This window comes from Rhodoferax ferrireducens, assembly GCF_003347515.1.
GTDB lineage: Bacteria > Pseudomonadota > Gammaproteobacteria > Burkholderiales > Burkholderiaceae_C > Rhodoferax.
Window position 1 is genome coordinate 1 of the sequence record NZ_QEII01000240.1, and the last position, 98,344, is coordinate 98,344.

The window sequence follows — 98,344 nt, forward strand, 5'->3', positions numbered from 1 at the left end:
TCCGCCTCGGTTGAAGGTTTCATGCTTGTCTCCTGCTAAAAATAATTGTTGCAGGCTTCATTCTCAGAATTCGGACCGTCAAAGTATTGAACCGCCTGTGCATATCTCTTGTCCAGAATTGCGGACTAGCTTTAACCTTGCAACATGGCCAGGAACCTACGGTGCACGCGAATCATTGAGCAATCGGACGCTTATTGTTGGGACGACGGGGGATTTAGACATGCCGGTCTCCCGAGACGGGGCCGTTGAGGTGTGCCTGAAGACAGACTGGAGATCTTGAAAGGGGTAAAATGGCCCGTCAATGGGCTGTAAAACTGGTTATGTTTACACAATTTTTTAGTGAAATTTCACTTTTATAAAGCTAGTGACTTGTTACTACACGTTGCAATGTGTTATTCAGACTTCCCCTATTCCAGTAGGTTAACCAGATCAAGAGGCCCGATGTGACACACAGTCAATCTTCAGCACTCCTTCAGACGCAACCGTTCTTCGCTACAGAGCAGCAACGACTCGCACTCGCACGCGAACGTTTTTTCGAGGAAGGGTATCGTCCGTCGGGACTGGTCAGTGAAGGCGTCATTCAGTCCTGGTACCGCTGCATGCAGGCCCACCGTAAACCGAACGAGCCCACCAGCTTCAACACGGTGACCCGCAATCGCGTCCACTCGGTGCTGTCGCGCAACCGCATGTTCCTGGATGCCGCTACCGACGAGTTGATGCGACTCGAAACCATGCTCGCTGGCACCGCCTGCCGAGCCATGTTGACAGATGCCAACGGCGTGGTGGTGCAGGCCACGCGATCGACCGCCAGCCATGACCAGTTATTACAGCTGGCAAGTCGCGTCGGTGTAAACTTGGCCGAGGAAAGTGCGGGAACAACCGCACCTGGAATCGTGGTACGAACCGGCCAGCCCTGCATCGTGAGGTCATCAGAACACTTCTTCGAGTGCATGCAGATAATCCAGTGCGCAGCCGCACCTATCCGCAACATTCATCAGCAGGTGGCCGGTGTGTTGAACGTGTCGATCGAATCGCAATCGTTCGGCTTTGATGCCGCTTCGATGGTTGCCTTGCATGCCACCTCCATCGAAAACCGGCTACTGCAAGCCCAGTCCCGCGAGCACATCATCGTCCGCCTGCAAACCATGCCCACCCTGCTGGGTACGCCGATGGAGGGGCTGGCAGGCGTGAACAGCGACGGCATGGTAACTTGGATCAACGGCGTGGCGGCGCGCCTGCTCGGCATGTTGCAAGTCGGCCCGTGGACACAGTTGAGTGAGGTGTTCGGGCTCGAACCCCGGGAACTTGCCGCATTGACCCGGCGGGCCGACGCCACGCTGCATCAGCTCCCGAACGGGCTCGCCGTCTGGTTGCTCGCGCACATGCAGTGCGCTGATGGTGCGAAAGAGGTGTTCAGCCTGGGCAGTCACCAAGAAGACGCGCAGGCCACGGCGGAACCTGAACCGGCCACTGCGGCACCGGACATGACACCGGCTTCACCCACCAACCTGCGCGAATCCGAGTTGCAACTTGTTGAACGGACGCTCGCCGAGTACGGCGGCAATGTTTCAAAAGCGGCACGCGCACTGGGCGTCTCTCGTGGTCTTATCTACCGTCATCTGAATCGCCCGCCTCCGGCCCCAGCGGATGTGAGCACCCCCTGAGCGTGGGCTGGCGCCCCTACCGGCGAGGCCGGTCACCCGCCAGCGTGATGCGGTGCATGACCCGGCGAAAGCCGTGGTAATCGTTGACCGGGTAGTGGTGGATGCAGCGGTTGTCCCAGAGCGCGTGAAAGGTCAAGGGCGAAGATATCCCGCGCAAGACTCAACAGGCCTGGCCTACTCAATCCACCTGCGCTCCGGACGCTTTGACGACGCCGGCCCACTTCTCGATGTCGGCCTTAAGGATCGCAGCAAACTCCTCTGGACCGGTGATGTAGGGATCGGCGCCTTGCGCATTGAAACTGTCGATGACTTCCTTCGACCGCAACACAGTATTCACGTCCGCGTTGATCTTGAGGATCACGTCGCGAGGTGTATGGGCAGGCGCCATCAGTCCAAACCATGGGTTAACGTCGAAAGCTCCGAAGCCGGCTTCGGCGATCGTCGGAATGTTGCTGAACGCCGCCGCACGCTTGGCGCTTGTGACCGCAATGGGCCGCAGCGTTCCGTTCTTGATGAAACCTGAAACCGACGGCAGGCTGGTGAAGACCACATTGATTTGCCCACCCATCAGGTCCTGCAGTGCTGGGGCGGCACCACGATAGGGAATATGCACCAACTTGGAATTCGTTGAAGCGTTGAACATCTCACCGAGCAGGTGATTGACTGAGCCATTCCCTGCCGATCCATACGTAATGCGACTTTTCTTCGCAACTTCCACCAGCTCCGATACGGTTTTGAAGCCGACGTCGGGCTTGCTCACAATGACGAAAGGCAATGTGGCCAAGGTGGCCACCGGGGCGAAATCCTTGCCAGGATCGAACGACAATTTTTTGTAGAGTGCTCCATTAATAGCCTGCGTGCCAACGTAGCTCATGAGCAAGGTGTATCCGTCGGCAGGTGCAGTCGTCACGAATTCCATGCCGACGTTACCGCCCGCTCCCGCGCGGTTGTCGATCACGACGGGCTGGCCCCATTTCTCGCTCAGTTTTTGACCCATAATGCGCGCGAGCGCGTCGGATGCTCCCCCCGGCGTCTGCGGTACCACTATCCGCACTGGTTTGGAAGGAAATGTTTGGCCCACCGCGGCGACCGACGCGACCGCCAAAAGCGCCACCAAAGGAAATTTTCCAAAGATTGCCTGCATGTTGACTTATATGGATAGCCTTCTGACTAGCAAGAAGAATTTGTGTTGTGTTGCGAAGAAGTCGGCTGCGCCCTTATATTCGGCCTTGATTGCGTTGTCCGCGCAGTTTCTCGCACTCGCCCGCTGGCCTCAATGCATATCGGCTGACAAACCCCTCACCGCCTAAAACGGACTTTTAATGTCCGAGACAACATTCAAGTCTAGCTCGCCCTCTAATCTGTTTCACATCACATCACATCACGTCACTTCATTCTTTACTGCCTCACTAGCCTACAAAGACTGACCATATCCTTTCGTTTAAGGTTGGTTAATAAATTCGCTTTTTCCGTTTGTCAGGCCGCCTGCACTGCTGTTTGCCGCCTGACGCTCTGAAAGCCTCGTTAGCAATCCTGCTCCTCGGTCGCCGAGCTTGCGATTGTTTATCGCCTGCCTGCTGCTGCGCAACCTCCCGAGATGTCCTTGTTGCCTGCGCCTTCCGACGGGTGAAAACATAGTAAAATTATCCCTCAGGCGCCGCCGTGGCCCGCCGCCGACGTTCCAGATACGCATGCAGCTCGCCAACCACACCTTTGCGGAACGCCAGCACGCACAGCACAAAAATCACGCCGATGATCACCGTTACCCACGAGCCGACCTTGTCGGCCAGCAGGTTTTGCAACGAAATCACAATACCGGCACCCAGTACCGGGCCGAAGAAGGTGCCGACGCCGCCCAGCAGCGTCATCAAGATCACTTCGCCCGACATCGACCAGTGCACATCGGACAAGGTGGCGAAACCCATCACTAGTGTTTTAAGTGATCCGGCCAGGCCGGCCAGCGCGGCTGACAGCACAAACGCCAGCAGCTTGTAGCGGTCCACCTGGTAGCCCAGCGAAATCGCGCGCGCCTCGTTTTCGCGGATCATCTTGAGCACCTGGCCGAACGGTGAATGCACGATGCGTGAAATAAACAGAAAGCACGCCATGAATATCGCCAACGCCAGGTAATACATGGCGGTGTCTGACTCCAGCGAGAACAGGCCGAACAGACTGCCGCGCGGCACGCCTTGCAATCCGTCTTCACCCCCGGTAAAAGGGGCTTGCAGGCAGACGAAATACACGATCTGCGCCAGGGCCATCGTGATCATGGCGAAATAAATGCCCTGGCGCCGGATCGCCACCATGCCAACCACCAGACCGATCAGGCCGGAGGTGAGGACACCGGCCAGGATGCCCAATTCAGGCGTGAAATTCTGGGCCTTGATGAACCAGCCCGTGACGTAAGCGGCCGAGCCGAAAAACGCCGCGTGGCCGAACGACAGCAGGCCGGTAAAACCCAGCAGCAGGTTGAAAGCCGCGGCAAAAATGGCAAAGCACAACAGCTTCATTAAAAACACCGGGTAGAGCCCGAGCAGGGGCGCCAGCAGCGCCAGAACCAGCAGCACGAAGTAGGTAACAGCAACCACTTTGTTGGTTTTATTCATGACTCAGGCCTCCTTACCAAATAGGCCCGCAGGGCGAATCATCAGCACAATGACCATGATGACAAACACCACAATATTGGAGGCTTCCGGATAAAAGACCCGTGTCAGCCCCTCAACGATGCCCAGGCCGAGACCGGTCAGGATCGAACCCATGATGGAGCCCATGCCGCCAATCACGACCACCGCGAACACCACGATGATCAGGTTCGAGCCCATCAGCGGATTGACCTGAATGATGGGCGCGGCCAGTACCCCGGCCAGTGCTGCCAGTGCGACGCCGGCGCCATAGGTCAGCATCACCATCATCGGCACGTTGATGCCGAAGGCCTGCACCAGCGCGGCGTTTTCGGTCCCGGCACGCAGGTAGGCGCCCAGGCGGGTGCGCTCGATCAGGTACCAGGTGCCCAGGCACACCACCAGCGACGCCAACACCACCCAGGCGCGGTAGTTCGGCAACACCATGAAGCCCAAGTTGGTAGCACCGGACAGCAGTTCTGGCACAGGATACGACTGGCCTGACACGCCATAGAGTTCGCGGAAAATGCCCTCGGCGATCAGCACCAAGCCAAAGGTCAGCAGCATGCCATACAGGGGGTCGAGCTTGTACAGGTGTTTCAGAAACAGTCGCTCAATTACCACACCGATCGCACCCACGGTCAAAGGTGCCAGCACCAGCGCAAACCAGTAATTGATGCCGAACTGGTCCAACATGATCCAGGCCGCAAACGCGCCCAGCATATAGAGGGCGCCGTGCGCAAAATTAACAATGCCCAACAGGCCAAAAATGACCGCCAGTCCGAGGCTGAGCATGGCATAAAACGCGCCGTTGACCAGACCCAGCAACAACTGGCCCAGAAACGCTTGAAGGGGAATGCCGAAAATTTCCATGAGGGTCTGTCAGTTCACTTCTTGATCAGCGAGCATTGAGACTCGGCCAGTGCGGCGACGAGAGTCTTGAGTTTCATAGCATCTCCTGTTGAGTAGGTTGTCGAAACGGGGGTGAGAAATCGGGCTGATCGCTTAGGCAGTTGCTCAAACGCCCAGGTATTCCTGCAGCATGCCCATGTTCTGAGCCAGCTCGCCTTGTTCAAACTGTTTGACGATGGCGCCGTGCTCCATCACGTAAAAACGGTCGGCCAGCGGTGCGGCAAAGCGAAAGTTCTGTTCCACCAGCACAATGGTGTAGCCCTTGGCCTTGAGCGTGAGAATCATCTCGGCCAGCTTTTGCACAATGACCGGTGCCAGGCCTTCCGAGATTTCATCGAGCAAGAGCAGGCGCGCGCCGGTGCGCAAAATGCGCGCCACCGCCAGCATTTGCTGCTCGCCGCCCGACAGCCGGGTGCCGGGGCTTGAGGCGCGTTCTTGCAGGTTGGGAAACATGCCGTAAATTTCTTCAACGCTCATGCCTCCGGGTGCCAGGCTGGGCGGCAGCATCAGGTTTTCTTCGGCTGTCAGGCTGGCAAAAATGCCGCGCTCTTCCGGACAGTAACCGACGCCAAGGTGGGCCACCTTGTGGGGCGCCATTTTGATGGTCTCGGCGCCGTTGATTTTGATGGAGCCTTTGCGCGAGCCGGTCAGGCCGACAATGGCGCGCATGGTGGTGGTACGCCCGGCGCCGTTACGCCCCAGCAGGGTGACGACCTCACCTTCGTTCACCGTGAGATTCACGCCATGCAGGATGTGTGACTCGCCGTACCAGGCGTGCAGATCTTCGATGCGAAGCAATTCCTTTTTCATCAATGCGCACCCTGCAGTTCGGTGTTGACCGTGCCCATGTAGGCTTCAATCACCAGCGGATTTTTGGAGACGTCTGCATACGGGCCGTCAGCAATGATGGCGCCACGCTGCAGCACCGTGATGCGGTCGGCAATCGACGAAACCACGTTCATGTTGTGTTCCACCATCAGGATGGTGCGGCCGGCAGAGACCTTCTTGATCAGCTGCGTCACGCGGTCCACGTCTTCGTGGCCCATGCCTTGGGTGGGTTCGTCCAGCAGCATCAGCTCGGGCTCCAGCGCCAACGTTGTGGCCAGTTCCAGGGCGCGCTTGCGGCCATAGGGCAGGTTGACGGCCAGTTCGTGGGCAAAGTCCTGCAGATCAACCTCGGCCAGCAACTCGTGGGCGCGCTGGTGCAGGTGGGTCAGCGTACGCTCGGCTTTCCAGAAGTGAAACGAGGTTCCCAGATTGCGCTGCAGCGCCGCGCGTACGTTCTCCAGCACCGACATGTGCGGAAACACCGCCGAGATCTGGAAGGAGCGGACGATGCCGCGCCGTGCGGTTTGCGCGGGTTGCTCAAACGTGATGTCGATGTCGTTGAACGTGATGGTGCCGGTGGTCGGGTGCAGAAATTTGGTCAGCAGGTTGAAGAAGGTGGTTTTACCCGCGCCGTTGGGGCCAATCAGCGCATGGATGTGACCGCGCTTAACCTTCAGGTTCACCTGGTCGACGGCCACGAATCCCTTGAATTCCTTGGTCAGGCTTCTTGTCTTCAGGATGACGTCGGGCATCGGATCTCCATTATTTTTTTTGTCGGTTTCAGGTTCGTGCATTTATTCAAGTCCAGTCGATGTCCCGGTTCGGCTGTCAATCAATATCGCTACTTTGAATGGGTAGCATCTATATTCATCAACAGGCGTTCCATCTCATCGTATTGAGTACAGGTCAAATTTCAAACGCATCAAAATGCATACAACCAACATCAAACGCGTTGTCGTTTAACTGCAGATGGTGAAACGCTATATTGATCAAATCGAACGGCCACCATCTACTGGCATCTCGATGCCAGTCAAGAATTGAGCCTCAGAACTTGCTAAAAACACTGCAACATGTGCTACGTCAACTGGGTCGCACATGCGTCCAAGAGGGATCGTGGCAATGAAGCGAGCCCGGTTTTCTGGTGTATCGGGGACACCCATGAAATCCTGAAGGAGTGCAGTAGCCGCCATGACAGGAGAGATGATATTGACGCGAATATTGTCCGGGGCCAATTCAACGGCCATCGATTTTGACATTACGCTTACTGCACCTTTGGAGCTGTTGTACCACGTCAAACCGGGACGCGGCCGGATACCGCCAACCGATCCGATATTGAGTATCACTCCTCCCTTTCGCTGTTTCATAAGGGGAACCACTGCACGTGCCATATGGTAAATCGACTTTACGTTGACCGAAAAAACTCGATCGAACGTCGCTTCATCGACATCAAGCATCGACTGGTTACGATGTGTAGTGCCCGCGTTGTTGACAACAATGTCGGGAATACCGAAGCGATCGACGCAATGGCTCACCGCCGCTCCAACCTGTTCTGACTTCGTTACGTCGCAAGCGATAGCGCTCGCATTAGAGCCGAGTTCGACTGCAAGCGCCTGCGCCGCTCCCAGGTTGATATCGACAAGAACGACCTTTGCACCTGCTTTAATGTAGGCTTGCGCAATCGCAGCACCGAAACCACTTGCGGCGCCAGTAACAATGGCAATTTTATTAGATAGTTGTGACATCCTATATTCCTCTTAGTTATAGTATTGAACAATGGTTTTGGTGGTGCTCATTTCTTCAAGCGCGAGCATACCTTTCTCACGCCCATGCCCGCTTTTCTTAACGCCACCGAATGGCAATTCGACTCCGCCGCCCGCGCCGTAACAGTTAATAAAGACCTGCCCACTCTGGATACGCTTGGCTACGCGCGACTGGCGACTGCCGTTCTCGGTCCATATTCCAGCGACGAGACCGAATTCGGTCGCGTTAGCCAGTTCAATCGCATCCTCTTCATCTGAAAACGACATGGCCGAGAGCACCGGACCGAAAACTTCAAGATAGGCCAAATCATGATTACGGGGCACGGAGCCAAAAAGCACAGGCTTGATAAAATAGCCGCCTTGGGGAAGATTCGGTGCAAGACTTCCCTCTGCGATCAGCGGCACTCCCGATGCAATCGCATCTGTGACGAACTTGTTGACTCGTCCATACTGCTTTGCATTGATAATCGGACCGCAGTCAATATCCATTTCTGGCGTACCGACTTTCACCGCTCTGAAGCTCTCCGCAACCATACCGATAAACTTATCGTAGATATTTTGTTGGACGAGCAATCGGCTACCTGCGGAACAAGTCTGTCCTGCATTTTGTACAATAGCCTTGACAATAATCGGCAGCGCTTTATCTAGATCGGCATCATTGAAGACGATTTGAGGTGATTTCCCTCCTAGCTCGAGTACGCATGGAACATGATTGCGTGCTGTAGCCTGCTGCACCATGACCCCTACTTCTGGCGATCCTGTAAAGGTGGCGAAATTGATGCCTGGATGCGAAGTTAGCGCTGCGCCAGCTTCTGCGCCGTAGCCGGTAATAATATTCAGCGCTCCGGGTGGCAATCCGGCTTCCATCGCAAGCTCGCCGAGCTTGAGAGTGGTTAGACACGCGTCCTCCGATGGCTTCACTACCGCAGCATTTCCCATCGCCAGCGCAGGGGCGAGAGTGCGACCTAGCATCTGGGCTGGGTAATTCCAGGGGATGATGTGCGCTGTCACCCCATGCGGAATGCGAATTACGTTAACATTGTACCCATTGAGGTACGGAATTGCCTGACCATGTACTTTGTCGGCCGCGCCGCCATAGAATTCAAAGTAGCGTGCTACTGCAATCACATCATTACGCGCCACAGTCATTGGTTTGCCAGTGTCGCGCGCCTCAAGCTGGGCGAACTCTTCAGCATTATCCAGAAGTAGTTGCCCAAGGCGGTGCAATATTCGCCCGCGTTCAGTGGCAGTCATACGCCCCCAGGCGCCATTCAGTGCTCGCTGCGCCGCGGCCACTGCCAGATCAATATCGGCAGCTTGTCCGCGTGCAATTTTTGTAAAGGCCTGTCCATTGCATGGATTAATCATATCGATAGTTCGGCCATCGATAGCATCGACCCATTGACCGTCGATTAATAATTTACTCATTGCCTACTCCAAGATATTTTAATTATTTACACTTAAATTAATGTAATTATCAGCTTTATGTCCTGAAAAGAAACTAGGACTGCTTGGAAAGCAATCATGCCCCTAGCAGGTACTCTCTTCGCTCGATGTAACAGTACTAAATGATACTGAGCGCTAAGGATGCTCTGCATAACCCCCGCGATGCGCGGGTTATGCAGAGCATCCCTAAAACACCGTTTTCAAAGATTTAAGCTTCTTTCATGAATTCTGGATCGTTGTAATGATAAAGATCATCAAGGTAGGGGACAAAAAAATCATAGAAAGATCTTGAGTCATACTTCGCCGACTCACCCGGTTTTATGCATTCAGGGATAGGCCCGACATTGGCGTCATCATCTGGATAAAAGAAGAAGACCAACGCATATCGCTTCGTTGGTGGATTTACTACGCGGTGCGGTGTGGCTATAAATCGATCGTTGGACAAGCGGTTGAGAACCTGACCGGTATTCACAATCAGGGCATCTTTAACGTAACTGACCTTGAGCCATTCCTTCGATGGGGTCATTACTTGAAGCCCCGGAACTGGAGTCATTGGGAGTAACGTGAGAAAGCTGCCATCAGAATGGGGGGCAAGAGCATATTGCCCTTCTTCCAAATTTTCCTCAGGATGGTAATAAGCACAGCGTTGGTAGTATTCAGGAGTTTTAAACATACTATCAAAATAGTTTGCAGGAAGCTCCAATGCGCGAGCATAAACAGGAACAAGCTTAAGCGAAAGTTGCTCCATCGCCAGGTGATACTTCATCAGGGTTTCGCGAAACTTTGGAAGGCTCTCGGGCCATTGATTCAGGCCACGATGGCGGATGTTAGCTACAACTTTTGGATCATCCTCCGATCTATTGCGCATGAACAACCATGCCGCATTGGTATCTTTTTTTGTGTTGACTGCAATCTTGTCCGCGATTACAGTTGATTTCAATATTGAGGATTTTGGTGGAAGGTAGCCCTGATGGTGATACCCTACTCGGTGCTTGAGTTTTTCTTCCATTGGTATGGAAAATAACTCCTCGAGTTGCTGAAATGATTCATCAATAAGTTCCTGAGGTATGCCATGGTTGATTATGGCAAAAAATCCAAGATTTTCTTGAATTGCTCTCACATCAACACCTAACTGCTCAAGCGCGCCTGGCGTACCTGCAAGATATGGACCCACATCTAAAATAGGAAGGTTTTTCCCAAGCGCTATTGCTGCAGCAACTTCAGCGGATACCGATATAGATTGCTCGGTAGTTTTATTTAATAAAGTTTCCATGGAATTTGTCTTTCTAAAAGTTTTAAACCAGCCTAAATTATTTTCGCCTTATTTCCAATAAGCGCACTTTGATTCTGCCTTAGAGGCGAATGCTTCCGCTCCAGGAATCATTTGAATTTGCTTGTAGTAATCCCAAGGATACTTTGATTCTGACGGCTTCTTAATTTCCATTAGCCGCAAATCGTGAATCATGCGACCGTCCTCACGGATATATCCATTTGGGGTATACATATCATTAATTTTTGTTTTTTTCATCTGAGCGATTGTCTTTTCTGAGTTATCTGTACCTATTTTTTTAACGGCATTCAAATATTGAAGTGCTGCAGAATAACTAGCCGCCTGCATACTTGTCGGCATTTTTTTCATTTTTTCGTAGAATCGACGCGCCCATTTCCGCGACTCTTCGTTCTGGTCCCAATACCATGCTTCGGTTAGGTTGATGCCATTTGTTAAATTTAAACCTAAGGCGTGTACATCGGTTAGAAAAAACATCAGGCCTGCGATTTTCATTGTTTTTGTTATGCCAAACTCATTTGCTGCTTTAATTGAATTAATAGTATCGCCACCTCCATTTGCCAAACCTAGAACCTGTGCTTTAGATGCTTGCGCCTGTAGCAGGAAGGACGAAAAGTCGGACGCTGATAATGGGTGTTTAACACTACCGATTACCTTGCCTCCATTGGCATTGATGACTTGTGTTGTCTCTTTTTCAAGAGACGCTCCAAAAGCATAATCAACGGTTAGAAAATACCAAGACTTACCTCCTTGCCTAGTCATAGCAGCACCCGTACCCCTGGCAAGTGCGACAGTGTCGTAGAGATAATGGATCGTATAAGGTGAACAGGCCTCATTGGTTAATTGTGCAGCCACTCCGCCAGTAACAATCGCTAACTTTTTCTTTTCCGCTGCAACTTTTGCAATAGCTAGGCTCGTACCCGAACTCGGGCCGCTTATCACCATATCTACCCCTTGCCGGTCGAACCATTCACGCGCTAGGGTGGCAGCAATGTCTGGTTTTGCCATGTGATCAGCTACAACGACTTCAATTTTTTTCCCAGCGACAGTGCCACCAAAATCAGCAATCGCCATATTCACCGCCTCTGTAATGCCATTTCCGCCCATATCGGCATAAAGGCCTGACATATCGGCCAAAACGCCGATTTTTATGACGTTGTCGCTAATTTGAGCCGAAGCGGGAATGGCACCCGCCATCGAAATCGCAGCGAGCATCGCTGGCATCAATTTTTTTAATTTCATCGTCTTCATGTTGTCTCCTATTTATAACGTTGTCTTACCGGATAACAGCCTGGCCCAATAGGTCCAGGATGCTCGCCATTTGCTGTGCAAGCGGTCTTTCAAAAAAGCCGGAGTCCTGCCGTGCCAGGACTTCGGCTGTTCGAATTTCGATCAGGCGCCGCAGACGGTAGCGAGCGCGTTGCTGCAACAGTGCTGCCCGGCGCTCGCTCGTCTCCAGCCATGCCTGATGACGATCGATTTCCGCCGACAGCGCTTCGATCGATTCGGGTTGTGATGCGGATGCCAGCAGAACGGAGGGAACCCACGCGCCACGATCCTGGCGAGTGATCGATGCAATCCGCTTGACATCCGTCGCCATCTTCCGGGCGCCGGGCAGGTCGGCCTTGTTGACGACGAAAATGTCGGCCATCTCCATGATTCCGGCTTTCATGGCCTGCACCATGTCACCGCTATCGGGCAGCAAAAGCAGGACCAGCGTATCCACCTGGACCCGTGCGGCATACTCGACCTGGCCGACGCCGACCGTCTCAAGCATCACTTCCGCAAAGCCGAAGTCATCCATCGCGTCCAGCATTTCGGGCAGGTTGTCCGCCAGGCCGTCGAACGTGGCGCGCGAGCCCAGCGAGCGGATATACAGCTCCGATGTACCTGCGAGTTCGTCCATGCGCAGCCGGTCGCCCAAAATGGCGCCACCGCTTTTCGGGCTGCTTGGATCGACCGCCAGGATGCCGAGGCGGCGATGATCCCGTGCGCGATGCAGCGCGAGATGCCCGAGCAAGGTGCTCTTGCCGGCGCCAGGCGCGCCTGTCATGCCGATCCGGCGGGCGAGTACCTCCGAAGGATCATGCAGCGGACGCGCGATCAACTCTGTCGCGCTCGCATTAGCGAGCTGGGTCAAGGTCTGTCCCAACTTGCGGCGATCGAGCGGCGGTCTGTTCATGCAGGCACCGTCCGGAACACCACGGAATGATGTTCGTCGAGCAGTGGCGGTAACCCGTACTGCGGCGCATAGCCTTCAAACCGGATCGGGCTGGCGACTGCGCGCAACGGCAGGCTGCCATCCCCCAGAGTGATCACCATGGCGCGGGAGCGAGTGAGGTCGCTCTGCAAGGCATCGCTCAGGGTGCCGACTTCGGCGGCGACGACGCCAAGCGGCGCGAGACGCGCAACCCACTGCGCCGCCGTGGCACCCTGTAGCACGTCTGTAATGCGTGCGATGACCTCGACCCGATGCTCGCGGCGGCTGCTCATGGTGGCGAAGACAGGATCGGCAATCCATTCGGGCCGTCCGATTTCGTTGCAGAACTTCTGCCAAAACTTGTCGTGCGTGATGAATAGCGTCAGCCAGCCGGCCGCCGTCGGAAAAATCTGCGCGGGAACGACATAAGGGTGGGACGAGTTCGGCAAGCGCTCGATAACGTCACCCGTATTCAGTGCCGCGCCCGCCAGGTAATTGAGCTGCGAAAGCATCACGTCATACATGGCCACGTCCACCTGCCCCCCTTGGCCCTGTACGATTTTTGCAAGCAACCCGACGACGGCGACCAGCCCCGCCGAATTGTCGACCACCGAATAGCCGGCCTTGGTCGGCGGCGCTGCAGGATCGCCGGTGAGAGCCATGACTCCCGTCATGGCCTGGATCACATAGTCGTATGCCGGGCTGTCCGAATAGGGGCCTTCCAGCCCGTAGCCCGTTAAAGCAACACAAACGAGGCGCTCATTCCAATGGCGCAAGGCCGCGTAGGTCAAGCCCAGCTTTCGGATCGCAGAGGGCCGGAGGTTAGTGACCAGCGCGTGCGAGTCCGTCACGATGCGGCCCAGCGCCTCCTGGCCTTCTCCGCTGGCCAGGTCAATCACCACACTCTTCTTGTTGCGATTGAGGCTGGCGAAGTAAGCGTTGTGCGGCCCTATGAAATGCGGGCTGACCGAGCGCGCGATATCGCCCTCGGGCGGCTCGATCTTGATCACCTCGGCGCCCATGTCGGCCAGCATGAGGCCGCAGTAGGGGCCTGCCAGCATGTGGCCCACCTCGACAACACGAATGCCGGCAAGGGGTGCGTTCATGCAAGCCTCTTCGCGAGAATAGTCACCACGTCCTGCAGCGGCATGTCGGCGGTAAAGATCGACGCGACACCCTGTTCAAGCAGCAGGGGCTGGTCCTCCGCGGGAATAGTCCCGCCCACGAACACTTTGATATCGCCGGCCTTGAGTGCCTGCAATTGCGCCATGACGTCGCGGACCAGCTCTTTGTGGCTGCCCGACAGGATGCTCAAGCCCACCGCATCAACGCCTTCGTCAACCGCAACCTGGGCGATTTGTTGCGGGCTGCGCCGCAAGCCGGTGTAGATGACCTCGGCACCGGCATTGCGCAAGGCCAAAGCGATAATTTTGGCGCCGATGTCGTGGCCGTCGAGACCGGGCTTTCCAATGAGAATTCGCTTGCCGGCTAGCGAAGCGTTGGCTTGTAGGGTGTTCATAGATTGACGGGCTCCTTGAATTCGCCCCATTCCTTTTTCAGGCAGGCGACCATTTCGCCCACGGTGGCGTAGGCATGGCAACACTCGACAAGGTTGGGCATGACGTTTTCGCGGTCTTTGGCGGCGGCTACGGCCAGCTTCGACAGTGAGTCGTCCACGGCCGCCTGCTGACGGGTATCGAGAACGCGCTGGAATTTCTCAAGCGCGCGTTGCGCGACCGTCGGGTCCAGCTTGAAAACCTCGCCGACCTTGATCTCTTCGTTCAACTTCTTGAAGTGGTTCTGCCCCACGATCACGTTGTCGCCAGAGTCGGTATCGAGTTTTCGCTCCAGCCCCCGTTCGGCAAGACGAAGCTGGATCCAGCCGTCTTCGATCGCCGGGATCACCCCGCCATAGGCGTCGATCTCGGCCATCACCTTGGTGATTTGCTCCTCCATCCGGTCGGTATGCTGTTCCAGAAAATAACTGCCGCCCAAGGGGTCGACTGTGCGGGCGATCCCGGATTCATAAGCGATCATCTGCTGTGTCCGCACGGCCAGTTCGGCAGAGAATTCCGTCGGGATCTGGAACGCCTCATCGAACGCGCAGGTAAAGATCGATTGCGCCCCGCCGAACACGGCGGCCATGGTTTCGACAGCGACTCGCGCAACATTGTTGTAAGGTTGCGGTGCCACCAGCGAGGAACCGCCGCAAACTACGCCGAACCGGAAGTGCTGCGCCTTGGGGTCCTGCACGCCGTAACGCTCTTTCATCAGACGCGCCCACATTCGCCGACCGGCGCGGAACTTCGCGATCTCTTCGAAGAAGTCCATATGGACATAAAAGAAGAATGACAGGCGCTTGGCGAACTTCTCCACGTCGCCGCCGCGTGCCCGCAGTTCATCGACATAAGCAAGTCCGTTGGCTAGCGTGTAAGCCATTTCTTCCGCCGCAGTCGCGCCAGCGTCCCGAACGTGGGCGCCGGCGATGCTGATCGGGTTGAAGCGGGGCGAGACGTCGTTCGAATAGAGGATTGAGTCCGCAATGAGCCGCATCGAGGGACGCACAGGAAAAATCCAGGTGCCGCGTGCGACGTACTCCTTCAAGATGTCGTTCTGGATGGTGCCGGTAAGCTTGCTGCGCGGGACATTCTGCTTGTCGGCCACCGCCAGGTACATGGCGTAAATGATGGCCGCCGTGCCGTTGATCGTGAACGAGGTTGAAATTTTTGAGAGGTCGAGTCCCTGAAACAGAATCTCGGCTTCGCTCAGATTGGAAAGCGAGACCCCCACCTTGCCAATTTCAGGCCGCGCCATCGGATGCGTCGGGTCGAAGCCGCACTGCGTCGGCAGGTCGAGCGCCACCGAGAGACCGGTCTGCCCCTTCGCAAGCAAGAACTTGTAGCGCTCGTTGGACTCCTCGGCCGTGCCGAAACCTGAATATTGCCGGATGGTCCAGAGGCGGCCCTGGTAGCCGTCGGGAAAAATACCCCGCGTAAAAGGATACTCTCCGGGCGCGCCGATATTGTCCGGATTGACGGCAGAGGCATCAACACTGGTCGGCACCTCGATGCCGCTTCGGTTGACCGGTTTAAGCCGCGGCTCCGTGCTTGCCGTTGTTGGGTTGTCGGTGCTGCTCATTTTTTACCTTTGGCTAAAAGCTTTTCAGCCGCGTTCCAGTGGTCTTGATGGAGCCACGTTGTCACGAGCTGCTGCTGCTCCAAAGCGCGCCGCGCGTCGTAAGACGCACCCTGACGCCATGCAGCGGTCTGCGCCTTGATACCGTGCAATACCGGCTGCGCGCAAGCCAGCATGGGGGTGATGAAAGCCTGGATGTCGGCTCCCGCCGGGCCGTCGCTGATCACCGCATCGGCCAGGCCCCAACGCAATGCTTGTTCAGCATCGACCAGCTCGCAACGGCTCATCATCCGCATCGCGCGCGCTGCGCCGACAAGCTGGCACAGGTCCGGTCCACCGCCCCAGGCGGACGTGATGGCCAGTTTGGCCTGGATGAAGCCGATGCGCGCGTGCGAGGCCTGCATCCGCATGTCACACGCCAAGGCCAGTTCCGCGCCCCCGCCGATCGCATCACCGTTGAGATAGGCCAACACCGGTACAGCGCAGTGGCGCACGGTATCGAGCGCCACGCGAGCCGCGTTGGTCATCGCGATCACGGCTGCTTCGTCGCGCACACCTGCGAGTTCGACGAGATCGCCGCCGGCCGCAAAGAAACGGTCACCAGCGCCGGTGAGGACGATCAGGCGCGTCTCGCGCCTGTTGCCCTCAACCGTTATCGCGTCAGCAATGCCCGAAAGCACGTTGCGGGCAAGCGCGTTGTGCTTTTGCGCCCGATCGATAGTGATCCAGATGACGCCAGGTGCGCGTTCCTCGACCATGATGTCTTTGTTTTTTTGCACGCTTTCATATCTCCTTGATTGACTTGAGTTGTGATCGTAGGCATCATCAGTTTCTGTTGCAAGAACCTAAGTTCTATATTTCGAACAACAGGCATTGAATCGGGTCATATCTGCGGAACAAAGCCAATTTGTTCAACGGGCTGAAATATGGTGATCCGCACTTTCAGTCAAAGGAACAAAACATGTCAGGCGTCACGGTCACCGCGATAGAACGAATCCTCGATATCTTTGAAGCATTTCAGGCGAGCCAACGCCCGTTATCGCTCACGGACCTGGCCGAAGCGGCCAACATTCCGAAAAGCAGTTGCCACGCCATAGTCACCACGCTGACGGCGCGCGGCTACCTGTATTCGCTAACGCGCCCGCGCTCGCTTTATCCGACCAAGCGGATGCACGACGTTGCGCACGATATTCTGGAGCACGACCCCTTCATCGAGCGCGCAACGCCTCTGCTGGAGCGGCTGCGCGACACGTCGCGCGAAACGGTGATACTGGGCAAGCGCCAAGGCGACTCGGTCATCTACCTGCTGGTGATTGAAGGCCAGCATCCCATCAGATATTCCGCCAAACCTGGCGAGTTCAAGCCTTTGTATTCAAGCGCCACCGGCAAGGCGCTGCTGGGCAGCCTGAAGGAACCAGAGCTGCGCAAATGGCTCGAGAAGCGCGAATTGCCTGCCGTCACCTCCTCCACCATGACCGATCATGAAGCGCTTGTCGATGACATTTTGCAAAGCCGGCGGATGGGCTATTTCCTGACGCGAGGCGAGAACGTGAGTGACGTCTGGGCCGTGTCGGCATTTCTCACCGTCAACCGGGAGACACTTGCGGTGGCAATCGCCGGACCCCGCCACCGCATGGAGGGCAACCTGGCAGAGTGTGCGCAATTTCTGGTGGCAACCTGCAGTGTCCTGTCGCGACAGCAAGCGCGGGGCTAGTCGTTGTCTAAAACATGCCGGCGAGGCCGGTCACCCGCCAGCGTGATGCGGTGCATGACCCGGCGAAAGCCGTGGTAATCGTTGACCGGGTAGTGGTGCGTACAGCGGTTGTCCCATAGCGCCAGGGAACCCACCTGCCAGCGAAAGCGACAGGTGAACTCTTCCTTCTTCTGGTGCTCGAATAAAAACCGCAGCAGCGGCGCACTCTCCTCTTCGGTCATGCCGACGAAGCGCGCGGTGTGGGCGCAGTTGACATACAAGGCCTTGCGGCCGGTTTCCGGATGGGTGCGCACCACAGGGTGTTCGGCCTCGTAATGGCGGTTCGCGTCAGCGCGCCCGACCTCGGCCAGGCGGTCTTCGCGGGTGCGCGTCACGTCGGCCTTCGCCGAGGTGTTGACAGCCACCAGGGGATCGAGCAGCCGCTGCATGCCATCCGACAAGGCCTCGTAGGCCAGCACCTGGTTGGCAAACAGCGTGTCACCTCCGTAAGGCGGCACCTCGCGCGCCAGCAGCAGCGTGGCCATCGGCGGCTGCGCCAGATAGGCGGTATCGCTGTGCCAGACACCGCCGAAGTTGACTTTTTCGTGCGCCAGCTTCTTCACTTCGATGATGACTGGAAAGCCCGCAATGCCGTTAACGAACGGGTATTCCACCGGCGTGCCAACGGCCTGGGCGAAGGCCAGGAACTGCCCGGAGGTTAGGTGCTGGTCACGCAAAAAGACGACACCATGATCGAGCCAGGCGCTACGCAACGCTGCCAGGTCATGCGGGCGCAGCGGTTGGGACAGGTCAAGCCCGGAGAGCTCCGCGCCCAGCGCGCCGGCCAGCCGGGTCACGGTCAATGCCGGGGCGCTCATGCTGACACCTCCGCATCGGCGGCTTTCGACACCGCTGCGCGGCTGGCCAGCAAGGACGCCAGTGCGCTGGCATCAAAGCCGCATTCGCGCAGCACCGATTCGGTGTGCTCCCCCAGTCGCGGCGCGGGCGCCAGCTTGCTGACGTCGTAACCCACCCAGCGCGCCGGCGCGCCAAAGGTGCGCATCGCCCCTTCGCTCGGGTGCTCGACCTGGCGGAAAAAGCCCACCGCCGCCAGGTGCGGGTCATCCAGCAGGGACTCGATGGTATTCAGCGGCACCGCCGGCACGTCAATTTGCTCGAACAGCGCCAGCCAGTGCGCGGTGCTTTGCCCGCGTAGCGTCTGGCCCAAAAAGCCGTACACCTCGTCAATGTGGCGGGTGCGGTTAGCCAGGTCGGCGAAGCGCGGATCGACCCGCAAATCGTCGCGCTCGATGGCGCGCAGAAAACGCTGCCAGTGGCCGTCGTTGTAGACCAGCGCGCAGATATAGCCGTCGCTGGTTTGGTACGGCCGGCGCCCGGGCGACAGCAGCCGCACGTAGCCGGCGTCAGCACTGGGCGGCTCGAAGGTGCGCCCGTAAATGTGGTCCGACAGCACCACGCTGGCCATGGTTTCGAACATCGGCACGTCGATGCGGCAGCCGCGCCCGGTGCGCTCGCGCCCGTACAGCGCCATGGCCACGCTATGCGCCGCATGCAGGCCTACCATGCGGTCGGCAATCGTCAGCGGCACGTAGCGCGGCTCGCTCGCCCCGCTGCGTTGCTGCAAGGCAGCGATGCCGACGGCGCCCTGGATCAGGTCGTCATAGGCCGGACGGCCTGCGTAGGGGCCGTCCTCGCCATAGCCGTACACGCCGCACCAGATGATGCGCGGATTGATCGCCGACACGCTCTCGTAGTCCAGCCCGAGCCGGGCGATGGAGGCCGGGCGCAGGTTGTGCACGAAGACATCGGCACCTTCGATCAGGTGCCGCATCGCGGCCGCGCCCTGCGGCGATTTGAGGTCGAGCGCCACGCTGCGCTTGTTGCGGTTCAGGTGCAGGAACAGCGGGCCCATGCCGGGATGGCGTCCGGGGCCGATCCAGCGGGTCGAGTCGCCCTCGGGGGATTCGATCTTGATCACGTCGGCGCCATGGTCGCCAAAAATCTGGGTCGCGTACGGCCCCATCAGCACCGCGCTGAGGTCAATCACCCGCACGCCCGCGAGCGGCCCGGTTGGTGCCGCCTGGTCTTGTTGGCTTGTCATCTGTGTCTCCTCTGATTTTTTGATGCCAGGCCTGCTCAGCGTCGCGTGCTGAAAAAAACCCGGTTGACGACCGTGCATCCTAACGCTATTCTTATATTCAAACAATTATTCCGATATCAGAACAAATAGGAGGCATCGTATCCATGAGTACATCCATCGCAGCCCGGCGGGAACACAGCGGTGTCGCGCCCCCTCTTGACGGGTCACCGATGGCGCTGACCCGCGTGCTGCGACTGCTGCAGTTGCTGGCCGACCAGCCCGCCGGCATGGCCCTGGCATCCCTGTGCGTGGCCATGAATGCACCGAAGACCAGCGTGCTCTCGCTGCTGCGCGGACTCACGGCGCATGGCTACCTGCAACGCAGCGACACGGTGTATCGATTGGGCCCCGAGTCCTTCTCGCTCGGGGCCTCGCTGGTGTCAGCCTGCTCGCTCGACGTCGTGGCCCTGCCCTTCCTGCGCGAGGCGGTGGCGCGCTGCGGTGAGACCGCCCTGATCGCCCGCATCGACCGCGCTGCCGGTCAACTCGTCTACGGCCCGATCGTCGAGAGCGCACGCCCGATTCGCTATGCCGTGTCAGTCGGCACGACGCGGCCGCTGTTCGTCTCGGCTGCCGGGCGCGCGCTGCTGGCGTTCCAGGACGAGGCGTGGCGGCGCGACTACCTGCGCCGCGCCGACTTGCGGGCCATGACCGAGCACTCGGTCACCGACCGGGCGCAACTTGCGCGCCTCATTGAGGAGGTCCGGATCAGCGGCGTGGCCGTCACGTTCGGTGAAGTAACGCCCGACGTGGCCGGCTTTGCGGCCCCGATCTTCGAGCCCGACGGGCGCGTGAACGCGGCGCTGATCATCGCCACCCCGATCGAGCGCGGTCGCGCCACCGCCGATGCGCTGCAACGCCTGGTGGTGACGCTGGCACAAAATATCTCGCACGCGCTCGGCCACCCTGCGCGGTCGGCATCCAGCACAACTTGAAAAGGAGACAAGCCCATGAACAACGAACTGCTCTACGAAGTGAGCGACGGCATTGCCGTCATCACCATCAACCGGCCCGAACGCCGCAACGCCCTGAACCGCGCCGTGCGCGAAGGCATGTTCGAGGTCTGGCGTCGCTTCGAAGCCGATGCCTCGGCCCAGGTGGCCATCCTCACCGGTGCCGGTGACAATTTCTGCGCCGGCATGGACCTGGTGGAAGCCGCCGACACGCAACTGCGCATCCCGCCCCCCGGCTTCATCGCCGTGCTCGGCGACAACATCGAGGTCACCAAGCCCGTCATCGCCGCCGTGCAGGGCTATGCCTATGCGGGCGGCTGGCTGCTGTCGCAGATGTGCGACCTGTGCGTGGCCGACGAGACCGCCAAATTCGCCATCACCGAGGCCAAGGTCGGGCGCGGCATGCCGTGGGCCGCGCCCGTCATCCACATGCTGCCGCAGCGCATCCTGATGGAAGTCGCCATGACCGGCGACCCGCTGACAGCGCAGCGCGCCTACGAACTCGGCTACATCAACCGCCTGATGCCCAAGGGGCAAGCATTGCAGGGCGCGAAAGAACTGGCGGCCCGGCTCATGGCCAATGCGCCGCTGACAGTGCGCGCGGCCAAGGAAATGGTGCGCCTGTCCACCGAGATGGGCCGCACCGCCGCGCTGCGCGCATCCAACCGCGCGTTCGATGCCGTTTACCTCAGTGAAGACGCGCTGGAAGGCCCACAATCATTCCGGGAGAAGCGCAAACCGGTCTGGAAGGGGTGCTGAAATGAGCGCGACCATGACCACAAAACCCGCACCGTCGGCCGCTGTCCAAACCGCTGGCATCACGCGGGAACTGGCCGCACGCAGCGCTGCCCTGTGCTACACCGATCTGCCGGAGGATGTGCGCCTGCGGGTCCGGCAATGCCTGCTCGACTGGATTGGGGTAACACTGGCTGGCGCGTGCGAGCCGCTGGTGCACATGCTGGCCGAAGAGGCCCGTGAACAGGGCGGGCATGCCCAGACCAGCGTCGTCGGGCACGCCATGACGACCTCCAGCCGGCAGGCGGCGCTGATCAATGGCGCGGCCTCGCACGCACTCGATTACGACGACGTCAACATGGCCTGCACCGGCCATCCCTCGGTGGTCCTGATCCCGGCCTTGCTGGCCCTGGCCGAGTCGCGCGGCGCCAGCGGACGCGACTTCATGACCGCCTTCGCCGCTGGCTACGAAACCATGTGTCAGTTGGGGTTGGCGAGCGGCGACGCACAGTATTCCAACGGTTTCCACACCACGGCCACGCTGGGCACGCTCGGTGCGGCCGCCGCCTGCGCGCGCTTGATGCAACTCGACGCCAACGACACCGCGACCGCGCTGGGCATCGCCAGCACCATGGCGGCCGGGCTGAAATCGATGTTCGGCACCATGTGCAAGCCCTTGCATGCCGGGCGCGCCAGCGCCGACGGCCTGCAAGCGGCCCAGTTGGCCGCGCGTGGCTTCACCAGCCGTGCCGATGCGATTGAATGTCCGCAAGGCTTCATCGCCACGCACGGTGGCACCGCATCGCTGGAAGCGGCCCTGGCCGCCCCGGACGGCAGCTGGCACCTGCGCCACAACCTGTTCAAGTTCCACGCCGCCTGCTACGGCACCCATGCCGCCATCGAGGCGGCGCGCTACTTGCGCCTGCAACACGCACTGCGGCCCGATGACGTGCTGCGCGTCACAGTACAGGTCGGCGCCGCCAGCGAGGGCGTGTGCAATATTCCCGAGCCGCGCACCGGACTGGAGGCCAAGTTCAGCCTGCGCCACACGGTGGCAATGGCGCTGGCCGGGGCCGACACCGCCGGACTGGACGCGTTCAGTGACGAGGCCGTGCGCGCGCCCGAGGTAGCGGCCCTGCGTGAGCGCGTACAGGTCGTGCTCGCGCCCCAATGCCCGGGGCTCACCCTGAGCGAGGTGGTGATCGAGACCCGGAACGGCGCCGTGCTGCGCCAGCGCCACGACAGCGGACGCCCGGCCAGCGACCTGCTGGAGCAGCAGCAGCGGCTGGAGGAAAAGTTTCGCCGACTGGTCGAACCCGTGCTCAACCCTGCCGAGCGCGGCGAGCTGATCGACCTGGTGGCCCGGCTCGACGAACTGACCGACCTTTCGCCGCTGGCAAGCATGCTGGCCAGCCAAGCGTGCTCCGATCGACACTAACGGCAATTTATTGGTGCGGGCAGGCTAGCGCGCGGAAAAACAAGGGTTGTGTAATGCCCGTCATTGGCCTGTGTTTTCGCTGTCGGCCGGGAGGCTGCGCCCCATGCGGCAGAGTAAACGCTGCAACATGCCCATGGTCTCCCCACGCGCTCGCTGCTGCGGATGGTGCCCGACGCCGGGCAGTGCCGTCACTTCAAGCGGCATCAGGCCGTGGCGAAACAAGGAAATCGCGCTGGGCCGCCAGCCATATTCGTCGTCATTACCGAACAACACGGAGACCGGACAACGCACTGCGGCAACCTCGGCGCTCATGTTCCATTGCAGTGCCTGCGGGCTGGCCCAGGGCTCGTACCAGCCCCAGAACATCGCGTCGGTGCTGTCGCCATGGTGGCGCTGAAGTTTTTCACGCAAGCCGTCTTGCTCAAACGCGCGCCGCGCGCCGGCCATGGAATCCACCATGAACGGATCGATGGCCATGGTTGGCGAGCAGGCAAGAACGCCGCATACCAGCTCAGGATGCGCCGCCGCAGCCAGCACCGACATGGCTCCTCCATCACTGTGGCCGAACATCAACGCCTTGTGGATTCCGAAGTGGCGCAACACCTCGCCAAGCACCGGCCCCGCCTCTTCACGCCGGCAACTGGGCTCACGCCCACCCACCAGACTCTCGGATCGCCCATAACCATACCGGTCATAGGCCAGCACCGGCCAGCCGCTGGCTTCGGCCAACACCTGAGGTAAGTCTTTCCAAGTGGTGATGCAGTCCAGCCCGCCGTGCATCATCACGATGGTCGGCTGCCCGTTGCCCACATCACCCCAGGTGGTGGCGGCCAGCCGATGGCCTCCCGCAAACAGTTCGTGCTCTTTCATCATGTCAATCTGTCTCCTGGTTGCGCCTTGAAGGGGATCGGCACAGCCTACAGGTCGGCCTGTCCGGTCAGCAGTTGGCGCGCGATGTGGTGCGGCGCTGGATTTCGCCCGTGCCATCGGGGATGCGCATCACGCGGGCGAAGCGGTAGCCCTCTTCCAGGCGCAGTTCGTTGGTCAGGCCCATGCCGCCGTGGATCTGGATGCTGCGGTCCATCACGCGCCCCAGCATCTCGGTCGAAAATGCCTTGACCATGCTGACCTGCGCGGTGGCGGCGCGGCCGCTGTCCAGGCGCCAGGCACAGTTCTGGGTCATGGTCTTTGCGGCATAGATATCCATGGCGCTGTCGGCCAGCATGAGCTGGACCGCCTGGTGCTCGGCAATGGGCACGCCAAAGGTTTTGCGCACCTTGGCATATTCCACCGCCTCGTCCAGCGCCCAGCGGGCCAAGCCCATGCAGGATGCCGCCATGCCCATGCGCCCGGCGTTGACGCCGTCCATGGCCGCCGTCAGGCCGCGCCCGACGTCGCCGAACCGGTGGTCGTCGCGCACACGCACGCCGTCGAGCACGATGACGCCGGTGTCGCCGCCCAGGTGGCCCATGGTGTTGATGATGCGCGGCACGGAAAACCCGGACGCGCGCGTGTCGACGAAGAAACCGGTGACGCCACCCTTGTGGCGCGCCGCGGCTTCGGGGTCGGTCAGCGCGAACACCATGGCGTAATCGGCGTAGGGCGAGTTGGTGATCCACTGCTTGGTGCCAGTGAGCACCCATTCGTCACCGTCGCGCACGGCGTGGGTTTTCATGCCGAATATATCGGAGCCCGCATCGGGCTCGCTCAGACCACAGCACAGGGTCTTGTCGCCGCTGGCGATGCCGTCGCAATATTTCTCGAAGATGTCCGGCTTCAGGTGCCGCAGCACCGGCGACAGACCGTTGGTGAAGGGCGACGGCAGCACCACCGTCTGCACCAACGGCTGGGCCGGGCCGACGCGGTGGTTGAGCACCTCCTGCACATGGGCCATGACCTGCCCGCCACCGCCCAGTTTTTCGTCGCCGAACAGGGTGTAGAAACCCAGTTCGGCCGAGCGCTTGCGCACCTGCTGGCGCAGCGCCAGCACCTCGGGCACATAGCGACCGCTGGCATCGAACAAGGTGCGTTCGCTGCCCAGCAGGTCTTGGTGGCGCTGCTGCAGCGGCAGCACTTCGCGCTCCACGAAGCGCAGCACCGCCTCGGCAATCGCTACGGTATCGGGATCGATGGTGAAGTCCATGCGGGAAACCTCGGCGCTACAACAGCCGGAACTTCGGCAGCGTGACCTCGTCGGTCACGTCGTCGTACTGCACCGTCACGCTCTGGCCGATGCGCACCGCCTCGACATCGTCGGTGACGATGTTGGTCATCATGCGCGCGCCTTCGTCGAGGTCGATCACCGCCACCACGTAGGGGGTGTCGGCCTTGAAGGCCGGGCCGGCCGGCCGGCGCGCGATGGTGAAGCTGTAGATGGTGCCGGTGCCGCAGGCATCGACCCATTCGACGGCATCGGAATGGCAGTGCGGGCACAGGACGCGCGGATAGAAATGGTGCTTGCCGCAGGCAGTGCAACGCTTGATCGTCAGGCGATGCTGCATGAGGGCATCCCAGTAGGGGCGGCTTTCGCCATCGATGACGGGCAGGGGTTTGTCGTACATGGTGCTCACCGGGTAGAAAGAATGCAAGTGGCACCGCTGGAGAGCGTGCCGCCGGTGCCGTGGACCAGCGCGGTCACGGCATTCGCGATCTGGCGCGGGCCGCATTCGCCGCGCAACTGGCGCACCGCCTCGATCAGCAGGAAGATGCCATACATGCCGGGGTGTGCGTAAGACAGACCGCCGCCGTTGGTGTTAAGCGGGAATACACCGCCCGGCGCGGTGCGCTGGTTGGCAACAAAAGCGCCGCCCTCGCCGCGCTTGCAAAAGCCCAGCGCTTCGAGCGTCAGCAGCACGGTGATAGTGAACGAGTCGTAGACCTCGACCACGTCAATGGCGTCATGCCCGATGCCCGCCATGGCAAAGGCGTCGCAGCCGGCCACTTCGGCCGCTGTGAGGCGTGCCAGATCGGGCATGGCGGCAATCGTCCAGTGCGTGTGCGATTCGCCATAGCCGCGCACATGCACCGCCTTGCGCCCGAGCGCCCTGGCGTGCTCGGCCGTGGTCATGACCACGGCGCCGCCGCCGTCGGTGACCAGGCAGATATCGAGCAGGTGCAGCGGGTCGGAGATCATTTTGCTATTGAGCACGTCCTCGATCGACAGCGGGTCGCGCATCGTCGCGGCCGGGTTGAGCGCCGCCCACTTGCGCGTGGCCACGGCAATCTCCGCTAGTTGCTCGGAGGTGGTGCCGTATTCGTGCATGTGGCGCTTGGCCGCCATCGCATATCCGCCCACTGGCGTGGGCATGCCCCACGGCGTCTCGTACTGCATGGTCAGCACGGCGGGCCGCCCGGCCAGGTTGCGGCTCATCTCGCTCTTTTGCAAGCTACCGTAGGTGATTAGCGCCACCTCGCAGCGGCCGGCCTCGATGGCCATTGCCGCATGGGCCACGTGCGCCTCAAAGGCCGAGCCACCGATGTTGGTGCCGTCCACGAAGCGCGGGGTGATGCCCAGGTACTCCGACAGCGTCACGGTCGGCAACTGGCCGGGGCCGGGCACCCCCCACAGGCCGGCGGTCAGCAAACCATCGACTTCGCGCATGGCGATGCCGGCGTCTTTGAGGGCGTCGCGGGCGACCAGCGCCTGGGCCTCCAGCACCGACATCGGCCTGAGCACCTTGCCATCCTTGAGCGGCAGGTCGGCCACGCCGACAATCACTGCTTCTCGTTTTTTCATATTTGGAATTCTCCTGGTGTTGAATAGCGCGGACCCGTGCGGTCTGTACCAACCACGGACCCGAGGTGGGGTCAATCGGCCTTGTTTTCAGCACGCGCCATATCGCGCAAGCGGAACTTCTGTATCTTTCCGGTGGGTGTGCGCGGCAAGTCATCCAGGATGTTCAAGGTTTCGGGCCAGTACTGCTTGGTCATGTGCTGCTCGTCAAGAAAGTGTTTCATCTGATCGAGCGTGAGACCGTGACCAGGCCTGAGCGTGACATAGGCGACGGCGCGCTCGCCCAGCCGCGCATCGGGCACGCCGACCACGGCAGCCGCCTGGATGGCCGGATGGCGGTGCAATATCTGTTCAACCTCGATCACCGGCACGTTCTCGCCACCACGGATGATGATGTCCTTGGCGCGGCCGGTGATGCGCACGTAGCCGTCGGCGTCGATGCGCGCCAAGTCGCCGGTCTTGAACCAGCCCTGCTCATCCATGTCGTAACGTTCGGGGCGCTTGAGGTAGCCCACAAAATGGCTCGGCCCCCGGGATTGCAGCTCACCTTCCTGGTCCACTGCCAGCACCTGCCCTGCGGCATCGACGACCCGGATCTCCATGCCCGGCACCGACAGGCCATCGGTGCCGACCACTTTTTCCGGCGCATCAAGCAGCCGCGTGCCGGTGACCAGCAGGTTCTCCGTCATGCCCCAACCCGAGACGATGTGCGCCTTGAGCCGCTCGGTCGCGCTCTGCACCAGGGCGCGCGGAATCGGGGCGCCGGCCGAGATGAAGATGTCAAGTGTGGAAATATCGAAGCGCGGCAGCGCCGGGTGGTCGGTCAGGTCGGCCAGGAAGGGGGTGGCGGCCATCATGAAGTTCACGCCTTCATCCTGAATCCGCGCCAGCGCCACCTGAGCGTCCCAGACGTCCTGCAGCACCATCTTGGCACCCAGCATCAAGGGCAGCTCCATGCCAATCAGGAAGCCGGTCTGGTGCGCCATCGGCGAGGGCATGAAGATCACATGTTCGCTGCTCAATCCGCAGCGTTTCACCCACTCGACGATGTTCGCGAAATGGGTATTGGAGGTGTGCAACGCGCCCTTGGGCTCACCGGTGGTGCCGGAGGTGTAGAGCAACTGCAGCACATCGTCGGGGCGCAGGCGGCGCTCGACGAACAACTGTTCGGCATTGGGGGTTTCCTGTTCCCAGCGGCGCTCAATGAAGTGTTTCTCGAACGACATGTCGCCTTCGCCGCCAATCGCAAAAATATGCTTGAGCTTCGGCAGCGCTGGCTGAATTTCGCGCAGCATCGCGGCATGGTCAAAACCGCGAAACTCGCGCGGCACAATCATGACCTTCGATTCGGCCAGGCCGAGCATGAAGCTCAACTCGCGGTGGCGGAAGATCGGCATCACCGCGTTGGTGACCGCGCCGATGCGCAGGCAGGCCAGGTGCAGTGCCACAAACTGCCACCAGTTGGGCAACTGGTACGACACCACGTCGCCACGCTCCACGCCCAGCGCAGCCAGCCCCAGCGCAATACGTTTGGACAGTCGCAGCAGTTGCCGGTACGACAAGGTGGTCGCCTGCCCGGTCATGCTGTTGAGGTCAGTCACGGCCACTTTATCGAGGCGGCTGGGCGCGACTTCGTCCAGAAAATCGAGCAGGGTCTTATTGTGCCAGTGGCCGCCGGCCCTGGCTTGTTGAACCAGTTGGGGGCTCAGTTGGGATTCGATCATGTTGTCTCCTTCGTTGTAGTGAAATGGATGGAAGCTGGCCGTGCCGGATGGCTTACGGCCGGGCTCGGGATCGGTGGATGCACCCATTGCGTCCGTGAATCTGGAACATCGGGGTCACAGGGTGCCGGCCGCCCTGGGCAGGAAGGTCAGGGTCTCGGTGAAATCGGCGATGGTTTCGCCGCGCTGGTTGATCACCAGGTGCTCAATCTCCATCAGCGTGTAGCCGCGCGCGGTCGGCGGGCGCAGCCGTGCCTCGCCCTCAACGTGAATCGTGTCGCCGGGAAACAGCGCGCCGCGCAGGCGCGCCTGCAGGCCGGTCATGCCGCCAAAAGCGCCGACCGCATGAGCTGCCAGCGTGCGTTCGATGATGCCGGCCACGTAAGTCGCCAGCAGCCCCATGCCCAGCGAGATGATCATCGGCCCGGGCGCAAAGCGGCTGCGGTGGGCGCCCGTCATGTTGGCCTGAATGTAATCCATGTCGATAAAGAAGGGCTCGTGCAGTCCGGCCACATTGACGAAGTTAACGATGTCGGTTTCGGTAATGGTGCGCCGGTGCGTCTTGAAACGCTGCACCGGGTCGCCGTGGGATGCCTGGGTCATGTGGTCGCCTCCTTCTTGACTGATTCAGGTTGGAAATCGTCCGCTGCGAGCCGCGTCAAGCCCGGCCGTGCCCGGCCTTGACGGCCTCACGGTCCATCAGGCCAGCCGCGGTTCGGGGCAACGACTGCACGAACACCACGTGCTTGGGTTTTTTGTAGCGCGCGATGCGAGCGCCCACAAACTCGATCAATTCTTCCGCACTCAGCGTGTGCCCCGCCTTCAGCACGCAGACGGCCTTGACCGCCTCGCCCCACTGAACGTCGGGCACCCCGATGACCACCGCCTGCGCCAGCGCCGGATGCTCCAGCAGGGCCCGCTCGACTTCAGCCGGATAGACGTTTTCGCCGCCCGGCTTGATCAATTCCTTGGCCGGCGAACGGCCGCTGTACCAGAGGTAGCCCTCGGCGTCGATGCGCCCCATGTCGCCGGTGTGGTGCCAGCCGTTGCGCAAGGTGAAGGCGTTGTCTGCATCGCAGCGCCAGTAGCCCTGGAACACCATCGGCCCGCGCACCACGATCTCGCCGGTGGCGCCCACGGGCAGCGGGCGGTCCAGCTCGCCGACCACCGCGACCGTGTTCAGCGCGGTGGGACGCCCGGCGCTGCCGGGGCGCTCGTCAAAGGGTGCCAGACTGATCGAACCCGAAGTTTCGGTCTGGCCGTAGGCACTCCAGAAAGTCGCCTGGGGACAGCTTGTGCGCAGGCGCGCGATGGTTTCGGGCACGTCGATTCCCGACACCACGCGCAAGTGGTCCAGCGCCGAACCCTGGGCCACGGCCGCGTCCAGCAATGCGCCCAGCATCGGCGGAAAAGTGCCGATCAGGCTGCCGCCGTCCTCGTCGATGTGCTTGACCAGGCTGGGCGGATCGAAACGTGTCAACAGCAGCGTCGCCCCGCCCGCCTGCTGCGTGGCCAGCAGGAAGCCGATGGCGGCCACGTGAAACAGCGGCAAAACGCCCAGGTTGATGTCCGCCGGCGTGAGACGCCAGGCCAGTTGCGTCTGCAGGCTGGCAGCGATCAGGTTGCGGTGCGAGAGCAATGCGCCGCGCGGCCGTCCGCCCACGGCGGCGGTGTGGATGATGACAAGCCCCTCATCGTCATTCAGATCGGCGGGCGACACGGTGCGATCGAGATACAGGGCGCTGACCGGCTGCCACGGCGCCTGCGCCGCGCCCGGCGCCGTCCCCAGCGTGTAGCGCTGCATGCCGTCCAGCCCGTGCTGCGGCAACAGCGCCTTGAATTCATCGGCCACGATCAATACCCGGGGGGCCACGTCCTCGATGACGTAGGCGACCTCCTCGGCCGACAGCCGCCAGTTGATCGGCACCACGATCGCGCCCAGATGGGCGGCGGCACCGAACAGGTCGACATACTCCAGGCCGTTTTGGGCCAGGATCGCCAGCCGGTCGCCCCGGCCCACGCCCGCAGCGGCCAGACCGGCGGCCAGGCGCGCCGTGCGTTCGGCGTACTGGGCATGCGTGACCCGCTGATCGCCGAACACCAGGGCGGTGTTCGAGCCGTGCAGCCCGGCGTTGCGATTGATGAGATCGTGCAAGGTGAAAGATCGCAAACTCATTGAATGCTCCTGGTTCAGATTCCGCTCGCCGGGGACTGTGCCGGCGGCATCACTTCATGCAGAAAGGTCGCGACGCTGGCGACAAAGGCATCGTTGGCATCACCGGCAATCATGTGGCCGGCGCCCTTGAGGTCGACAAAGCGCGCACGCGGCAGGGTTTGCACCAGGGCGCGCGCATCTTCTTCGCTGATGACGTCGCTGCGCTGGCCGCGCAGCAGCAAGGTAGGCGCCTGCAGACCGCGCAAGGCGCGCTCGTAGCCGTCGGCGTCGCGCCGGTGGTTGTGGTTGGCCTCGCTCATCATGAGCGGGTCCCAATGCCAGTTCCAGCGGCCTTGCGCGTTGAGGCGCAGGTTTTTCTTCAGGCCCTCGACCGGGCCTTCCATCGGCCGGCCCCGGTAGGCGGCGATATGCTGGGCGGCCTCTTCGAGCGACGCAAAACCGTCGGGCCGCGCCCGCATGAAACTCACGATGCGCTCGACTCCGGCTTGTTCCATGCGCGGCGCAACGTCCACCAGCACCAGCGCGCTGATCGGCGGCGCATGGGGGCGTCCGATCGCCGCCATGCTGGTCAAGCCGCCCAGGGAGGCGCCAACCACCGCCAGCGGCGTGCCCAGTTCACGCCAGATGCAGCACATGGTGTCGGCCAGCGTCTCGATGCAGTAATCGCCATCCTTAGCCCAGGCGCTGTCGCCGTGACCGGGCAAGTCCAGCGCCACGGTATACCAGCCGGCATCACCCAGCACCTGCCCCGCCTTGCCCCAGGCATGGCGCGTTTGCCCGCCGCCATGCAGCAGCAGCACCGTGGGCGCACCGACCGGGCCATAGACGTCGGCCACCAGGGGGCCACCAGCGAAACCGGAAAATTCCCGGCGCGCCGTCATGATGGCTTGCCCACCTCTTGCGCGAAGTCAGCCCCGCCGTCGGCCGCGACCTGACCCCAGTCGGCGAAGGTTTTGTAATGCACGCGCCACGAGGCCAGCAGTTCATCGCGCGGCAAGTCGGCGTAGGTGCCGTGGTCGTGCACGTACTCCATGTGCCGGCGGCCACTGACATCGAATTCATGAAAGACCGAATCGGCGCTGCCGTCGAACTCCAGCGGATGGATGCCCGCCTTCTCGCACAGGGAGCGGTTGAAAGCGGGCGTGGCCTTGAGCCACTGGCCGTCCACCCACAACTCGGTGTAGCCGTGAAAAACAAACAGATCGGTGCCCATCATCTCGTACAAGCGCGGGCTGGTCAGGTGGTTGCGCACGTCGGAATAGCCCAGCCGCGCCGGCACGCCCAGGGCGCGGGCCGCCGCCGCCAGCAGTGCCGCCTTGGGCACGCAAAAGCCGCGGCCGGCCTCAATCACGTGGCTGGCCTTGAGGCCTTCGACCGAGGTGTCGAAGTGATAAGGATCGTAAAGAAACTCGTCACGCACGGCGTAATAGAGCTTGACCGCGATCTCGCGCGGCGTCATCGAGGGGTCGGCCACCCGGCGCGCGAACGCCACCACCGCCGGGTGCCCGCTGTCCACGTAGCGGCCGGGCGCGAGGTAGCTCGACAGGTCGTTCGAATCGGTGCTTGGCATGGGCGTGTTCATGTCATTCATCCTGGACACTCAGGCATTTCGGCGCCTGCGACAGCGCAAAGCCATTGAAGGGTTTGGAGCGATCATGGGCCTCCAATTTCCAGGTGGGTCGGGCATTGGGCACGCCGCCATCGACCCGAATGCACGAGCCGGTGATGAAGGCCGCCGCCTCACACAGCAAAAACACAATCGCTGCCGACACCTCGGACTCGGTGCCGTGGCGCTGCAGCGGCACCTTGGTCTTCAGGCTGCGCAGTTCGGCCTGCATCTCGGGGCTGTAGGTGTCAAAGCCGCTGCTGGCGATCCAGCCCGGCGCCACGGCATTGACGCGCACACCGGCGCAGGCCCATTCGCAGGCCGCCGTCTCGGTGAACGACAGCATGCCGGCACGCGCCGCGCCGCTGTGCGCCATGGTCGGCATGCCGCCCCAGATGTCGGCGATGATGTTGACGATGGCGCCGCCATTCGAGGCCATGGACTGGTTGAAGGCTTCGCGCGCCACCAGAAAACCACCAGTGAGGTTGCTGCGTACCACCGCCTCCCAGCCCTTCAGGCTGATGTCCTTGACCGGCTGCGGATACTGGCCGCCAGCGTTATTGACCAGACCGTCGATCTTGCCGTGGCGGGCGATCACGTCGGCGATCATGGCCTTGACGCCCGGCTCATCGCGGATGTCGCAGGCATGGATGCTGGCCTGGCCGCCGGCCTGCGTGATTTCAGCCTGCACCGCTTCCAGCTTCTCGATACGACGACCGACCAGCGCCACACTGGCGCCGAGGTTGGCCAACTCGTGCGCGGTGCAGCGGCCAATGCCGCTGCCGCCGCCGGTGACGATCACCGTCTGACCGGCAAACAGGCCGGGGCGAAACACGGATTGATAAACAGATTGGCTCATGGGTTTGTCTCCTTCGTAATGGGTTCATGCACTGAGCATGAAATTGCAATGGCCAAGCGCGATCGGCTTGTCGGGACTGGACTGCCAGGCCTCGATGCGCAGGTTGACTACGCGCCGCCCCTGCTTGACCATCACCACGTTGGCATAGGTATCGCGCGGCAAGCCGGTGCGCAGGTAGTCGATGTTGAAATCGATCGTCTTGGGCAGGCTCTGGGTTTCCATCTGCAAAAGCAGATAAAACAGGCCAGCACACTCCAGAAAGCCGCCGGTCGCACCGCCATGCAGGGCGGGCAGGACCGGATTGCCGATCAGCTTCTGCTCAAACGGCAGGATGCAGGTGAACGCGTCACCTTTGACATCGATGCGCAGATTCAGGAAGCGTGCGAACGGGATGGTCTGCACCAGCGCGCTCCAGTCGTTGGAGGCCCGGCAGCGGCTCACGATATCGGAATAATTCATCGTGGAACCTCCTCATTGCTGATCACCGGTCGTCCCTCGGTGAACATGTAGATGCCCACGGCGGTGGCGATGGGATCATCCGGTGACTCGTGATAGGCGCAGCCTCGCACAAAAGCCAGCTCCGGGGTCAGCTTGTAGCAAACAGCCCCGCCCAAGACTGCACGCCCGGGCGTGGCAGGCTTGAGGTAGTCAATGCGCAGGTCCAGCGTGGCCATCGGCCGGAACTCCGGCAGCTTGACAAAAATCGCGAATCCGAATGCGGCGTCGAGCAGCGCAGTGATCACGCCGCCATGCAAGACCCGGGTCTGCGGATCGCCCACCAGCGCGTCCTGGTACTCGACTTTGAGCACGCACCAGTCAGGGCGCACCACGTGTGGCAGCAAGCCCAGCTCGCGGTTATAGGGCGACACGTGGGCAAATTTTTGCCATCGCCTGGCGATTTCTTCTTCGTTGAGGGGAGGTATTTCCGTCATTTTTCTATTTTTCAGGACAAGGTGAGACTGGGCTCGACGCCGGCCGCCGGCACTGCGGTCCAGCACGTCACGCCCGTCGTTTCTTCGCGTTGTACATAGGCGGCACGCTCCAGCCACAGCAGGTGCGCCAGCGTCTCGCCCATGGCCAGGTAAGCATGCAAGGGGTCGCTCTGCGCGCCATAGACCGCGTAGCCAAGTTCGGTGGCGTTCATGCTCTGCGCGCCCAGGCGCGCCATGAACTTGCGCAGCGCTTTTTGATGGTGCGCCACCAGTCCGTGCGCGCGCTTGACCCCGGCATGGTAGACGTCGTGGTGGGCCGGCAGCACGTGCTCGATCTCCAGCGCGGCAATGGTGCGCAGGCTGTCCAGATAGCGCGGCAGCGGATCGGTTTCGCCATAGGGCCAGACGCCGATGTTGGGCGTGATGCGTTCGAGCAACTGGTCGCCCGTGAGCAGCAGCTTCAACTTGGGCTCATACAGGCAAATCTGTGCAATGCTGTGACCGCCCAGCACCAGCACCTCGAACACATGCTCGCCGATGCGCAGCGTCTGGCCGGCTTCGAGCGGCTCGACGCGCGCCGGCACGGCGCAGGCCATGTTGCTTTGCAATACGCCGCCCACCACATAGCGGGCCTCCGCGACGGACAGTCCATGGCGGCACATGAGATCGACGCAGTAGGCACGGTCAGCGTCGCTGCTCACATGCGTCTGCCGCGCCACCGCCAACTCTTCCTCGCGCATCAGGATGGTCGCGCCGGTGCGCTCGTGCAGCCACACGGCCAGCCCGAGGTGGTCGGGGTGGTGGTGCGACACGATGATGCGCGTCAGGCCGGCCGCTAGTGGCCCCTCCAGGGCGCGCAGCCACAGAGCCCGCGCGGCTTCGCAGTCGGCGCCGGTGTCGAACAGGCACCAGCCCGCCCCATCGCGGATCAGGTAGATGTTGACGTGGTCAATGCCGTAGTCCACCGGCAGCGTGAACATCAGGATGCCGGGCAGGACTTCGCGCAGCGGCAGCTCGACCGGCCCGTCGATGAGCGGGGTGGAAGGCGCGGTGCTCATGCTCACAGGCGTTTGGCCACTTCTTCGAGCATGACCTCGGTGGCGCCGCCGCCGATGGCCTGGACGCGGGCGTCGCGCACCATGCGCTCAATGGCCGCTTCGCGCATGTAGCCAAAGCCGCCGTGGAACTGCTGGCAGTCGTACACCACGTCGTTGACCAGCTCGCCGCACAGCGCCTTGACCATGGACACTTCCTTCACGCACTCGCGCCCCTGCGCGTCGAGCCAGGCCGCGTGGTACACCAGCTGACGCGCCGCCGCCACCTGCGAGGCCCGCATGGCCAGGCGCTGGCGAATCGCCTGCTTGTCCCACAGCGTGGCGCCGAAAGCCTTGCGCTCACGCACATAGTCCAGCGTCAGCTCGATCGCGCGCGCGGCCTCGCCCATGGTTTGGGCACCCAGCACCATGCGCTCGTTCTGGAAGTTGCGCATGATCTGGTAGAAGCCCTTGTTCTCTTCGCCCAGCAGGTTGGCCGCCGGAATGCGGCAGTTCTCGAACACCAGCTCGGCGGTGTCGCTGCACAGCCAGCCGCTCTTGTTGAGCGCGCGCCCGACACGGAAACCCGGCGTGTCCTTCTCGACGATGAAGATCGAAATGCCGCGCGAGCCCTTGGCCGTCGGGTCGGTCTTGGCGGCCACGAAGTACACGTCGCCATGCACGCCGTTGGTGATGAATATCTTGCTGCCGTTGATGACCCACTCGTCACCCTCGCGCACGGCGCGGGTACGGATGCCGGCGACGTCGGAGCCGGCATCGGGCTCGGTCACTGCCACGGCGCAGATCTTCTCGCCGCGGATGATGGGCGGCAGGTAGCGCTGCAACTGTTCCGGTGTACCGAAATTGGCCAGGTGCGGCGAGGCCATGTCGGTGTGCACCATCACCGTCACGGCGAAGCCGCCAAAGGTGGAGCGGCCGAGTTCTTCGGCCAGGATGGCGCTGTACACGGTGTCGAGCTTCGAGCCGCCGTACTGCTCGTCGTAGCGGATGCCCAGATAGCCCAGCTCACCCATTTTGCGCAGCACCGCGCGCGGCACCATGCCCTGATCTTCCCAGGGCGCGGCCTGCGGCACCACTTCCTGCTCGACGAAGCGGCGCAGGTTGTCCCGGAACTGCCGGTGTTGCTCGTCAAAATAAATCGGGTCGTTCATTGTTTTTCCTCGGTTTCCATTGCTTCCATCACTACCAATACATCGCCACCGCGCACCGCGTCGCCGACGCGGCAGCGCAACTCGGCCACCCGTCCCGGCGCGGCAGCGCTCAGCGTGTGCACCATTTTCATGGCTTCCATCTGCACCAGGATGTCGCCCGCGTTCACCGCCATGCCCACGCTGACCTGCACCTGCGTCACCAGGCCGGGCATGGGCGCGAGCAGACGGTTGCCGCCCCGCTCATCGGCGCCCGCCGCGCCCTTGAGCGCGCGCTGCCAGCGGTCAAGCCGGCGCCAGGCCCAGGTGCCGCCCGGGCCGGCCAGCCACAGCTGCTCGCCCTGCGTGGCGTGCTGTGCCGCCGCCACCGTGAAACGAACCGTCAGGCCATCGCGCTGCAACGCCAGGGTGTCGCCGCTCAGCGTCGCCGCCAGGCTCAGGTCATGCTCGCCAACGCGCACGCACCAGCCCTCGCCCTGCGGCGAGACGCTGACTTCGTGCACGCGGCGCTGCCCGTCTTCGAGCAGCACCGGGGTGCTGGCCGCACCGGGCACCCGCCAGGCCCCAAGCGACTGCCAGGCCCCAGGCGACTTCTGCCCGGCCGCCGCCTGCGTGGCCAGCACGCCATGCAAGGCGGCAGCGGCCATGGCCAGCCCATCGTCGGCGCGCGGCTGCCAGCCGGCGGGAAAGGCGCGTTCGATGTAGTGCGTGCTGAGTACTTGCGCGAAGTGCTCGTGGCGCAGCAGATCGGCCAGAAAGCCGAGGTTGCTGTGCACGCCGAGCAGCACCGTGTCGTCCAATGCCGTGGCGAGCCGCCGTGCGGCGGTCGGCCGGTCGTCGGCATGGGCAATCACCTTGGCCAGCATGGAGTCGTAATACGGCGAGACCTGGCTGCCGACACGCACGCCGCTGTCGACCCGCACACCCTCGCCGCGCGGCTCGCGGTAGCCGATCAGGGTGCCTATCTCGGGCGCGAAACCGGCCGCCGGGTTCTCCGCGCAAACGCGCGCCTCGATCGCGCAGCCGCGCTGCGACAGGTCGGCCTGGCCAAAGCCGAGCACCTCACCAGCGGCCACCCGCAGTTGCCATTCGACCAGGTCGATGCCGACCGTCAGCTCGGTCACCGGGTGTTCGACCTGCAAGCGGGTGTTCATCTCCAGGAAGAAGGTGTCGCCGCTGCGGCTGTCGTGAATGAACTCGATGGTGCCGGTGCTGTCGTAGCCGATGGCGCGCCCCATCGTCAGCGCGTGCGCGAACAGGGCCTCGCGCACGGCCGGCGGCAGGTGCGGCGCGGGCGCTTCCTCGATCACTTTCTGGTGGTTGCGCTGGATCGAGCATTCGCGCTCGAACAAATGCACCAGGTGCCCGTGCTTGTCGCCCAGCAACTGCACTTCCAGATGGCGCGGCTCGTCCAGGTAGCGCTCCAGCAGCACGCGGTCGTCGCCGAACGAGGCCTGCGCCTCGCGCCGCACGGTGGCCAGTGCGGCCGCGAATTCGCCCGCGCCGCGCACCACGCGCATGCCCTTGCCGCCGCCACCGGCCGAGGCCTTGATCAGCACCGGGTAGCCAATGCCATCGGCCGCCGCCTGCAAGACTCCAGGGTCCTGGTCGTCGGCGTGGTAGCCCGGCACCACCGGCACGCCGGCGTCCAGCGCGATGCGCTTGGATTCGATCTTCGAGCCCATGCGCCGGATCGCGTCACGCGAGGGGCCGACAAAAATAAGACCAGCGGCTTCGCAGGCGTCGATCAGGGCCAGGCTCTCCGACAAAAAGCCGTAGCCCGGATGGATGGCCTGCGCACCGGCGGCGCGCCCCGCAGCGACGATGGCAGCCGCATCAAGGTAGCTGCGCGCGGCCTCCGACGGGCCGATGCGCACGGCCGTGTCACACAGGGCCACATGCAGCGCCTCGCGGTCGGCGTCGGAGTACACCGCCACCGTGCGCAAGCCCATGCGGCGCGCGGTGCGGGCGATGCGGCAGGCGATCTCGCCGCGGTTGGCAATCAGCAGGGTGTTAAACATCAACGGTGCGCTTTCGGTTACTGCCGCCACACCGGTAGCCGTTTGCCGAAGAAGGCGGCGATGCCGTCGCGCCCTTCTTCGGTTTCCCAGGCGTCGGCCAGCTTGTCGGCGGTGTAGATCATGTTGGTCGGCAGGTCGTGCGCCTGCACATAGGCCACCAGCTTCTTGGTGGCGGCCACCGCGCCGGGCGCGCACTGCAGCAGGTCGGCGAGTTCGCGCTCAACGGCGGCGTCGAGCTGGTCGGGCGCCACCACTTCAGAGAGCAGGTTCAGGCGCTGCGCCTCGGTCGCGCTCATGCGGCGCGCCGTCAGGAAGGTGCGCCGTGCGTTGGCTTCGCCCATGCGCGCCACCACGTAGGGCGCGATATTGGCCGGCAACAGGCCCAGGCGCACCTCGGTCAGCGAGTAGATGCCGGTATCGACCGCGATCGTGATGTCGCAGACCGAGATCATGCCGACGCCGCCGCCATAGGCCGGGCCGTTGATGCGGCCAATCACGGGCATGGGCAGCTCGTTCAAGGCGCGCAGCATCCGGGCCAGATCGCCGCTCTCGCTGACGCGCTCGGCCCGGCTCTTTTTCATGTTCTCCTGCATCCAGCCCAGGTCGCCGCCAGCGCAGAAAGTCTTGCCGGTGCCGGTGAGCACCAGGGCGCGCACGCCCTGGGCCTGGCCCAGCCAGTCGGCGGCGCGGCACAGCTCGCTGATCAGGGTGGCGTTGAGCGCGTTGTGGGTGTCAGGACGGTTCAGCGTCAGGCGGGCCACGCCGCGCGCGTCCACTTCAAACAACAAGGTTTCAAATTTGGGAATGTTCATGGTCGGTTCGTCTCTTCTTACATGCGATAGACAGGGGTGGCGGTGTCGGGCAGCGCGCGACGCGCCGCCAGCGCCAGCGCCAGGCCCAGCACGTCGCGCGAGGCCGACGGCGCGATGAGACCGTCGTCCCACAGCCGGGAGGTGGCGTAATAGGGGTCGCTCTGGCGGCCGTACTGGTCGCGCACCTGGCGCTCGATCTCGGCCAGCCGCGCCTCGTCGGCCGGGCCGCGCAGGTTGGAGCGTGCCAGTTCGACCATCACGTTGCTGGCGATGTCGGCGCTCATGGTGGCGACCTTGGCGCTGGGCCAGGCAAACAGGAACTCGGGCTCGAAGCCCCGCCCGCACATGCCGTAGTTGCCGGCGCCGTAAGAGCCGCCGACCACCAGCGTGAGCTTGGGCACACGCGCGCACGACATGGCGTACACCATCTTGGCGCTGTGCTTGGCGATGCCGCCGCGCTCGGCCTCGGTGCCGACCATGAAACCGGGGATGTTCTGCAAAAACAGCAGCGGCACGCCGCGCTGGTTGGCCAGTTCGATGAAATGCGCGCCCTTCAGGGCCGACTCGGCCAGCAGCGCGCCGTTGTTGGCGAGAATGGCCACCGGCTGGCCGTGGATCGCGCCAAAGCCGGTTACCAGCGTCTCGCCCCACAGCGGCTTGAACTCATGGAACTCGCTGCCGTCCACCAACCGCATGATGATTTCGCGCGCGTCGTAGGGCTGTTTGGGGTCGGCCGGCACGACGCCGTCGAGCTCGCGCGGGTCGTAGCGCGGTGGGCTGGGCGGCAACGGCGGCGCCATGGACGGCTCGGGCGGCAGGCTGGCGACGATCTGGCGCAGCATGGCCAGCGCCTGGTGCTCGTCCTCGGCCAGGTGGTCGCTGACACCAGAGACCCGGCTGTGCATTTCGGCGCCGCCCAGGGTTTCGCCGTCGACCACCTCGTTGATCGCGATCTTGACGATGGACGGGCCGCCCAGGTGAATGCGGGCGTTGCCGCGCACCATCACCACTTCGTCGGACAGCGCGGGGATGTAGGCGCCGCCCGCGGTGCAGCCGCCGAACACGGCCGAAAGCTGCGGCAGGCCGGCCTGCGACATGCGGCACTGGCGGTGGAAGCTGTTGCCGAAGTGGTCCTTGTCGGGAAACACGCGGTCCTGCTCCGGCAGGAAGGCGCCGCCGCAGTCCACCAGGTACAGGCAGGGCAGGCGCAGGCGCTGGGCAATTTCCTGCGCGCGCACGTGCTTCTTGACGGTTTCATGGAAGAACGAGCCGCCCTTGACGGTGGCGTCGTTGGCAATGAACATGCAGGGCCGCCCGGCCACCATGCCGACGCCGGTGACGATGCCCGCACCCGGCACTTCGTTGCCATACTGATCCCAGGCTGCCAGCGGCGAGAGTTCCAGGAAGGCGCTGCCGTCATCGACGATGAAGTCGATGCGCTCGCGCACCAGCAGCTTGCCGCGCGCGCGATGACGCTGGATGTGCGCGTCACGCCCGCCGGTGGCCACCCCGGACAGGCGTGTACGCAAGGTCTCGACCTGGGTGCGACCGTGCGCCAGCGCCTGGTGGTAGGCATCGCTGCGGATGTCGATACGGCTTTCAAGTGGTGTCATCTGTGTCATCCTTTCATTGCAGCGAGCGAGCCGCTGTGCATCACATGGCCCGACAGGGTGCGGCCGATAATGCGTTCGGCCAGCCGCGCCGCCTCGATCAGCAGCTCCAGGTCGACCCCGGTTTCAATCCCCAGTTCCTGGCACATGAACACCATGTCTTCGGTGCAGATGTTGCCGGCTGCGCCACCGTGCGTGTGACCCGCGAACGGACAGCCGCCCAGACCGGCCACAGAACTGTCGAACAGCCGCACGCCCATCTGCAAGGCGGCATAGACATTGGCGCCGCCGACGCCACGCGTGTCATGCAGGTGCAAGCCGATGCGCGCATCCGGCACGATCTCGCGCACCGCACCGATGCGACGCTTGATCTCCTCGGGATGGGCCCAGCCCATGGTATCGGCCAGATAAACCGCCGGCAGCGGCACGCCCCGGTCGACGCAGGCGTCGACCAGCCAGCGGACCTGATCGGTGACCATCGACAGTGGCACGGCGCCACCCAGATTGCAGCCAAAGGCCGTAATCACGTAGGCTTTCTCCACCGGTATTCCCAGGGCGGTGTAGCGGTCCAGCCAGCCGAGCTGGCGTTCGCGCATCTCGGCCACGCTGCAATTGTTGTTGCGCTGCGAAAACGGCTCGGTGGTGTAGAACATCAGCTTGCCATCCAGGTCCACCTGTTCGCAGGCGCGCGCGCGCTCAAAGCCGTTGTCGTTGAGCCAGAGCGCCGTGTAACGGGTGCCGGGACGCTTGACGATGGCGGCAAACAGCTCGGCGGTGTCTGCCATCTGCGGCACCGCGCGCGGAGTGACAAAGGACGCCACCTGGATCTGCTTCAGACCCGAGGCCGCCAAAGCGTCAATCAGCGCGGCGCGATCGGCCAGCGGATAAATTTGTTGCTCCATCTGGAAGCCCTCGCGCGGGCCTTCCTCATGGAACTCGACGGAGGTAGGTAAGTTGCTCATTGCTGACTTCTCTTTCCCTCAGGCCGGGCTGACTTCGGCGAGCACTTGGTGGCGCTCGACCATGTCGCCGACCCGACAGCGCAGGCTGCTCAGGCTGCCTTCGAACGGCGCCGTGACGTGCAATTCCATCTTCATCGATTCAAGCACAATCACGGTCTGGCCGAGGGCGACCGTCTCGCCGACCGCGGCCTTGACCGCCACCACCTTGCCCATCATCGGCGCACCCAGTTGCCCGCTGGCGGCTGCGTCTCCGGCGGCGCCGCCCAAGTAAGGCTGCGCCGCGAACACGCTGCTGCCCAGCGCGCTGGCAAGCTCGACCTGCCGCGCATCGCCCCGGATCGTCAGCTCCAGCGCCCGCCCGCCGCATTGCAACAGGGAGCGTCCGGCCGCGAGCGGCTGCAGCGAGGCAATGACCGCCTGCTCGCCGATGACCAGGGTGCAGGCGCCGTGGGCGTCGCGCATCGAAAACCGCACCGGCCACTCGGCCGCACCGGCCTTCAACACTAGGGCCGGCTGGGGCGCGGCCTGGATCGGCCCGCTGCTCAGGCGCCAGCCGGTAAAGTTGTCCCACAGGGTCCAGCAGCCCAGCGCGGGCGACCCGGCACGCTGCTGCGCCAGCCAGTGCAGGGCGGCGGCGGCCAAATGTTCCAGCGAGGGCGCGGCGGGCGCCAGCACGCCGCGCTGCGCATGGCGCTCGTCGATCAGGCGGGTGTGGAATGTGGCATCGCGGGTCTCCGGCCACTCCAGCAGTTCCTGCAGGAATTCCAGGTTGGTGACCAGGCCGATCACGGTGCTCTCGCGCAATCCGGCCAGCAGCGCCCGGCGCGCCGAATCGCGGTCGCTCGCATGTGCGATGAGCTTGGCGATCATCGAGTCGTAGTGCGGCGAGATTTCGTCGCCGCTGTCCACGCCGGATTCGATGCGTACGCCCGCGCGCGAAAAATCGACCACCTGCAGCCGCCCGGTGGCCGGCAAAAAGCCCGCGGCGGCGTCTTCGGCGCACAGCCGGGCCTCGAAGGCGTGGCCGCTGCACCGCACGTCGGCCTGCGTCAGGGGCAAGGTACCGGTGTCGGCAATGCGCAGTTGCAGCTCCACCAAATCGAGGCCGGTGACTTCTTCGGTCACCGGGTGCTCGACCTGCAGGCGCGGATTGACCTCCAGGAAGTAATGATCCTCGCCCGTGACCACGAACTCCACAGTGCCCAGGCCGCGATAGTTCACGCCGGCGGCCAGCTTCACCGCATCGGCCAGGATGGCGGCGCGCAGTTGGGGGCTGAGGCCGCTGGACGGCGCCTCTTCGATCACTTTCTGGTGGCGGCGCTGCAAGGTGCATTCGCGCTCGAACAGGTGGATGGCATGGCCCTGGCCGTCACCGGCCACCTGCACCTCCAGGTGGCGCACCTGCGGCAGGTAGCGCTCGACGATCAGCTCGCCATTGCCGAAGGATTTTTCGGCCTCGCGCATGGCGCTCTCGATGCGCCCTTCCAGCCCGTCCAGCGTGTCGACCACCGCCATGCCGCGGCCGCCGCCGCCGGCCACGGCCTTGAGCAGCACCGGCAGTGTCATGCCGCGCACCAGGCGCAACACCTCAGCCGGGTCGGTCATGCCGCCCTCGCTGCCGGGAATGACCGGCACGCCGAGGCGAGCCGCCTCGCGCTTGGCGCTGGCTTTGCCGCCGACGCGCTCGATGGTGTCGGCCCGGGGGCCGATGAAGGTGAGTCCGGCGGCTTCGAGCGCACGCACGAAGTCCGCGTTCTCCGAAACAAAACCATAGCCCGGATGGACGGCATCGGCGCCGACGCGCCTGGCCGCCGCGATGATGGCCTCGATGTTGAGGTAGCTCTCGCTCGGCGCGGCGCCCCCGAGCTCGACCGATTCACCGATCTCGCGCACATGGCGGGCAAACCGGTCGGCACTGGAATGCACGGTCGCCACTTCCAGGCCGAGCTTGCGACAGGTGCGGGCGATGCGGCAGGCGATCTCGCCGCGGTTGGCAATGAGGACTTTCTTAAGCATGGCGGGCGTCCTGATTAAAAGCGGAAAATTCCGAACGGCGTCGGCTTGGCGGCGGTGCGGGAGGCGAGGTCGAGCAGCAGCCCCATGGCGTCGCGGGTTTCCACCGGATCGATGATGCCGTCCACCCACAAATTCGAGGAGAAATTCGTGGCTGGCTGGAAATCTTCGTAAATTTTGCGTACCGGGGCTTTGAATGCCTCTTCTTCCTCGGGCGTCCACTCTTTGCCCTCGGTCTTGTTGATCTGCTTGCGCACCAGCGCCATCACGGTGGCGGCCTGGTCCGGGCCCATGATGGCCGCGCGGCCGGTCGGCCAGGCGAACATCGCCGTCGGGTTGAACGGGCGGCCGCACATCGCCAGGTAGCCGGCGCCGTAAGAGGCGCCCATGATGATGGTGTACTTGGGCACGTTGGCCGAGGCCATCGCCGTGATCATCTTGGCCCCGGCCTTGGCGATGCCCGCCTGCTCGGCGGCGCGCCCGACCATGAAGCCGGTCACGTCAGCCATGAACAGCAGCGGTATGTCGCGCTGGCAGCACAGGTCGATGAAATGCGCTGCCTTCATCGCGCTGTCCGGGAACAGCACGCCCTGGTTGGCCAGGATGCCGACCTCGTGGCCATGGATGCGGGCAAAGCCGGTCAGCAGGGTGTCGCCGTACATCGGCTTGAATTCCTGGAACCGGCTGTCGTCGACAAAGCGCGCCAGAATCTCGCGCGTGTCGGTCGGAATCTTGGTGTCGCGGCTGATGATGCCGTAAATCTCGCGCGGGTCGAAGCGTGGCGGCAGCGAAGGCTGACGCGTCCAGCGTGGCTTGAGCTGCTCCCCCAAATCGCGCACGATTTCACGCGTGATGGCCAGCGCGTGGCGGTCATCTTCGGCGATGTGGTCGGTGACGCCACTGACGCTACAGTGCATCTTGGCACCGCCCAACGATTCGGCATCGACCGTCTCTCCGGTGGCGGCAAAGGTCAACTCGGGGCCGCCCAGGTACATATAGCCCTGCTCCTTGACGATCACCGCCTCATCGCACAGCGCCGGGATGTAGGCGCCACCCGCCGTGCAGGGCCCCATCACCACGGCGATCTGCTGGATGCCTTCGGCCGACATGCGCACCTGGTTGTTGAAGATGCTGCCGAACTGGCCCACGTCGGGAAAGATGTGGGCCATCTCCGGCAAGAAGGCGCCACCGCTGTCCACCAGCGTGATGCAGGGCAAGCGGTGCGCCCAGGCAATCTGCTGCGCCCGCACATGCTTCTTGCAGGTCATGCCGTAGTAGGTGCCGCCCTTCACGGTGGCGTCGTTGGCGATGATCATGCATGCCCTGCCCTGCACCAGGCCGATGCCGGTGATGATGCTGGCACCCGGCGGCACGCCGTGGTACATGCCTTCGCCGGCCAGCATGCCGACTTCCAGGAAAGGCGAGCCCGGATCGAGCAACACTTCGACGCGATGGCGCGGCAAAATTTTGTTGCGCGCCAGATGCTTTTCCCGCGCTTTGAGTGGCCCACCGGCCAGCGCCAGTTGACGGCGCTTTTGCAGGTCCGCGATCACGGCCTCATAGGCTTCGCGGTTGAGTCGGAATTCGTCGTCGGAAGTCGACACACGTGAGGAAAGGATGGTCATATGCGCTCTTGCACCGATTCGTAAGGGAAAGTACTCAGGACTTGAACACCGGTGTACGGCGCGCTTCGAAGGCCGCCAGACCTTCGCTGACATCGTCATCGAGCAGAGCGGCACTGGCCAGGTCTTCCTCCAGCTGGAGGCCGAGCTCCGATGAACCCTCCATGCCCTGACGCGCAAGGCGTTTCATGGTCGCCATGCCGATGCGGCTGCGCGTGGCGAGCTTGGTGCAATACGCCAGAGCTTCCTCATGCAGCTTGTCAGGCTCGACCACATAGTTCACCAGCCCCCACTGCTCGGCCGTGGCGGCATCGATCCAGCGCGCCGAAAAGAACAGGTCCAGGCCACGTCGCAGGCCGACGATGCGCGGCATGCGCTGGCTGCCGCCCCAGCCGGGAATCAGGCCGAACTGGGCATGCTGATCGCCAAAGCGCGCGTCCCTGGCGGCAAAGATGATGTCGCAAGCCAGCATCAACTCGCTGCCCCCGGCCAGGGTCAGGCCCTGACAGGCCGCCACCACCGGCAGATCGCTGCGCTCCAGGCGCTTGAGCACGCTGTGACCATAGCTGATGAAATGCTTCAGCCTGGCCGGATCGGCGCGCAGCGACTTCACCTCATCTAGGTCGGCGCCGGTGCAGAAATGCTTGCCTTGCGCCCGAATCAGGATGGCGCGCACCCCGGAGTCGGGCTGCTCGAACCCGTCGATGGCGGCCTTGATGGCCGCATGAACGGACAGCGACAGGCAATTGAATTTTTCAGGGCGTGCCAACTCAATAATGCCGACCGCGCCGGCACGGCTGACCACCACAGGGGATGTCTGACTCATTATTTACTCTCCTTGGAATATTGCACGGCAGCGCGGCCGACGCGCTCGCGGGCCACGATCAGTTTCATGATTTGCGCCGTGCCGTCGCCGATTTCCAGGCCCATCACATCGCGCAGGCGCTGCTGGTGCGGCAGGTCCATCGACCAGCCGTAGTGGCCAAAAGTCAAAAGGCACTGATGGATCGCATCGAACGAGGTCTTCGGGGCCATCCACTTGACCATCGCAGCTTCCGCAGTGTGCGGCTGGCCTGCGTCGCGTAAGGCCAGGCCGTGGTAGCAGAGCTGGCGGCAGGCGGCAATCAGGGTCTCGAATTCAACAATCGGAAAGCTCACGCCCTGGTACTGCGCCAGCGGCGCGCCAAAGGTGTGGCGCTCTTTCACGTACTCCCAGGTTTCGTCGATCGAAGCCTGCGCGGCGGCCACGCATTGCAGCGCGATCAGGATACGGCTGAAGTCAAAGCCCTGCATCACCTGCGTGAAACCCTTGCCCTCGGCGCCCAGCCGGTTCTCGAGCGGCACCCGCACGTCGTCGAAAAACACCGAGCCACGGCCGATGATCTTGCTGCCGACGTCGTCGAAGCGGGTGCGTTGCACGCCGGGTTGGTCCAGCTCCACCAAAAAGGCGCTGATGCCGCGCGCGCCCTCCTCGGGCTGGCCGGTGCGTGCGAACAACACCATGGCATCGGCCTGGTCGGCAAAGGTGATGGAGGTTTTCTCGCCCGAGAGGATGTACTCGTCGCCCACCCGGCGCGCCTTGAGCTGCAGGTTGGCGGCGTCCGAGCCACCGCGCGGCTCGGTCAGACCCAGGGCGACGATGGCCTCGCCCGCCACGATCCGGCTGTTCCAGGTGCGCGCCAGCTCGGGGGACGCATTGGCATGGATGATGGCGCCCATCAGCGAACTGAGCAGCTGCATATAGCTGACGTTGAAGTCGCCATAGGCTATTTCCTCGGTGATGATGCCGGCCGTGACGCCGCTCAAGCCCATGCCGCCATATTCCTCAGGCAGATCGACACCGATCAGACCGAGTGAGCCCATTTCCCTGAACAGCGCCCGGTCAATACCCGGCTGCGACTCGCGCTTCTGGTAATCGGGCCTGAGTTTCTCTCGCGCAAAGCGGCGCGCCACGTCACGCAGCGCAATTTGATCATCGTCGAAAATCATCGCTAGTAGCTCCTGGTTGACTGTTGCCGAAACCGCCGCCGCCGACCCTACCGTCAACCCTATGAGAATTGAGGTAAGCGCCGATTGCAAAATCAGGCGACTCCATGTAATATAGCACCAAACAGTTGTTAGTTAGATATGCTGGAGAATTTCTGAATGCCCCACGAGCCCATGGCCCCTTTTCCACGACTGCTGTCTCCCCTGAAGGTCGGCGCGCACATCCTTGGCAACCGGGCTCTGATGGGCTCCATGCACACGCGACTGGAGTCGCTGGACTGCGCCGTTGACCGGCTGTCCCTGTTCTATGCCGAGCGGGCGCGCGGTGGTGCGGGCCTGATCGTCACCGGCGGCTATGCCCCTTGCCAGGATGGCTTGCTGGATGAAACGGGGCCCCTGCTGGTCACGACGGAGCAGGCCGATGCGCTCAAACCGATCCCACAGGCGGTGCATGCCGAAGGCGGCAAGATCATTCTGCAAATCCTGCACACCGGCCGCTACGCGAAAATCGCCAGGCCGGTCGGCGCCTCCGACATTCCCTCCCGCATCAACCCGCGCGCGCCGCGCGCCTTGAGCACGGCCGAAGTCTGGCAAACGATTGAGGACTTCGTGCGCTGCGCCGAACTCGCGCAACGCGCCGGCTTCGATGGCGTCGAGATCATGGGCTCGGAGGGCTACCTGCTCAACCAGTTCACCGTCACGCGCACCAACAAGCGCAGCGACGAATTTGGCGGCAGCGTGGAGAATCGCCATCGCCTGCCGGTAGAAATCGTGCGGCGCACACGCGAACGCCTGGGCCCAGAGTTTCTGCTGATGTTCCGGGTGTCGGCGCTCGATCTGGTCGAAGACGGCGCCCCGGCCGATGAAATCGCCCAACTCGCGCAGGCGGTGCAGGCCGCTGGCGCCGATATTATCAACACCGGCATCGGCTGGCACGAAGCCCGCATCCCGACCATTGCCTACGTGGTGCCGCGCGCCGCCTGGCGCTTTGCCGCGGCCCGCATCAAAAAGGCGGTCACCATCCCGGTCATCGTCTCCAACCGCATCAACACCCCGGCGCTGGCCGAAGATATCCTGGCCAGCGGCGACGCCGACATGGTGTCGATGGCGCGCCCCTTCCTGGCCGATGCCGACTTCGTGCGCAAGGCGGCGCAGGGTCGCGCCGATGAGATCAACACCTGCATCGCCTGCAACCAGGCCTGTCTCGACTACATCTTCGCCGACCGGCCTGCCACCTGCCTGGTCAATCCACGCGCCGGGCGCGAGCTGGAGTTTTCGCTCATGCCGCCACCGGCGGCGCGGCGCAAGGTGGCGGTGATCGGCGCCGGCGCGGCCGGGCTGGCCTGCGCACTGAGCGCTGCCGAGCGCGGCCACGCCGTCACCCTGTTCGAGGCCGGGCCCGAGATCGGCGGCCAGTTGAACCTGGCCCGTGCCGTGCCGGGCAAACAGGAGTTCAACGAGCTGCTGCGCTATTTCAAACAAGGCGTGGCGCGGCACGGCGTGACGCTCAAGCTGGACACACGGGCGGATGCCCCATCGCTCGCTGCCGGCCACTACGACCGCATCGTGGTCGCCACCGGCGTGCGCCCGCGCCTGCCGCAAATTCCGGGCATCCCCCACCCCAAGGTGGTGAGTTATGCCGACCTGCTGTCGGGCCGGGTGCAGGCCGGCCACAAGGTGGCCGTGATCGGCGCCGGCGGCATCGGCTTCGACGTGGCGACGTTTCTGCTGCACGAATCCCCGGCCGATGCCGCCCGGCCGCAGACGGTCGCGCAGTTTCAGGCCGAATGGGGGGTCGACACCTCGCCCACAGCCGCAGGCGGCCTCAAACCGGCGCAGCCGGTCAGCGCAGCGCGCGAAGTCACTTTGCTGCAGCGCAAACCTGAGAAACCCGGCCGTACCTTGGGCATGAGCACCGGCTGGGCACTCAAGGCCGAACTGGCGCGGCGCGGCCTGCGCACGCTTTCGGGCTGCACCTACGAACGCATCGACGACACCGGTCTGCACCTGAGCGTCAACGGCGTGCCGCAAACACTGGTGGTGGACACCATCGTCCTGTGCGCCGGCCAGGACAGCGAGAACACGCTGGCTGCCGAATTGCGCGCGCTCGGCCTCGCACCCGAGATCATCGGCGGCGCCGATCTGGCCGCCGAACTCGACGCCCTGCGCGCCATTGACCAGGGCACACGCCTCGGTTTGGCCCTCTGACCCCACTGGAACACCCCCATGGATTTCACCCCCAACCCGGAACACGAAACCATCCGCGAAGCCATCGGCAAAATCTGCGCCCGCTTCGACGACAGCTACTGGCTCGAACGCGACAAGGTTGGCGGCTTTCCGCACGAGCTGCACCGCGCCCTGGCTGACGGCGGCTGGCTGGGCATTTGCCTGCCGCAGGAGTATGGCGGCGGCGGACTGGGCATCAGTGAAGCGACCGTGATGATGCAGGCCATCTCGCAGTCGGGTGCCGGACTGTCGGGCGCATCGGCCGTGCACATGAACATTTTCGGCCTGCAGCCGGTGGCCGCGTTTGGCACCGAAGCGCAGAAACGCCACATGCTGCCGCCGCTGATCGCGGGCCGCGAAAAGGCCTGCTTCGCCGTCACCGAGCCCAACACCGGCCTGAACACCACCCGCTTGAAAACCCGCGCCGAACGGGTCGGCGACCACTATGTGCTGTCCGGCCAGAAGGTCTGGATCTCGACCGCCCAGGTGGCCGAAAAGATGCTGATTTTGGCGCGCACCACGCCAATTGAGGACTGCCAGAAACCGACCTTCGGCCTGAGTCTGTTCTACACCGACCTCGACCGCCGTTTTGTGCAGGTGCGCGAAATCGAGAAGATGGGACGCAAAGCAGTCGACTCGAACGAACTCTTCATCGACGGCCTGCGGGTGCCGGTGGAGGACCGCATCGGCGACGAGGGCCGCGGCTTTGAATACATCCTGCATGGCATGAACCCGGAGCGGGTGCTGATCGCCGGTGAAGCGATCGGCCTGGGCCGCAAGGCGCTGGAGGTGGCCGTCAAGTACGCCAGCGAGCGCGTGGTCTTTGACCGCCCCATTGGCAAGAACCAGGCCATCCAGCATCCGCTGGCGCAATCGTGGATGGAACTGGAGGCCGCCGAGATGATGGCGATGCGCGCGGCCTGGAAATACGACAACGGCCTGCCCTGCGGTGCCGATGCCAATGCCGCCAAATACATGGCGGCCGAGGCCGGTTTCAACGCCTGCCAGCGCGCCATGGCGACGCTCGGTGGCTATGGCTACGCCAAGGAATACCACGTCGAGCGTTACCTGCGCGAAATGATGATTCCGCGCGTCGCGCCGATCAGCCCGCAACTCATCCTGTGTTTCATCGCCGAGAAGGTGCTGGGCCTGCCCAAATCCTATTGACACTCACGAACCCATGACCCATTTTCTTCCCGCTGAGGCCAGCCATGCCCTCGTCAATACCTTTCTTTAACCATGACAGCACCCACCCCATCATGACCACCACCCACGACAGCGAACGCGCTGAACAACTGACCCTGCTGCGCGAAAGCGCACTCAGTTTCGCCACCAAGGAATCGCCCCTGACCCGCGCCCGCGCCCTGCGCCAGCAGACGCCGGGCTTTGAGCGCCGCTTCTGGGCCGCCCTGGCCGAGCAGGGCTGGACGGGGCTGCTGGTCCCCGAAACCCTGGGCGGCTACGAGCAAGGCTTCACCGAAATGGCCGAGGTGGTCGCCGCACTCGCCTCTCAGGTTGCGCCCGAACCCGTGGTGCCGGTGCTGGTCTTCGCCGGCCGCCTGCTGGCCCATGCGGGCAGCACCGACATCGCCACCCGCCTGCTCACCGAGGTGGCCGAAGGCCGCACCCTGCCCGCCGTGGCCTGGCAGGAAGACATCACCGGCGCCAAAGACCGGACGGATCAGGCAGCCACCCGGCTGGAGCGCCAGGCCGACGCCCTGCTGCTCAATGGCAGCAAGCGCCATGTGCGCCCCGGCGCCGGCGCCGACGGCTACATCGTCAGCGCCACGGGACCGGGCGGCCTGGCCCTGGTGTGGGTGCCCGCCGACACGGCCGGCCTGACCGTGAGCAGCCAGCCGCTGGCCGACGGCAGCTATGCCGCCCAGCTTGATTTGAACAGCGTTCGCCTGCCCGCCAGCCACCTGCTGGCCGAAGGGGCCCATGCCGTCGCCGCGCTGACCCGCGCTTACGATGAAACCCTGGTATTGGCCAGCGTTGAACTGCTGGCCCTGGTGCGCGGCATGCTGTCCATGACGCAGAACTACCTGTGCACGCGGGTCCAGTTCGGCAAGCCGATCGGCAGCTTCCAGTCGCTGCAGCACCGCGCCGTCGACCTGTTGATTCAGCAGGAACTGACCGCCAGCGTGGTGGCGCAGGCCCTAGCCCTGCTCGATGACCCGGACAGCAACTCCAGCGCGCGCTCGGCCATGGCCAGCCGCGTCAAGTCACGCGCATCGGACGCCGGGCTGCAGGTCGCGCGCGAAGCGGTGCAACTGCACGGCGCCATCGGCGTCACCGATGAATACGACCTCGGTCTGTACCTGCAGCGCGCCCTGGTGCTGTCCGCCTGGCTGGGCAACGGCAGCCAGCAGCGCCGCCGCTACGCCGACCTCACCCAAAACGCCACCGCGCAGGAACACGCATGAACACCACCGCCTCCACCACCACCGACTGGAATGCACTGGACAACGCCAGCTTTCGCGCTACCCTGCGCGAATTTTTTGAAAAACATTTCCCCAGCGAATGGCGCTACCCGCAGCGGCGCCTGCGCTGGTCCGAAATCGGACCGTGGTACCTGAAGCTTTCGGAAAAAGGCTGGGTCGCGCCGAGCTGGCCCACGCAGTACGGCGGCATGGGACTCTCGCCCGAAAAACTCATCATCTTCATCGAAGAGCAGGAGCGCTGGGGCGTGGCGCGCGCGCCCGACATGGGCATCACCATGGTCGGCCCGCTGCTGATCAACCACGGCAACGACGCCCAGCGCGCCTACTACCTGCCCAAGATCATCGCCGGTGAGCACATCTGGTGCCAGGGTTACTCCGAGCCCAATTCGGGTTCCGACCTGGCCAGCCTGCGCACCGAAGCGGTGGTTGACGGCGACGATTTCATCGTCAACGGACAAAAGACCTGGACCACGCTGGCGCAGGACGCCACCCACATCTTCCTGCTGGTGCGCACCGACAAATCAGCCAAGAAGCAGGAGGGCATCAGCTTCCTGCTGGCCGACATGAAGACACCGGGCATCACGGTGCGCCCCATCCGCAACATCGCGGGCAGCGAGGACTTCTGCGAGGTCTTCCTAGAAAACGTGCGCGTGCCGCGCGCCAGCATCGTGGGCGAGTTGAACAAGGGCTGGACCATCGCCAAGGCACTGCTCGGCTTCGAGCGCATCTTCCTGGGCAGCCCCAAGCAAAGCCAGTACGCGCTGGCGCGCGTGCGGGAAGCCGGGCAGCGGCTCGGCCTGTTCGAAGACACCGGTTTTGTCGACCGCTACACCAAACTGGCGCTGGACGTGGCCGACCTGGGCGCGCTCTATGGCCGCTTCATTGACCAAGTCAAACGCGGCGAAACCCTCGGCCCCGATGTCTCCATGCTCAAGCTGTTCGGCACCGAAACCTATTCGCGCCTGGCCGACCTGCTGGTCGATGTCATGGGCTCGAGTGGCGGCACGCCCGGCTCCACCGCCCTGCCCGGCGGCAAGACCGATGCGCTGACCACCTTCTACAACGCGCGCCCGGCCACCATCTACGGCGGCAGCAACGAAGTGCAGCGCAACATCCTGGCCGCCAGCGTGCTGAAGTTACCTTCATGAGCGGCGTGCGCCATCCTGTTTTTGAAGGCCCCGGCCCGGACGCGCTGTTCGCGCAGGCGTTGGCGCAAGGCCGCTTTCAGATTCAGCATTGCAGCGCCTGCCACCAGCATGTGTTTTACCCACGCACGCTGTGTCCGCATTGCGGCTCGGCCCAGCTTGACTGGGTGGCTCCCAGCGGCGCGGCTTGCGTCTACTCCAGCACCACGGTGCGCCGAAAACCCGAGTCCGGCGGCGACTACAACGTCGCGCTGGTGGACCTGGCCGAAGGGCCGCGGCTGATGTCGCGCATCGATGGCGTGGCACCCGACCAGGTGCGCATCGGCATGCGCGTGCAGGCCCGCGTGATCGACGACCCCATCAAGGGCAAGTTACTGGTCTTCATCCCCGAGGGCACCACACCATGAGCGCCGTCTCCCCCCTGCGCGGCGCCGCCGCCATCGTCGGCGCCAGCCTGGGCGGCGTGCCCATGGCGCCGGGGCGCAGCGCGCTCGAAATCCTGGGCGAAGCGGTGCACGGCGCGCTGGCCGATGCGGGCCTGAAGCTGTCCGATGTCGATGGCCTGTTCACCGGTTCGTCCTACCACTTCCTCGCCGGCCTGTCGGTGGCGGAGTACTTGGGGCTCAAGCCCAAATTCTGCGAAGCCACCATGGTCGGCGGCTCGTCCTACGTCAGCCACCTGCTCACCGCCGCCATGGCCCTGCACACCGACCAGTGCGAGGTGGCGCTGATTTGCTACGGCAGCAACCAGGGTTCGGGCTTCGGCAAGCTCAAGTCGATGGCCGAAACGCCCTTGTACGAAGCGCCCTACGAGCCGCGCTACCCGATCTCCAGCTACGCCCTGGCGGCAGCGCGCCACATGCACCAGTACGGCAGCACGCGCGAAGACCTGGCGCACATCGCGGTGGCGGCGCGCCAGTGGGCGCAACTCAATCCGCTGGCCTACGCACGCGATCCGCTCAGCATCGAGCAGGTGCTGGCTTCGCGTCTGGTGAGCGACCCGCTCTCGGTACTCGATTGCTGCCTGGTCACCGACGGCGGCGGCGCCCTGGTGCTGGTGCGCAGCGATCGGGCGAAAGACTTTCCCAAGCCGCCGGTCTACGTGCTGGGCGCGGCCGCGGCCACCTGGCACCGCCAGATCGGCTCCATGCCCGACCTGACCGTGACCGCCGCCGCCGAGTCGGGGCCGCGCGCCTTTGCCATGGCCGGTCTGACCCCGAAGGATGTGGACGTGCTGGAGCTGTACGACGCCTTCACCATCAACACGCTGCTATTCCTCGAAGACCTGGGCTTTTGCGCCAAGGGCGAAGGCGGCGCTTTTGTGCGCAACGGGCGCATCGCGCCGGGCGGCGTGTTGCCGGTCAATACCAATGGTGGTGGCCTGTCGTGCTGCCACCCCGGCATGTACGGCATGTTCCTGCTGATCGAGGCGGTGCAGCAACTGCGCGCCGAGGCCGGGGAACGCCAGGTGCCGGGCGCGGAGATCGCCCTGTGTCATGGCAACGGCGGCGTTCTCTCAAGCCAGGTGACGGCCCTGCTGGGCACGGCCGCCACCGTCTGATTTTTTTACTTAACGAACAGGAGTCATTCATGAACAAAGGCATCATGCTGCAAGACAAGGTGGCCGTGGTCACCGGCGCAGGCCGGGGCATCGGCCGCGACATCGCACTGATGATGGCGGCGCAAGGCGCCAAGGTGGTGGTCAACGACATCGGCGCCTCGGTCGGCGGCGAAGGCAGCGACGCCAGCCCCGGCCAGCAGGTGGTCAACGAGATCAAGGCTGCTGGCGGCCAGGCCGTTCTCAGCACCGACAGCGTCTCGACCTGGCCCACGGCCAACCGCATCATCGAGTGCGCGGCCGACACCTTCGGCCGCATCGACATCGTCGTCAACAATGCCGGCATTCTGCGCGACCGGCTGTTCTTCAACATGTCGCCCGAGGAGTGGAGCGCCGTCATCGACGTGCACCTCAACGGCAGCTTCTTCACCTCGCGCGCGGCCGCCCCGCATTTCAAGACACAAAAATCGGGCGCCTACGTGCACATGACCTCCACCTCGGGCCTGATCGGCAACCTGGGCCAGGCCAACTACGCCGCCGCCAAGCTGGGCGTCGTGGCCATGTCACGCCACATCGCCGGCGACATGCAGCGCTACAACGTGCGCTCCAACTGCATCTCGCCGTTCGCCTGGAGCCGCATGATCGGCGCGATCCCGACCGACACCCCCGAGCAGCAGGCGCGCGTGGAAAAGCTGAAAAAACTCGGCACCGAACAGATTGCGCCGATGGCCACCTTCCTGGCCAGCGATGCCGCGGCAGACGTCACGGCCCAGATCTTCGCCGTGCGCGGCAACGAGATTTTCCTCATGAGCCAGTCGCGCCCGATCCGCGGCATGCACACCAGCGAAGGTTGGACGCCCGAGACCATCGCCGAGCGCGTGCTGCCCGCGATGAAGCAGAACTTCTATCCGCTGGAGAGCTCGAACATCGTGTTCTCCTGGGACCCGGTCTGAGATGCGCGCCCCCACGTTTGCGGCTTTGCCGCTGCACTGCCCCCCGAGGGGGCTTCGCCCTTCTTGGGGCGGCCCGGCGAAGTGCGGCGTCTAGCACCATGGCGATCAACTACGAGCAACTGATGGCATGGCCGTTCGAGGACGTGCACCATCGCTACACGCAGCAGGGCACCATGCTCTATGCGCTCGGCGTCGGCCTGGGCACCGACCCGACCAACGAGACCGAGCTGCGCTTCGTCTACGAGAAAAACCTGCTGGCGCTGCCCACGCTGCCGGTGGTGCTGGGCTACCCCGGCATGTGGCTCAAGGACCCGGCCACCGGCGTCGACTGGGTGCGTCTGGTGCATGGCGAGCAGGGCTTGCGCCTGCACCAGCCCTTGCCGCCCGAGGGCGAGGTGATCGGGCGCACGCGGGTGAGCCAGATCATCGACAAAGGGCCGGGCAAGGGCGCGCTGATCTACACCGAGCGCACGGTGACTGACGCCGCCAGCGGCGAGTTGCTGGCCACGTTGAATTCCACCACCTTCTGCCGCGCCGACGGCGGCTTTGGCGGCCCAGCCGGCCCGGTCAAAACTGTGCATGAACTGCCCACGCGCGCGGCTGACCACAGTGTCGATTTCGCCACCCAGCCGCGCGCTGCGCTGATCTACCGGCTCTCGGGCGACTACAACCCGCTGCATGCCGAACCCGCGGTGGCAAGCGCCGCCGGCTTCAAGCGGCCCATCCTGCACGGCCTGGCCACCTACGGCATCGCGGGCTGGGCCGTCGTCAAGCAGGTGTGCGGCGGCGACCCGGCCGCCATGCAATCGCTTGACGTGCGCTTCTCGTCACCGGTTTATCCCGGCGAGACGATACGCACCGAGCTTTGGGTCGACGGCAAGGTCGTGTCGTTTCGCGCCCGCGCCGTCGAACGCGACATCCTCGTGCTGAACAACGGACGCGCCGAGCTGCGCTGACCGTCCATTGCCTTTCATTTTCATTTTCTATTTTTTTCAAGGAGCCTCAAGATGAACTACGCTGACTTTCAATTCCTCAAGTTCGACAACAAACCCAATGGCGTGCTGCTGATCACCATCAACCGCCCCGAGGTGATGAACGCCACCAATGCCCGCCTGCATTGGGAGCTGACCAAGGTCTGGGGCGTCGTCAACGACGATCCCAAGACCAAAGTTGCCGTCATTACCGGCGCTGGCGATCAGGCCTTTTCGGCCGGCGGCGATCTGGAGTGGGTTGCCAACATGGTCGGCAACCCCAAGGAAATCGCCAACACCATGACCGAGGCGTCGGACGTGGTCTACAACATGATGGCCTGCGACAAGCCCATCATCTCGGCCATCAACGGCGTGGCCGTGGGCGCCGGTCTTGCAGTCGCCTTCCTGGCTGACATCAGCATCATGGCCGAGGAGGCCAAGATCACCGATGGTCACGTCAAGATCGGTGTCGCCGCCGGCGACCACGCCGCCATCCTGTGGCCGCTGCTGTGCGGCATGGCCAAGGCCAAGTACTACCTGCTGACGGCCGAGTTCGTCAACGGCAAGGAAGCCGAGCGCATCGGCCTGGTCAGCCTGTGCGTGCCGCGCGCCGAGCTGATGGACAAGGCGATGGCAGTGGCCAACAAACTGGCCATGGGTAGCCAGCAGGCGATCCGCTTCACCAAACGTTCCTTGAACGGTTGGATGAACGTGGCGCGCCCGATCTTCGAGAGCTCGCTGGCCATGGAGATGCTGTGTTTCCTGGGCGAGGACGCCAAGGAAGGCGTGGCATCGGTGCGCGAGAAACGCGCGCCCAAGTTCCCTTCCGCCCAACTGTAAAGAAAGAGTCCCCCATGGATTTCAACCTGACCCAGGAACAACGGATGATCTACGAGTACGGCGACCGTATCTCGAAGCAGTTCGATCACAACTACTGGCGAGGCTACGCCGAGAAGAACGAACGTCCGGTCGAGCTGTACCAGCAGATCACTGACGACGGTTTTCTTGGCATCATGGTGCCCGAGGCCTATGGCGGTGCCGGCCAGGGCATGACCGAAATGCTGCTGTTCATGGAGGGCCTGGCCAACAACGGCATTCCGCTGCTGAACCTGGTGGTCGGGCCGACCATGACCATGGGCCTGCTGGCCAAGCACGCCAGCGAGGACATGAAGCGCCGCTTTCTGCCGGGCGGCTGCACCGGCGAGATCAAGTTCTGCTTCGCCATCACCGAGCCCAACGCCGGCTCGAACTCGATCGAGATCACCAGCATCGCCAAGTCCGACGGCAAGGGCGGCTTCAAGCTCAACGGCCAGAAGGTCTTCATCACCGACGCCAACTGCGCCGACTACGCCATGGTCGTGACGCGCACCACGGCGCGCGCCGACGTGAAGAAGAAGACCGACGGCTTCACCATCTTCATGGTCGACATGAAGAAGAAGGGCATCAGCAAGACCTTGATTCCGATTGCCTTCCCGGTGCCAGAAACGCAGTGGCAGGTGTTCTTCGACGACGTGGAACTCACCGAAGCCGACGTGCTGGGCGAGGTCGGCAAGGGCTTCAACATTCTGTTCGACACCCTCAACCCGGAGCGCATCATCCTGTCGGGGCTGTGCACCGGCGTCGGCCGCTTCGCGCTCAAGCGCGCGGTTGACTACGCCAATGATCGCAAGGTGTTCAACAACACGCCCATCGGCGCCTACCAGGGCGTGCAGCATCCGCTGGCCATGGCGCGCAGCGAAATCGAAATGGCTTCGCTGATGGCGCTCAAGGCCGCCTGGGCTTTCGACCAGGGCCTGCCCGCCGGCGAATTTGCCAACATGGCCAAGTACGCTGCCGCCGAAGCCGGCATTCACGCCGTCGACAGCGCGATCCAGTGCTTCGGCGGCAACGGCTTCACCAAGGAATACGGAATCTACGATCTGTACGGCCTGGTGCGACTGCTGCGCACCGCGCCGCTGAACCGTGAAATGGTGCTCAACCACATCGCCGAGCATGTGATGGGCCTGCCGCGCTCGTACTGACAGGTGTCCATGAGCACAAGTTCTCCCCGCCCCATCTTCGGCGCGCTGGCCGGCCTGAAGGTGATCGACCTGTCGCGCGTGCTCGGCGGGCCGTACTGCGGTCAGATCCTGGCCGACCACGGCGCGCGCGTCATCAAGGTCGAACCGCCCGCAGGTGACGAAACCCGCGCCTGGGGCCCGCCCTTTGCCGACGATGGCACCGCGGCCTACTACAACGGCCTGAACCGCAACAAGCGCGACATCGCCATCGACCTGTCCAGGCCCGAAGGGCGCGAGATCGTGCTCAAGCTGCTGGAAGACGCCGACGTGCTGATCGAGAACTTCAAGATCGGCACGCTGGAGCGCTGGGGCATCGGCTATGAACAGAGCTTGCGCGAACGCTTTCCGCGCCTGATCCACTGCCGCGTCAGCGGCTTCGGCGCCGACGGGCCGCTGGGCGGCGCACCGGGCTACGACGCGGTGGCGCAGGCGCTGGGCGGCCTGATGAGCGTCAACGGCACGCCCGACACCGGCCCGCTGCGGGTCGGGGTGCCGGTGGTCGACATCACCACCGGCCTGTCGGCCGTGATCGGCGTGCTGCTGGCGGTGATCGAACGCCAGCGCTCCGGGCGCGGGCAATTCGTCGAGGCCACACTGTACGACACCGCCGTGTCGCTGCTGCACCCGCAAAGCGCCAACTGGTTGCAGTCGGGCCAGACACCCAAGCTCAGCGGCAATGCGCATTCCAACATCGCGCCTTACGACAAGTTTCTGACCCAGACCTGCGAGGTGTTTCTGGGGATCGGCAACAACGGACAGTGGAAGAAGCTGTGCGAGTTCCTCGGCCGTCCCGACATGGCCGATGAGCCGCGCTTTGCCACCAACGCCGACCGATTCCGTGAGCGCGACGCGCTGCGCGCCCTGCTGGAGGCATATCTGCTGCAGGTTGATGGCGAGTGGCTGTGCCGCGAGTTGCTGGCCGCCGGCATTCCAGCCGGCGCCGTCAGGACCATTCCGCAGGTACTGACCGACCCCCACACCCTGCATCGGGACATGGTGGTGCAGGTGGAGGGGGTTCAAGGCATTGGCATCCCGGTCAAACTGTCGCGCACGCCCGGCCAAGCCCGCACGATGGCGCCGCGCTTCGGCCAGCACACGCGCGAACTGCTCATTGAACACGGCTACGGCGCTGCCACCATTGACGTCCTGATCGCACGGGGGACCATCGTGGAACACGTTGCAACATGAACCAGGCCTGTCAGAGTAGGGGAAATCCCTTGAATACCTAACTAATGTTAGGCTTTAAAATAAAAATCTTTTATGCAGAACAAAAAGTCGGCAAACTGCGCACAGGCAGATAGTCAACCGTGAAATGTCATAGGCACCTTCAGTGATCAACACCATCAGTACCCATACCAGTACCAGAGAGCGGGGATCAACTCCGACGCAAGCCAGCAACCAGGCAACAGAACCCGTCCTCGAATGTCGAGGACTGGAGCGCCGTTTCGGTGGCTTGGTCGCACTAACCGGGGTCAATCTGCGCATCGAGCGCGGCGAGATCTTTGGCCTGGTCGGGCCCAATGGCAGTGGCAAGACAACCATGACCAACGCCATTACCGGTTTCTTTCCACCCCAGGTCGGCAGCATATTGCTCAATGGCCGCGACATCACCGGCATGGCGCCGCACAAGATCGCCGCCCTGGGCGTGGCGCGCACCTTCCAGAACCTGGCGCTCTTCAACGGCATGAGTGTGCTCGACAACATCCTGCTGGGGCGCCACATCCATATGAAGCCCGGCGTGGCCAAAACTGCCCTCTATTGGTGGCTGGGCCGCAAGGATGAGATGGCACACCGGCTCAAGGTCGAAGAAATCATCGACTTCATGCAGCTTCAAAGCGTGCGTGACGAGATGGTAGACAGCATTCCGATCGGATTGAAAAAACGGGTCGAACTGGCGCGCGCGCTGGTGGCCGAGCCCAGCTTTCTGGTTCTTGACGAACCGATGGCCGGCATGAACCAGGAAGAAAAGGAATACATGGCCCGCTTTATTCTCGATGCGCGTGACGAGCGCAATGTCACGGTGCTGCTGATCGAGCATCACATGGACGTGATCACCGGCATCTGCGATCGCATGATGGTGCTCAGCTATGGTGAAACCATCGGAACCGGGATTCCTGCCGAGGTGATGAAGGATGAGCGCGTGATCAAGGCCTATCTGGGGGGTGCGCATGCAACGCGCTGATATTGACTCTGCCAAGGACGGCAACACCACAACCTGGGACCTGGGTGTCGACACCACACTCGTCCGCATTCTGGCCCGCAACGCCGAGTTGCTCGGCGAGCATGTGGCAATGCGCGAAAAGCACCTGGGAATATGGCAGGAAACCACCTGGTCGCACATGCTGGATGCCACGCTCGCCTGCGCAGCCGGCATGGAAAGCATGGGTTTTGGTTCCGACGATGCCATGCTGGTACTGGGCGACAACCGGCCCCGGCTTTACATGGGCATGCTCGCGGCCGGCATGCTGGGCGGCTACGCGATGCCGGTCTACCCTGATGCAACATCCGACGAAATTCGTCACTTCATGCAGGAGGCGCATGTCCGCTTTGTCCTGGCCGAAGACCAGGAACAGGTCGACAAAGTACTCGACCTGGGCGAACAGGGATCAGCGATTGAGCACGTTATTTATGACAATGCTCGCGGTTTGGCCGGCTACCCCGATCCAGGGCTGGTGTCGTGGGACAAGGTACAGGAAATCGGTGCCGCGCGCCTGCGGGCCGAGCCAACTTTGCGCCGGGCCCTGATTGAGCGGGCGCAGCCCGACGGACCCGCAGTGTTTGTGCATTCGTCGGGGACCACCGGCAAACCGAAGGGCGTGGTGTTGAGCCACCGCAATTTACTCTCCGGGGTGCGCAACGCCCATCGCGGTGGCGCCTTCACCTTTGGCGAAACCATCCTTGCCTATCTGCCGATGGCTTGGGTAGGTGACTTTGCGATCACGGTCGGCGCTGGTGTTGCGCTGCGCTTCACCATCCACATTCCAGAGCGTCAAGAGACGGTGCTGCACGACCTGCGCGAGGTGGCGCCCACTTTTTATCTGGCTGCGCCCCGCAGTTGGGACAACATGCTAACCACCATCCAGGTACGCATGGAAGATTCGACACCACTGAAGAAGTGGCTCTACGATGTTTTCATGAACTCCGCGCTGGCCGCCGAACGAAGCAAACTTGAGGGAAAACAACCCAGCCTGAAAGAGCGTCTGATGCGCCCGCTGGGTGAATTGCTGATCTTCGGGCCGATCAAGGACCAACTGGGCCTGACCCGCTTGCGAAACGCCTTCACCGGCGGCGAAGCGATTGGCGAGGACACTTTTGTTTTTTACCGTGCACTCGGCGTGAAATTGCGACAGTTCTATGGTCAAACCGAAAGCAGCGCCTTCAATGCCTTGCAGGACATCGAAGAAGTACGCCTGCACACGGTCGGCAAACCGCTGCCCGGTGTGGAAGTCAAGATCGGCGACAACGGCGAGATCATGGTTCGGTCCGGAAGTGTGTTTTCCGGTTACTACAAGCTTGAAAATGCCACCCGGGAAGCACTTGAGGATGGCTGGTTGCGCACGGGCGATGCTGGTTATGTTGAGCCTGACGGACATATGGTGGTGCTCGGAAGATTATCGGAGGTGGTGTACACCGCCAAGGGCGAACGCTACATTCCGAACTACATTGAGAACCGCCTCAAGTTCAGTCCGTTCATCAAGGACGTGGCAGTGCTCGGGAGCGGTCGCGACACACTGGCGGCCATCATCTGCATCGACAAGGAGCCGGTTGGCCATTGGGCCGAGGTACGGGGCATTTCCTACATGTCCTATGCCGACCTGTCGCAAAAACCCGAGGTGATCGAACTGGTCACGGCAGCCGTCAAGCGCGTCAACAGCATTCTGCCGGATGGCTTGAAACTGCATCACTTCGTGTCCTTGCACAAGGAGTTCGACCCCGACGATGGCGAGGTGACGCGAACCCGCAAGTTGCGCCGCAACGTGGTGGAACAGCGTTATGCGCCCATCATTGATGCGATCTACGGTGGTCAAAAAATGGTCACGATGAAAGCACAGATCACGTACGAATCCGGTGAAGTCGGCACCATCGAGCGCCAACTCTCGGTGCAGGAGATTTAAATCATGGACTTTTCACTATTTGCCGAATTGGCCATCAATGGCGCGCTGTCGGGGCTGATGTATTCACTGGTGGCCATGGGCATCGTGATCATCTACAAGTCGTCCTCGGTGCCCAACCTGGCGCAAGGTGCGATGACCATGCTGGGTGCCTATGTGGTGCTGGCGATTGCCAATGGATTAGGTGTGTCGATGTGGGCCGCCATCCCGCTGGCAATGGGGACGATGTTCTTTGTCGGCATGGGTATCGAGCGGGTGGCCTTGCGCCGGCTGGCGGGCCGCCCCATCATCATGATCCTGATGATGACGCTGGGGCTGGACATCTTTATACGCGCAACCACGATGGCCATCTGGGGTGGCGGAGGCAGTACGCTGTCCATTGGCATCAGCGACGAACCGCTGTTCCTGGGGCCCCTGTTGTTGAATCGGGCTTATGTCGTGGGGGCCGTGGTGGCGGTCGCGCTGTTTTTGATTTTCATGTTCTTCTTTCAAACGCGCAGAGGCATTGTCCTGCGCGCCATCTCCGATGATTACATCGCGTCGTGGTCGATCGGTATTTCGGTTGAACGCGGGGTGGCATTTTCATGGGCCATGTCCTCGGTTCTGGCCACCACAGCCGGCGTGTTGTGGGGCTCGGTTCAAGGGGTCAATCAGGGGCTGGCTCTGCTATTGCTCAAGGGCCTGACTGTCGCCGTTCTGGGCGGTCTTGACAGCATCGGCGGTGCCATTCTGGCCGGCTTGCTGCTGGGCCTTCTTGAAGGCGTTGCGTCAGGCTATCTCGACCCATTGGTGGGTGGTGGCAGCCGCGACCTGGTGGTTGCCGCAACGCTGATTCTGACCATCCTGATTCGGCCCCACGGTCTGTTCGGGCGCCACGACATTGAAAGGATCTGAAGGTCATGTTATTTCGTCAATCAGGGATTTCCCATACCAGTTACGCCAACGCGCGCTCGCTTTTTCCGCTACCCGCGGATCGCTGGATGATCGGCTTGTTGCTGGCCTTTGCGTTAACTGCGCCATTCACCATGAGCTCGCTCGTCCTCAGCACCCAGCTGTTACCGTGGCTGGTGTGGACTGCGGCCGTGCTCGGCTTGAACCTGATCCTGGGTTGGGCCGGTCAGTTCCACTTCGGCTATGCCGCCATCATGGGCATCGGCGCCTACACGGCGGTGCACGGCGCACGCAACGGCATTCCCTGGGAGATCGCGGTGGTGCTCGGCGGCGTGATGGCCGCTGTGATCGGCATCGTTTTCGCTTTCGCGGCGCTGCGCGTGAAAGGCCTGTATCTGGCGCTCAGCACGCTGGCACTGCAGTTCGTGATGGACTGGGTGATCTCCCACGTGCCGGCCATCAGCGGTGGCTCCCAGGCCACGCTGCAAGCACCCGCGATGCGCTTGCTCGGTCAGGCCGTCACCTCAGAGAGTGGCTTGTACTATATGGCGCTGGGCTGGTGCCTGTTCGTGACCGTCTTCATGCTTAATCTGCGCCGCACAGGTCTTGGCCGCGCGCTCGTTGCCGTGCGTGAAAAGGACTTCGCCGCGGCAGTCATCGGCGTGCACAGCCTGTATTACAAGCTGGTGGCGTTCGCCACCTCGTCCTTCATCGGCGGCATCAGCGGCGCTATCCTGATCTTCACCTTCTACCGGGTGGCGACACCGGAGCAATTTGCGGTTAACGTGTCCATCGAGTTGCTGGCCATGGTGATCGTCGGCGGACTGGGCAGCATCATCGGCAGTTACTTTGGGGCCGCCTTCATTCTATTGATGCCCGGCCTGATGAACAGCCTGATCGCCTGGCTGGCGCAGCTCATGGGTATCTCGCTCGGCGTTGAAACGCTGGCCCACATTCCGCATGCGGTTTATGGCGCACTGATCATTATCTTCCTGCTGGTCGAGCCGATGGGCCTGGGCAAGATGTACACCAATCTGCGCAACTACCTGCTGGTCTGGCCCTTCGGCTACGCCCGAAAGTAAAAACGACATCATGGCGACTGACAACTTAACCCCCTCCCCAACGCTGATGCAAAACCAGACAGCGGAACCTGCCTTGATATTGTCACTGAACAATGTCGAGGTCATCTACGATCATGTATCGCTCGCCATCAAGGGCATTTCGATCGATGTGCCGCAAGGCGGCATGGTTGCACTGCTGGGCGCCAACGGCGCTGGTAAAAGCACGACGCTGAAGTCGATCAGCGGCCTGCTGCGCCCTGAGCGCGGCCTGGTAACCCGCGGTGAGGTGCAATTCCTGGGTCAGAACATCGATGCGCTGGCGCCTCAGGAGCGCGTCAAGCTCGGTATCGTTCATGTGCTGGAAGGGCGGCGTGTGTTCGAACACATGACGCCTGACGAGAACCTGGTGGCGGCCTCGGCGGTGCGTGGCACCCGCCAGGACATGCTGCGTAACAAGGACATGGTTTACAGCTACTTCCCGCGCTTGCATCAGCGACGCACCGCGCAGTCCGGCTATCTGTCAGGCGGCGAGCAGCAGATGCTGGCCATTGGCCGTGCATTGATGACGCAACCCAAACTGCTGATGCTTGACGAGCCGAGCCTCGGACTGGCACCTTTTCTCGTAGCCGAGATTTTCGACATTGTCCGACGCATCAACAAGGAAGAAGGGCTGTCCGTTCTGCTGGTGGAACAAAACGCAATTGCCGCTCTGGAGGTCGTCTCGCATGGCTACCTGATCGAGAACGGACGCGTGGTGATGCATGACAGCGCAGAAGCCATGAAGAAAAACCCGGACATCCAGGAGTTCTATCTGGGCGGCACCGAAGGCCGCAGTTTCCATGACATCAAGCACTATCGCAGACGCAAACGTTGGCTGACCTGACCCCCCGTGGTTACCCTGTCCACGTCGATACCTGATTTGGCGTTCAGTCTTGGGCCGTACTGTACGGCGTGCCCATCGGACTTTTTTTAATCCGTACGTTTCTTAGGAGAACAGACATGAGATTCAAGTTACTTTCTGTCGTGGCCGGTCTGGGATTGGCGCTTGCCGGTCTGCAGTCCGCGCAGGCGCAGGCGCCAGCGCAGCCGATCAAATTCGCGCTTTGTTATGACCTGAGCAAGTCCTACGGTTTTGTTACGCCACAGGTTTCCCAAGCGGTACGCGACTATGCACAAATCCTTAACCAGAAAGGCGGCATTGAAGGGCACCCGATTGAGATTCTGGTTCAAGACCATGGCAACGAGCCGCAACGCGGCATTGAGTGCTACGAAAAGATGAAACGCGAGGGCGCCATTGCCTTCGATTTCCTGTCCACGCCGGTTTCCCGCGCCGTACTTCCTCGCGCCATGGCCGATGGCAATGTAATGATGCAGTCTTTTGTAGGCCGTGGCGATGCGGTCGATGGCGATGTGTTCAAGTGGATTTTCCCCATCGGGCCGACCTACTGGGGCCAAATGGCCAACAACATCCAGTACCTCAAAACCAAGTCCGGCGGCAACCTCAAGGGCGTGAAGATCGCGTTCATCTACCCCGACTATCCGTTCGGGCAGGAACCGATCGGCGTGTTGAAGACGCTCGCGGCCAAAGAAGGCTTTGAGCTGCAGTTGGTTCCCAACCCGATGCCGGGCAATGACCAGGCCGCCGCCTGGACCCAGATCCGCCGCTTCAACCCCGACTGGGTCCTCAGCTGGAACCTGGCCAACATGCACGTCGTCGCCTCGCGCGAAATGAAGCGCAACGGCATCGCGATGGACAAATACCTTTCCGTCAACTGGCTCAACGAAATTGATCTTGCCAACATCGGTCTGGAAAACGCCAAAGGCCTCAAACGCGGCACCAACGTGGTGGGGGGGCAGAGCCACCCGCTGATGCAGCAAATCATCAAGGATCTTTACGAGAAGGGCAAAGGCAGCGGTGACCGCAAGCATCTCAACGATGTCTACTACAACACCGGCCTGGCTATCTATGCCAGTGTTTTCGAAGGTGCTCGCCTGGCCATCAAGCAAAGCGGCTGGCCCATCACGCCGGACAAAATGAAACGCGGTCTGGAAAGCCTAAAAAACTTTGATGCCGAAGACTTGATCGCCCCAGTGACAGTGACCGCCAAGGATCATGGCGGAGGCGGCAAGACCCGCATCGACATGTGGGATGGCGCCAAGTGGGTGCCACAGACCGACTGGTTCTCCGCGTACAACGATGTCGTCCAGGAAATCGTCAAAAAAGAATCCGGCGAGTTCGCCAAGTCCAAACCGTAATTGGAATACCCCTGAGGGGCATGGTCGGGCCATAGCGCACCGACCATGTCCCCTTATCCCGTGTTTTTCGGGTCGTCATTGGGTAACCGATGAAGCAGGCCGCGTGGCGCCCGATGCGGCGGCTTGCACTGCAAATCGTCTGGTCAATTATCTGAAATCTGAAAATGCGGGAAATTTAAACGTCATTTATCTAACTATCGTTTGACAGTTACACTATCATCACATCAATCAAGCGCCAACGCGCAAGGAGTAAATATGGATCTTGATCTCAAAAACAAATCGGTCATCGTCACCGGTGGCGGCTCGAACATCGGCCGTGCCATCGTGCTCGGCTTCGCCGCCGAAGGCGCCCACATCACCATCGGCGACGTGGATGAGCAGCAGGCACAAAAGACGGCCGAACTCGCTTTGCTCAGCGGCGCAGCGTCGGCGCAGGTTGTCAAGACCGATGTCACCCAGCTCGATCAGGTGCAAGCCATGTTCAAGGCCGCAGTTGACAAGTTTGGCGGCGTCGATGTACTCGTCAACAACGTCGGCTGGGACCAGTTGATGTTCTTCACACAGACGACCCCCGATCTCTGGCAGAAGATCATCGCCATCAACTACGTCGGCGTTCTCAACTGCACCAAAACCGCACTCGATCTGATGATTCCCCGCAACGCGGGCTCCATCGTCTCGATCAGTTCCGACGCCAGCCGGCAGGGCGAGCCGCGCGAGGCCGTGTACGGCGGCGTCAAGGCCGCCATCAACAGCTTCATGAAAACGATCGCCAAGGAAAACGGACGTTACGGCATCCGCTGCAACGTGGTCTGCCCCGGCATCACGATCCCGAGCACCACCGACGAAGTGGGCGGAAGCAGCATGTGGGTTGATGCCGACAGCATGTTCACGCCCGAACAACTGGAAAAAGTCGCCAAGGCGCTGCCGCTGCGCAAGGTGGGGCGGCCGCAGGATATTGCCAATGCCGTCGTCTTCCTGTCTTCGGCGAAGGTTGCGGGTCATGTCACCGGGCAGGTCCTGTCCGTCTCCGGTGGCTACAGCATGATCGGCTAAGCGGGTTCACGCCCTGCTGACACCGGAACGCGTCTGCTACGATCGGCTTGTTAAACCTAACTAACGACCGATATGACAAACAAGCCACGTTCTGAAGCCACCGCCACGATCCCCGAAGCCCCCGTTACCCGCGAGCGCATCCTGCTCGAAGCTGCGCGACTGTTCAGACACCATGGGTATGCCGCGACCACTTTGCGCGAGGTTGCCGACGCGGCCGGCGTCAAAGCCGGCAGCATCTATTATCACTTCGCATCAAAAGAAGAGATCCTCGGCGAAGTCCTGGACAAGGGCATCACGATCGTCGCCGACGCCGTTCGTACCCGGATCGAAGCGCTTGCGGCGAACGCCAGCTGGCGTCAGCGTATCGCCGCCGGCATCGAAGGCCACCTCTGGGGCATGCTCCACCATGGCGATTTCACGTCAGCCAATATTCGCATCTATGGCCAGATTCCGACCAGCGCAAAGAATCGCCACCGGGTGGTCCGGCGGGCCTACTCGGACTACTGGGATCGGCTGTTCGAATCGGCGCTCGCCAGCGGTGAATTGCGCCAGGACACCAGCACGGCGATGGTTCGACTCTTCGTGATTGGGGCCTTGAACTGGACGGTGGAGTGGTACAACCCCCAGCGCGGCTCGTTCCAGGACTTCGTGCGTCAAATCACGGCAATCGTGTTCGATGGCATCCTTACCCATGACAAGGCATAACAAGGCATAACATGACAAAACATTTCAATGCGGCAGTGTCGGCCTCCGCGCCAGGCCGAGCCGACTGTGCAGCCTGCACCAGGAGGCGTGTATGACGGTCAAGGAAGGCTGGCGCGGTCGCTTCTATGAAGACTTCGAGGTCGGCGACGAGTATCGGCATGCCCTCGGGCGCACCCTGACCCAGCAGGACAATATCTGGTTCACGCTGCTGACGCAAAACACGGCGCCGCTGCACTTCGACGCCCACTACGCTGCGCAGACGGAGTTCGGCCGCCCGCTCGTCAACTCCTGCCTCACACTGGCCCTCGTGACGGGCCAGACGGTGAGCGATGTCTCGCAAAACGTCCTGGCCAATCTCGGGTGGGACGAAGTCCGGCTGCCACATCCGGTGTTCGAGGGCGACACGATCTATTCCCGCTCCACGGTGCTAGACAAGCGCGAGTCGCGATCGCGCCCCAACGTCGGCGTCGTGACCGTGCGCACCGAGGGCTACAACCAGGGCGGCATCATTGTCTGCACTTTCAAGCGCACGGTCATGGTCTACAAGCGTGACGGCGCGCCGCGCACCGCACCGCCGCTGCCGGCCGGCAACGGCCCCTGAACCACCCCGTTCGCCAACTTCGGCCCCAGGGCCGCCAACTTTTTTGGTTCTGTCCGCATGACGCCCACCTCCCTGCTCGAACAATACGGCCCCCGCGAATCCATGGACTACGACGTGGCAATCGTCGGCGGTGGCCCCGGTGGCCTGGCCACGGCCATCCGCCTCAAGCAGCTGGCCGCTGAAAAAGGCAAGGACGTGTCCGTCGTGGTGCTGGAAAAAGGCTCCGCCCCCGGCGCTCACATCCTCTCGGGCGCGGTCATGGACCCGATCGCCCTGAACGAACTCTTCCCCAACTGGAAAGAGATGGGCGCGCCGCTGAACCAGCCCGTCACCGGTGACGACGTGCTGTTCCTCACAGAGACTGGCGCCAAACGCACGCCCGACTTCCTGGTGCCTGACTGCTTCCACAACGAGGGCAACTACGTCATCAGCCTCGGGGCCCTGACCCAATGGCTGGGCGAGCAGGCCGAAACGCTGGGTGTGGAAATTTTTCCCGGCTTCACAGCCGCCGAGGTGCTCTACAACGACAACGGTTCAGTCAAAGGTGTCGCCACCGGCAACCTCGGCATTGGCAAGGACGGCCAGCCGCATGAGGGCTTTCAGCTCGGCATGGAACTGCACGCCAAATACACTATTTTTTCCGAAGGCGCACGCGGCCATCTCGGCAAGCAACTCATCGCCAGATACAAGCTCGACGCCGGCCGTGACCCGCAAAGCCATGCCCTCGGCATCAAGGAACTGTGGGAGATCGACCCGGCCCGCGCCCAAGCCGGTCGGGTGGTGCACACCGCCGGCTGGCCGATGGACAACGCCACCTACGGCGGCGGCTTTCTCTACCACCTCGGAGGCAACCAAGTCACGCTCGGCTTTGTCACCGGGCTGGACTACAAGAACCCCTGGCTCAGCCCCTTTGAGGAAATGCAGCGCTGGAAGACCCACCCGGCCATCCGCGCCCACATCGAAGGCGGCAATCGCATCAGTTACGGCGCGCGCGCCATCACCGCCGGCGGCCTGCTGAGCCTACCCAGGACCGTGTTCCCTGGCGGCGCGCTGGTCGGCTGCGATGCCGGTTACCTGAACGCCGCACGCATCAAGGGCAGCCACGCCGCCATCAAGAGCGGCATGCTGGCCGCCGAAGCCGCATTCGAGGCCCTGGCCGCCGGTCGCAGCAGCGACGAACTTAGCGCCTACCCCACGGCGTTCGAAAACAGCTGGCTGCACACCGAACTCGACCAGTCGCGCAACTTCAAGCAGTGGTTCAAGAAGGGCAGCCTCGTCGGCGCCCTGATGACCGGCATTGAACAGTGGCTGCTGCCCAAGCTCGGCATGAAGCGTCCGCCTTGGACAATTCACCGCACCCAGGCCGACCACACCTGCCTGCGCCCGGCCGCCGAGATGCCACAGATCAGCTACACCAAGCCCGACGGAAAACTCACCTTTGACCGGCTCTCCAGCGTGTTTATCTCCAACACCAACCACGAAGAAAACCAGCCCGCGCACCTGAAGCTCAAGGACGCCAGCGTGCCGGTACAGATCAACCTGGCGAAATACGCCGGCCCCGAGAGCCGCTACTGCCCGGCCGGCGTGTACGAGTTCGTGAAAAACGACGACTCTACCTCCCGCCTGCAGATCAACGCGCAGAACTGCGTGCACTGCAAGACCTGCGACATCAAGGATCCGACGCAGAACATCGTCTGGGTCACACCCGAAGGCGGGGGCGGACCGAATTACGCGGGGATGTAGGCGAGAGGCGCTGAATCACCGGTTCCCATTCGTAAGCGAGCCTGGGCAGAAGTTGCCGCTCGCACTCACAACTGGAGCCGTCGGCACGGCATAGGGACTTCTCGAGTTGACACAAACCTAACTACCGCTAGATTATTATCTTTGAACGAGGCAGCAAGCCGCCTACCCAACACGGAACAAACTTTGAGAAAATTCACGGCCCCCCCAATCGATACCCTGGAAACCAACGGCCATGGTCGCGCCCATGAATCCGGCCCATCCGGGCCGAAGCCCTGCAAGACTGCGGCTGCCATCCTGACGATCCACCTCACTGCAGTCGGCAAAGGCCGCATCGTCGCCCTGCTCGGCTCCAACGGGGCTGGCAAATCAACCACGCTCCAAGGCATTTCGGGCGTGTTGTATCCGAAAGACGCTGAGATCAAGGGTGGGCAGATCGCTCGCGGCGATATTTTTCTCTGCCGGGCTCAGGCGTGCAGGGTCGCTTCCGGCATCCACGAAGCCATGAAGCGACTACCATTTTTAACCTTGTCCACGTCCCGATTGCCGACCCGCATGAGGGCATCTTTCGTTTCTGAAGGGACAACATGACAGAAGACACTACCTTCGGCTTCGACGACGAAGCCCTCGCAACCCTCCCCACCGTCTTCCAGCCTGGGCTCTTCGATGGTCAGGTCGTGGTGGTCTCTGGTGCCGGCAGCGGCATCGGCAAGGCCATCGCCTTCCTGTACGCGCGCCTTGGCGCCAGGCTTGTCATCTGCGGACGCGACCCCGCCAAGCTGGAGACCTGCGCCGAATGGCTGCGCCAGCTCGGCAGTCCTGACGTGATGGTGCAGCAGACCAATATCCGCGATCCAGAGCAGGTCGAGCTGCTGATTGACGTGGCGTGGCTGCACTTCGGGCGCATCGATGTTCTCGTCAACAACGCCGGTGGCCAGTTCCCGCAGCGGGCGCTGGACTACAGCGTCAAAGGCTGGAAGGCGGTGATCGACACCAACCTGAACGGCACCTGGTACATGATGCAAGCGCTGGCGCGCCGCTGGCGCGACACCGGAACGCAAGGCAACATCGTCAATATCGTCGCCACCTTCCAGCGCGGCATGCCGGGCGTGGCGCACACCTGTGCTGCGCGCGCCGCCGTGACCTATCTTTCCAAAACCGTTGCTGTGGAGTGGGCGCAGTATGGCATTCGCGTCAATTGCATCGCGCCGGGTGCAATCGCCAGCACCGGCTTTCGTCAGTACTCCACCGAGGCGGTGAAGGGCTTCGCCGGAGCCAACCCGATGAAGCATGTCGGTGACGTGCGGGATGTGGCGGAAGCCGCGGTCTACCTCAGCGCGCCCAGCGGCAAGTTCGTCACCGGCGAACTGCTCACGGTGGACGGCGGCGGCGTGCTCTGGGGCGAGGTATGGACAACCGCCAAACCTGATTACTTCAAGGTGAACACATGAATTCGGCTGACGCGCAACACCCCAAATTCGGGCCGGGCGACGAAGCCCTGGCCGCGCTCCCGACGGTCTACCGCGATGACCTTTTCGCCGACAAGGTGGTGCTGGTGTCAGGCGCCGGCAGCGGCATCGGCAAAGCGATTGCCTTTCTGTTCGCGCGGCTCGGTGCCACGCTCGCCATCTGTGGGCGCAAAGTCGACAAGCTCGAGAACTGCGCCGAAAAACTGCGCGCGCTGTCGGGCCGCGAGGTGTTTACCTACCCGATGACCATCCGCGACCCCGAGCAGGTGAACGCCATGCTCAGTGCCGTGTGGGAACGCTTCGGCGGAGTCGACGTGCTGGTCAACAACGCCGGCGGCCAGTTCGCCGCCCATGCGATGGACTTCAGCGTCAAAGGCTGGAATGCGGTGATTGACACCAACCTCAACGGCAGCTGGTACATGATGCAGGGCGCAGCCAGGCGCTGGGTGGAACAGGGCCGGCCCGGCAACATCGTCAACATCACCGCCGCCATCGACCGTGGCCTGCCCGGCATGGCGCACACGACCGCTTCACGCGCCGGTGTGATCGCGCTGTCGCGCACATTGGCCATCGAATGGGCTGAGCACGGCATACGCCTCAACTGCATTGGCGCCGGCGCCATCGAGAGCAACGGTTTCAACAACTACCGCGAAGAAAACGTCTCCACCTTCTACCAATGCAACCCGATGAAGCGGGCCGGCGACGTGCAGGACATCGCCGAGGCGGTGGTCTACCTCGCTGCCCCTTCGGGCAAGTTCATCACCGGCGAGGTGCTCAACGTCGAGGGTGGAATGCTGCTGTGGGGCGAGTTCTGGCCGGCCGGCAAGCCGGACTACTTCAAGGTCGATCAGCCATGAACGCGCAGGACCCGGCTCCGTCGGCAAGTTACTCCTACGGGCCGTTTCAACAACTCGTGGGATACGACATTCTGAACAACGAGCGCGGCCTGTATTTCCGACGTTCGATCCAGCGCGACCACCTCAACCCCCACGGCGGCGTGCCCTTGACCTTACTCGATGCGGTCGGGAGGGCCCAAGGGTGTCAACGGGGTCGTGCAGAGCGATCTGCATCCCTATGTTTGAATTCAACTCGTCAACGTCACCCATCAACGCAACGCGTGGACCAGCGTAGCGCATATGAGTTCCGTCTCCCAAGCCTGTGGTGCCGCAGTCTCCGGTTAATCTTGCTGTCTTTGTCAGTCAGTTCCCCATTTTTCTGTCGGTTCCATGTTGGGTAGTTGGTTGACAGGCAATGCGCTGGATTGGGCGCCTACCTGGATGCGATTGGCCGAAGAAATCAGCAGGCGGCGCACTGCGATATCAGGAGATTCCGCTGCCACCCTCTCGCAGTATTTCCATTGCTCCTTGGTCACGGCTGCCTTGGCCTCGACGGCCTTCGCCAATCGGATGACTGCCAACCGGCGGTGACCAAATTTGATGCTACGCGTCAACAACGCGAGCGCAGCTTCTCGGGCTCGCTCTTCATCATCGGAGGGCGCGTATGGCATAACTCCTCGTCGGACTAGTCGTTTCATGTCTCGCACGGCTCTACGCGTCATCAGTCAGGGTTCCTAGGTTGTCATACCGCTAATATCGCACCGACTATGTGGCATCTCGCAATCAGTCGCCGGAATCAAGACATTCTGCTCCATCTCTCTCACGCCAACCAGCGTTTCCTGCGCTTGTAGCTCTTCACATCCCTGAAGCTCTTGCGGTCGCCGCTGCCCACGCCAAGGTAAAACTCCTTTACGTCCTCATTCTCCCGCAGCGAAGCGGCTTCGCCGTCCATCACGATGCGCCCGTTCTCGAGGATGTAGCCGTAGTCCGAGTAGCGCAACGCCATGTTGGTGTTCTGCTCGGCGAGCAGGAAGGTCACACGCTCCTTGGCGTTCAAGTCCTTGACGATCTCGAATACCTCTTCGACGATCTGCGGCGCCAAGCCCATCGACGGCTCGTCGAGCAACATCATCTTAGGGTTCGCCATCAGCGCGCGGCCGATGGCGCACATCTGCTGCTCGCCGCCCGAGGTGTAGGCGGCCTGCGAGGTGCGGCGCATTTTCAGGCGCGGAAAGTAGGCGTAGACCTTCTCCAGTGTCGCCGCTACTGCGGCGCGTCCGTCGCGGCGAGTGTAGGCACCGGTCATCAGATTGTCCTCTATAGTCAGGTGGGCGAAACAGCGGCGACCTTCCATCACCTGGATCACGCCACGCTCGACCATGTCGGACGCGCTCAAGCGTTCGATGCGTTCGCCGCGCAACTCGATGCGGCCCTTGGTCACCGCGCCGCGTTCGCCGGCCAGCAGGTTGCTCACCGCGCGTAGCGTGGTCGTCTTGCCCGCCCCGTTGCCACCCATCAACGCGACGATGCGGCCCTCAGGCACCTCCAGCGACACGCCCTTCAGTACGAGGATCACGTGGTTGTAGATGACCTCGATGCCGTTGACGTTGAGAAGGATGTTTTTGGAGTCCATAGATTCTTGCCTTTACCAATCGGCAGCACTGCGCGCAATGCTGGCGGCTGGCCTGTCATTGCGGACTTGATCCGCAATCCATGACGGCGCTCCTGCACTCCACCATGGATGCCGGATCTGATCCGACATGACAGTTAAAAAGCCCAGGATGGCAGGTCGAGTCAGGACTGGCAGTCTGCGCCCGAACGACGGGCCAGCTTCTTGTTGTCAGCGTACTTGTCGGCCGATGCCTTTACCAGCGGGTTGAGAATCGACATGTCGGCCTGCAACCACCCCGAACTCAGTTGCCACTTCGTACCGTTCCAGGTGTAGGCCCGGGCCGCCGAAGGGCCCATGTGGTCCTTGCACGAAGTGATCACCGGCCGCATGACGTCCGCGATGCCCAGCGCGTCGATCTTATTCTGGTCGAGCGACATGTTCTCGTAGCCCCAGCGCGCCTGCGCGGCGGTCATGACCTGCCCCTTGCCGAACCGCTCCTGCGCGCGGCGCACGCCTTCCACCGCCATCATGGCGTTCATCAGGCCACGCATGTACAGCGCTTCGCCCACTTCCCCTTTCGGACCGGTGCCCTGACCTTTGTCGTGCAGCTCGGCGAGGATTTCCTTGGCGATCCGGGAGTCGGCCCCCGGGCCGGGAAGCAGCAGCACGGCGCTGTAGCCTTCTGCCCCGCTCACGCCTTTGACGTCCGATTCTGATCCCGAAGGCCACACGCCGACTATCTGGGTACGTGGGTAGCCAGTGGCCTGGGCTTCCTTCAGTGCGGTACTGTTCATGATGCCCCAGCCCCACAGCAGCACAAAGTCGGGGCGACTTTGGCGAATCTGTAGCCAAGCTGACTTCTGGTCTACGCCGGGGTGCGTGACCGGGATCGTCGCAAGGTCGAAGTCGTGCATTTTCGAGCGCGTCGCGAGGATGGTGATCGCCTCCTTGCCGTAGGGGCTATCGTGGTAGAGCAGCGTGATCTTCTTGCCCTTGAGCTTGTCCATTCCCCCCAGCTTGCTCGCGACGTACTGCAACTGTGTATCGGCCGACGCCCAATGGCTGCCGGCCAGCGGAAAGCTCCACTTGAACACTTCACCGTCTGCACTTTCGCTCAGGCCGTAGCCCGGCGTCAGAATCGGGATGCGGTCGGCGGCACCCCTCTCGGTTAGCGCGAACGTGATGCCCGTAGACATCGTCTGGAACACGGTCGCGCCGCCGTGCTTGCCCTTCAGGCGCTCATAGCACTCCACGCCGCGATCAGTTGCGTAGCTGGTCTCGCACTCCTCCCATAGCACCTTGACGCCATTGATGCCGCCACTCAGGTTCACCAGCTTGAAGTAGTCGACAAAGCCGTTAGCCCATGGCACGCCACTAGGCGCGTAGGCGCCTGTGCGGAAGGTCAGCAGCGGGAAGAATTGCTCCTTGGCTTGGGCGAATGCCGTGATCCCCGCGGAAGCTAAGCAGGTGGCTAAAGCAATATTACGCAGTTTCATATGGTCTCCTTCTGTTAAGGCACGGTATGTGCCAGGGTTGCTCAACACAAAAAGTAGTCAGTGAGGGAAGGGCCACAGCTGCAGCTTTTTCTTGCCGATGGACCACAGCTTGGCCAAGCCGTGCGGCTCCACAATCAGGAACCACACAATCAGGCCACCGAAGATCATCAGTTCGGCGTGCGAGATGCCTACCGTGGATATCTCGATGCTGACCAGACCGCACAGAAGTGGCAGGAACTGGTTCAGCGCAATGGGCAGCACCACAATGAAGGCAGCACCAAAGAAGCTGCCCATGATCGAGCCCATGCCGCCGATGATCACCATGAACAGCATCTTGAACGACTGATCCACGGAGAAGGCCGCCGGTTCCCACGCGCCGAGGTAGATAAAGCCCCAAAGCGCGCCCGCCACACCGATGATGAACGAGCTGACCGCGAATGCGCTGAGCTTGGCGTACATCGGGCGAATGCCGATCACAGCGGCGGCGACGTCCATGTCGCGGATGGCCATCCACTCGCGCCCGGTGGCACCGCGCACCAGGTTCTTGGCCAGCAGCGCCACCACCACCAAGATGCCCAGGCAGAAGAGGTACTTGCTCAGCGCGCTGCCGATGGGCATGCCCAGCACCTGCAGGTTGGACACCGACACCGAGCCCGAGGGCGAGTCGATGGTGAACCACCTGATGCGCAGAAACATCCAGTCGCTGAAGAACTGCGCGGCCAGCGTGGCCACCGCCAGATACAGGCCCTTGACGCGCAGGCTGGGCAGACCAAACAGGATGCCGAAGAACGTGGCGCAGAGCCCACCCAGAATCAGCGCCGGAATCAGCGGCATGCCGGGGATGCGCACGAAGAAGTTGTAGGCGCCATAGGCACCCACGGCCATGAAGGCACCCGAGCCCAACGATATCTGACCACAATAACCCACCAGAATGTTCACCCCGATCGCCGCCAGAGAAAAGATCAGGAAGGGAATCAGGATGGCTCGGAACAGGTAGTCGCTAGCGAACATCGGCACGGCCACAAAGGCGACGGCCAGCATCAGCGCGACGGCGATGCGATCCTGGGATATCGGGAATATCTGTTGGTCATCCCTGTAGTTGGTCTTGAATTGACCATTTTCGCGATAAAACATGTGGGCCTTTCTTAAACGCGGTCAATGATTTTTTCGCCAAACAGCCCTTGCGGCCGGAACAGCAGGAAAACCAGGGCCAGGACATAGGCAAACCAGATTTCGATGCCGCCGCCGACTAACGGGCCTAGGTACACTTCGGAGAGCTTTTCGCCCACGCCAATGATCAGGCCGCCGATGATGGCGCCCGGCACCGAGGTCAGGCCACCCAGCATCACGACCGGCAGCGCGCGCAACGCCACGGTTGTCAGCGAAAACTGCACGCCCAGCTTGGAGCCCCAGATCATCCCGGCCACCAAAGCCACCACGCCGGCCACGCACCACACGATCACCCAGATGCGATTGAGCGGAATGCCGATAGACTGCGCCGCCTGGTGGTCATCCGCCACGGCACGCAGCGCGCGGCCCGTGGACGTCTTCTGGAAGAAGAGGCTCAACACCACCACCAGCGCCGCCGCGATGGCCGCGGCGATCACGTCTTCCTTGTTGACCAGTACGCCGCCTTGGAACACCGATTCAAGCGCGAAGATGGGTTCCTTGGGCATGCCGATGTCGATCTTGTAGATGTCGCTGCCAAACAGGGTCTGGCCCAGGCCTTCCATGAAATAGGCGATGCCCAGCGTCGCCATGAGCAGCGTCGCCCCCTCTTGGTTGACGAGGTGGCGCAGCACCAAACGCTCGATCAGCCAGGCAACCGCGAACATGATGGCGCCGGCTATCACGAAGGAGATGATATTGACGACCACGGCGCTTTCGATGCCGGTCCACGTCGGAATCCACTCGGCAAAGCGGGCCATCGCCAGCGCCGCGAACAGCACCATCGCCCCTTGGGCGAAGTTGAACACACCCGATGCCTTGAAGATCAGCGCGAAGCCGAGCGCCACCAGCGAATACAGCATGCCGGCCATCAGGCCGCCAGTCAGTGTTTCGAGAAAAAATACCATTTTGTTTGTCTCCCGACGCTCAATGGTTAGTGCCCAGATAGGCGCTGATCACTTCTTCGTTGTTGCGTACTTCGTCCGGCGTGCCATCGCCAATCTTTTTGCCGTAATCCAGCACCACGACGCGGTCGGAAATATCCATCACCACGCCCATGTCATGCTCGATCAGTACAACGGTGGTGCCGAACTCCTGGTTCACGTCCAGCACGAAGCGGCACATGTCCTGCTTTTCTTCCACGTTCATGCCGGCCATGGGTTCGTCCAGCAGCAGCACCTGCGGCTCCATGGCCAGCGCGCGGCCCAGGTCAACGCGCTTTTGCAGGCCGTAGGGCAGCTGGCCGACAGGCGTCTTGCGGTAGGCCTGGATTTCCAGGAAGTCGATGATGTGTTCAACCGCTTCGCGGTGCATTTCTTCTTCGCGCTGGGCCGGGCCGATGCGCAGCGCCTGCCACAGCAGATTGCTTTTAATCTTGAGGTTGCGCCCGGTCATGATGTTGTCGATCACGCTCATGCCCTTGAACAGCGCCAGATTCTGGAAGGTGCGCCCGATGCCCATCACCGCGACCTGGTGGCTGTCCATATGGCTGAAGGTTTTGCCGCGAAAGGTGATGGAGCCTTGCTGCGGCGTGTAGACCCCGTTGATGCAATTGAGCATGGAGCTCTTGCCGGCGCCGTTGGGGCCAATGATGGCCCGCACCTCGTGCTCGCGCACATTGAATGAAATGTCGGTCAGCGCCTTGACGCCGCCGAAACTCAAAGAGATGTTCTTGACGTCAAGAATGACGTCGTCGATGTTTTTGCTCATGATACTTACGTCATTTCTCAGGCGGCTGCTTTCACAGGGGCAAAGGTCTTCGCATCGGAAATCTTCAGGGTCGCCCTCACGCTGCCGGAGCGTCCGTCCTCGAACTTCACAACGGTCTCGATGAACTGCTCGATCTTGCCGCCATAGAGTGCATCGACCAGCGGCTGGTATTTCTCGGCGATGAAGCCGCGCCGTACCTTGTTGGTGCGGGTCAATTCGCCGTCGTCTGCGTCCAGTTCCTTGTGCAGCACCAGGAAGCGGCTGATCTGGCTGCCGGCCAGCAGCGCATCGCGGCTGAGGTCGGCGTTGACCTTTTCCACGCAGTCCTGGATGAGCTGGTACACCTCGGGCTTCTGCGCCAGATCGGTGTAGCCGGCGTAAGGCAGGTTGCGGCGCTCGGCCCAGTTGCCCACGGCGTCGAAGTCAATGTTGATCATCACGCAGACCTTCTCGCGCTGGTCGCCGTAGGCGACGACCTCCTTGATGTGCGGGAAGAACTTGAGCTTGTTCTCCACGTACTTGGGCGCGAACATGGCCGCGTCAAAGGCGCCGCCCCTGATGCGGCCGACGTCTTTGACGCGGTCGATGATCTTGAGGTGACCGTGCGCGTCGATGAAGCCAGCGTCGCTGGTGTGATACCAGCCGTCGGCGGTCAGCACCTCGGCCGTGGCTGCGGGGTTCTTGTAGTATTCCTTGAGCAGGCCGGGCGACTTGACGAGAATCTCGCCGTTGTCGGCCACCTTGATCTCAACGCCTTTGCAAGGAATGCCTACCGTGTCGGCGCGCGCCTCATGGTCACGCTGCAGGCAGACGAACACAGCGGTCTCGGTGGAACCGTAGAGTTGCTTGAGGTTGATGCCGATGGAGCGGTAGAAGCTGAACAGGTCCGGGCCGATGGCCTCGCCGGCCGTGTAGGCCACGCGCACGCGACTCATGCCAAGGTTGTTGCGCAAGGGGCCATAGACCAGCAAGTTGCCCAGGGCATAAAGAACAGTGTTGAGCAGGCCGATGGATTGGCCGCTCATGCGCGCCGGGCCGACGCGATGCGCCAGATCCATGAAGTAATCGAACATACGGCGCTTCGGGCGGGAAGCATCTTCCATGCGGATCATCACGCTGGTCAGCAGCCCCTCGAACACGCGCGGCGGCGCAAAGTAGTAGGTAGGCCCCACTTCCTTGAGATCGATCGTGACCGTGCTGGACGATTCCGGGCAATTGACCACATAGCCGCAAACCAGCCACTGCGCATAGCTGAAGATGTTCTGGCCGATCCAAGCTGGCGGCAAATAGGCCAGCACTTCTTCCGAATCACGAAGGTGGTCGAACTCGGCGCCGGCCTGAGCTCGGTTGATTAGCGTGTCATGGGTATGCACCACGCCTTTGGGGTTGCCCGTGGTGCCCGAGGTGAAGAACATGGCAGCCACATCGCCGGGCTGCACTTTCTCCATCTTCTGGCGGAAAAAGTCCGGGTGCTGCTGCGCAAACACCTTGCCTGCGGCAACCAGTTCGTCCAGCGAGCCCAGGCCGTTCTCGACGTAATTGCGCAGACCGCGCGGATCGTCGTACCAGATGTGCGTGAGCTGGGGGCACTGCTCGCGCACCTCCAGCATCTTGTCGACCTGTTCCTGGTCCTCCACCAGGGCAAAGCGCACCTCGGCGTTGGTAATGGGGAACAGACACTCGGCCGCCACCGCGTCCTGGTACAGCGGCACGGGCACCGCGCCCAGCGATTGCGCTGCCAGCATGGTAGCGTTCAGGCGCGGGCGGTTGGCGCCAATGATGATCATGTGTTCGCCGCGCTGCAGGCCAGCCTGGTGCAGGCCGCAGGCCATATGCTCCACAAGTTGCGCCATGTCGGCCCAACTGTGGGCTTGCCAAATGCCATATTCTTTTTCACGCATCGCGGGCGCGCTGGCGCGCTCAGCGGCTTGTTTAAGCAGCAGGCGCGGGAAGGTCGTTTGCATGAAGGTTTCTTATCCAAAAGTCATCATCAAGCGTCTCCACCATGCCGTCTTCAGTCCTTGGCGGTTCGATAAACATCGGGAACGGCCGCGCCGTTCGCCAGACCATTTGTCACGGCCCCGGTCTGGCGTTTTGCCTGGGGCTCCTGCCTGATGTAGACAGTCCCAGTAAAGCTCGACACGGGGGTCTCCTCACCGCCAGATTCCACTCGCGCAACGTCGACTCTGTACATGCCTATTCGATGACTGCGCATGAGCTCGGTTGCCCGGGCAACAAGGTTCTCGCCAGCCCGTATCCCGACCTGAAACGTGATGTGGGCGTCGATGCCCATCGCCAATGCACCGTGTGAATTGGAGGCCAGGCCGAATGCGGTGTCTGCCAAGGAAAAAATCGCACCCCCATGACAGCCACCATTGAAGTTCATATGTCGGGCATCAACGGTCATGCGCACCACTGCACTCCCTGGCCCGCCTTCGGTCACAGAAATTCCCAACGTTGAACATATCCCATCTCGTTGTGCCAAAGACGACAGGTGCGCCAACCAACGCTCGGCATCTGGGCTCTGGGTATCGGAGGAGCCCGACATTTGCGTGGCTTTATTGGTATTTGTCGTGAGCCGACGACCAGTACCAACTACGGCCGCATGTTCTTCAATCGCAGCAACGAGCTCGGAAACTCCCTTCGATTCCGCTCCGCTCACGACCATCACCTTGGGTATCCATGCACCGTTCGTGGCCGCTCGGCGCAGCGTCAACATCTCTCGCATGTCACGAGCCGTCTCTTCGGCCAGTGGCAGGTCGCCCTTGCTAACCGCGAGCAAATCTGCAATCTCGAGGATGCCCGCCTTGATTGCCTGCACGTCATCCCCCAGTCCCGGAGGACAAACAACTACGCGGGTGTCCGCCAGTGAGGTAATGGCGGTTTCAGACTGACCGGCACCAACGGTCTCCACGATCACTCTGTCGAATCCCGCCGCATCAAAGCAGTCGACCGCAGCACGTGCCGTACGAGACAGGCCACCCAGTTGACCACGGGCTGAAAGCGAGCGTATGAAGCAGTTCGGGTGGGCGCCATGTTCCCCCATCCGGATTCGGTCGCCCAGCACAGCGCCGCCGCTGACCGGACTCGATGGGTCGACCGCAATCACGGCCACGCGCAACTTGCGGGCAAGCCAAATACCCATCAAGGCATTGACCAGGGTAGATTTGCCACCACCCGGCACGCCTGTGACGCCAACCACGAGCGCACGACCGGCGTGCGAGGACAGGAGTTCAGTGACCTCCTGGCTACCTGGCGCGCCATCGTCAAGACAGGTCAACACACGCGCGATCGCCCGACGCTCACCCGACAGCACGCGGGCAAGCAGTGCCTGACGGCTTGTTTCTGACGACAGCATCAGACCACCGTCAAGGGTTGGCCAAAACCAAGATCTCGACGCAGGCGTGTGCAAATTTCTTCGTGTGTTAGCCCCGCTCGTGCGCCATCAACCACGGCACCGAACACATTGCCTGACGAATTATCGACCACACGCGAGATGTGGTCGAGCGCTTTGTCGACTTCAGCGACGGAGCGCCCCTTCTTCCAGGTCGCAAAATCGTCCAAATGCCCCTGCATTACGGCCGGATCAGGGCGTTCAATGAAGGGGCGCGCACTGGCGTCCTCCTCGGTCTGAAACGCGTTGACGCCTACAACAAGCTGTTCGCCCGACTCGATGCGCCGTTGGGCGCGAAGGGCTGACGCGCCGATCATTCGTTGAATCAGTCCCGATTCGACGGCCTTGTACATTCCGCCGGCGTCATCGACCATCTTGATGATGGACCGGATCTTTTCTTCCATTTGGTCCGTCAAGGCTTCCACGTAAAACGATCCCCCGAGCGGATCAATCACATCCGTCAGGTGGGCTTCTTCGCGAAGGACGTTTTGTGTCGCGACCGCAATGCGCGCACCGAACTCGCTGGGGCATGCCAACGCCTCATCGTAGGCATCCGTGTGCAATGACTGGAGTCCTCCGAAGATTCCAGCCATCGCCTGAACGGTGACACGGGCAATGTTATTGAGCGGCTGTTGCCGCGTCAGGTCAACCCCTGAAGTCTGTCCGTGGAATTTAAAGCGGGATGACCTCGGGTCCTTGGCACCGAGTCGCTCGCGAGTAATCTGGGACCAAATGCGTCGCCCAGCACGAAATTTGGCGATCTCCTCAAAAAGGCTCAGCGAGATATCGAAAAAGAAGGTGAAGCGCGGCAAGAAATCGTCAGGATCCATACCACGAGCGATGCAGTCTTCGGCATTCTGAATAGCAGTACACAGCGTAAAGGCCATCGCCTCGGCCGGCGTCGCGCCTGCCTGCTGCATATGTTGACCGACCACCGACATCGGATTCCAGCGGGGAACATATTGCTTGCAATACGCGATGTGATCGAGCAATACGCGACGCGATCCAGGCAGCGAAAGCCGGTAGAACATGTGGTTGGCGACAAAATGCGAGATGTAGTCACTCTGGTTTGAAGTGCCAGTGATTGATCGCCAGTCGGTGCCACGCCGTTCGGCCGCAATCAGCATGAAGGCCAAAAGAGTGAATGGCGACGGGTCGTTCAGTGCACACGAGACTTCTCCGACGTCGACCCCTTGAAGGCTGCGCTGCATGTGGTCGACGTTGTTGATCACGACCCCACACGTTCCGAGCAGTTCCTTATCGACCGAGCTCATGTCATAGCCGCGATACACGGAATTGCAGGGAATGAGGGAAACAGCCGTCGCACCGCCCTCCATCAGGCCCAATAGACGCGCGTTGTAGTCTGCCGGTGTGCCGAGCCCGACCAGTTGCCGCTGCGTCCAGGTGCGACCTCGGTACATCGTCGCATAGATGCCACGCGTGTAGTCGGGCTGGCCAGGGTAGCTCAGCGGATCATCGCCGCCGTACCGCGCCCAGTCGCAGGGGGTGTAAAGCGGTTTGATCGGTATCCCCGACACGTTTTCGAGAGGACGCTCCGCCGGAATCGACTCACGGTATTCGGTTTCCCACGCGGTGTAAGAGGGGGTCGATTCAAGACCTGTGGTGATCGACGGTTCAATTGGCTTGTCCATTTCAATTTCCTTTACCAAGCAAGGCGGCACCCTCAATTCGAGCCTCACGTGCGTAGTCGCGAATGCGCGCCGTGATTTCGTCCATCGTGCTGCCAGGATGGAATACCTGCCGTACGCCGCTCTTAATTAACTGGACTTCCTCGTTGTCCGGCACGATGCCGCCAACGATGACGCGCACATTACCCAGGCCGGCCTCCCGTAGCGCCTTGATCAGCTTGGGAACGATCAGATGATCGGTTGCCAGAGAGGAGATGCCAATCACATCCACATCCTCCTCGAGCGTCGTTTTCACGACGGTCTCAATGCTCTGCCAGGGAGGGGTATAGATCACCTCCATTCCGGCGTCGCGGCAGGCAGCGGCAACAATGCGGCTGCCGCGGTCGTGGCCATCCAGCCCAATCTTTGTCACCAGCACCTTCGGTTTAAAGTCCTGTGGAGTCATTCGCTATCCTTTACAGTTTGAGTAAATTCATTTTCAGCAGCTCGATGAATCGCTTGGCAATCTCGTCCGGCGTCAACGCGCCCCCTTCCCTGAACCAGGTTTGACTCCAGTTCAGTGCGCCCATGAGCAAGAGGCGCAGATCACGCCGCTCGACCGACTTCGGCAGCGGAAGCATTTCGAGCAGTGCTTCGAAGCGGTGTTCGTACGAGTTGCGAAGGATGGCCAATTCGGCAGCGACGGCGGGGGCATCGTCGGGTCGGATGCGTATCACTACTTGCGAGTAGTCGGTACGATCCAACAGGGCTGATAGATGCCCGATGCAAGCAGCCTCGAGCCGATTCCACGGATCGTCAACGCCATCGATGGCGGCGTCGACCTTGGCAGAAATCCGCTCAACGCCCTCGCGATAAACAGCCACCAGCAGGGCTTCCTTGGTCTCAAAGTAGTAGTAGAGCGAGCCGGGCAGCATCCCAACGGGTTCGACAATCTCTCGAATCGACGCGGCGGCGAACCCCCGCTTGGCGAATACGCGCGCGGCTTCGTCAAGCAGTTTTGGCAAACGGTTGTGGGCACGCCGGGGGACCTTTGCGGCGTCTGAACTGGTCTCGGAAGAAATGTCGAGACGGGAGAGCTTTGTCACGGGCGTTTCCTTGGCTCGCTTGTCGAGCATACCTTCGTCATAATTAGAAAAACAAACAATTGTTTGCTTAAAAGTATAGCCCCAGTCTCACCGCTTGGCAATAGTTACTTACCGAGCCTTGTCCAATGAGGTATGAGCGTAGTAATCGGCCCACTGGTCAAGTTGGGTGGGCACCATTGCGGTGGACGGCACCAAGATCAAGGCCAACGCCATCCGCGACAAGGCCATGAGCTACGACTGAATGCTCCAGGCCGAGGCCGAACTCCAGGCGCAAATCAAGGCTCTGATGGATAAAGCAAATGTGGCCGACCAAGCTGAGAGGAACGAGCCCAAGCTGGATATTCTGGGTGAGATCGCTCGCCGCCAAGACCGGCAAAGGCCAAGCCCCGCAAGCCCTACAAGCGCGAGTTTGGTGTGCCAGAGGACAAGGCGCAGGAAAACTTCACCGACTCCGACAGCCGTGTGATGAAACGCGCTGGCGGTGGACGAGACGGCGCACATTGTGGTGGCAGCAGAGTTGACCAACATGGCCGCTGACAGCGGCGAGGTACCCGCTGTGCTGCAAGCCGTCAAGGCCAATTTGAATGTACAGCCTGCTCAAGTGCTGGCCGATGCGGGCTCCCCGTCCGGCAAGTTCGTCACCAGCGAGGTGCTCAACGTCGAGGGCGGAATGCTGCTGTGGTGTGAGTTCTGGCCGGCCGGCAAGCCCGACTACTTCAAGGTCGATCAGCCATGAACGCGCAGGACCCGGCCCCATCGGCAAGTTACCTCCACGGGCCGTTTCAGCAACTCGTGGGATACGACAGCTTGAACGACGAGCGCGGCCTGTATTTCCGGCTGCCAATCCGGCGCGACCACCTCAACCCCCACGGCGTGCTCCACGGCGGCGTGCCCTTGACCCTGCTCGATGCGGTCGGGGGCAGAACGCTGATCAACCGGCCAATCCCAGGCAGCGGCCAGCTCATCCAGTCGTCGGTGACAGTCACGCTCACCGTGGATTTCATGCGTGCGATTGGCGCCGGAATCCTGTTTGCATCGGGAACGCCTGACTGCAGCGTCGTGCGTTCATTGCGTGCCCTCACAGATATGGGCACGACGTTTGCGCTCACCTTGCGCACGAGGATTCGATGGTCTTATGAGATGCATCGGACCAGTACACGCACTCGCGCGGACACCCGGTGCACGACTTCGCGCCTTCGGTCATTTCTTGGGGCGTATCGCGTCTGCCGTACCCTGGATGAAGGCCTTGATCTTCTCCACATCGTCCACGCTCAGCTTGCCCGTGAAGTCAGGCATGCCCCTGCTCATGGCCGGTCCTTTGAAGATGAACTTGTCGAGGTTTTCGATGAAGGCCGCGTTCATGTAGCCGAGGTTGGGAATGCTGCCGCTGCGGTCCACGCCGGGAACACCATGGCAGAGAACGCAGTTGCTCACATACAGCGCAGTACCCGCCGGCACCTGGGCCGGATCGTATTTCACGCCAGCCACCAGTTCGCCCATCCAGTAAGCAACAAACTCCGGCATAGGCGCTTTGCCACCCACGGCAAAGGTATAGACCGTGCCCAGGCCTTGTCGTTCGGAGGCGCGCTGGGAAACCCCGTAAGAGCCGCCCCATCCCACGGCAATCGACACGTACTGCTTGCCATCCACCAGGTAGGTGACCGGTGCCGCAATCACACCGGTGCCCGTCAGGGATTCCCACAACTTCTCGCCGTTCTGGGCGTTATAGGCAATAAATCGTCCGTCTGCCGTGCCCTGAAAAACCAGGTTGCCGGCCGTGGTCAGCGTACCGCCGTTCCAGGGCGACACCTGTTCCTGGCGCCACGCTTCTTTTTGTCGAACCGGATCCCAGGCAATCAGGCGTCCAAACGGCTTGCTTTTCGGCGGCGTTACATTGATCAAATTGCCAGTATTCCAACCCGTACCGGAGCCTGGTTGACCTGGCTTGTTGGAATTGAAGCTCCAGTTCTTGTCGTCCATCAGGTTGACAGGTATATTTTGCGCCGGCAAGTAGACCAACCCGGTCTGTGGGTTGAATGACATGGAATGCCAGTTGTGCGCGCCGTAGGGGCCTGGAATGGCGTCAAACGGCCGATCCGTGGGGCGCGCCTCTGCGGTCTCGATGGGGCGCCCAGTCGCGTCATAGCCGGTGGCCCAGTTCACATCAACAAAGTTTTTTGCCGAGATGAACTTGCCGTTGGTGCGGTCGATCACGAAGAAGAAACCGTTCTTCGGCGCATGCAGGATCACCTTACGCGGCTTGTTATCAATCTTGAGATCGGCCAGGATCATCGGCTGGGTCGACGTGTAGTCCCAGTTGTCGCCGGGGGTTTCCTGGTAATGCCAGACGTACTTGCCGGTGTCCGGATTGAGTGCAACGATGGAGGCCAGGTAAAGGTTGTCGCCACCTGCGGGGCTGCGCTTGGCGCGACTCCAGGGTGAGCCGTTGCCGGTCCCGACGTACATCAGATTCAAAGCTGGGTCAAAGGCCATCGAGTCCCAGGCGGTGCCACCGCCGCCCGCCGCCCAGTACTTGCCGCTGGGGTCCCAGGTTTTGGCCGCCGCGGCCATGGAGGCGTCTTCAAATGGCTTGCTTGGATCCCCTGGTACCGTGAACCATCGCCATTTTTGTTTGCCGCTGGCGGCATCGTAGGCCGTGATGTAACCCCGCACGCCGTATTCGGCGCCACCATTGCCAATGATGACCTTGTCTTTGAAAATCCGTGGTGCGCCCGTGCTGGTGTAGGAACGGCTGTGATCAATGACGGTGTCCTGTTCCCACGCCACTTTGCCGGATGCGGCATCGAGGGCGATCAACCGACCATCAAAGGCGGCAACGTAGATGCGACCCTTGTGCAAGGCTACGCCACGGTTAACCACATCACAGCAGCCTTTGTAACCGAACTCACGTTTGATTTCTGGGTCATAGGTCCAGATTCTTTTCCCGGTCCGCACATCCACGGCATGAACAATGCTCCAGGACGCGGTCACATACATGATGCCGTCCACCACCAGCGGCGTGGCCTCAACGCCTCGTGTGGATTCGAGGTTGTACGACCAGACCAGTCCCAGGTCCTTCACATTGGAAGCATTGACCTGATTAAGCTTGCTGAACCGTGTCTCGGCATAGTCCAGCCCAGTGCTTGGCCAATCGGCGGTCCTGGCCTCGTTGGCGCGCATGAACGCGCCATCGACCTTCTTGGTCACGGCCGCAATGTGCGCCGTCGAGCCCTTGGCCCCTTCGGCCATGGCGGCCGGCACTGCCGTGGCAAGCAGCGAAGCCACCGCCAACGTCAGGGCCAATGCAGGGCGCTTTACTAATTTCCCTTGCCGCGCCTGACGCGCCGGCTTGATCCAACTGTTCATCATGTCTCCTTTTTTTCGTGCTATTTACTTTTGAGGTAAGTCGGTGATCGGGGTTTTGCGCCGCTGTCCGGTGAGCCGGTACAAGAGCCAGGCCAAGCCGATAAAGATCAAGGGCAATGGCAGGTATTTCCAGTAGTTGCGGACGCCGACGCGAAACGGAAAAACCGAGGTCTCCATCTTCCCGCTGACCGGGTCCGCAGCACTGATCAGGCCGATGTACCAGCCAGGTTCAGTGAACCGGTGATCCAGGGTGACCGTGCCGCGCGAATAGACCTTGGCCGGCAACGCCACCAACGTCCGCTGCCCAATCCGGCTCGTATCGCCAAGATCCTCGTAGCGCGCCTTGGCACCCAGTCCATCCGCGTCACGCAGGATGCGGAACTCCACCACGCGTTCGCGCAGCGCGGGCTGGATGAAGTCAATCACGATCACAGCCCGCCCTACCTCGGGTATGTCCTCGCAAAACTCCTGGCTGGCACGGTGCTCGGGCTGGTACCCGGCAAAATGAGCTTGGTTGCTGCCGATGCGCAGGATGCATTTGTCGTCTTCCATGCCGACCCCGCCATGCGCCCATGCCGATGCCGCAACCAACGCAAGCAGCGAGGAACTCAACATTCGGATCAGTCGCATCTCCATTACCCCCCGAACAGCGGAATCATCGGCCCGCTGATTTCAACCGGGTAGCGGTTACCCTGGGCGTCAAACAAAAACAGCATGCCAGCCACCACCGCATCCGGGGAAGCGATCATCGTCGTCATGCGCTGCGTCTCCCACATCGCGTCGTCCGCATAGATCACGATCTTTTGCGTTGCACCCGGCTTGATCGGACCACCCTCAACACGCAACGCGTCCTGCGCTACCAGATCATCCTGATCTTTGGGCGTGACCTTCAGAACCGCCGAGTTGATGAAACGAAGGCCGCCCGAGGCAAACTCACCGATGTTCAAGGGACCCTTCCCGCTGTTGCTCACTGTGAGCTCGATACGGAAGCTGCGCCCCGGGATGCGGTAGCGGGCATCGTCCATAGTGACCGACACCGGCGAAGGCGCCATCTTCAGAGTCGGGGTCTTGACCTTGCCGGTTTGAAGCGGTGTCGTGACGGGCCAGCGCTCAGAGGCATAAATGAAACCGCCCGCAACAAGCATCAGCGTGGCTACCATGATGACCAGTGCCGCCTGACGGTCACGCGTTGTGATCATCTCGTCGGCGTTCTCGCCCAGCGCGGTGGCACGCCGGTACCTCGGCAGAACCAAAGGCAACTTGGTCAACCAATAGCCAAACCAGACCAAAGCAAGCACCAACCATGCAGCAGACCAGACAGCCGCATTAGCGAAGCCATGCGTTTCCAAATTCAGGGTTTGGTTAAACAATGTGGTGATGCTGTTTTCAAATGTCGCCTGGTCGCCAACAACCTCGACCCAAATACCCGGTCCAATCATCGGCCCGGCATCCTTCACATTGATGATCGGATGCAGGTGATAGCGCCCGGGTGTGCGGGCCTTCAACGTGACCTCGAAGTTGTACTGCTCACCGCGCTCATACGAACTACTGCGTATGGTGGGCACACCGTTGATGCGGCTGTCCAGGCGCACAAAAGACGGCCCGGGCACACCTATATTGAGATAGGCAGTGTTCTCAATGGAGGCCACATGGGCCGGCCAGGAGTTCGAAGGAATAAAACTTCCCTTGACGACCAGCATTTGGTTGACAGCGAGCTTGCGCGTCGATAAATCGACGTCAAACCAATGTACGGTGCGCATGCGCAAAGCAGGCTGCTGGGCCTTTTCACCATGAGCCAACGCAGGCGCTGCTGAAAGCGTAACCAGAACGACGACCAGCCCTTGAATGACTGCGAACAATTTTGCAATGAAATTCATGACCTCTTCCTTAAACAACTTTGCGCAGCCACACAGCCTTGACACCGAGCGAGCCAATCCAGGCCCAAAACCAGAGACTCAATATGGTCAGGAAGCCCGCAAAAACCGCCGTCAACGGCGTCACTGCGTCGCCGAAGGTCCTCAATGTGCTCTGCTCGATGATGCGCACATATTCAGGCATGGCGGTGCGGATGTACTCAAAGCCCATCACGTCCGCCACTGTCATCAGCGTGCCATGCATTTCGACCGGCACCATGAACGGGGCCAGCAATGGCCAGTTCATGGGGTACAGAAGCAGCCCCGAAAGAAAGCCCGCAAAAATCCCCGTGAAAAACCAGCTGCGCGTCAGCAGCAAAGTGCAATCAATCAAGAGGCCCACACCAAGGTAGGTCGACGGCAGCACCATATTCATCGGAAAACCCGCGAACTCGTGAAAGTTAAGGTAACGACTCAACCAGCCCGTCAGCGTCAGCCCGAGAATGCTCAGCGTGGCACCCAGAGGTAGGCGCAGCAGCTTCCAAAACGCGTAGCCGAATACGCCGGGCAGAATAACCAGCACCAGTGGCGTGACCAGCGGCCAATAACGGCGATCTCGCCAATCAATCCAGTAATCCCAGTCCCCTACCAAGAGGGCAAACTGGAAGGCAAATACCGCTCCCAGCAGGATCACAAAGAGAGGGATGACCACCCAGTCAACCTGGGCATCAACGCGGGCCGCTTCCTGCGGGCTAAAGGCAGCCTCAGCCGGTGTCAAAACAGACATTCAAAGTCTCCAAAAAAAAGGACGGGTGTGCAATTTGCCTTTGCAAGCCGCCAACACACCACGCTAAAAGAAAGACCCTCAAAGGAGGGCCCGCCCCATCGGGACTAAAGTCCCAATGGGCTTGCACGTCAAGAGCAGGATCAGTGAGCCGTTTGAATGGCGGCTTGTGGCGACACCAGCTGCTTTGTCAAATCGGCTACTCTGCTCAATATCTGAACAAGCAAGCCACCAGCCACAAACGTAGACCAACCCAGCAGCACAAAGCCGTAGTGAATCGGCGCGGAAAACAATTCCTCGGCATAGAAGAAAGTGTGACCCCACTCATTGAAACCGACGTTGGGCATGATCATGAATGCGCCCGCAATGATGATGGCGAACGGAAGCGAGATGCGATTGCCAAAGAAAGGGATTCGTGTATGAGCGTAGGCGAAAGTAATGAAACCCCAAAACACCAGCAAAGGCACACAGAAGTAAAATAAACCAATGTGAGTGGGTGTGAAATCCGTATCCCGGATTGTCACCTGATGCCAGGCTGCATCAGCCTCTGTGTAGATCGAACCTGTTACATAAAACATGATGGCGAACAACAAAATCATGCCCATCAGCAAGAATAGACGCCGAACTTCTTCGCGCGGCCCAATCGTGGAAAAATCCCGCACACGGGTGTTCCACAAATACACCAGCGTCCCGGTTCCCAACGCAAGAATCAGAATCAACTGCCCATACAGCAGGCGCATCCAGTAAACATCGAACTCATGGCTGAAATAATCGAGTCCATAGGTGAACGCCGACGCCTCAGAGTAAATTCGATAGCTGGTAAATAGCAGCGCAAGCCCAAGTAGCGCCAGAAAGAACTTACCCCACGGAACCCCGATGGCCGCCCGCGCAGCACCAGTGATGTTGATAGAACTCGTTTTCATCGTCTTGTCTCCTGTTATTTAAAGTAAACATCCGGCCATTGAGAGCCTGCCTGTCGAATGGCAAGACCGGACTTCGTGCCAATGTGCCGGGAATGGTAAAACGAAGCATGTCCAACGTCACCTAACTTTCGTTAGGGTGTTTTCCATGACGCATCGCAATAAACTTGCGTCCACCTCGGATTGCTATCGCAAAAGGAGGGAAAACAATATTAAAAGATACAAAAATGAAGTCTGCCTCCCCTGTAATACAAATGCACCTTGTAAGTCCGGACGAGCCCGTCAAGCAGTCTGAAGTAAAGCGCATCTTCGCCGCCCAACGCGAAACGGCCTTGCGGCTTCGTCAATCGACCGCCGCGCAACGCCTCGACAAGATTGACCGCCTGAAGCGGGCCGTCCTGGCCCGCCAGGCCGACATCCAGCGCGCCGGCGCACTGGACTTCGGCAAACCAGCCGCCGAGGTCGATCTGACAGAAATTTTGCCCATCGTGGCCGAGGCCAACGACGCGCGTCGCCATCTGCGCCGCTGGATGAAGCAGCAGAAGGTTGTCCCGACCCTGCTGATGTTCGGCACGTCGAGCTATGTGCAGTGCGAACCGAAGGGCCGTTGCCTGATCATCTCGCCCTGGAACTACCCGGTCAACCTGACCTTCGGCCCGCTGATCTCGGCTATCGCCGCCGGTAACACAGCGATTCTCAAACCCTCTGAGATGACACCGCACCTGTCGGAGGTGATGGCCGAGATCGTGCGCGAGGTGTTTACCGAAGACGAGGTAGCCCTGTTCCAGGGCGAAGCGGCGGTCTCGCAGGCCCTGCTGGATCTGCCGTTCGATCACATCTTCTTTACCGGCTCGCCGGCGATTGGCCGCGTGGTGATGGCCGCGGCGGCCAAGCACCTGACCAGCGTGACACTGGAACTGGGCGGCAAAAGCCCGACCATCGTCGACGCCACGGCGGACCTGAAAGCAGCGGCGGCCAACCTCATGTGGTCCAAATGCACCAACAGCGGCCAGACCTGCATTGCGCCGGATCACGTCTACGTCCACGAATCGGTCAAGGAATCCTTTGTCCAGCACTGCCGGGAGGCTCTGGCCAAAGCCTACGGTGAAGGCGATGCCGTGCGCACCAGCCCTCACCTGGCGCACATCGTCAATGAACGCCATGCCAAACGCATCGTCGGACTGCTTGATGACGCGCTTCAAAAAGGTGCCAGGCTGCTGGCCGGCGGCCAGCACCAGACGGATCGCCAGTTCGTGGCACCCACCTTGATCGACCAGCTCAGCCCGGACGCGAAGATCATGCAGGAAGAAATCTTCGGCCCCTTGCTGCCCGTGATCGCCTACCGCGATCTCGACGAAGTCATCACCAAGATCAACGACCAGCCCAAGCCGCTCGCACTGTACATCTGGACCAGGGATGGCAAAGTCGCCGACAAGGTGCTGCGGGAAACGAGTTCGGGTGGTGCCTGCGTCAACCACAGCGTCGTGCAGTTCCTGCATGGCCGCTTGCCATTCGGCGGCATCAACAATTCCGGGCTCGGCAGCGCACACGGGATCTACGGGTTCAAGGCCTTCAGCCATGAGCGCGCGGTCGTCAAGACTTGGCTGCTGCTGGCGTCGACCTTCTACCCGCCCTACACCCCTCTGTCGCGACGGCTGATCAACTGGACGCTGCGTCTGGTCTGACGGTCTCGGTTGCACCGGTCTAGCCCGGTGAACTTCTTTTTTCTCTGAATCGCATAGGGACAAATCTTGAAATTCGATTACGTTATCGTGGGCGCCGGTTCGGCCGGCTGTGTCTTGGCCAACCGCTTGAGCGCCGATCCGTCGAGGCGCGTGTGCCTGCTCGAAGCGGGACGGTCCGACGACACCCCGCTGATCCGCACCCCCATGGGCATGGTGGGCTTGCTCACGACCCGCAAGTACAACTGGTATTTCGACACCGAACCACAAGCCCAACTCGACGGCCGCCGCCTGTACTGGCCACGCGGCAAGACACTCGGGGGCAGCAGCTCGATCAATGCCATGGTCTACATGCGCGGACACCAAGCCGACTACGACGCATGGGCCGCAGCTGGAAACGCCGGATGGGCCTACAAGGACCTTCTGCCGATGTTCTTGGAGCATGAGAATAACGAGCGCGGCGCCTCGACCTACCACAGGACAAATGGACTACTGAACGTCGCCGATGTGCGCTCGCCCAACCCCTTGTCGGGCCGCTTCATCGACGCCGCCGTGCAATGCGGTATTCCGCGCAATATGGATTTCAACGGCGCGCAACAGGAAGGTGCCGGGCCTCACCAGGTGACCCAGAAGAACGGCGAGCGCTGGAGCAGCGCGCGGGCCTTCCTGCACCCGGTCATGGACCGGTCGAATCTGACCGTGCTCACCGGCGCCCATGTCACGCGCATCCTGTTCTCTGGCAAACAGGCCGTGGGGGTCGAGATCGAACACAAAGGCGAACGCCAGCGCATTGAGGCCGAGCATGAAATCATTCTGAGTGGCGGCGCCATCCATTCGCCGCAGTTGCTGCAGCTCTCGGGCGTGGGGCCGAAGCAGGCGCTGGCCCGGCACGGCATCACCCAAGTCGCTGATTTGCAGGGCGTAGGCCAAAACCTGCAGGACCATCTCGACGTGACGGTGATGATCCGCGACCGCAGCAAGCAGGCGATTGGTGTTGCACCTGGTTTTCTTCCGAGAGCGGTCGCCGGGCTCTGGCAATACTGGCGCAAGCGCGAGGGCTTTCTGTCCAGCAACGTGGCTGAGGCCGGGGGCTTTGCCAAGTTGTCGCCGCAATCGGCGCTGCCGGAAGTGCAGTTCCATTTCCTGCCGACCTACCTGCGTAACCATGGCCGCGATCTGGCGCCCGGCTATGGCGCCACCTTGCACATGTGCCAGTTGCGACCGAAAAGCCGTGGCTTCATCGACCTGAAAAGCGCCGACCCGCTGGCCGCACCGGTGATTCAGCCCAACTACCTGAGCCATGCCGACGACTGGGACGAGATGCTGCGCGGCCTGAAACTTGCGCGGCGCCTCTTTGAGGCCGATGCCTTTCACGACATCCATGGCGGTGAAGTGGCGCCGGGTGCCGGCGTGCGCAGCGACCAGGATTTGCGGGCCTACATCCGGCGCAGCGCGGAAACCATTTATCACCCGGTCGGTAGCTGCAAAATGGGGAACGATGACATGGCTGTGGTCGACGCGCAGTTGCGGGTGCACGGACTCTCAAACCTGCGTGTCGCCGATGCATCCATCATGCCGACCCTCATCGGCGGCAACACCAATGCCCCTTGCATGGTGATCGGCGAGAAGTGCGCTCGCGCCATCCTGCGCAGCCACAAGCCGCAGCCAGCCCATGCGCAAGCCAACCGCACCCAACTCTTGGCGGCCTGAGTTCCCACCAAGAGGCATCACGCGCTGCATCTCAACACGATACCCGGCCAGTGGCCGAATTTAGCCTTAACCCAAAAAACCCAAGGAGACATCATGAACGGTCAAATGATGAGCGCCCCTCTGCTCATTTCCTCACTCATCACCCATGCGGCGCGCCATCACGGCGATGTGCCCATCGTCTCGCGCCGTGTCGAAGGCGATATCCACCGCACCACCTATGCGCAATTGCATGACCGGTCGCGCCAGATGGCCCATGCGCTCGGCGGTCTCGGCGTGCAAGCGTCGCAGCGCGTCGCCACGCTGGCCTGGAACGGCTACCGGCATCTGGAGCTGTACTTCGCCGTGTCCGGCAGCGGTTCGGTGCTGCACACCCTCAACCCGCGCCTGCACCCGGACCAGTTGCGCTACATCCTCGACCATGCCGAGGACCAGGTGCTGTTCTTTGACCTGACCTTCCTGCCCCTGGTCGAGGCCGTGGCGGGGCGCTGCAAGACGGTGCGCCACTTCGTCGCGATGATCGACAAGGACAAGATGCCGGCGAGCAAGCTGCCCAATTTGCTGTGCTACGAAGACCTTGTCTCGGCGCACGAACCCGACTTCGTGTGGCCTACCTTCGACGAAAACACCGCCTCGTCGTTGTGCTACACCTCGGGCACCACCGGCAACCCCAAGGGCGTGCTCTACAGCCACCGCTCGACGATGCTGCACACCTATGCTTCGGTCATGCCGGACGCGATTGGCATCTCATCGCGCGACGGCGTGATGCCGGTGGTGCCCATGTTCCACGTTAATGCCTGGGGCCTGCCCTACAGCTGCACGATGGTCGGCGCCAAGCTGGTGCTGCCGGGTCCGGCGCTGGACGGCAAGTCGCTGCACGAACTGATTGCTGCCGAGCAGGTGACGTTTGCGGCCGGCGTACCCACCATCTGGCTCGGCCTGCTCCAGTATGTCTCGCAGAACTCGCTCAGCCTGGCCCCTTTGAAGCGCACCATTATCGGCGGCTCGGCCGTGCCGCCGAGCATGATGCGAGCCTTCGAAGACGAGTTCGGCGTCGAAGTCATCCATGCCTGGGGCATGACGGAGATGTCCCCGCTGGGCACGGTGTGCCGACTGCGCCAAAAGCATCTGGCCGATCCGCTGGACTCGCAGCATGCGCGGCTCGCAAAGCAAGGCAAGGCGGTGTTCGGCATAGACATGCGCATCGTCGATCCGCAAGGGGACGATGTCCCCTGGGACGGCAAGTCGCAAGGCGATCTGATGGTGCGCGGACCGTGGGTGGTTCAGAGCTACTTCGGCTCTGATGGCGCTGACCCGCTGGTAAGCGATGAGACGGGCGCGCAGTGGTTCCCCACCGGCGATGTGGCCACGATCGACGCCGATGGCTACATGCAGATCACCGATCGGAGCAAGGACGTCATCAAGTCTGGCGGCGAATGGATCGGCTCGATCGACCTGGAGAACGTTGCCATGGCACACCCGGCGGTGGCGATGGCAGCGGCCATCGCCGTGATTCACCCGAAATGGGATGAACGGCCCTTGCTGGTGGTGGTGCGCAAGCCAGGTACGGAGGTCACCCGCGAAGCGCTGATCGAGCACTACAAGGGCAAGGTCGCCTCCTGGTGGGTGCCGGACGACGTGGTGTTCGTCGATGCCATCCCCATCGGCGCCACCGGCAAGATGCTGAAGAACCAGTTGCGCGAGCAGTTCAAAGACCACCGGCTGCCGGGGGTCTAAAGATTTGCGGCGAACAAAGATGCCGCAAAAGTAGGCCCGGCAAGTCGCCGGGCCCATAACAACGTAAAGGAGACATGATGAAACAATTGGAAATTCGGCGAATGGCCAGCCTGGCTGTATTGTGCGGCATCGCGGGCGCTGTATCCGCCCAGGAATCGCCGTGGTTTGTGCGCGTTGGTGCCGCATCCGTTCAATACCAATCCGATGCGGACATTACAGTCGGGGGAGGCCCGGTGCCAGGGGCCGCGTTGAGCCTGAGTGACAGCACGACCCTCGCGGCCGAGATCGGATACTGGCTCACGCCCTCGGTAGCCCTGCGGGCAACGGTGGGGATACCGCCGAGTACGCGCATCGAAGGTCGGGGTACGGTGGCTGGCTTAGGTCAGTTAGGCGAGATCAAGTATGCGCCAGCGATGTTTACCGGCACGTACAGCTTCGACCTCGGAACCATCAAGCCTTACATTGGTGGCGGGATCGCCTACATGCATATCCTGGAGTCAAATGACGGCGCAGTCGCGGGCCTGGACGTGGAGAGCCGGTTTGGTGGCGTGCTGCAAGCCGGCGTGGATATTCCCATCGACAAGTCGTGGGGATTGTTCGTCGACTTCCGCAAGCTGTACTGGAAAACCAAGGCAACCGGAACAGTCCCCGCATTCGGCGGAGCGCCCGTCCAGGCCGACTTGAACCCCTCTCCGTTCGTGGTGATGGCCGGGGTATCGAAGCGTTTTTGACGGCTGGACGCTCGGCAAGTTTCCAGCATGCGGATGGGCAGGAGGATCGCCGCGATGGCGGTCCTCCTGCCTATCGCTGACCTTGCCCCCGAAAACCGTATGCCTTGAGCGAAGTAAACGCTCCCTGCTGCACGCCGGAGCGGCAAGACAGTTTGTCCTGATCTAATAACTTCGTACACACAGATAGGTGGAAATCTCCTGAGAAAATAAACGTGACGAAATCAAAACGAAGAGTCTTTGACGCGAGCTTCAAGCTGCAAGTCGTTGAAATGATCCGGGC

General features: G+C 61.9%; 89 protein-coding genes and 2 pseudogenes. 35 read left to right on the forward strand and 56 right to left on the reverse strand.

Annotation, left to right across the window (positions count from 1 at the left end; genetic code table 11):
* Positions 1-443: 443 nt before the first annotated feature.
* A complete protein-coding gene (locus C5P05_RS06995; protein ID WP_114969143.1) occupies positions 444-1,664 on the forward strand; it encodes a GAF domain-containing protein in 1,221 nt (406 codons plus the stop codon).
* Between the two features lie 178 nt (positions 1,665-1,842).
* Here C5P05_RS06995 and C5P05_RS07005 read toward each other — a convergent pair whose 3' ends face one another.
* The 14 genes from C5P05_RS07005 to C5P05_RS07070 all read right to left on the reverse strand — a co-directional run bounded on the left by C5P05_RS07005 (position 1,843) and on the right by C5P05_RS07070 (position 16,633).
* Positions 1,843-2,808, reverse strand: a complete 966-nt coding sequence (locus C5P05_RS07005; protein ID WP_114969144.1) for a tripartite tricarboxylate transporter substrate binding protein — start codon at positions 2,806-2,808, stop codon at positions 1,843-1,845.
* Positions 2,809-3,307: 499 nt separating this feature from the next.
* Positions 3,308-4,270: a branched-chain amino acid ABC transporter permease gene (locus C5P05_RS07010; RefSeq protein ID WP_114969145.1), complete on the reverse strand. Its 963-nt coding sequence runs from the start codon at positions 4,268-4,270 to the stop codon at positions 3,308-3,310.
* Between the two features lie 3 nt (positions 4,271-4,273).
* Complete coding sequence (locus C5P05_RS07015; protein WP_114969146.1) at positions 4,274-5,158, reverse strand: branched-chain amino acid ABC transporter permease; 885 nt, start codon at positions 5,156-5,158, stop codon at positions 4,274-4,276.
* A gap of 144 nt (positions 5,159-5,302) precedes the next feature.
* Entirely contained in the window at positions 5,303-6,007 is a 705-nt protein-coding gene (locus C5P05_RS07020) for an ABC transporter ATP-binding protein (RefSeq protein WP_114969147.1), read from the reverse strand.
* Positions 6,007-6,777 carry an ABC transporter ATP-binding protein gene (locus C5P05_RS07025; RefSeq protein WP_114969220.1) on the reverse strand — a complete coding sequence of 257 codons (771 nt, stop codon included), beginning with the start codon at positions 6,775-6,777 and terminating at the stop codon, positions 6,007-6,009. Before C5P05_RS07025 ends, C5P05_RS07020 begins: the two co-directional genes overlap by 1 nt.
* Before the next feature lie 237 nt (positions 6,778-7,014).
* Positions 7,015-7,767: an SDR family oxidoreductase gene (locus C5P05_RS07030; protein ID WP_114969148.1), complete on the reverse strand. Its 753-nt coding sequence runs from the start codon at positions 7,765-7,767 to the stop codon at positions 7,015-7,017.
* Between the two features lie 12 nt (positions 7,768-7,779).
* Entirely contained in the window at positions 7,780-9,213 is a 1,434-nt protein-coding gene (locus C5P05_RS07035; protein ID WP_114969149.1) for an aldehyde dehydrogenase family protein, read from the reverse strand.
* A 226-nt stretch (positions 9,214-9,439) separates the two neighbouring features.
* Positions 9,440-10,504: an isopenicillin N synthase family dioxygenase gene (locus tag C5P05_RS07040; protein WP_114969150.1), complete on the reverse strand. Its 1,065-nt coding sequence runs from the start codon at positions 10,502-10,504 to the stop codon at positions 9,440-9,442.
* 48 nt (positions 10,505-10,552) lie between these two features.
* Positions 10,553-11,761: an ABC transporter substrate-binding protein gene (locus C5P05_RS07045; protein WP_114969221.1), complete on the reverse strand. Its 1,209-nt coding sequence runs from the start codon at positions 11,759-11,761 to the stop codon at positions 10,553-10,555.
* A 34-nt stretch (positions 11,762-11,795) separates the two neighbouring features.
* Positions 11,796-12,701: an ArgK/MeaB family GTPase gene (locus C5P05_RS07050; protein WP_114969151.1), complete on the reverse strand. Its 906-nt coding sequence runs from the start codon at positions 12,699-12,701 to the stop codon at positions 11,796-11,798.
* Complete coding sequence (locus C5P05_RS07055; protein WP_114969152.1) at positions 12,698-13,825, reverse strand: CaiB/BaiF CoA transferase family protein; 1,128 nt, start codon at positions 13,823-13,825, stop codon at positions 12,698-12,700. Before C5P05_RS07055 ends, C5P05_RS07050 begins: the two co-directional genes overlap by 4 nt.
* On the reverse strand, positions 13,822-14,238 hold the full coding sequence (locus tag C5P05_RS07060) for a cobalamin B12-binding domain-containing protein (RefSeq protein WP_114969153.1): 417 nt from the start codon (positions 14,236-14,238) through the stop codon (positions 13,822-13,824). Before C5P05_RS07060 ends, C5P05_RS07055 begins: the two co-directional genes overlap by 4 nt.
* Entirely contained in the window at positions 14,235-15,857 is a 1,623-nt protein-coding gene (locus C5P05_RS07065) for an acyl-CoA mutase large subunit family protein (protein WP_114969154.1), read from the reverse strand. Before C5P05_RS07065 ends, C5P05_RS07060 begins: the two co-directional genes overlap by 4 nt.
* The gene (locus C5P05_RS07070; RefSeq protein WP_198674651.1) at positions 15,854-16,633 is read right to left on the reverse strand and encodes an enoyl-CoA hydratase/isomerase family protein; all 780 of its coding nucleotides are present in this window, start codon (positions 16,631-16,633) and stop codon (positions 15,854-15,856) included. Before C5P05_RS07070 ends, C5P05_RS07065 begins: the two co-directional genes overlap by 4 nt.
* Positions 16,634-16,761: 128 nt before the next feature.
* On the opposite strand from C5P05_RS07070, the gene C5P05_RS07075 reads away from it, so the two are divergent.
* A complete protein-coding gene (locus C5P05_RS07075; protein ID WP_232834380.1) occupies positions 16,762-17,568 on the forward strand; it encodes an IclR family transcriptional regulator in 807 nt (268 codons plus the stop codon).
* On the opposite strand, the gene C5P05_RS07080 is transcribed toward C5P05_RS07075, so the two are convergent.
* Entirely contained in the window at positions 17,565-18,425 is an 861-nt protein-coding gene (locus tag C5P05_RS07080) for a TauD/TfdA dioxygenase family protein (protein ID WP_114969155.1), read from the reverse strand. The two genes, C5P05_RS07075 and C5P05_RS07080, sit on opposite strands and share 4 nt — an antisense overlap.
* A complete protein-coding gene (locus C5P05_RS07085; protein WP_114969224.1) occupies positions 18,422-19,669 on the reverse strand; it encodes a CaiB/BaiF CoA transferase family protein in 1,248 nt (415 codons plus the stop codon). Before C5P05_RS07085 ends, C5P05_RS07080 begins: the two co-directional genes overlap by 4 nt.
* A 143-nt stretch (positions 19,670-19,812) precedes the next feature.
* On the opposite strand from C5P05_RS07085, the gene C5P05_RS07090 reads away from it, so the two are divergent.
* From C5P05_RS07090 to C5P05_RS07100, 3 genes are read left to right on the forward strand one after another with little or no spacing between them, the layout of a single operon-like run.
* Entirely contained in the window at positions 19,813-20,643 is an 831-nt protein-coding gene (locus C5P05_RS07090) for an IclR family transcriptional regulator (protein ID WP_232834381.1), read from the forward strand.
* A 15-nt stretch (positions 20,644-20,658) separates the two neighbouring features.
* Positions 20,659-21,420, forward strand: a complete 762-nt coding sequence (locus C5P05_RS07095) for an enoyl-CoA hydratase-related protein (RefSeq protein WP_114969225.1) — start codon at positions 20,659-20,661, stop codon at positions 21,418-21,420.
* Positions 21,421-21,433: 13 nt separating this feature from the next.
* The gene (locus tag C5P05_RS07100; protein WP_157979237.1) at positions 21,434-22,834 is read left to right on the forward strand and encodes an MmgE/PrpD family protein; all 1,401 of its coding nucleotides are present in this window, start codon (positions 21,434-21,436) and stop codon (positions 22,832-22,834) included.
* A 60-nt stretch (positions 22,835-22,894) separates the two neighbouring features.
* Here the strand turns inward: C5P05_RS07100 and C5P05_RS07105 are convergent, their stop codons facing one another.
* From C5P05_RS07105 to C5P05_RS07210, 22 genes are all read right to left on the reverse strand, one after another.
* Positions 22,895-23,707, reverse strand: a complete 813-nt coding sequence (locus tag C5P05_RS07105) for an alpha/beta fold hydrolase (RefSeq protein WP_157979238.1) — start codon at positions 23,705-23,707, stop codon at positions 22,895-22,897.
* Between the two features lie 64 nt (positions 23,708-23,771).
* Positions 23,772-24,977: an acyl-CoA dehydrogenase family protein gene (locus C5P05_RS07110; RefSeq protein WP_114969159.1), complete on the reverse strand. Its 1,206-nt coding sequence runs from the start codon at positions 24,975-24,977 to the stop codon at positions 23,772-23,774.
* Between the two features lie 16 nt (positions 24,978-24,993).
* A complete protein-coding gene (locus C5P05_RS07115; RefSeq protein ID WP_232834382.1) occupies positions 24,994-25,422 on the reverse strand; it encodes a Zn-ribbon domain-containing OB-fold protein in 429 nt (142 codons plus the stop codon).
* Positions 25,401-26,570, reverse strand: coding sequence for an acetyl-CoA acetyltransferase (locus C5P05_RS07120; RefSeq protein WP_114969160.1), 1,170 nt, complete (start codon positions 26,568-26,570; stop codon positions 25,401-25,403). Before C5P05_RS07120 ends, C5P05_RS07115 begins: the two co-directional genes overlap by 22 nt.
* Positions 26,571-26,641: 71 nt before the next feature.
* Positions 26,642-28,291 (reverse strand): cyclohexanecarboxylate-CoA ligase, encoded by a 1,650-nt coding sequence (locus C5P05_RS07125; protein WP_114969161.1) that lies wholly within the window; start codon positions 28,289-28,291, stop codon positions 26,642-26,644.
* 114 nt (positions 28,292-28,405) lie between these two features.
* Complete coding sequence (locus C5P05_RS07130; protein ID WP_114969162.1) at positions 28,406-28,891, reverse strand: MaoC family dehydratase; 486 nt, start codon at positions 28,889-28,891, stop codon at positions 28,406-28,408.
* A 55-nt stretch (positions 28,892-28,946) separates the two neighbouring features.
* Complete coding sequence (locus C5P05_RS07135) at positions 28,947-30,464, reverse strand: AMP-binding protein (protein ID WP_114969163.1); 1,518 nt, start codon at positions 30,462-30,464, stop codon at positions 28,947-28,949.
* A gap of 14 nt (positions 30,465-30,478) precedes the next feature.
* A complete protein-coding gene (locus C5P05_RS07140) occupies positions 30,479-31,345 on the reverse strand; it encodes an alpha/beta fold hydrolase (protein ID WP_114969164.1) in 867 nt (288 codons plus the stop codon).
* Positions 31,342-32,046 (reverse strand): transglutaminase-like domain-containing protein, encoded by a 705-nt coding sequence (locus tag C5P05_RS07145; protein ID WP_114969165.1) that lies wholly within the window; start codon positions 32,044-32,046, stop codon positions 31,342-31,344. The genes C5P05_RS07140 and C5P05_RS07145 overlap by 4 nt, the downstream gene beginning before the upstream one ends.
* A 1-nt stretch (position 32,047) precedes the next feature.
* Entirely contained in the window at positions 32,048-32,929 is an 882-nt protein-coding gene (locus C5P05_RS07150; protein ID WP_114969166.1) for an SDR family oxidoreductase, read from the reverse strand.
* A 24-nt stretch (positions 32,930-32,953) separates the two neighbouring features.
* Positions 32,954-33,388 (reverse strand): PaaI family thioesterase, encoded by a 435-nt coding sequence (locus C5P05_RS07155; RefSeq protein ID WP_114969167.1) that lies wholly within the window; start codon positions 33,386-33,388, stop codon positions 32,954-32,956.
* The gene (locus tag C5P05_RS07160; protein WP_114969168.1) at positions 33,385-33,861 is read right to left on the reverse strand and encodes a PaaI family thioesterase; all 477 of its coding nucleotides are present in this window, start codon (positions 33,859-33,861) and stop codon (positions 33,385-33,387) included. The genes C5P05_RS07155 and C5P05_RS07160 overlap by 4 nt, the downstream gene beginning before the upstream one ends.
* An 11-nt stretch (positions 33,862-33,872) precedes the next feature.
* Positions 33,873-34,919 (reverse strand): MBL fold metallo-hydrolase, encoded by a 1,047-nt coding sequence (locus C5P05_RS07165; protein ID WP_114969169.1) that lies wholly within the window; start codon positions 34,917-34,919, stop codon positions 33,873-33,875.
* Positions 34,920-34,921: 2 nt separating this feature from the next.
* Positions 34,922-36,067: an acyl-CoA dehydrogenase family protein gene (locus tag C5P05_RS07170; protein ID WP_114969170.1), complete on the reverse strand. Its 1,146-nt coding sequence runs from the start codon at positions 36,065-36,067 to the stop codon at positions 34,922-34,924.
* Complete coding sequence (locus C5P05_RS07175) at positions 36,064-38,085, reverse strand: biotin carboxylase N-terminal domain-containing protein (protein ID WP_114969171.1); 2,022 nt, start codon at positions 38,083-38,085, stop codon at positions 36,064-36,066. Before C5P05_RS07175 ends, C5P05_RS07170 begins: the two co-directional genes overlap by 4 nt.
* A gap of 17 nt (positions 38,086-38,102) precedes the next feature.
* The gene (locus tag C5P05_RS07180) at positions 38,103-38,897 is read right to left on the reverse strand and encodes a crotonase/enoyl-CoA hydratase family protein (RefSeq protein WP_114969172.1); all 795 of its coding nucleotides are present in this window, start codon (positions 38,895-38,897) and stop codon (positions 38,103-38,105) included.
* Between the two features lie 17 nt (positions 38,898-38,914).
* The gene (locus C5P05_RS07185) at positions 38,915-40,510 is read right to left on the reverse strand and encodes an acyl-CoA carboxylase subunit beta (RefSeq protein WP_114969227.1); all 1,596 of its coding nucleotides are present in this window, start codon (positions 40,508-40,510) and stop codon (positions 38,915-38,917) included.
* Between the two features lie 5 nt (positions 40,511-40,515).
* Positions 40,516-41,469, reverse strand: coding sequence for a hydroxymethylglutaryl-CoA lyase (locus tag C5P05_RS07190; protein ID WP_114969173.1), 954 nt, complete (start codon positions 41,467-41,469; stop codon positions 40,516-40,518).
* Positions 41,470-41,487: 18 nt separating this feature from the next.
* Complete coding sequence (locus tag C5P05_RS07195) at positions 41,488-43,485, reverse strand: acetyl/propionyl/methylcrotonyl-CoA carboxylase subunit alpha (protein WP_114969174.1); 1,998 nt, start codon at positions 43,483-43,485, stop codon at positions 41,488-41,490.
* Positions 43,486-43,499: 14 nt separating this feature from the next.
* The gene (locus tag C5P05_RS07200; RefSeq protein ID WP_114969175.1) at positions 43,500-45,107 is read right to left on the reverse strand and encodes a carboxyl transferase domain-containing protein; all 1,608 of its coding nucleotides are present in this window, start codon (positions 45,105-45,107) and stop codon (positions 43,500-43,502) included.
* A 34-nt stretch (positions 45,108-45,141) separates the two neighbouring features.
* Positions 45,142-45,930 (reverse strand): enoyl-CoA hydratase/isomerase family protein, encoded by a 789-nt coding sequence (locus C5P05_RS07205; RefSeq protein ID WP_114969176.1) that lies wholly within the window; start codon positions 45,928-45,930, stop codon positions 45,142-45,144.
* Positions 45,930-47,093 (reverse strand): acyl-CoA dehydrogenase family protein, encoded by a 1,164-nt coding sequence (locus C5P05_RS07210; RefSeq protein ID WP_114969177.1) that lies wholly within the window; start codon positions 47,091-47,093, stop codon positions 45,930-45,932. The genes C5P05_RS07205 and C5P05_RS07210 overlap by 1 nt, the downstream gene beginning before the upstream one ends.
* Positions 47,094-47,249: 156 nt before the next feature.
* Between C5P05_RS07210 and C5P05_RS07215 the strand changes: the two genes are divergently transcribed.
* The 24 genes from C5P05_RS07215 to C5P05_RS07330 all read left to right on the forward strand — a co-directional run bounded on the left by C5P05_RS07215 (position 47,250) and on the right by C5P05_RS07330 (position 73,192).
* Positions 47,250-49,298 (forward strand): NADPH-dependent 2,4-dienoyl-CoA reductase, encoded by a 2,049-nt coding sequence (locus tag C5P05_RS07215; protein WP_114969178.1) that lies wholly within the window; start codon positions 47,250-47,252, stop codon positions 49,296-49,298.
* 18 nt (positions 49,299-49,316) lie between these two features.
* Positions 49,317-50,483, forward strand: coding sequence for an acyl-CoA dehydrogenase family protein (locus C5P05_RS07220; protein ID WP_114969179.1), 1,167 nt, complete (start codon positions 49,317-49,319; stop codon positions 50,481-50,483).
* A 92-nt stretch (positions 50,484-50,575) separates the two neighbouring features.
* Entirely contained in the window at positions 50,576-51,742 is a 1,167-nt protein-coding gene (locus C5P05_RS07225) for an acyl-CoA dehydrogenase family protein (RefSeq protein WP_114969180.1), read from the forward strand.
* On the forward strand, positions 51,739-52,908 hold the full coding sequence (locus tag C5P05_RS07230; RefSeq protein WP_114969181.1) for an acyl-CoA dehydrogenase family protein: 1,170 nt from the start codon (positions 51,739-51,741) through the stop codon (positions 52,906-52,908). The genes C5P05_RS07225 and C5P05_RS07230 overlap by 4 nt, the downstream gene beginning before the upstream one ends.
* A complete protein-coding gene (locus C5P05_RS07235; protein ID WP_114969182.1) occupies positions 52,905-53,312 on the forward strand; it encodes a Zn-ribbon domain-containing OB-fold protein in 408 nt (135 codons plus the stop codon). The genes C5P05_RS07230 and C5P05_RS07235 overlap by 4 nt, the downstream gene beginning before the upstream one ends.
* The gene (locus tag C5P05_RS07240; RefSeq protein ID WP_114969183.1) at positions 53,309-54,466 is read left to right on the forward strand and encodes a thiolase; all 1,158 of its coding nucleotides are present in this window, start codon (positions 53,309-53,311) and stop codon (positions 54,464-54,466) included. The genes C5P05_RS07235 and C5P05_RS07240 overlap by 4 nt, the downstream gene beginning before the upstream one ends.
* Before the next feature lie 29 nt (positions 54,467-54,495).
* On the forward strand, positions 54,496-55,416 hold the full coding sequence (locus C5P05_RS07245; protein ID WP_114969184.1) for an SDR family oxidoreductase: 921 nt from the start codon (positions 54,496-54,498) through the stop codon (positions 55,414-55,416).
* 98 nt (positions 55,417-55,514) lie between these two features.
* The gene (locus C5P05_RS07250; protein ID WP_114969185.1) at positions 55,515-56,372 is read left to right on the forward strand and encodes a MaoC/PaaZ C-terminal domain-containing protein; all 858 of its coding nucleotides are present in this window, start codon (positions 55,515-55,517) and stop codon (positions 56,370-56,372) included.
* Positions 56,373-56,423: 51 nt separating this feature from the next.
* Positions 56,424-57,227 (forward strand): enoyl-CoA hydratase/isomerase family protein, encoded by an 804-nt coding sequence (locus C5P05_RS07255; RefSeq protein WP_114969186.1) that lies wholly within the window; start codon positions 56,424-56,426, stop codon positions 57,225-57,227.
* Positions 57,228-57,241: 14 nt separating this feature from the next.
* On the forward strand, positions 57,242-58,408 hold the full coding sequence (locus C5P05_RS07260) for an acyl-CoA dehydrogenase family protein (protein WP_114969187.1): 1,167 nt from the start codon (positions 57,242-57,244) through the stop codon (positions 58,406-58,408).
* A gap of 9 nt (positions 58,409-58,417) precedes the next feature.
* Positions 58,418-59,635 carry a CaiB/BaiF CoA transferase family protein gene (locus tag C5P05_RS07265; RefSeq protein ID WP_114969188.1) on the forward strand — a complete coding sequence of 406 codons (1,218 nt, stop codon included), beginning with the start codon at positions 58,418-58,420 and terminating at the stop codon, positions 59,633-59,635.
* 142 nt (positions 59,636-59,777) lie between these two features.
* The gene (locus tag C5P05_RS07270) at positions 59,778-60,629 is read left to right on the forward strand and encodes an ABC transporter ATP-binding protein (RefSeq protein WP_114969189.1); all 852 of its coding nucleotides are present in this window, start codon (positions 59,778-59,780) and stop codon (positions 60,627-60,629) included.
* On the forward strand, positions 60,616-62,562 hold the full coding sequence (locus C5P05_RS07275) for an AMP-dependent synthetase/ligase (RefSeq protein WP_114969190.1): 1,947 nt from the start codon (positions 60,616-60,618) through the stop codon (positions 62,560-62,562). Before C5P05_RS07270 ends, C5P05_RS07275 begins: the two co-directional genes overlap by 14 nt.
* 3 nt (positions 62,563-62,565) lie before the next feature.
* Positions 62,566-63,453, forward strand: coding sequence for a branched-chain amino acid ABC transporter permease (locus C5P05_RS07280; protein ID WP_114969191.1), 888 nt, complete (start codon positions 62,566-62,568; stop codon positions 63,451-63,453).
* A gap of 5 nt (positions 63,454-63,458) precedes the next feature.
* Positions 63,459-64,532 carry a branched-chain amino acid ABC transporter permease gene (locus C5P05_RS07285; RefSeq protein WP_114969192.1) on the forward strand — a complete coding sequence of 358 codons (1,074 nt, stop codon included), beginning with the start codon at positions 63,459-63,461 and terminating at the stop codon, positions 64,530-64,532.
* Positions 64,533-64,578: 46 nt separating this feature from the next.
* Positions 64,579-65,394, forward strand: a complete 816-nt coding sequence (locus C5P05_RS07290; RefSeq protein WP_041390610.1) for an ABC transporter ATP-binding protein — start codon at positions 64,579-64,581, stop codon at positions 65,392-65,394.
* A gap of 116 nt (positions 65,395-65,510) precedes the next feature.
* A complete protein-coding gene (locus tag C5P05_RS07295; RefSeq protein ID WP_114969193.1) occupies positions 65,511-66,767 on the forward strand; it encodes an ABC transporter substrate-binding protein in 1,257 nt (418 codons plus the stop codon).
* Positions 66,768-67,022: 255 nt separating this feature from the next.
* Positions 67,023-67,820: an SDR family NAD(P)-dependent oxidoreductase gene (locus tag C5P05_RS07300; protein ID WP_114969194.1), complete on the forward strand. Its 798-nt coding sequence runs from the start codon at positions 67,023-67,025 to the stop codon at positions 67,818-67,820.
* 72 nt (positions 67,821-67,892) lie between these two features.
* Entirely contained in the window at positions 67,893-68,525 is a 633-nt protein-coding gene (locus tag C5P05_RS07305) for a TetR/AcrR family transcriptional regulator (RefSeq protein WP_114969195.1), read from the forward strand.
* 91 nt (positions 68,526-68,616) lie between these two features.
* Positions 68,617-69,126 (forward strand): MaoC family dehydratase, encoded by a 510-nt coding sequence (locus C5P05_RS07310; RefSeq protein ID WP_198674652.1) that lies wholly within the window; start codon positions 68,617-68,619, stop codon positions 69,124-69,126.
* Between the two features lie 57 nt (positions 69,127-69,183).
* The gene (locus C5P05_RS07315; protein ID WP_114969197.1) at positions 69,184-70,869 is read left to right on the forward strand and encodes an electron transfer flavoprotein-ubiquinone oxidoreductase; all 1,686 of its coding nucleotides are present in this window, start codon (positions 69,184-69,186) and stop codon (positions 70,867-70,869) included.
* Positions 70,870-71,010: 141 nt separating this feature from the next.
* On the forward strand, positions 71,011-71,457 hold the full coding sequence (locus C5P05_RS35245; protein ID WP_420130726.1) for an ATP-binding cassette domain-containing protein: 447 nt from the start codon (positions 71,011-71,013) through the stop codon (positions 71,455-71,457).
* A complete protein-coding gene (locus C5P05_RS07325; RefSeq protein WP_114969198.1) occupies positions 71,454-72,317 on the forward strand; it encodes an SDR family oxidoreductase in 864 nt (287 codons plus the stop codon). Before C5P05_RS35245 ends, C5P05_RS07325 begins: the two co-directional genes overlap by 4 nt.
* A complete protein-coding gene (locus C5P05_RS07330; RefSeq protein WP_114969199.1) occupies positions 72,314-73,192 on the forward strand; it encodes an SDR family oxidoreductase in 879 nt (292 codons plus the stop codon). The genes C5P05_RS07325 and C5P05_RS07330 overlap by 4 nt, the downstream gene beginning before the upstream one ends.
* Before the next feature lie 123 nt (positions 73,193-73,315).
* Here C5P05_RS07330 and C5P05_RS35250 read toward each other — a convergent pair whose 3' ends face one another.
* From C5P05_RS35250 to C5P05_RS07390, 12 genes are all read right to left on the reverse strand, one after another.
* Complete coding sequence (locus tag C5P05_RS35250) at positions 73,316-73,534, reverse strand: hypothetical protein (RefSeq protein ID WP_420130727.1); 219 nt, start codon at positions 73,532-73,534, stop codon at positions 73,316-73,318.
* Positions 73,531-73,842: a hypothetical protein gene (locus tag C5P05_RS34000; RefSeq protein ID WP_198674656.1), complete on the reverse strand. Its 312-nt coding sequence runs from the start codon at positions 73,840-73,842 to the stop codon at positions 73,531-73,533. Before C5P05_RS34000 ends, C5P05_RS35250 begins: the two co-directional genes overlap by 4 nt.
* 149 nt (positions 73,843-73,991) lie before the next feature.
* A complete protein-coding gene (locus C5P05_RS07345) occupies positions 73,992-74,804 on the reverse strand; it encodes an ABC transporter ATP-binding protein (protein ID WP_114969200.1) in 813 nt (270 codons plus the stop codon).
* Positions 74,805-74,965: 161 nt separating this feature from the next.
* The gene (locus C5P05_RS07350; RefSeq protein WP_114969201.1) at positions 74,966-76,279 is read right to left on the reverse strand and encodes an ABC transporter substrate-binding protein; all 1,314 of its coding nucleotides are present in this window, start codon (positions 76,277-76,279) and stop codon (positions 74,966-74,968) included.
* A 57-nt stretch (positions 76,280-76,336) separates the two neighbouring features.
* Complete coding sequence (locus C5P05_RS07355; protein WP_114969202.1) at positions 76,337-77,413, reverse strand: branched-chain amino acid ABC transporter permease; 1,077 nt, start codon at positions 77,411-77,413, stop codon at positions 76,337-76,339.
* A gap of 11 nt (positions 77,414-77,424) precedes the next feature.
* Positions 77,425-78,354: a branched-chain amino acid ABC transporter permease gene (locus C5P05_RS07360; RefSeq protein ID WP_114969203.1), complete on the reverse strand. Its 930-nt coding sequence runs from the start codon at positions 78,352-78,354 to the stop codon at positions 77,425-77,427.
* Between the two features lie 19 nt (positions 78,355-78,373).
* Positions 78,374-79,156 (reverse strand): ABC transporter ATP-binding protein, encoded by a 783-nt coding sequence (locus C5P05_RS07365; RefSeq protein ID WP_114969204.1) that lies wholly within the window; start codon positions 79,154-79,156, stop codon positions 78,374-78,376.
* A 17-nt stretch (positions 79,157-79,173) separates the two neighbouring features.
* Positions 79,174-81,120, reverse strand: a complete 1,947-nt coding sequence (locus C5P05_RS07370) for an AMP-dependent synthetase/ligase (protein WP_114969205.1) — start codon at positions 81,118-81,120, stop codon at positions 79,174-79,176.
* A gap of 50 nt (positions 81,121-81,170) precedes the next feature.
* A complete protein-coding gene (gene meaB, locus C5P05_RS07375; protein WP_114969206.1) occupies positions 81,171-82,514 on the reverse strand; it encodes a methylmalonyl Co-A mutase-associated GTPase MeaB in 1,344 nt (447 codons plus the stop codon).
* A complete protein-coding gene (locus C5P05_RS07380; protein WP_114969207.1) occupies positions 82,514-84,202 on the reverse strand; it encodes an acyl-CoA mutase large subunit family protein in 1,689 nt (562 codons plus the stop codon). Before C5P05_RS07380 ends, meaB begins: the two co-directional genes overlap by 1 nt.
* Position 84,203: 1 nt before the next feature.
* Positions 84,204-84,644 carry a cobalamin B12-binding domain-containing protein gene (locus C5P05_RS07385; protein ID WP_114969208.1) on the reverse strand — a complete coding sequence of 147 codons (441 nt, stop codon included), beginning with the start codon at positions 84,642-84,644 and terminating at the stop codon, positions 84,204-84,206.
* A gap of 10 nt (positions 84,645-84,654) precedes the next feature.
* On the reverse strand, positions 84,655-85,284 hold the full coding sequence (locus tag C5P05_RS07390) for a TetR/AcrR family transcriptional regulator (protein WP_198674653.1): 630 nt from the start codon (positions 85,282-85,284) through the stop codon (positions 84,655-84,657).
* A 166-nt stretch (positions 85,285-85,450) separates the two neighbouring features.
* Here C5P05_RS07390 and C5P05_RS34360 point away from each other — a divergent pair.
* Together C5P05_RS34360 and C5P05_RS07405 are read left to right on the forward strand one after the other, a co-directional pair.
* Positions 85,451-85,864: pseudogene (locus C5P05_RS34360) on the forward strand (IS5/IS1182 family transposase); the annotation flags it as partial.
* 152 nt (positions 85,865-86,016) lie between these two features.
* Positions 86,017-86,316 (forward strand): annotated as a pseudogene (locus tag C5P05_RS07405) (PaaI family thioesterase); the annotation flags it as partial.
* Positions 86,317-86,484: 168 nt separating this feature from the next.
* On the opposite strand, the gene C5P05_RS07410 reads toward C5P05_RS07405, so the two are convergent.
* The 5 genes from C5P05_RS07410 to C5P05_RS07430 form a co-directional block, all read right to left on the reverse strand.
* Entirely contained in the window at positions 86,485-88,533 is a 2,049-nt protein-coding gene (locus C5P05_RS07410; protein ID WP_232834385.1) for a PQQ-dependent dehydrogenase, methanol/ethanol family, read from the reverse strand.
* A 141-nt stretch (positions 88,534-88,674) separates the two neighbouring features.
* The gene (locus tag C5P05_RS07415; RefSeq protein WP_157979239.1) at positions 88,675-89,265 is read right to left on the reverse strand and encodes a hypothetical protein; all 591 of its coding nucleotides are present in this window, start codon (positions 89,263-89,265) and stop codon (positions 88,675-88,677) included.
* 20 nt (positions 89,266-89,285) lie between these two features.
* Positions 89,286-90,527, reverse strand: coding sequence for a bacterial ammonia monooxygenase, subunit AmoB (gene amoB / locus C5P05_RS07420; RefSeq protein WP_114969213.1), 1,242 nt, complete (start codon positions 90,525-90,527; stop codon positions 89,286-89,288).
* 10 nt (positions 90,528-90,537) lie between these two features.
* Complete coding sequence (locus tag C5P05_RS07425) at positions 90,538-91,290, reverse strand: methane monooxygenase/ammonia monooxygenase subunit A (protein WP_114969214.1); 753 nt, start codon at positions 91,288-91,290, stop codon at positions 90,538-90,540.
* A 140-nt stretch (positions 91,291-91,430) separates the two neighbouring features.
* The gene (locus tag C5P05_RS07430; RefSeq protein WP_114969215.1) at positions 91,431-92,210 is read right to left on the reverse strand and encodes a methane monooxygenase/ammonia monooxygenase subunit C; all 780 of its coding nucleotides are present in this window, start codon (positions 92,208-92,210) and stop codon (positions 91,431-91,433) included.
* Between the two features lie 251 nt (positions 92,211-92,461).
* On the opposite strand from C5P05_RS07430, the gene C5P05_RS07435 reads away from it, so the two are divergent.
* From C5P05_RS07435 to C5P05_RS07450, 4 genes are all read left to right on the forward strand, one after another.
* Positions 92,462-93,892 (forward strand): aldehyde dehydrogenase family protein, encoded by a 1,431-nt coding sequence (locus tag C5P05_RS07435; RefSeq protein ID WP_232834383.1) that lies wholly within the window; start codon positions 92,462-92,464, stop codon positions 93,890-93,892.
* 66 nt (positions 93,893-93,958) lie between these two features.
* Positions 93,959-95,599: a GMC family oxidoreductase gene (locus tag C5P05_RS07440; RefSeq protein ID WP_198674654.1), complete on the forward strand. Its 1,641-nt coding sequence runs from the start codon at positions 93,959-93,961 to the stop codon at positions 95,597-95,599.
* Between the two features lie 93 nt (positions 95,600-95,692).
* Positions 95,693-97,333 (forward strand): 3-(methylthio)propionyl-CoA ligase, encoded by a 1,641-nt coding sequence (locus tag C5P05_RS07445; RefSeq protein ID WP_114969218.1) that lies wholly within the window; start codon positions 95,693-95,695, stop codon positions 97,331-97,333.
* Between the two features lie 74 nt (positions 97,334-97,407).
* Entirely contained in the window at positions 97,408-98,064 is a 657-nt protein-coding gene (locus C5P05_RS07450) for an OmpW/AlkL family protein (RefSeq protein WP_114969219.1), read from the forward strand.
* Positions 98,065-98,134: 70 nt separating this feature from the next.
* Here C5P05_RS07450 and C5P05_RS34365 read toward each other — a convergent pair.
* Positions 98,135-98,344 (reverse strand): hypothetical protein (locus C5P05_RS34365; RefSeq protein WP_232834384.1); only part of this gene is annotated, 210 nt, incomplete at its 5' end.

Coding starts and splice junctions, on each gene's coding strand:
- C5P05_RS07250 (WP_114969185.1), top strand. CDS start 55,515: ATGGCGATCAACTACGAGCAACTGATGGCATGGCCGTTCGAGGACGTG.
- C5P05_RS07445 (WP_114969218.1), top strand. CDS start 95,693: ATGAACGGTCAAATGATGAGCGCCCCTCTGCTCATTTCCTCACTCATC.
- C5P05_RS07180 (WP_114969172.1), bottom strand. CDS start 38,897: ATGAACATTCCCAAATTTGAAACCTTGTTGTTTGAAGTGGACGCGCGC.
- C5P05_RS07220 (WP_114969179.1), top strand. CDS start 49,317: ATGGATTTCACCCCCAACCCGGAACACGAAACCATCCGCGAAGCCATC.
- C5P05_RS07230 (WP_114969181.1), top strand. CDS start 51,739: ATGAACACCACCGCCTCCACCACCACCGACTGGAATGCACTGGACAAC.
- C5P05_RS07365 (WP_114969204.1), bottom strand. CDS start 79,156: ATGAGCAAAAACATCGACGACGTCATTCTTGACGTCAAGAACATCTCT.
- C5P05_RS07240 (WP_114969183.1), top strand. CDS start 53,309: ATGAGCGCCGTCTCCCCCCTGCGCGGCGCCGCCGCCATCGTCGGCGCC.
- C5P05_RS07275 (WP_114969190.1), top strand. CDS start 60,616: ATGCAACGCGCTGATATTGACTCTGCCAAGGACGGCAACACCACAACC.
- C5P05_RS07025 (WP_114969220.1), bottom strand. CDS start 6,777: ATGCCCGACGTCATCCTGAAGACAAGAAGCCTGACCAAGGAATTCAAG.
- C5P05_RS07380 (WP_114969207.1), bottom strand. CDS start 84,202: ATGGACAAGCCAATTGAACCGTCGATCACCACAGGTCTTGAATCGACC.
- C5P05_RS07045 (WP_114969221.1), bottom strand. CDS start 11,761: ATGAAATTAAAAAAATTGATGCCAGCGATGCTCGCTGCGATTTCGATG.
- C5P05_RS07310 (WP_198674652.1), top strand. CDS start 68,617: ATGACGGTCAAGGAAGGCTGGCGCGGTCGCTTCTATGAAGACTTCGAG.
- C5P05_RS07225 (WP_114969180.1), top strand. CDS start 50,576: ATGACCACCACCCACGACAGCGAACGCGCTGAACAACTGACCCTGCTG.
- C5P05_RS07360 (WP_114969203.1), bottom strand. CDS start 78,354: ATGGTATTTTTTCTCGAAACACTGACTGGCGGCCTGATGGCCGGCATG.
- C5P05_RS07235 (WP_114969182.1), top strand. CDS start 52,905: ATGAGCGGCGTGCGCCATCCTGTTTTTGAAGGCCCCGGCCCGGACGCG.
- C5P05_RS07325 (WP_114969198.1), top strand. CDS start 71,454: ATGACAGAAGACACTACCTTCGGCTTCGACGACGAAGCCCTCGCAACC.
- C5P05_RS07170 (WP_114969170.1), bottom strand. CDS start 36,067: ATGAACGACCCGATTTATTTTGACGAGCAACACCGGCAGTTCCGGGAC.
- C5P05_RS07050 (WP_114969151.1), bottom strand. CDS start 12,701: ATGAACAGACCGCCGCTCGATCGCCGCAAGTTGGGACAGACCTTGACC.
- C5P05_RS07185 (WP_114969227.1), bottom strand. CDS start 40,510: ATGACACCACTTGAAAGCCGTATCGACATCCGCAGCGATGCCTACCAC.
- C5P05_RS07140 (WP_114969164.1), bottom strand. CDS start 31,345: ATGACGGCGCGCCGGGAATTTTCCGGTTTCGCTGGTGGCCCCCTGGTG.
- C5P05_RS07150 (WP_114969166.1), bottom strand. CDS start 32,929: ATGAGCCAATCTGTTTATCAATCCGTGTTTCGCCCCGGCCTGTTTGCC.
- C5P05_RS07435 (WP_232834383.1), top strand. CDS start 92,462: ATGCACCTTGTAAGTCCGGACGAGCCCGTCAAGCAGTCTGAAGTAAAG.
- C5P05_RS07060 (WP_114969153.1), bottom strand. CDS start 14,238: ATGAACACCCTACAAGCCAACGCTTCGCTAGCCGGCAAGCGAATTCTC.
- C5P05_RS07300 (WP_114969194.1), top strand. CDS start 67,023: ATGGATCTTGATCTCAAAAACAAATCGGTCATCGTCACCGGTGGCGGC.
- C5P05_RS07130 (WP_114969162.1), bottom strand. CDS start 28,891: ATGACCCAGGCATCCCACGGCGACCCGGTGCAGCGTTTCAAGACGCAC.
- C5P05_RS07120 (WP_114969160.1), bottom strand. CDS start 26,570: ATGAAAAAACGAGAAGCAGTGATTGTCGGCGTGGCCGACCTGCCGCTC.
- C5P05_RS07090 (WP_232834381.1), top strand. CDS start 19,813: ATGAGTACATCCATCGCAGCCCGGCGGGAACACAGCGGTGTCGCGCCC.
- C5P05_RS07100 (WP_157979237.1), top strand. CDS start 21,434: ATGACCACAAAACCCGCACCGTCGGCCGCTGTCCAAACCGCTGGCATC.
- C5P05_RS07040 (WP_114969150.1), bottom strand. CDS start 10,504: ATGGAAACTTTATTAAATAAAACTACCGAGCAATCTATATCGGTATCC.
- C5P05_RS07095 (WP_114969225.1), top strand. CDS start 20,659: ATGAACAACGAACTGCTCTACGAAGTGAGCGACGGCATTGCCGTCATC.
- C5P05_RS07350 (WP_114969201.1), bottom strand. CDS start 76,279: ATGAAACTGCGTAATATTGCTTTAGCCACCTGCTTAGCTTCCGCGGGG.
- C5P05_RS07055 (WP_114969152.1), bottom strand. CDS start 13,825: ATGAACGCACCCCTTGCCGGCATTCGTGTTGTCGAGGTGGGCCACATG.
- C5P05_RS07280 (WP_114969191.1), top strand. CDS start 62,566: ATGGACTTTTCACTATTTGCCGAATTGGCCATCAATGGCGCGCTGTCG.
- C5P05_RS34000 (WP_198674656.1), bottom strand. CDS start 73,842: ATGCCATACGCGCCCTCCGATGATGAAGAGCGAGCCCGAGAAGCTGCG.
- C5P05_RS07145 (WP_114969165.1), bottom strand. CDS start 32,046: ATGAACACGCCCATGCCAAGCACCGATTCGAACGACCTGTCGAGCTAC.
- C5P05_RS07125 (WP_114969161.1), bottom strand. CDS start 28,291: ATGATCGAATCCCAACTGAGCCCCCAACTGGTTCAACAAGCCAGGGCC.
- C5P05_RS07305 (WP_114969195.1), top strand. CDS start 67,893: ATGACAAACAAGCCACGTTCTGAAGCCACCGCCACGATCCCCGAAGCC.
- C5P05_RS07210 (WP_114969177.1), bottom strand. CDS start 47,093: ATGATTTTCGACGATGATCAAATTGCGCTGCGTGACGTGGCGCGCCGC.
- C5P05_RS07215 (WP_114969178.1), top strand. CDS start 47,250: ATGCCCCACGAGCCCATGGCCCCTTTTCCACGACTGCTGTCTCCCCTG.
- C5P05_RS07415 (WP_157979239.1), bottom strand. CDS start 89,265: ATGTTGAGTTCCTCGCTGCTTGCGTTGGTTGCGGCATCGGCATGGGCG.
- C5P05_RS07160 (WP_114969168.1), bottom strand. CDS start 33,861: ATGACGGAAATACCTCCCCTCAACGAAGAAGAAATCGCCAGGCGATGG.
- C5P05_RS07080 (WP_114969155.1), bottom strand. CDS start 18,425: ATGAGCGCCCCGGCATTGACCGTGACCCGGCTGGCCGGCGCGCTGGGC.
- C5P05_RS07195 (WP_114969174.1), bottom strand. CDS start 43,485: ATGCTTAAGAAAGTCCTCATTGCCAACCGCGGCGAGATCGCCTGCCGC.
- C5P05_RS07265 (WP_114969188.1), top strand. CDS start 58,418: ATGAGCACAAGTTCTCCCCGCCCCATCTTCGGCGCGCTGGCCGGCCTG.
- C5P05_RS07370 (WP_114969205.1), bottom strand. CDS start 81,120: ATGCAAACGACCTTCCCGCGCCTGCTGCTTAAACAAGCCGCTGAGCGC.
- C5P05_RS07015 (WP_114969146.1), bottom strand. CDS start 5,158: ATGGAAATTTTCGGCATTCCCCTTCAAGCGTTTCTGGGCCAGTTGTTG.
- C5P05_RS07065 (WP_114969154.1), bottom strand. CDS start 15,857: ATGAGCAGCACCGACAACCCAACAACGGCAAGCACGGAGCCGCGGCTT.
- C5P05_RS07035 (WP_114969149.1), bottom strand. CDS start 9,213: ATGAGTAAATTATTAATCGACGGTCAATGGGTCGATGCTATCGATGGC.
- C5P05_RS07450 (WP_114969219.1), top strand. CDS start 97,408: ATGATGAAACAATTGGAAATTCGGCGAATGGCCAGCCTGGCTGTATTG.
- C5P05_RS07245 (WP_114969184.1), top strand. CDS start 54,496: ATGAACAAAGGCATCATGCTGCAAGACAAGGTGGCCGTGGTCACCGGC.
- C5P05_RS07345 (WP_114969200.1), bottom strand. CDS start 74,804: ATGGACTCCAAAAACATCCTTCTCAACGTCAACGGCATCGAGGTCATC.
- C5P05_RS07290 (WP_041390610.1), top strand. CDS start 64,579: ATGCAAAACCAGACAGCGGAACCTGCCTTGATATTGTCACTGAACAAT.
- C5P05_RS07105 (WP_157979238.1), bottom strand. CDS start 23,707: ATGATGAAAGAGCACGAACTGTTTGCGGGAGGCCATCGGCTGGCCGCC.
- C5P05_RS07410 (WP_232834385.1), bottom strand. CDS start 88,533: ATGGCCGAAGGGGCCAAGGGCTCGACGGCGCACATTGCGGCCGTGACC.
- C5P05_RS07385 (WP_114969208.1), bottom strand. CDS start 84,644: ATGACTCCACAGGACTTTAAACCGAAGGTGCTGGTGACAAAGATTGGG.
- C5P05_RS07200 (WP_114969175.1), bottom strand. CDS start 45,107: ATGACCATCCTTTCCTCACGTGTGTCGACTTCCGACGACGAATTCCGA.
- C5P05_RS07355 (WP_114969202.1), bottom strand. CDS start 77,413: ATGTTTTATCGCGAAAATGGTCAATTCAAGACCAACTACAGGGATGAC.
- C5P05_RS07260 (WP_114969187.1), top strand. CDS start 57,242: ATGGATTTCAACCTGACCCAGGAACAACGGATGATCTACGAGTACGGC.
- amoB (WP_114969213.1), bottom strand. CDS start 90,527: ATGAATTTCATTGCAAAATTGTTCGCAGTCATTCAAGGGCTGGTCGTC.
- C5P05_RS07155 (WP_114969167.1), bottom strand. CDS start 33,388: ATGAATTATTCCGATATCGTGAGCCGCTGCCGGGCCTCCAACGACTGG.
- C5P05_RS07135 (WP_114969163.1), bottom strand. CDS start 30,464: ATGAGTTTGCGATCTTTCACCTTGCACGATCTCATCAATCGCAACGCC.
- C5P05_RS07175 (WP_114969171.1), bottom strand. CDS start 38,085: ATGTTTAACACCCTGCTGATTGCCAACCGCGGCGAGATCGCCTGCCGC.
- C5P05_RS07020 (WP_114969147.1), bottom strand. CDS start 6,007: ATGAAAAAGGAATTGCTTCGCATCGAAGATCTGCACGCCTGGTACGGC.
- C5P05_RS07085 (WP_114969224.1), bottom strand. CDS start 19,669: ATGACAAGCCAACAAGACCAGGCGGCACCAACCGGGCCGCTCGCGGGC.
- C5P05_RS07330 (WP_114969199.1), top strand. CDS start 72,314: ATGAATTCGGCTGACGCGCAACACCCCAAATTCGGGCCGGGCGACGAA.
- C5P05_RS07425 (WP_114969214.1), bottom strand. CDS start 91,290: ATGTCTGTTTTGACACCGGCTGAGGCTGCCTTTAGCCCGCAGGAAGCG.
- C5P05_RS07295 (WP_114969193.1), top strand. CDS start 65,511: ATGAGATTCAAGTTACTTTCTGTCGTGGCCGGTCTGGGATTGGCGCTT.
- C5P05_RS07315 (WP_114969197.1), top strand. CDS start 69,184: ATGACGCCCACCTCCCTGCTCGAACAATACGGCCCCCGCGAATCCATG.
- C5P05_RS07005 (WP_114969144.1), bottom strand. CDS start 2,808: ATGCAGGCAATCTTTGGAAAATTTCCTTTGGTGGCGCTTTTGGCGGTC.
- C5P05_RS07190 (WP_114969173.1), bottom strand. CDS start 41,469: ATGAGCAACTTACCTACCTCCGTCGAGTTCCATGAGGAAGGCCCGCGC.
- C5P05_RS07010 (WP_114969145.1), bottom strand. CDS start 4,270: ATGAATAAAACCAACAAAGTGGTTGCTGTTACCTACTTCGTGCTGCTG.
- C5P05_RS07205 (WP_114969176.1), bottom strand. CDS start 45,930: ATGAGTCAGACATCCCCTGTGGTGGTCAGCCGTGCCGGCGCGGTCGGC.
- C5P05_RS07030 (WP_114969148.1), bottom strand. CDS start 7,767: ATGTCACAACTATCTAATAAAATTGCCATTGTTACTGGCGCCGCAAGT.
- C5P05_RS07110 (WP_114969159.1), bottom strand. CDS start 24,977: ATGGACTTCACCATCGATCCCGATACCGTAGCGATTGCCGAGGCGGTG.
- C5P05_RS07165 (WP_114969169.1), bottom strand. CDS start 34,919: ATGAGCACCGCGCCTTCCACCCCGCTCATCGACGGGCCGGTCGAGCTG.
- C5P05_RS07430 (WP_114969215.1), bottom strand. CDS start 92,210: ATGAAAACGAGTTCTATCAACATCACTGGTGCTGCGCGGGCGGCCATC.
- meaB (WP_114969206.1), bottom strand. CDS start 82,514: ATGCTGTCGTCAGAAACAAGCCGTCAGGCACTGCTTGCCCGCGTGCTG.
- C5P05_RS07255 (WP_114969186.1), top strand. CDS start 56,424: ATGAACTACGCTGACTTTCAATTCCTCAAGTTCGACAACAAACCCAAT.
- C5P05_RS07285 (WP_114969192.1), top strand. CDS start 63,459: ATGTTATTTCGTCAATCAGGGATTTCCCATACCAGTTACGCCAACGCG.